This window comes from Chitinophaga sp. Ak27, from assembly GCF_012726295.1.
Classification (GTDB): Bacteria; Bacteroidota; Bacteroidia; order Chitinophagales; family Chitinophagaceae; genus Chitinophaga.
In genome coordinates, this window is sequence record NZ_JABAOB010000003.1 from 576,714 (window position 1) to 692,056 (window position 115,343).

Annotated in this window: 74 protein-coding genes and 1 tRNA gene (2 of these 75 cut by a window edge); 48 read left to right on the top strand and 27 right to left on the bottom strand. The window is 45.8% G+C overall.

Annotated elements, in window-relative coordinates:
- The 3 genes in view from HGH90_RS13810 to HGH90_RS13820 are tightly spaced (at most 21 nt apart) and all read left to right on the top strand, a layout consistent with a single transcriptional unit that may run on beyond the window.
- Positions 1-295 carry the end of an SDR family oxidoreductase gene (locus tag HGH90_RS13810; RefSeq protein ID WP_168761986.1) on the top strand. The gene continues 467 nt to the left of window position 1, outside the view, so 295 of the gene's 762 nt are visible here — the last part of the coding sequence; its start codon lies beyond the left edge, outside the window; it ends in the stop codon at positions 293-295.
- Between the two features lie 17 nt (positions 296-312).
- Positions 313-1,368 (top strand): LacI family DNA-binding transcriptional regulator, encoded by a 1,056-nt coding sequence (locus HGH90_RS13815; RefSeq protein WP_168761987.1) that lies wholly within the window; start codon positions 313-315, stop codon positions 1,366-1,368.
- Positions 1,369-1,389: 21 nt separating this feature from the next.
- Entirely contained in the window at positions 1,390-2,586 is a 1,197-nt protein-coding gene (locus HGH90_RS13820; RefSeq protein WP_168761988.1) for a glycoside hydrolase family 88 protein, read from the top strand.
- A 96-nt stretch (positions 2,587-2,682) separates the two neighbouring features.
- Here HGH90_RS13820 and HGH90_RS13825 read toward each other — a convergent pair whose 3' ends face one another.
- The 4 genes from HGH90_RS13825 to HGH90_RS13840 all read right to left on the bottom strand — a co-directional run bounded on the left by HGH90_RS13825 (position 2,683) and on the right by HGH90_RS13840 (position 9,053).
- On the bottom strand, positions 2,683-3,210 hold the full coding sequence (locus tag HGH90_RS13825; protein ID WP_168761989.1) for a GNAT family N-acetyltransferase: 528 nt from the start codon (positions 3,208-3,210) through the stop codon (positions 2,683-2,685).
- A 28-nt stretch (positions 3,211-3,238) separates the two neighbouring features.
- Positions 3,239-7,138, bottom strand: a complete 3,900-nt coding sequence (locus HGH90_RS13830; RefSeq protein ID WP_211172637.1) for a Pls/PosA family non-ribosomal peptide synthetase — start codon at positions 7,136-7,138, stop codon at positions 3,239-3,241.
- A 228-nt stretch (positions 7,139-7,366) separates the two neighbouring features.
- Positions 7,367-7,786 (bottom strand): SRPBCC domain-containing protein, encoded by a 420-nt coding sequence (locus HGH90_RS13835; protein WP_169191331.1) that lies wholly within the window; start codon positions 7,784-7,786, stop codon positions 7,367-7,369.
- Positions 7,787-8,216: 430 nt separating this feature from the next.
- On the bottom strand, positions 8,217-9,053 hold the full coding sequence (locus tag HGH90_RS13840; RefSeq protein WP_248277007.1) for a methylated-DNA--[protein]-cysteine S-methyltransferase: 837 nt from the start codon (positions 9,051-9,053) through the stop codon (positions 8,217-8,219).
- Positions 9,054-9,088: 35 nt separating this feature from the next.
- Here HGH90_RS13840 and HGH90_RS13845 point away from each other — a divergent pair, with 35 nt between their 5' ends.
- The 3 genes from HGH90_RS13845 to HGH90_RS13855 all read left to right on the top strand — a co-directional run bounded on the left by HGH90_RS13845 (position 9,089) and on the right by HGH90_RS13855 (position 11,368).
- On the top strand, positions 9,089-9,307 hold the full coding sequence (locus tag HGH90_RS13845; protein WP_169191333.1) for a hypothetical protein: 219 nt from the start codon (positions 9,089-9,091) through the stop codon (positions 9,305-9,307).
- Between the two features lie 135 nt (positions 9,308-9,442).
- Entirely contained in the window at positions 9,443-9,850 is a 408-nt protein-coding gene (locus HGH90_RS13850) for a c-type cytochrome (RefSeq protein ID WP_145665034.1), read from the top strand.
- Between the two features lie 273 nt (positions 9,851-10,123).
- Complete coding sequence (locus HGH90_RS13855) at positions 10,124-11,368, top strand: DEAD/DEAH box helicase (RefSeq protein ID WP_168761996.1); 1,245 nt, start codon at positions 10,124-10,126, stop codon at positions 11,366-11,368.
- 88 nt (positions 11,369-11,456) lie between these two features.
- Here HGH90_RS13855 and HGH90_RS13860 read toward each other — a convergent pair whose 3' ends face one another.
- The gene (locus HGH90_RS13860; protein ID WP_168761997.1) at positions 11,457-12,803 is read right to left on the bottom strand and encodes a DUF2252 domain-containing protein; all 1,347 of its coding nucleotides are present in this window, start codon (positions 12,801-12,803) and stop codon (positions 11,457-11,459) included.
- 297 nt (positions 12,804-13,100) lie between these two features.
- Between HGH90_RS13860 and HGH90_RS13865 the strand changes: the two genes are divergently transcribed.
- Positions 13,101-14,003, top strand: a complete 903-nt coding sequence (locus HGH90_RS13865) for a DUF1266 domain-containing protein (RefSeq protein WP_168761998.1) — start codon at positions 13,101-13,103, stop codon at positions 14,001-14,003.
- 3 nt (positions 14,004-14,006) lie between these two features.
- On the opposite strand, the gene HGH90_RS13870 is transcribed toward HGH90_RS13865, so the two are convergent.
- On the bottom strand, positions 14,007-14,903 hold the full coding sequence (locus tag HGH90_RS13870; RefSeq protein ID WP_169191334.1) for a hypothetical protein: 897 nt from the start codon (positions 14,901-14,903) through the stop codon (positions 14,007-14,009).
- A 103-nt stretch (positions 14,904-15,006) separates the two neighbouring features.
- Between HGH90_RS13870 and HGH90_RS13875 the strand changes: the two genes are divergently transcribed.
- From HGH90_RS13875 to HGH90_RS13915, 9 genes are all read left to right on the top strand, one after another.
- Positions 15,007-15,747 (top strand): glycine-rich domain-containing protein, encoded by a 741-nt coding sequence (locus HGH90_RS13875; RefSeq protein ID WP_169191335.1) that lies wholly within the window; start codon positions 15,007-15,009, stop codon positions 15,745-15,747.
- A 16-nt stretch (positions 15,748-15,763) separates the two neighbouring features.
- Positions 15,764-16,141, top strand: coding sequence for a hypothetical protein (locus HGH90_RS13880; RefSeq protein WP_168762001.1), 378 nt, complete (start codon positions 15,764-15,766; stop codon positions 16,139-16,141).
- A gap of 562 nt (positions 16,142-16,703) precedes the next feature.
- Complete coding sequence (locus tag HGH90_RS13885) at positions 16,704-17,867, top strand: sensor histidine kinase (protein WP_168762002.1); 1,164 nt, start codon at positions 16,704-16,706, stop codon at positions 17,865-17,867.
- 5 nt (positions 17,868-17,872) lie between these two features.
- Complete coding sequence (locus tag HGH90_RS13890) at positions 17,873-18,625, top strand: LytR/AlgR family response regulator transcription factor (protein ID WP_168762003.1); 753 nt, start codon at positions 17,873-17,875, stop codon at positions 18,623-18,625.
- Between the two features lie 116 nt (positions 18,626-18,741).
- Positions 18,742-18,924 (top strand): hypothetical protein, encoded by a 183-nt coding sequence (locus tag HGH90_RS13895; RefSeq protein ID WP_168762004.1) that lies wholly within the window; start codon positions 18,742-18,744, stop codon positions 18,922-18,924.
- Positions 18,925-18,966: 42 nt separating this feature from the next.
- Positions 18,967-19,341: a response regulator gene (locus HGH90_RS13900; RefSeq protein WP_168762005.1), complete on the top strand. Its 375-nt coding sequence runs from the start codon at positions 18,967-18,969 to the stop codon at positions 19,339-19,341.
- Between the two features lie 116 nt (positions 19,342-19,457).
- Complete coding sequence (locus tag HGH90_RS13905; protein WP_169191336.1) at positions 19,458-22,511, top strand: lantibiotic dehydratase; 3,054 nt, start codon at positions 19,458-19,460, stop codon at positions 22,509-22,511.
- A 99-nt stretch (positions 22,512-22,610) separates the two neighbouring features.
- Positions 22,611-23,894 (top strand): PQQ-dependent sugar dehydrogenase, encoded by a 1,284-nt coding sequence (locus tag HGH90_RS13910; RefSeq protein ID WP_168762007.1) that lies wholly within the window; start codon positions 22,611-22,613, stop codon positions 23,892-23,894.
- Positions 23,895-23,905: 11 nt separating this feature from the next.
- Positions 23,906-24,325, top strand: a complete 420-nt coding sequence (locus HGH90_RS13915; RefSeq protein WP_168762008.1) for a c-type cytochrome — start codon at positions 23,906-23,908, stop codon at positions 24,323-24,325.
- Positions 24,326-24,461: 136 nt separating this feature from the next.
- Here HGH90_RS13915 and HGH90_RS13920 read toward each other — a convergent pair whose 3' ends face one another.
- The gene (locus HGH90_RS13920; protein WP_168762009.1) at positions 24,462-26,831 is read right to left on the bottom strand and encodes an ABC transporter permease; all 2,370 of its coding nucleotides are present in this window, start codon (positions 26,829-26,831) and stop codon (positions 24,462-24,464) included.
- A 305-nt stretch (positions 26,832-27,136) separates the two neighbouring features.
- Here HGH90_RS13920 and HGH90_RS13925 point away from each other — a divergent pair, with 305 nt between their 5' ends.
- The 16 genes from HGH90_RS13925 (at position 27,137) to HGH90_RS14000 (ending at position 59,202) form a co-directional block, all read left to right on the top strand.
- Positions 27,137-30,244: a phage baseplate assembly protein V gene (locus HGH90_RS13925; RefSeq protein WP_169191337.1), complete on the top strand. Its 3,108-nt coding sequence runs from the start codon at positions 27,137-27,139 to the stop codon at positions 30,242-30,244.
- Between the two features lie 87 nt (positions 30,245-30,331).
- The gene (locus tag HGH90_RS13930) at positions 30,332-30,868 is read left to right on the top strand and encodes a hypothetical protein (RefSeq protein ID WP_169191338.1); all 537 of its coding nucleotides are present in this window, start codon (positions 30,332-30,334) and stop codon (positions 30,866-30,868) included.
- Positions 30,869-30,910: 42 nt separating this feature from the next.
- Positions 30,911-34,054, top strand: a complete 3,144-nt coding sequence (locus HGH90_RS13935; RefSeq protein ID WP_169191339.1) for a phage baseplate assembly protein V — start codon at positions 30,911-30,913, stop codon at positions 34,052-34,054.
- An 87-nt stretch (positions 34,055-34,141) separates the two neighbouring features.
- Positions 34,142-34,633 (top strand): hypothetical protein, encoded by a 492-nt coding sequence (locus HGH90_RS13940; protein ID WP_169191340.1) that lies wholly within the window; start codon positions 34,142-34,144, stop codon positions 34,631-34,633.
- A 22-nt stretch (positions 34,634-34,655) separates the two neighbouring features.
- Positions 34,656-34,994 carry a DUF4280 domain-containing protein gene (locus HGH90_RS13945; protein ID WP_168762014.1) on the top strand — a complete coding sequence of 113 codons (339 nt, stop codon included), beginning with the start codon at positions 34,656-34,658 and terminating at the stop codon, positions 34,992-34,994.
- A gap of 89 nt (positions 34,995-35,083) precedes the next feature.
- Positions 35,084-35,689, top strand: coding sequence for an RNA polymerase sigma-70 factor (locus HGH90_RS13950; protein ID WP_169191341.1), 606 nt, complete (start codon positions 35,084-35,086; stop codon positions 35,687-35,689).
- A 106-nt stretch (positions 35,690-35,795) separates the two neighbouring features.
- Positions 35,796-36,974: a FecR family protein gene (locus HGH90_RS13955; protein ID WP_169191342.1), complete on the top strand. Its 1,179-nt coding sequence runs from the start codon at positions 35,796-35,798 to the stop codon at positions 36,972-36,974.
- A gap of 248 nt (positions 36,975-37,222) precedes the next feature.
- Complete coding sequence (locus tag HGH90_RS13960) at positions 37,223-40,429, top strand: SusC/RagA family TonB-linked outer membrane protein (RefSeq protein WP_169191343.1); 3,207 nt, start codon at positions 37,223-37,225, stop codon at positions 40,427-40,429.
- 32 nt (positions 40,430-40,461) lie between these two features.
- Complete coding sequence (locus HGH90_RS13965) at positions 40,462-41,847, top strand: RagB/SusD family nutrient uptake outer membrane protein (RefSeq protein ID WP_169191344.1); 1,386 nt, start codon at positions 40,462-40,464, stop codon at positions 41,845-41,847.
- Between the two features lie 10 nt (positions 41,848-41,857).
- Positions 41,858-43,663, top strand: coding sequence for a TlpA disulfide reductase family protein (locus tag HGH90_RS13970; RefSeq protein WP_169191345.1), 1,806 nt, complete (start codon positions 41,858-41,860; stop codon positions 43,661-43,663).
- Positions 43,664-44,015: 352 nt separating this feature from the next.
- On the top strand, positions 44,016-44,531 hold the full coding sequence (locus HGH90_RS13975; protein WP_168762020.1) for a DUF4402 domain-containing protein: 516 nt from the start codon (positions 44,016-44,018) through the stop codon (positions 44,529-44,531).
- 108 nt (positions 44,532-44,639) lie between these two features.
- The gene (locus HGH90_RS13980) at positions 44,640-45,500 is read left to right on the top strand and encodes a molecular chaperone (RefSeq protein ID WP_168762021.1); all 861 of its coding nucleotides are present in this window, start codon (positions 44,640-44,642) and stop codon (positions 45,498-45,500) included.
- A 28-nt stretch (positions 45,501-45,528) separates the two neighbouring features.
- A complete protein-coding gene (locus HGH90_RS13985; protein WP_169191346.1) occupies positions 45,529-53,586 on the top strand; it encodes a T9SS type A sorting domain-containing protein in 8,058 nt (2,685 codons plus the stop codon).
- A gap of 11 nt (positions 53,587-53,597) precedes the next feature.
- Entirely contained in the window at positions 53,598-54,128 is a 531-nt protein-coding gene (locus HGH90_RS13990; protein WP_168762024.1) for a DUF4402 domain-containing protein, read from the top strand.
- A gap of 15 nt (positions 54,129-54,143) precedes the next feature.
- Positions 54,144-56,804 (top strand): collagen binding domain-containing protein, encoded by a 2,661-nt coding sequence (locus HGH90_RS13995; RefSeq protein ID WP_169191347.1) that lies wholly within the window; start codon positions 54,144-54,146, stop codon positions 56,802-56,804.
- A gap of 166 nt (positions 56,805-56,970) precedes the next feature.
- Positions 56,971-59,202: an FG-GAP-like repeat-containing protein gene (locus HGH90_RS14000; protein WP_169191348.1), complete on the top strand. Its 2,232-nt coding sequence runs from the start codon at positions 56,971-56,973 to the stop codon at positions 59,200-59,202.
- A 19-nt stretch (positions 59,203-59,221) separates the two neighbouring features.
- Here HGH90_RS14000 and HGH90_RS14005 read toward each other — a convergent pair whose 3' ends face one another.
- The 6 genes from HGH90_RS14005 to ppsA all read right to left on the bottom strand — a co-directional run bounded on the left by HGH90_RS14005 (position 59,222) and on the right by ppsA (position 66,297).
- Positions 59,222-60,241 carry a zinc-dependent alcohol dehydrogenase family protein gene (locus HGH90_RS14005; RefSeq protein WP_248277008.1) on the bottom strand — a complete coding sequence of 340 codons (1,020 nt, stop codon included), beginning with the start codon at positions 60,239-60,241 and terminating at the stop codon, positions 59,222-59,224.
- 11 nt (positions 60,242-60,252) lie between these two features.
- A complete protein-coding gene (locus tag HGH90_RS14010; RefSeq protein WP_169191349.1) occupies positions 60,253-61,377 on the bottom strand; it encodes a site-2 protease family protein in 1,125 nt (374 codons plus the stop codon).
- A gap of 79 nt (positions 61,378-61,456) precedes the next feature.
- Positions 61,457-62,224 carry a polysaccharide deacetylase family protein gene (locus tag HGH90_RS14015; RefSeq protein ID WP_169191350.1) on the bottom strand — a complete coding sequence of 256 codons (768 nt, stop codon included), beginning with the start codon at positions 62,222-62,224 and terminating at the stop codon, positions 61,457-61,459.
- A 6-nt stretch (positions 62,225-62,230) separates the two neighbouring features.
- Positions 62,231-62,875: a hypothetical protein gene (locus tag HGH90_RS14020; protein ID WP_168762029.1), complete on the bottom strand. Its 645-nt coding sequence runs from the start codon at positions 62,873-62,875 to the stop codon at positions 62,231-62,233.
- Between the two features lie 12 nt (positions 62,876-62,887).
- Positions 62,888-63,700, bottom strand: coding sequence for a universal stress protein (locus HGH90_RS14025; protein WP_168762030.1), 813 nt, complete (start codon positions 63,698-63,700; stop codon positions 62,888-62,890).
- 197 nt (positions 63,701-63,897) lie between these two features.
- Positions 63,898-66,297 (bottom strand): phosphoenolpyruvate synthase, encoded by a 2,400-nt coding sequence (ppsA, locus tag HGH90_RS14030; protein ID WP_168762031.1) that lies wholly within the window; start codon positions 66,295-66,297, stop codon positions 63,898-63,900.
- A 270-nt stretch (positions 66,298-66,567) separates the two neighbouring features.
- Between ppsA and HGH90_RS14035 the strand changes: the two genes are divergently transcribed.
- Positions 66,568-68,148 (top strand): PAS domain-containing sensor histidine kinase, encoded by a 1,581-nt coding sequence (locus HGH90_RS14035; protein WP_317166145.1) that lies wholly within the window; start codon positions 66,568-66,570, stop codon positions 68,146-68,148.
- 31 nt (positions 68,149-68,179) lie between these two features.
- Here the strand turns inward: HGH90_RS14035 and HGH90_RS14040 are convergent, their stop codons facing one another.
- Positions 68,180-68,359, bottom strand: a complete 180-nt coding sequence (locus HGH90_RS14040) for a hypothetical protein (RefSeq protein WP_169191351.1) — start codon at positions 68,357-68,359, stop codon at positions 68,180-68,182.
- Positions 68,360-68,548: 189 nt separating this feature from the next.
- On the opposite strand from HGH90_RS14040, the gene HGH90_RS14045 reads away from it, so the two are divergent.
- Both HGH90_RS14045 and HGH90_RS14050 read left to right on the top strand, forming a co-directional pair.
- The gene (locus tag HGH90_RS14045) at positions 68,549-68,932 is read left to right on the top strand and encodes a hypothetical protein (RefSeq protein ID WP_168762032.1); all 384 of its coding nucleotides are present in this window, start codon (positions 68,549-68,551) and stop codon (positions 68,930-68,932) included.
- 17 nt (positions 68,933-68,949) lie between these two features.
- A complete protein-coding gene (locus HGH90_RS14050; protein WP_168762033.1) occupies positions 68,950-69,783 on the top strand; it encodes a universal stress protein in 834 nt (277 codons plus the stop codon).
- On the opposite strand, the gene mgtA is transcribed toward HGH90_RS14050, so the two are convergent.
- From mgtA to HGH90_RS14065, 3 genes are all read right to left on the bottom strand, one after another.
- A complete protein-coding gene (mgtA, locus tag HGH90_RS14055) occupies positions 69,767-72,352 on the bottom strand; it encodes a magnesium-translocating P-type ATPase (protein ID WP_168762034.1) in 2,586 nt (861 codons plus the stop codon). The genes HGH90_RS14050 and mgtA overlap by 17 nt on opposite strands.
- Before the next feature lie 8 nt (positions 72,353-72,360).
- A complete protein-coding gene (locus HGH90_RS14060; protein ID WP_168762035.1) occupies positions 72,361-73,203 on the bottom strand; it encodes a universal stress protein in 843 nt (280 codons plus the stop codon).
- Positions 73,204-73,406: 203 nt separating this feature from the next.
- Positions 73,407-74,756 carry a glycoside hydrolase gene (locus tag HGH90_RS14065; RefSeq protein ID WP_169191352.1) on the bottom strand — a complete coding sequence of 450 codons (1,350 nt, stop codon included), beginning with the start codon at positions 74,754-74,756 and terminating at the stop codon, positions 73,407-73,409.
- A gap of 121 nt (positions 74,757-74,877) precedes the next feature.
- Here HGH90_RS14065 and HGH90_RS14070 point away from each other — a divergent pair, with 121 nt between their 5' ends.
- Complete coding sequence (locus HGH90_RS14070) at positions 74,878-75,573, top strand: hypothetical protein (RefSeq protein ID WP_168762037.1); 696 nt, start codon at positions 74,878-74,880, stop codon at positions 75,571-75,573.
- A 102-nt stretch (positions 75,574-75,675) separates the two neighbouring features.
- Here the strand turns inward: HGH90_RS14070 and HGH90_RS14075 are convergent, their stop codons facing one another.
- From HGH90_RS14075 to HGH90_RS14115, 9 genes are all read right to left on the bottom strand, one after another.
- A complete protein-coding gene (locus HGH90_RS14075; protein ID WP_168762038.1) occupies positions 75,676-76,329 on the bottom strand; it encodes a hypothetical protein in 654 nt (217 codons plus the stop codon).
- A gap of 37 nt (positions 76,330-76,366) precedes the next feature.
- Positions 76,367-77,134, bottom strand: a complete 768-nt coding sequence (locus tag HGH90_RS14080; protein ID WP_168762039.1) for a helix-turn-helix domain-containing protein — start codon at positions 77,132-77,134, stop codon at positions 76,367-76,369.
- A 211-nt stretch (positions 77,135-77,345) separates the two neighbouring features.
- On the bottom strand, positions 77,346-79,001 hold the full coding sequence (locus tag HGH90_RS14085) for a sodium:solute symporter family protein (RefSeq protein ID WP_169191353.1): 1,656 nt from the start codon (positions 78,999-79,001) through the stop codon (positions 77,346-77,348).
- 52 nt (positions 79,002-79,053) lie between these two features.
- Positions 79,054-81,627: a glycerophosphoryl diester phosphodiesterase gene (locus tag HGH90_RS14090; RefSeq protein WP_211172638.1), complete on the bottom strand. Its 2,574-nt coding sequence runs from the start codon at positions 81,625-81,627 to the stop codon at positions 79,054-79,056.
- A gap of 19 nt (positions 81,628-81,646) precedes the next feature.
- Positions 81,647-83,926: an FAD-dependent oxidoreductase gene (locus HGH90_RS14095; protein ID WP_169191354.1), complete on the bottom strand. Its 2,280-nt coding sequence runs from the start codon at positions 83,924-83,926 to the stop codon at positions 81,647-81,649.
- Position 83,927: 1 nt separating this feature from the next.
- On the bottom strand, positions 83,928-85,913 hold the full coding sequence (locus HGH90_RS14100; protein WP_169191355.1) for a glycoside hydrolase family 2 protein: 1,986 nt from the start codon (positions 85,911-85,913) through the stop codon (positions 83,928-83,930).
- Between the two features lie 2 nt (positions 85,914-85,915).
- Positions 85,916-86,731 (bottom strand): sialate O-acetylesterase, encoded by an 816-nt coding sequence (locus HGH90_RS14105; protein ID WP_169191356.1) that lies wholly within the window; start codon positions 86,729-86,731, stop codon positions 85,916-85,918.
- Entirely contained in the window at positions 86,728-88,224 is a 1,497-nt protein-coding gene (locus HGH90_RS14110; protein WP_169191357.1) for a RagB/SusD family nutrient uptake outer membrane protein, read from the bottom strand. Before HGH90_RS14110 ends, HGH90_RS14105 begins: the two co-directional genes overlap by 4 nt.
- A gap of 12 nt (positions 88,225-88,236) precedes the next feature.
- Positions 88,237-91,272 carry a SusC/RagA family TonB-linked outer membrane protein gene (locus tag HGH90_RS14115; RefSeq protein ID WP_169191358.1) on the bottom strand — a complete coding sequence of 1,012 codons (3,036 nt, stop codon included), beginning with the start codon at positions 91,270-91,272 and terminating at the stop codon, positions 88,237-88,239.
- A 225-nt stretch (positions 91,273-91,497) separates the two neighbouring features.
- Between HGH90_RS14115 and HGH90_RS14120 the strand changes: the two genes are divergently transcribed.
- From HGH90_RS14120 to HGH90_RS14155, 8 genes are all read left to right on the top strand, one after another.
- A complete protein-coding gene (locus HGH90_RS14120) occupies positions 91,498-92,652 on the top strand; it encodes a LacI family DNA-binding transcriptional regulator (RefSeq protein ID WP_168762047.1) in 1,155 nt (384 codons plus the stop codon).
- Positions 92,653-92,954: 302 nt separating this feature from the next.
- Positions 92,955-95,933, top strand: a complete 2,979-nt coding sequence (locus tag HGH90_RS14125) for a LamG domain-containing protein (protein WP_169191359.1) — start codon at positions 92,955-92,957, stop codon at positions 95,931-95,933.
- A gap of 194 nt (positions 95,934-96,127) precedes the next feature.
- Entirely contained in the window at positions 96,128-97,975 is a 1,848-nt protein-coding gene (locus HGH90_RS14130; RefSeq protein WP_169191360.1) for a glycoside hydrolase family 97 protein, read from the top strand.
- Positions 97,976-99,104: 1,129 nt separating this feature from the next.
- Entirely contained in the window at positions 99,105-99,986 is an 882-nt protein-coding gene (locus tag HGH90_RS14135; protein WP_168762050.1) for an AraC family transcriptional regulator, read from the top strand.
- Positions 99,987-100,830: 844 nt separating this feature from the next.
- Positions 100,831-103,914, top strand: coding sequence for a SusC/RagA family TonB-linked outer membrane protein (locus tag HGH90_RS14140; protein ID WP_168762051.1), 3,084 nt, complete (start codon positions 100,831-100,833; stop codon positions 103,912-103,914).
- Between the two features lie 35 nt (positions 103,915-103,949).
- Entirely contained in the window at positions 103,950-105,767 is a 1,818-nt protein-coding gene (locus HGH90_RS14145; RefSeq protein WP_168762052.1) for a RagB/SusD family nutrient uptake outer membrane protein, read from the top strand.
- Between the two features lie 153 nt (positions 105,768-105,920).
- Positions 105,921-107,879 (top strand): glycoside hydrolase family 97 protein, encoded by a 1,959-nt coding sequence (locus HGH90_RS14150; RefSeq protein WP_169191361.1) that lies wholly within the window; start codon positions 105,921-105,923, stop codon positions 107,877-107,879.
- 623 nt (positions 107,880-108,502) lie between these two features.
- Entirely contained in the window at positions 108,503-108,811 is a 309-nt protein-coding gene (locus tag HGH90_RS14155; RefSeq protein WP_168762054.1) for an RNA recognition motif domain-containing protein, read from the top strand.
- Between the two features lie 571 nt (positions 108,812-109,382).
- On the opposite strand, the gene HGH90_RS14160 is transcribed toward HGH90_RS14155, so the two are convergent.
- Positions 109,383-109,456, bottom strand: a tRNA-Asp gene (locus tag HGH90_RS14160).
- A gap of 542 nt (positions 109,457-109,998) precedes the next feature.
- Between HGH90_RS14160 and HGH90_RS14165 the strand changes: the two genes are divergently transcribed.
- The 4 genes in view from HGH90_RS14165 to HGH90_RS14180 are tightly spaced (at most 48 nt apart) and all read left to right on the top strand, a layout consistent with a single transcriptional unit that may run on beyond the window.
- The gene (locus HGH90_RS14165) at positions 109,999-110,598 is read left to right on the top strand and encodes an RNA polymerase sigma factor (RefSeq protein ID WP_168762055.1); all 600 of its coding nucleotides are present in this window, start codon (positions 109,999-110,001) and stop codon (positions 110,596-110,598) included.
- Between the two features lie 48 nt (positions 110,599-110,646).
- Entirely contained in the window at positions 110,647-111,606 is a 960-nt protein-coding gene (locus tag HGH90_RS14170) for a FecR family protein (protein WP_168762056.1), read from the top strand.
- 32 nt (positions 111,607-111,638) lie between these two features.
- On the top strand, positions 111,639-115,034 hold the full coding sequence (locus HGH90_RS14175; protein ID WP_248277009.1) for a SusC/RagA family TonB-linked outer membrane protein: 3,396 nt from the start codon (positions 111,639-111,641) through the stop codon (positions 115,032-115,034).
- A 17-nt stretch (positions 115,035-115,051) separates the two neighbouring features.
- A protein-coding gene (locus HGH90_RS14180) for a RagB/SusD family nutrient uptake outer membrane protein (RefSeq protein WP_168762057.1) crosses the window boundary here: on the top strand, positions 115,052-115,343 show its beginning. It continues 1,304 nt past the right edge of the window; 292 of the gene's 1,596 nt are visible here — the first part of the coding sequence; its start codon is at positions 115,052-115,054; the stop codon falls past the right edge of the window.

Sequence of the window (115,343 nt, forward strand, 5' to 3'; positions counted from 1 at the left end):
GGGTTATGCAGCCAGTAAGGGGGCTGTAGGATCACTGGTAAAGGCATTTGCCAATGAGTGGGCTTCAAAGGGAGTGAACGTGAATGCCATTGCCCCGGGATATATTGCTACGGATAACACTGCGGCATTGCGGGCTGACCAGCAGCGGAGTACTTCCATCCTGGAGCGTATTCCGGCAGGGCGCTGGGGAACGCCGGAAGATTTTGCAGGACCAGTTATTTTCCTGGCTTCCAGAGCGGCAGACTATGTACATGGAACCATTCTCACCGTTGATGGCGGCTGGATGGGAAGATAAAAATTTATACTCCACACATGAGCAAACGTACTGAAAAAACGATTGTAGATATTGCGGAAGAGTTAAAGCTCTCTGTATCTACGGTGTCACGTGCCCTGAATGATAATCCTAACATCAGCGCACGTACGAAGGATAAGGTGAAGAAAATGGCCCGCAAGCTGGGGTATCGCCCCAATGCGCTGGCAGCGGGATTGCGCAATAACAAAAGTAAGACCATCGGTCTTATCGTACCCCGTATTTCCATGTTCTTCCCGGCGACGATCAGTACTATTATTCAGAACAAACTGCAGGAGTATGGGTATAACCTGATCATTTGCCAGTCGAACGATTCCTACGACCAGGAAGTAGCTCTGGTAAATACCCTGTACTCCGCCAGGGTGGATGGTTTGGTGGTATCCACCACCTTATATACCACCGACTTTTCACATTTTGATGTTTTTAAGGACAATAATATTCCCCTGATCTTTTTTGACCGGGTTCCCAAAGATTACAATGTGAAAGTAATTAAGGGAGATGATTATGTAGGAGGATATACCGCTACTACGCATTTGATAGAAAGGGGATGTAAAGACATTGTGCATATCTCCGGGCCGCTTACCTGTAATCTATATGTAGAACGGGTATCGGGCTACAAACATGCATTGCAGGCGCATAAGCTGCCTTTCAAAAAGACACGGGTGTTTTACCAGGAGCTGACCCGTGATAATGCCTGGCAGGTCTGCGAAAAGATATTCGCGCAAACGCCTTATCCCGACGGTATTTTTGCTTCCAATGATACCACAGCTATTACCATTATGGAGTATTGCCGTAAAATAAATGTGCGGGTGCCGGAAGACCTGAAAATTGTAGGGTATTCCAACGATCCGCGTACGGAAATAGTAACGCCTCCCGTTACCAGCGTAGACCAGTATCCGGCGATGATGGGCGAGCGGGTGGTGGCTGCTTTGATGGAGCTGATTACCAACCAGGCCTCTGCTACAGCGCCCCGTTATTCACAGGAAATAATACCTATTCAACTGATAGCCCGCGAGTCTACAGCCGGAACGGTAAAGACCAGCGGAAAAAAGAAATGATCATTTTACAATCAAACGTTTATGAAAAAGAACCTGTTCTTTACGGTATTGCTATTGCCGGTACTGATAATGCAAACGTATGCGCAATCCGGTAAAGCGGACAAGGCCCTGCTGGCAAAAGCCGATGCCTCCCTGCAATTTGCCGCACGACAATATAAACTGATGATGACCCACGTGCCGGATAGCGTATTGCCCCGCACTACCAATATCAAAGATGGCAGCTTAATGACTTCCAATTCCGGTTGGTGGACTTCCGGTTTTTATCCCGGTACCAACTGGTATTTGTATGAATATACAAAAGACCCGGCATTCAAAGCAGAAGCTTTGAAGCGTATGGAACTGGTTAAAAAAGAACAATTCAATACCCATACACATGACCTGGGATTTATGATGTATTGTCCCTTTGGCAACGCATTAAGAATCACGAAAGACACCGCTTATAAGAGCATATTGCTCACCAGCGCCAGGTCTTTGTCTTCCCGCTTTAATCCTACAGTGGGCTGTATCAAATCATGGGATCATGGCAGCTGGAAGTTCCCGGTAATCATCGACAATATGATGAACCTGGAGCTGCTGAACTGGGCTACGCGTGAAAGCGGCGATCCGCAATTTGCGAAGATTGCCCGCACACACGCCAATACCACTATCAAAAATCATTTCCGCCCCGATTACAGCTCCTATCATGTAGTGGATTACGATCCGGCCACCGGTGCTGTTCATGAACGTAAAACGCACCAGGGAGCGGCCGACAGCTCTGCGTGGTCACGTGGCCAGGCCTGGGGCCTGTATGGTTATACCATGATGTACCGGGATACTAAAAACAAGACTTACCTGGAACAGGCCCGCCATATAGCAAATTATATCCTCAACAATCCGAAGATGCCGGCAGACGGGGTGCCTTACTGGGATTACGATGCACCTAATATTCCGGATGCACCCCGCGACGTATCTGCTGCAGCAGTAGCTGCATCTGCATTACTGGAGCTGAGTGGCTACACCAATAAAGCTGATGGCAAACGGTACTGGAATGCAGCAGAAAAGATGCTGAACAGTCTTTGCAGCCCGGCTTACCTGGCTAAGGAAGGAGAAAACAATGATTTTATATTAATGCATAGCGTGGGTTCCCTGCCACATAAATCGGAGGTGGATGTGCCACTTACGTATGCCGACTACTACTTTGTAGAGGCCTTGCTGCGGTATAAGCAATGGGCGAAGTAATAAAGCATAAAGCATAAAGCAAAAAGCTATTATGAAGATCAATAAAAGCGATTTTTAAATATTCGCTAAGATCAATCTTCATAATAGCTTTTTGCTTTACGCTTTCTGCTCCGGAAACAGTGGCAGCGTGTTTTTTCCGTCGTCGGTTAACCATTTCTCGTACACCAGTCTTACCGGTGTATAATGTTGAGTGTCGAGGAATCGCTGCATGCGGTGATTATTGGTAAGGGTATACCTGACGATCCTGCGTATACCTTTCGCGATATAAATGTTCTCCAGCTCCTCGTTCATCAGGCGGTAGATGCCCTGGCGACGGAAGGCTTTATCTACATAGCCATCTGATACGTACAACGTATCATTGGTATAATCTTCAATACGGCTTTCATCTGTTTCTTCCAGGTAAGCAAAGATGAAGCCTGCCGGGGTATTATCCACGTATGCCACCAGGCAGGTGCCCTCGCAGGTTTCCTGGGTGTCTATTACATGTTGCATGTAGTCGGCCGCTATACTTTCCCAGGCCGCTGTTTTTAGGAAAAATTCCTTTTCCGAGATATGCAGCTGCTCCATCATGCTGTTGATAAGCGCATAATGTTCGCGGATCTGTATGGGTTGGATAGTGATCATTTTCGTTTTCCCGTCGGCGTTATAATAACTATTCTGGCTTTACCGGACTGCCTGTCCAGCTGGTACCAGGTTGTAATTTTTCTCCTTTCATCACCAGCGACAGCGGGGTAATGTTGACATCATCCCCGATTTCGCTATCGTATAAAATGATAGACCTGGCGCCTATGCTGCTTCTGCGGCCTATTTTGATGGCGCCTATTTTCATGACCCTGTCTTCAAACAGGTGTGTTTGCGGGCCGCTGTCTTCATTCAACACGCTGTCTGATCCGATTTCCACCATATCAAATTCGGTAATATCGGCGGTGTTGAGTATAACGCGGTAACCTGTTTTTACGCCCAGCAGCCGGAGTAAAACCGGCAGCCAGGGAGTACCCTTCAGGTATTCCAGCAGGAAGGGGATAGAAAGTGCTTCGTAGGTAGAAGTAATCGCTTCACTGCGCCATACTTTGGATGTCCACATGGGGCTTTGTAATGGTTTATATACCCCTGTTAGCACCCACTTCAGTATTACGGTGAAGAGGAAGGCAGGGAGCCCGAGGAAGAACAGGTAATAGAAGGGAAACTGCAGTAAGATCATCCACCACGGTTTATCTGTTACCAGGTCGTGCGCATAGGCAATGAACAGGATACTGCAGCAGATCACTACGGTTTCAGGAATGAGTATACGTACAAACTCCACGAAAGCTCTGGCCAGCCGGCGTTGCGGCGAAGGCGTGGTAGTTAGTTCCGGCGGAAAGAAATGGCTTTCCTGCCTGCGGGGCAGTGCAATAGCAGGTGAGCCAAACCAATCGCGGGCTTTGTCGGCAGCCATTTGCTCTTTAGAGGGCGGCGTAGATAATACGCCGATCAGCATATTTTCCGGCAGCACATATCCCTGTGGAATGAGGGCGCTATTGCCTACAAAGCTGGTATTGTGAATAACTGTTTTTTCCAGGATGAGTTGCTGTCCACGTACATCTGATTCGCCGAGTGTAACGGCATCCGCAATAAAAGCGCCATCGCCTATTTCCAGGAGCGGATGAGTAACACTGCTGGCAGTAGATACTTCGGTATTTTTCCCGATTTTGGCGCCCAGGGCACGAAACAGCGAGGATATATACACTGTAGCGAAAATGGGGTGTATTACAATCAGCGTGAGGGACATCAGCTGATCTGCAAACCATTTGCGTACATAAAAGATGCTGTACACGGGATAGGTGCCGGGTTTGATGCCCCATTGCAGCAGGCGGGTGAGCAATACCGTTTGACTGGTAAACAGTATGATATAGCTCAACGCCAATGCCGGCGTGATCACCATGTAGTTAAAGTTATAATCCGGCGCCGCATTATCCATCTGGTTAAGGGTAATGATGGTGGGTAATAACGGTAATAACACGGTGAAGGGAAACACCAACAGGAACAAAGAGAAAATAATGCTGTATTTGAATCGGGTAGCATTGGATACCGGGAGCGGTTGTGGCAGTTCGCTGATGCTTTTGGTAGTTTTCAGGGTAGCGGGACTTCCCTGCCATACTTCCCCGCTTTTAGCGGTAGTACCAGGAGAGAGATAACTAAGATCCTGCAGTTCGCTCCAGGCTTCCATAACGGTGTCGCCTCCAATAATGGCGCTACTGCCAACATAGGCGTGGTCGCCCAGGTACACCGCACGCAATTTCAGGAACCCGTCTTCAATAAAAGCATTGTTGATCACCGCCTGGGAGCTGATGCTTACATCGCTGCCGATCGTGACCAGGTCTTCTGCGCCAATGGTAACTGCGCCGAGTTGTGCGTCGGGAGCTATCTTTACGCCCAGCATACGCAGGTAGGCCGGATACAAGGGGGTGCCATTCAGGAATTGTGACGGCATCAGGCGTTGGCTGGTTTTTACCAGCCACCAGCGGAAATAGTAGCTGCCCCACACGGGGTAGTCGCCTGCTTTCATTTTACCAATGGCCAGCCATTTGGTGGTGATGATAAGTGCAGAAAACAGGGGCGGCAACAGGCAGAACATGACCAGGGCGGTCAGGATAGCATATCCCAGGTGGCTGGTAGCTTGTTCTACGTAATAGTAGCCCAGGTATGGCAGGAATATCTGCATGGCAAATAAACCGAAGATCACGAGGACGGCGATCGTTTGGAAGAACCAGCAGGTAAGGTGACGCCACCAGGGCACTTTGTTAAATACTTTCTCTTTGTGTTGACCGGCCTGTGGTTGGGCGGACCATACATTTACGAGTTCCTGTAAAGGCCGGTGTATATAAATATCTTTCAGAGATGCCTGTGGTATATTGGCTTCCTTGCGTAAGCGGGAAACAAAGGCGGCGGCCAGCAGGGAGTGTCCTCCCAGGTCGGTAAAGAAGTCCTGTTGCAGATCAATATTGCGATCGGGGAATACTTTAGCCAGGATTGTCATGATCCGGTCCTGCAATGGCGCGTTGGGGTCGATGGCTTCGTGGCTGGTTACCTGGGTAAAGGCGGGTGGTACCGGCAGCGCTTTCCGGTTTATTTTACCGCTTGGGAGCCTGGGCATATCGTCGAGCACCATAATGATACCGGGTACCATGTAGGTGGGTAATACTTTGGCCAGATGGCTTCTAAGCATCGGTTCATCTACCGGCTGGCTATCTTCACTTACTACGTATCCCACCAGCTGATCCTGGTCGTTGCCGTCTTTTTTAACGGCAACGGCTGCAGCGGCAACGCCGTCTACCGCATGCAACTGGTTTTCTATTTCTCCCAGCTCAATGCGGTAACCGCGTAGTTTGATCTGGTCGTCGAGCCGGCCCTGGAAATCGATGCTGCCATCGGGCAGTATAACAGCGGCATCGCCGGTACGGTACAGGCGATCGCCGGGTAGTTCGCTCATGGAGCTTGGTTTATCCACAAATTTTTCCCGGGTAAGTTCGGGTCTGTCGATATAACCGGCGCCTACGCCAGGTCCTGAAATCACCAGCTCTCCCCGTTCTCCGACGGGCAGGATATCCAGTTTTTCATTGACTACGGCCATGTTATAGTTAGGTAACGGCTGGCCGATGGTAATATAATCGCCGGGTTTAAGCGCGGCGAAAGTGGCGCTAACCGTTGTTTCCGTGGGGCCATAGCTATTGAAGAAATGGCGTGGGGGAGCGGCCCATCTGGCCAGTACCTGAGGGGTACAGGCTTCTCCGCCGGCATTGATTAGGCGCAGGGAGGGGATATTATCATCCATGATGGCCAGTAAGCTGGGCACGGCATGGAGTACTGTAATTTTCTCTCGGTGCAGCACATCGCCCAGTTCATCAATGGCTTTGGCAGTAGTAGCGTCGGCTACCCAGAGGGTAGCGCCCACGAAGTAACTGAGCCAGGTTTCCTCGCACCACATGTCGAAGGATACGGAGAAGCCCTGGTATACCTTATCGTTGCTACGGATGTTCAGCACTGTTTGTTCAGCCCGGATCAGGTGGCATATCTGCCGGTGACTGATGGGGATGCCCTTAGGTTTGCCGGTGCTGCCAGAAGTATATAAAACGTACGCGAAATTATCGGGAGAAGGGCCCTGGCTAAGGGTAAACACTTCTGTACTATCGGGAACGGGGGGAACTTTCAGGACGGCTGCCTTCAGTTGAAGCGGTTCTTCACTGAAGCAGGCCGCTGCTTTCACTTCTGTGAGCACGCCTTCTACGCGTTCTGCCGGCATTTCCCGGTCCAGTGGCACATAAGCGGCGCCGGCCTTGATAATGCCCAATATAGCGGCATGTAATTCCATGCCCCGGGGCCACCATACCCCTACTACGCTGCCTGGTCCTATCCCGTTTGATTGCAGGAAGGCAGCTACCGCATCACTCCAGTGATCGAGTTCTTTGTAGGTGAGCATTTGTTGTTGGAAGATCAACGCCGTATGATGGGCATGAGCTTGCACAGTACCAGAGAATATATCTGCCAGGGTTTCATGGTGGAGCAAATCTGGCAACTGGGGCCCCTTAACTATACTATAAACATTCATAAATTCGCGTTCCCGTAGGTTCATTGGTATTACGTATCCGCAAAGTTACTGGTAAGAATCGGTGTATAGTCTTATAATATCCTTAAAAATAATAGATTATTTGCTGAAAATTTCTTATTATAAAAGGGTGCGGGCGGCTTCTGTCTGTGATCCACCTGATCGTATAGGTGTTACCGTTATAAGCGCCACGGGTATTTATGCATTGAGCTGCCGGCTGATCTCGTCGAGCACACGGCTCCAGTAGCCTTTCATCAAGTCCCTTTCCTGCTCATTTTTCAACCACTCGTGATGGAAACTGATGGTTGTTTTTTCTTTGGCAGGGATAATACGTATTTGCAGGGTAGAAGTTTGCGGGTCCCCAGATTGCTGCCATTTCATACGGATGACTTTCCCCGTGGTCACAGAAGATACCAGGATCGTGATACCAGTTTTGTTAGTATAAGTGCTCCCTTTTTCAAATGGAAGGTCCGCTTTGTCATCCAGCCAGGAACTGAGTACGGGCTGCGTAAACAGCATCTCCCATGCCTGGTGGGCCTCCATGGTAAAAGTACGCCTGATACCTATTTCCCAGCCCTGTGAGGTAGTGTGACCTACTTGTTTTTTCCCTGACGTCATTCTTTTTTACAGGAAGTTACGAAAAGCGGAGATATTGAGATGTATAAACTATTGATAATGTGTGGAATGCTGCCAGGATAGCGAGAAAGAAATAAAACAAGCATATTAATACTTGAAAATGTAAAATATTTTTTTACTTTTAAGTAACGCTAAAGTTCGACTTCAGCGGGATAAAACGAAACGACCAAAATTCTGAACAATATTTCCAGCGCATTAATTGGGTTGATTAATTAGTAAGAAAGACCAAAATCTGATTCCATGAGAAAATCACTACTCATGCCGGGCGGCATGTCGTCATTACCTTTTATTTCCCTGTGCCCATAATAACTTCTTTTTTTCCTCGTCTAACCGGCAGGCATTTTTCAGTGCCAGTCTTTTTTTTCATAAGCAAAAACGGGGCTGTCCTTCACAAGCGGGCAGCCCTTTTTGTTTATGATCCGCTGACCTGTGTACGAGCCGCTTCCCAGCCTATCATGGCATTTTTACGGGAGATTCCCCAATGGTATTGACCAGCTTCGCCCGACGCTTTAATTACGCGGTGACAAGGGATCAGGAAGGCTACGGGATTTTGGCCTACTGCTGTGCCTACTGCGCGGGAGGCGCCGGGATGATTTATTTCTTCTGCCAGGCGGGAGTAAGTGGTGAGGTTACCCATCGGAATTTTCAGCAGGGCTTCCCACACTTTCAGCTGAAAGTCGGTGCCCCTGAGATGCAGTTTTATCTCAGACAGCCGGCTCCAGTCCTGGGTAAATATATACAGGGTATTTTGTTGTATAACATCTACCATTTGCATAAACTCCGCATGGGGGAACTGCTCTTTCAGCGTTTGCAGGGCTGCTTCCGGGTGATCGGCGAAAGCCATATGACAGATACCTTTGGCCGTAGAGGCTACCAGGATATTACCGAAGGGACTTTCTGCGAAGCTATAATTGATATGCAGGGCTTTACCACCATTTTTATATTCTCCGGGTGTCATACTTTCGATGTTAATAAATAAATCGTGTAAACGGCCGGTGCCGGAAAGACCTGCTTCAAAGGCAGCGTCAAATACGGTGGTTTTCTCTTCCCGTAGAATACTTTTGGCATAGTCCAGCGTGAGATATTGCAGGAACTTTTTGGGCGTTACACCTGCCCATTCCGAAAATACCCGTTGAAAATGGAAAGGGCTCATATGTACGGCCGCCGCTACTTCCTGTAAGTCGGGTTGCGTTTTGAAATTACTTTTTATGTAATCTATTGCGGTGGCTATTTTATCGTAATTATTCATGGCTTTATCATTTGAAGACAAAGTTAGTTCCATGAATGTCGGCAAAAAACCCGGTTATTGCGGAATCAGCCTCTCAATTGTCCGGCGCTACTACCAATGCAGCGGGCTATATCCAGCTGTATAAGAATTCGCCGGCTATGGCTTCCGGTTATAAGTTTAACGTAAACAGGGATTATCTTTCCCCCGCTTCCACTGTCGGAGTTACAGGTGTCGAACAGTGTGATGGAACAGAATCCGAACTGGTAAGTGTTTAGTAACATCCATGTTTATACGAAAATAACAGTCTTATTGCCTGTGTGAAAAATCAGGAGGGATCATTACAACATATGATTCTTTTTTGTAGATTCCCGATCAGAAGGAAGCTTTTAATACTATTTAAACCCATGGTCATGAAAATCAGGAAAAGTTTTGTAGTGGTGGCGGCACTGGTGGCTGTCGGCACCCTATGTTCTCTCGCATTACCTCAGCAGCCTGAAAAGGCAAAGAATCTGAAGGTATTGCCTAAGGATATCAGCCACGAAGAGCTGATTGCAACCATGCGCGGTTTCAATGCCGCCCTGGGTGTAAAATGTAATTTCTGTCACGAGCCAAGCAAAGATGATCCCAAGAAACTGGATTTTGCCAGTGATGCCAATCCCCATAAGGGCACTGCACGGGATATGATGAAGATGACCAAAAGGATCAACAAGAAATTCTTCAAGGGTTCGGAGGTAATGGCAGTAAGTTGTTATACTTGTCACCATGGTAATGAAGAACCGAAAACCAAACCAGATGCAGCTCCTGAAGCTGCCAAGTAGATTTTTAAAAAGGGCCGCCGGAAAGCGGCTTTTTTTATGCGGTTTAGCCCATCTTGCAGCCTATTTTATGGATTCATATGTTATTTTATTAATTTATGGCTATCCTGCTGGGAAAATCAGTATCTTTGCATCCGTCTGTTGAGTTAAAAGCATAAAGCACAGTTATTCACTCTCTCCAGTCCGGAAATCTTTTCTTTACTGCTCTCCCTCAATTGTGATAACGCTAAAGACGAAGAAGCGTTATTTAATATTTATTACATCAGATATATCAATATGTTATTCGAGCAATTAGGGCTTATTGCGCCCATTTTAAAAGCTGTTAAAAACGAAGGTTATACCACGCCTACCCCTATACAACAACAATCTATTCCTATTGTACTGGAAGGAAAAGACTTACTGGGATGCGCACAAACCGGTACCGGTAAAACGGCCGCGTTTGCTATTCCTATTTTACAGTTATTGTACAACAGCACCCCGGCTACACAGGGGTATAAGCATATACGTACGCTAATATTAACCCCTACCCGTGAGCTGGCCGTACAGATCGATGAAAGCTTTGCCGCCTATGGTAAATACACAGGGCTGAAGCACGATGTTATCTTTGGTGGTGTACCGCAGCACCGGCAAACCATTGCCCTGCGTAATGGTACCGATGTGCTGATTGCTACACCCGGACGCCTGCTCGACCTGATGAACCAGGGCTATATTTACCTGAACCATCTGGAGATTTTTGTGCTGGATGAAGCAGACCGTATGCTGGACATGGGCTTTATCAATGATATCAAGAAAGTAATCCGGGAATTGCCGCAGCAGCGTCAAACCCTGTTCTTTTCTGCTACCATGCCGCCAAGCATTGCGCAACTGGCTAACTCCCTGCTGTACAAGCCGGAGAAGGTAACCATTACGCCGGTATCTACTACTGCCGAAAGGATTGAACAATCCGTGTACTTTGTAAAGAAGAAAGATAAACAGCAGTTGCTGGATCACCTGTTGAAAGATAAACGGATAGAACGTACGATTGTATTTACCCAAACCAAGCATGGCGCGGACAGGATTGCCAAGAATCTGAAGAAGCGCAATATCAATGCTGATGCGCTGCATGGCGATAAATCGCAGGCCTCCCGTCAGAATACGCTCAACAATTTTAAGAACGGACGTTTGCGCGTATTGGTAGCTACGGATATTGCTGCCCGGGGAATAGATGTGGATGCATTGGAACATGTGATCAACTATGACCTGCCGAATGTTTCTGAAACGTATGTACATCGTATAGGCAGAACCGGTAGAGCAGGCGCCGTGGGATATGCGCTTTCTTTTTGTGATACCGAAGAAAGACCGTATCTCCACAGTATTAATAAACTGACCCGGCAAACGATTCCTTCTGTTTCGCATCCTTTTGAAGAGGCTGCGCTCATAGAGGTCCGTAATGCCAACCCGGATTTGCCCAAGGCAGACCCCCGGAGGCCTAAGCCGAAGAACAGAAGAGGTAAGATAGATAAGCGCGACAGAACCTTCTAGTCACGCAAAGTATTATAAAAAGCAAAGGCGCAAAGAGTGTTGATCATCTCTTTGCGCCTTTGCTTTTTATAATACTTTGCGTGATGCTTTATTCTTTCTTTGCCGGTAGTTTACCGGCTTTGATGGCTTTCAGGAAGTCGGCATAGTCTTTCTCTGTTTGATCGGCATAGGCTACCGCAAATTTGCCAATAGCTTCATCCATGATATTGGCTTTTCCCATGTAGCCACTGATCATATCTCCTCTTCCTGTTTTGGCGTGCGCCCTGGCCAGCACCTTTCCACAGAGGCCTGCATAGGCGCCCAATACTTCTTTATCGAAATGTTCGACGTCCGGGGCTATTTTGCGGTCTCTCAGCTGGCGCAGGTAGTAATGGCGGTTTTCCAGTCCGGTGCTCCATCCCAGGAAAATATCGCTGGCTGCCTGCACCAAGCGTTGCCCCTGTACTACACGCTCTCCATTGTGTTTGTATTTGGACTTGCCTGTATAAGCTTCCAATACACTGTTGCGGGCCTCTTTCACCTGCATAAAGAGCGGCTCATTTTTATCGTTCATCATCAGGGCTACATAGCAGCGGGTGCCCACGCTACCTACCCCTATTACTTTCAGGGCCAGGTCTACTATCCTGTATTGACTCATCAGGTAGCGCCGGTCGTCCTGGAGGGTATTGAGATAAGACTCCAGGAAGTGATGTACCATTTCTTTTTGTTTAACCAGGTCGATGGTATGATATACCAGCGGATGTTGATCCGCTATTTCGAAGTTGCCTAAAACACTTGTCGTAATTTTATATAGCACCTTTTCAGGCGTGTTTTTCTCTGCTTTGTCTATGGCGGTTTTCAGCATGGTTTTCACCTTTTCGCTTTTGCTGCTGTTTAACAGGCCGGGTATATCAAACTTCATATACCACAGATCAAGTGTGTTCATCTGGGCATATTCGGTGATAGCATTTCGATAGGCGCTGGCCACATCTATGGCCATTTGCCTGGCATCGGCTTCCCGCATGCTGTTATGCCGGGCTGCCAATACAAAGCTGGTGGCCAGCCGTTTGATATCCCATTCCCAGGGAGCGGGCAGTGTTTCATCAAAATCGTTGGCATCGAAGATGAGGTTCCGTTCGGGCGTAGCAAACCCACCGAAGTTCATCAGGTGGCAGTCGCCCATTGCCTGTACCTGTAATTGTGTATGGGGAAGTCCGGCCAGATCGCGCGCCATAATATCGGCGGTACCCCTGTAAAAGGCAAATGGCGAAGTGCTCATTCTGCCGCAGCGAATGGGAATCAGTTCTTCCACCCGGCCCGCATTGGATGCCTGTATAGCCTGTAAAATAGTAGGGCGTTGTTTGGGTAGTTTAAATATTCCCTGGGAAGTGCGGGGAATGCTGTCCCTGATTTGTTTACCCGGATTAGATGGGATGGTAGTGGTATTCGTGCTCATTGGGATCTTGTTAATAACTAAACGTTAGGCCTACACGACTTGTTTTATTTGTACCCGGAAGTTACGTCTTTCGCCAGTACACTAATTGGCATTCATTGATTTTTAACAATGCCATAGTGATCATCTCATTAAGTATTAATATTATAAATTTCTATAAACATTAATTATATTTGATATGTAAAATTATTTTTAGAAAACTTTTCGTTAATTTTATACGTAAGTAACAGTATACCAGTCATTTTAACCAGACGATAACCACCAATATAAACCATATATCCTTAACCTTAACCATATACTATGGACCAGCAATACATGGACAAGTACTGGGAGCAATTACGTAACATGGGATTTAGCGAAGACATGATTAACCTGTATAAGCAACAGGTAGAGCAATCGATGAACCAGGCAGACAGCTGGAATGCACAAATGAGCGTATTTACGGAAAATATAAAGCAGTTCAACCAGATGTTTGGTGGTGATGATGCAGATGTATGCGACATGGATGATCAGCCACAGGTCATTCGCCTGCACACTGGCAGTCGTTTAATGCCGGAACAGCAATGGGCCATTGCTTGTGGAGCAGATATAGCGTTCGTTAATCAACAATACCTGAATGATATTACTACCGGGATGAGTAAGGCCGACTGCCGGGAGCAGTTGTCTGAGTGGTGGGATATTGACAGTACCGCTGAATTGGTAGATATGCTGAATTGGCTCCGTGAAAGCGGTCATAGGATTGAATACGATATTATCTGGCAGGCGATCAACATGGTATCCATGAAAGAAAGCAAGGCCTTTTTAAGGGAATACATTGCCAGCAATGAGCTGGAAGAAGCCGTGGTAATGGAGCGTTTGCGTAATACCCGCGACGCCCTGGAACTTTTTAAAGAGCGGAAGCTGATTGATAAATCATTGCAACCGGATATGCTGATCTGGGATTTTGCGCGTATTATTAACCTGAGCAGGGCTGGCTACGATGCGGGCTATCTGACCTGTGAAGCGGCGTTGGATTATATGATGCAGTGCGTACCGCTGATTAAACGGAGCTATACCTCCTGGCGACATCTTTCGCTTTCTTACCAGTTTGCCCGCTGTGTATGGAACGGCGTGGAAATGGGAAGTTTCGAAACATTACACGCTAACATGGAATACTTGCTGATGGCGCCGGAAAGCCCCTGGAAGCGGCTATCTTTCAGATAAGCTTTAATGTTGCCGGATCCTGTTTTGCTCGCTGTCTTTCAGGTGCAGCAGGATATGCTTGGGCAGGAGGGGACTGTCGAATGCCAGGTCGACCGATTTTTTCTGGAAGTCTTTTGCCCTGGGTACGCGATGGAATATTTCATAGAGCGCGATGGGCTCCTCATTGAAACCCACACAGGTACTTACAAAATTCATTTCTTTAATCTGGTAGCCCGCTTGGGTAATATTATCTTCTACGTCGGGGAGTCGCCCGATGAAATGACGTTGACGGATAAACGTAGTACTGTTCATTATAATGAAGACATAGTTGGCAAATGCGGTTACTTTACCATAGTACATATGATTGTCTCTTCCGGAGCGTTCTACCAGGTATTCATCTCCTGATTTATATATTTCGAGGGCGGAGCGCCAGATACGCTCATGGGCTTTCTTACCGGGCTTAAGAGGGAGGTTGCGGTTGTAGCAATACCAGTATCCCATCAGGTTGTCGAGTAATAGGCGGTTGGTCCCCGCAATGGGAATATTGATTTTAAGTTCGTGGAAAGGAAACTGCGTGGTGGCGTTGTTAATAAAATCGATGTAACTGCTGAATCCCAGGATGGTGGCGAGGGTATTTAGTTTAGAGAAGTTAGGACTACTGATAGTAGTTAGCGCCGATTTTACCTGCGCGGCCTTTAATTTTTTTATGATGAGGTGCTCGTATAAATAATTATCTCCGAATAATACGGGTGGTGTAGTTATCTTTTTGCGGCGGTGCTGTTTCTCTATCTGTATGTTGAGCTCCTGTGCTGTATAGGTCCACTCTGCCTTTGAAACATCTTCCCAGCTTGTTTTTTTGAGATATTGATGTGCAATGTAGTTCATTAATCGTTCCAGGTTAAGCAACTCTTCTTTACTCATAGAAATACGATTATAATACGATTATAGGTCGGTATAAGATACAAAGAATACGTGAGTCTTGTCTTTTTTTTCCATCTTCCGTATATGAACAAAAGATCGATATATGAAGAAGCAGACATTATTTGCGGCCTCGTCGACGGGCCCGCTGCTGTGGCAGCAAATCAGTGCTTTCCGGCTGGATGATCCGACAGCTGTGTTACCCTTCTCACGGAAACTGGCCAGGGAACAAGGGTGGGATCAGGCCTTTACCCAGCGGGCCATACAGGAGTACAAGCGATTCATTTACCTCTGTTGTATTTCTCCCGGCGGTGCATCGCCCTCGGCCATTGTAGACAAGGTATGGCATCAGCATTTGCTTTATACTGAAAATTACTGGGTCGCCTTCTGTGAACAAACCCTGGGCCGGTACATTCATCACCACCCTTCGTTGGGCGGACCGGCGGAAAAACAGCGACATGAGGCATGGCAGGCCAGTACCTGGGAGCAATACCGGCGATGTTTTGGTGAAGATCCTCCCGCGGCCTTCTGGCTCGATGAAAAAGTTAGTTTCCCCTCCTCTGTATCAGTTCCTTTAACCCGGTTGTTCCGGCGTGGGTTAACCTTCCTTCTCTTCTTTTTTCTCCTTTTATTATTTCCCGGCTGTAACGGCGCCAGCCCTACGAATTTCATTTTGTTTGGTCTCCTGGTATTTTGGGCGGTGAGAACAGCCACGAGCAAACCCGGTAAATCGTCGGGTGACAGCATTGACAGCAGTTGCTCCAGTACTTGCGGCGGGGATAGCAGCTGTGGCAGTAGCTGCGGAGGAGGTTGTGGCAGTGGCTGTGGTGGTTGCAGTGGTTCCTGAAGATAAAAACTCATTTATGCACAACAAAATACCATATTACTGGCTGTTAATAATATTTTTCCTGGGGGGGGTGCTCCCTTTATTGTATGTGAACCTGGTAACCGCTCAGTGGAATCCTTTTGCTATGAACGGCCATCATTTTATTCGGTTTTACCTGCTTTGTACCGGTGGCAGTTATCTTAGCCTGTTGGTGACGGGTTATGTACACCGACCGGTTGTTTATCCGGTTTTTATATGTTGGTGGCTGGGAGGGATATTTATAATAGGGCTGGCAAGGTTGGGGCAGGGCATGTATCATGGAAAAGCTGTGGGTTACCTGGTAATGCTATTACTGGGGCAATTGATATGTTGGAGACTGGGTATGACTTTCTTGATAAAAAAAGAGACAGACTGATGTCTATCTCTTGAGGAGCTTTGGGTTTCATAGTGTTTACATAGAATAGAATAGTGTTAGCAGGTAGATGTTCTTACGCTCAGCTATATATTCTTTTTTGGAGTAACCGTTGGATAAAATGTGCTAGGTTTTCTGACCAGATTGGTATAAATATTATTCGATGACGAAATTATCAACTACAATAGTATGACAATGGTAACAACAATGGATGAAAGGCTGCTTTCTGGAGCTTTGCGCGACTTCATCCTTGTTTTCAATGTGTTAGTAACAAAGAACTTAGTATCTGTGGTCTGATTCACTGATCTATATCAAAAGTCTACAAAAAGCGGGAGCCTTTTAAACTTATTAGATGAATTGACCCATAAACGCGATGAAAATGCGGTTGTTTCCAACATTGTATATCATCAATGGAGCTGGAATTCATTCATAATGTGTAAGTTGCAGTCGGAAAGGTAAATTTATATAATTTTAATTTTTTATACGATAAAAGAAATTACGGATTGATAAAGTATTTTTATCTTACTTGCCTTTTGCTTACTGTCATTTATATATATAGGGTACGATGCTAGCTTTTCTCAGGGACAAGACCAACGGAAAGCCACTTGATGTTAGCCGGAAGCTGATGGAGTGGATTTCCTTCTTTTTATCTGATAAATATTATAAGACCAACATCAGGGTATGGGCACATGTACTCATGTGGGCCATCCTGTCGGTCCTGTACGGGCTGATGATGGCGTCTAATTTCACTATATCCATCGGGGTAAGCGTGTTGTTTATGTTGCGGAACATACTGGGGGCGATGTTTTTCTTTTACACTGCGTTTTATTTTATTATTCCCAAAGTTTTACAGAAGGGGTATTTTTTCCTGGCCTTGCTATGTTTCTGCGTTCCCTTTTTCTTTTGGTCGGTTATCAATTATCTCTGTTCCCTGTATGCAGTGGCTTTCCTGGAAATTAATGACACTTCGCTGCGGGAATTCCTGAAGCGGGTGGTAGATGCCGGTTGGTCGGACACTTTTGGGCTACATCATATGATAAAAATTTTCCTGCCGGTGTTAATGGTCATTGCACCGCCGGTATCCCTGAAGCTGATATTGGATATTATCCGATCTTCCACCCGTACACTGCGGCTGGAAAGAGATAACCTTAACCTGGAGGTTAGCTTCCTGAGATCCCAGCTGAACCCGCATTTTTTATTCAATACCCTGAATAATATTTACTCTTTATCGATCAGAAATGACGCGTTGGCCTCGGATTTGATTATGCACTTATCTGAAATGATGCGTTATACCCTCTATGACTCCAATACCGACAAGGTGCCATTGGATATGGAGGCAGAGTTTCTGAAAAATTATGTGGAGCTGGAGAGTGTGCGGTATGGTAAAAACGCCAGTATCCAGTTTAACTGTGATACCGACAAAATAGGTGATCACCTGGTGGCGCCGCTGCTGATGTTTCCTTTTGTGGAAAATGCCTTTAAATATTCCCATAGCACCACCAACGATAAATGCTGGATACATGCATCTATGGAAGTAGTGGAGCGGCAGTTGCGGTTTGAAATTGCCAACAGCAAGGGGGAACAGCCGGCAGGCAAAAAAGTGGCCGGTGGAATAGGATTGAGCAATACCCGTAAGCGGCTTATTTTGCTATATCCCGACCGGCATACCTTACATATTGAAAATAATCCCGAATATTACAAAGTTGTCTTGACACTAACGCTGAATTAAAAACTATGGATCAAGTAATTACCTGTCTGGTAGTGGATGATGAGCCTTTCGCACGGGATCTGATGGAAAATTACATTGGACGGGTGCCTTACCTACAACCTGTGGCCTTCTGTGAAAGCGCATTTGACGCTATAAATGAGTTACAACGCCAACCGGTAGACCTGCTTTTTTCAGATATACAAATGCCCAATATCAATGGTATAGAAATGATCCGTTCCCTGAGTAACCCACCGTTCGTAATTTTTACGACGGCTTCCCGGGAGCATGCCATAGCGGGCTTTGAGCTGGATGCTGTAGATTACCTGGTGAAACCTATTTCCTTTGAACGATTCCTGAAAGCGGTGAACAAAGCCAGGAACCATATCGGGCAGCGGCAGCCACCAGTGGTACCCCAGGAGGCAACTAAGCCCAAGATCAGTAATACCAATCACCTTTTTGTAAAAGATAATAATAAGTTAACCAAGATCCTTTTCGATGATATTTATTATGTGGAAGGGATGAAAGATTATATAAAAATTGTATGCAGGGATAAGATTGTGATCACCTACATGCGTATGAAAGTGATGGAAGATGTTTTACCTGCCGATCAATTTATGCGGATTCATAAATCTTATATTATCCGTCTTCAGGCTGTCAAATCTCTTATGGGCAATACGGTGGAGGTAGTAAACGGGCAGACGGTGATTATCTCAAAGTCCTCCCGCCAGGAGCTGAAGCGGTTACTTGGGATTGCCAACTATGGAGAGGATGATGAGTGAAATATTGTCGTTGGTCGAAAATTAAGGTAATTACGTCTAATAAAATATGCTATATACTATGAATGGGCGAGCTTAGATAGCAGATATACTTATCTGTTCATCTAAATTACTGTTTTATGGTAGACAAAAAATCTATGAACAGCCGTCCGAGACTATTATTGGAAAAGGAGATTATTTCCAAAGCAGATGTTTATTCGATTGAAAACATGCGTACATCTGACAGGTCCGGAAAAGGAAAGCTGCATTCCAGCGTACCCACTATTCCCACTACATGGGGCATCTTAGGTGCCGAAGCTTAACCCAATTTGTTTACTATTCTTCATGATTAACCCCCGTCAGCAATGCAATACAGATGTGCCATAGTAGATGACGAGCCCTTGGCATTAGACATACTGGAAAACTATATCCAACGAACTTCCTATTTGAAACTCGTAAAGAAGGCATCAGAACTGGCAACAGTAGAAAACCTGATTGCCGAAAGAAAAGTGGACCTCGTTTTCCTCGATGTAAACCTGAGAGGTAACACGAGGGACATTATAGCGCAGTTCCTTCGACAGGACTGCGTTTTTATTCTTGTTACCGCCTATTCCAGCCGGGAAATACAAAATCTTTACTGGAAAGAGAAACAAGGATATCTGGGTAAACCTGCGAGTTATAAAAAATTTGTGAATGAAATGGAGAGAGTGATTCCGGCTGTTAAATTGGCCATGACCTGAAAGCAGGTCCGGTTTGCTTTCAATTATATAGTATCTTAGCGGCTTAATACCATACGTGATAAATGGGTTCATCACGCATACGCCCGCTAAAAGCTCACGATTTCTACCTCCTCAGAATGCCACTGTTGTCATGTGAAGAAGTACTCCGCTTACATCGCAGTACCTTTAATGACCCGGTGTCTTTTGTTGCGGCCATCCGGCAGTGCTTCACGCTCCCGTTGCTACAGGAAGCCGTTTTCCTGGCTAGTCCTGACCTCTATACTGAAATGCTGAAATGGCTGCGGGCGCCCGACAGCTCCATGAAGTTGCCGTTGGCACTTTACCGTTATCTCTTGAGAATGAGTGTGCGCTGCACGCCCTATGGGCTGTTTGCCGGTTGCATTACCGGTACTATTGGCCCGGGAAACACTCTTCTAACACCTCCGGCTGCCCATCACCGTTACAAGGTAGCCCGCCTGGATATGGAATACCTTTCGGCACTTATGGACGAGCTGGTAACGTGGCCGGATATCCGGTCACAGTTGGATTTTTACCCTAACAACAGCCTCTACAACGCGGGGCCATCCAGCCGCTATTACGAGTACCAGTTGCGGAACGGCAAAAGACATTATTTTCTCAGTGAATTTTTACAGCGGGACTATATCCGCGAGATATTGGCCGCTGCCCGGCAGGGGGCCCGTATAGCCTACTTGGTGAACGTATTATATAAATACGACATTCCGGAGAAGGAAGCTGCTGTTTTCGTCGAAACGCTGATACATAACCAGATACTGGTGGCTCACCTGGCCCCGGTGGTAAGTGGGGAAGATAACCTGGCTTACCTGATCCGGCAGTTGCCGGAGGGCCATGCCGCAGTGGCCACCCTGCAGCGGGTTCAGCAGCTTTTGCAGAAGCAAACAGATGGAGTGCAACGGTATCTTGAGATACAGTCCCTGCTGGCGGGGCAATTTCCCAACGTTACCATTAAAGACCCGGTGCAGGTAGATCTCTTCTTTCCATCGTTCCGGCATCACCTGTCGGCCAGGGCGGTGGAGCTGCTGCTACCGCAGCTGGAGCGTTTGCAGGTGCTGGCTAACCGCAGTACGCCGGTCGACCTGCAAACATTTAAGAAGCGGTTCCTGCAAATGTATGAGCAACGGGAAATCCCGTTAATGACGGCACTGGACAGTGAATCAGGTATCGGATACGGTATCGTATCCGGCGATAATGCCAGCTACACCCCGTTGATTGACGACCTGGTAATGCCGGTGGGAGAGAAAAAAGGCAGTGCTAACTGGAATGAGCATACGAAATTTGTATTGAAGCATTTCTTGCTTGCCCAAAGTGGTCGTCATAAGGAAATATTGCTTACCGATGCTGACCTGGACGAGTTGTCGGCGGCTATGGAAGTACCCTCGTTGCCGGCCAACCTTTGCCTGATGGGGGCGCTGCTGGCTACCGATGCAGATGCCCTCGACAAGGGCGATTTTCGCTTTTTGTTTAAATCCTTTTATGGTCCCAATGCTATCGCGTTGCTGGGGCGTTTTGCGGCAGGAGATAATACGCTGAAAGGCAAATTGAAAGCAATGGTGCAACAGGAACAGCTGTTGGAACCCGATAAGGTATTTGCAGAAATCGTGCATTTACCGGAAGGACGTACCGGTAACGTCCTGCTACGTCCTGCTCTGTACGAATATGAAATACCTTTCCTCGGGAAAAGCAGTAAGCCGGAAGTTTACCAGCTGCCGGTCACTGACCTTTATGTTACGGTACGCGATAACCGGGTGATATTATGTTCGGCGCGATTGGGGAAAGAAGTGGTGCCCCGGCTTACCAGTGCACATAACTATACCCGTGGGTTGTCGGTCTATAAATTTTTATGTGATCTGCAGCAGCAGGAGGCGGTATCGATGCAATGGAATTGGGGCTTGCTGCAGGAGCAACCTTTTTTACCCCGGGTGGTATATAAGCAGGTCATAATAGAACGGGCGCGATGGAAGATTACCCAGGCAGCCTTCCAGGCGCTGCAACCGCAGCGTACCGCGGTGGGGGCGCTGCAGTTTTTGAAAGACCAGTATGAGATTCCGGATACCGTATTGTTATCGGAAGGAGATAATGAGCTGCTGATAGATTTTTCGAGCGTTTTTGCGACAGGCATACTTGCCGAAAAACTGAAGAAAGGGGACATTGTGTTATGCGAGCATTTGTTTAATGCGGACACCCGCTTGCAGGCCAACGATAGCGGCGCATTTTGTAACGAGATCATTATTCCGTTGCATAATACCGCTTACCAGCCCGTTGCCGGCCGGCCGGGCGCGCCCGCTGCCACGCTTGTACAACGTAGTTTTTCGCCTGGCAGCGAGTGGTTGTATGCCAAGATCTATTGCGGTCACAAATGGATGGACCGGCTGTTGCTAAGAGAGCTGATGCCCCTTACCATGGAATTAGAGGAGGCGGGAATGGTGGATCGATGGTTTTTTATCCGTTTCCAGGACCCGGACCACCATATCCGGATCCGGTTTCACCTGCCACAGCCTGCGCAGCATACCAGCGAGGTAATCGGGTTATTGAATAAAGTACTGACGCCTTACCTGGACAACGATGTCGTACAGAAAGTGCAGTTTGACACTTATATACGGGAGTTGGAGCGATATGGGCCTTTGCAAATAACGATCAGTGAAAAGATATTTTTTCATGACAGCCAGGCGGTAACCCGTTTGCTGGCCATTGATACCGGCACTACTGCTACCGAACGGTGGTTGCTGGCACTGAAGGGGGCAGATGCGTTGCTCGACGATTTTGGTTATACGCCTGGAATGAAATTACAATTGCTACGCCAGTTGCAGCAGCAATTTTTTGCGGAGCATAAAGGGGATGCAGATCTGCTGCAACAGCTGAATAACAAGTACCGGCAGGATACTCCTTTGATAACGGCGATACTAAGGGATAACGGGCATGTGCCTACGCTGGTGGAGATGAGCCGGGATATTTTTAACCGCCGCTCTGTTGCTATCCGCAAGCTGGTGGAGGAGTTAAAGGCGCAGCAGGCCGATGCGGTAATGGCGTTGCCTCCCCATTACCTGCATATGTTCCTGAACCGGATGTTTGCTGCCAACGCCCGGTTGCATGAGCTGGTGATTTACCATTATCTCATGAAGTATTATACTTCAGAGGTGGTCAGGCGTGGATGATACCGTTCATCTTATTAATTACGGATTCCATTAAAACCTTATTATTTTTACAGCCTTGAGTGTGAAAATCCGTATAAAATCATTGAAAAACTTAGTAGCATGAAAACAAATGTAGTTTTGCTGGGATGCTTATCACTGTTGTCTGCATCCTGTTTGGCAGATAATGGCGACAGCAGCGCCATTCATCGTTCTGTGGGAGCAGATCAGGCAAATGCAGGACTGAAGCTGCCTGCTGGTTTTAAGGCCCAGGTAGTAGCGGAAAACCTGGGCGCTGCCCGTCACATAGCGGTGACCCCGCTAGGCGACATCTATGTAAAAATACAAAGTTCCAAGCCCGGTAAAGCCATTGCCGTTTTACATCCCACCGGCAGCGGAAAGACCGACGCTGTAAAAACTTTCGGTACTTACCGGGGTACGGGTATGGTAATTAAAGATCATTACCTGTATACTTCTTCCGATGAAGATGTTTATCGTTATCAGCTGAACGATAAATTTGAGGTGATGCATCCGGATCAGCCGGAAAAGATAGTGACGGGATTGATTAATCGTCATCAGCATGAGTCGAAGTCTATTGCTTTGGATAATGCCGGTAACATCTATGTGAATATTGGCGCTTACTCGAATTCCTGCCAGCAACAGGACAGGGCTAAGGGTTCCAAAGGAATACCGGGCTGTCCTATACTGGATTCTGCTGCAGGAATCTGGCAATTTAAAGCGGATAAGCTGAACCAAACCTATGGCGATGGCGTTCGTTATGCCACTGGTTTGCGTAATGTAGTAGGCCTGGATTGGAATACAGCGCAGAATCAGTTGTTTGTAATGCAGCATGGCCGTGATGGACTGTTTGATATGTTCCCGGAATATTACGATTTACAACAGGGAAATGAATTACCGGCAGAATGTATGTATGCCCTGAAGAAAGGTGACAATGCCGGCTGGCCTTATATTTACTACGATGGTATACAGCATAAGAAGATGCTGTCGCCGGAGTATGGCGGCGATGGTAAGAAAACCGGTGGCGACGATGCGATTGACCCGGTAGTAGCCTTCCCGGCGCATATGGCACCTAACGGATTATTGTTTTATACCGGTAACCAATTCCCGGCGCGTTATAAGGATGGCGCTTTCATTGCTTTTCATGGTTCCTGGAACCGGCAGAAAGGACAGAAGGGATATTATGTTGTATTTGTACCTTTTAAAGATGGTAAGCCTTCCGGCAACTGGGAAGTATTTGCCGACAATTTTACCGGCGTGGAAAATATCCAGTCCCCCGGACAGGCGCAGCACCGCCCTTGCGGATTAGCCCAGGGTCCTGATGGCGCGTTGTATATAACAGATGATGTGAAGGGTACAGTGTATAAGATTTCTTACAGCGGTAAATAATGGAATTTTGTATGAAGAAAATAACGATGATAGGTGTTGTACTTTGTGCAACACTTTCTTTTTTGTCGGCACAAACACCGAAGAAGCCTGCTGGTAGCCAGTCGTCGGTTATCCGGGGAAAGAAGGTATATGAGCAGTATTGCCTGACCTGTCACCAGGTGGACGGCAGCGGGGTACCGCATTTGAATCCTCCGTTGATAAAAACATCGTTTGTACTGGGCGATAAAACGAAGCTGATACAGGTTATTTTAAAGGGGATGCAATCGTCTGAGCCTATTGATGATGAATATTATTCCAATAATATGCCGCCACATAATTTCCTGAAAGATCAGGAGATTGCCGATGTATTGACTTATGTGCGGCGTAATTTCGGCAACAAAGCCAGTGCCGTAACTGCTGCCGATGTAAAAACAGCGCGAGCAAAGAACTGATCATTACGTATAGCTGGTCACTTATAATGACAAGGTATTTTAGCTGCCAGCAGCGCTCTCGTTTGGAGCATACGCAACGTATAGTCGTTGCCGTATAGTTTTTCAAGCTATCCGGCGACGACTATTTTTAGCACCGCTATTCTGTTTTGAGGCTTTTGGCCGGATCGGCCAATGCAGCTTTTATAGATTGGAAGCTGATGGTGATGAAGGTGAGTGCAATCACAGTAATGCCGGCAGTGATAAATATGCAGGGGCCTATATGCACGCTATAGGCGAAGCCTTTCAGCCATTGCTGGGTAGCCCACCAGGCCAATGGTACCGCAATCAGGATGGCCAGGAGTATGAGGCGGAGAAAATCTTTCGACAGCAGCATCACAATACCGCCAACAGTAGCACCCAGCACTTTTCTGATACCTATTTCCTTGTTTCTTTTTTGTGCGGTAAAAGCAGCCAGGCCAAATAATCCGAGGCAGGATATCAGGATGGCTAAACCAGCAAAGTAGCGGGATAACAGCGATACCTGGTTTTCGGCGGCGTATAACTTTTCATAGTTTTTATCCAGGAAGGCATATTTAAAGGGAAATCCAGGGTTGAATTGGTGATACAATTTCTCTAATGCAGCCATTACCGGTTTTTCTTTTCCGGTTTCAATTTTCATCATAAAACGATAAGTGCCTCCCGGTTCCAGTTTAAGCAGGAGGGGTTTTACTTTTTCATGAAGCGACTGGAAATTGAAATCTTTTACCACGCCTACGATGGTGACATCGTTGTCCCATAACCTCACTTGTTTCCCGATAGGATCTTTCAATCCCATAAATTTAATGGCGGCTTCATTGAAGATAATGGCACTGCTGTCCGCGCCGAAGCTGCGGGAGAAGGCTCTTCCTTCTTTGATTTGGATATTGAGCGTTTGGAGCAGGTCATAATCGACTGGTACGTATTCAAATTCCGTTTTGTCTTTAGGATCTTTCCCTGGCCAATATACGCCGGAGGTACCACTGCTATGGCCACTCAGTTCATGACCAATACTTGTGGCACTGGTAATACCGGGAATATTCCTGGCTTCCGCGAGGAAGGTATTTTGTGTGTGAGTATCTTCCAGCTTGCCTTGTTTGTAGATGCTGATGATATGATCTTTACTGTAACCAAGATTTTTTGTTTGTATAAAGCTGATCTGCCGGTAAATCACCAGTACGGCTACAATTAGTATGATAGACAGGGTAAATTGAAAGACTACCAATCCTTTGCGGATCAGCAATTCACCAATGGAGTTGCTGAACTTTCCTTTCAGGGCAATTACCGGTTTAAAGCCAGATAACAGGAAGGCAGGGTAACTGCCGGCAACCAGGCCGGTGAACAGGGTGATGCCTATTGCAGATAAAATGAAGTTGATATTAAGATCTGATAGGGATAATTGTTTTTGTGTGATATGATTAAAGGCGGGCAATAAACCATATACCAGTAAGATAGCCAGCAACAGGGCAGCGAAGGCCATTAATACCGATTCGCCCAGGTATTGCAGGACCAGGGTACTTCTTCCCGCGCCCAGGGCTTTCTTAACTCCCACTTCTTTTGCCCTGCTGGCGGCTTTGGCGGTAGAAAGGTTCATGAAGTTGATACAGGCAATAAGGAGAATGAAAATGGCAATAATGGAGAACAAGCGTACATATTCGATGCGGCCTCCCACCTGGACGCCATTTTCGAAGCGGCCGTACAGGTAGTTATCGGAATATCGTTGCAGAAATGCGGTACGGTGGGTAATATCCCCATTTGTTTTTTGTTTGATAAAGCCGGCCAGTTTGGCGTTGAGCTTATCTACATCGGCGCCGGGTTTCAATAAAGCGAAGGTATGTACCGCAGTATTTCCCCAGTTATCTTTATTATTCTGTGCCCACTTCATCGTCGTCATGGGTAACAGGAAGTCGAATATATCATTGGTATGTTGTTTGGGCAGGCGGAAAACACCTGATACGGTATAAAATTTTTCGTGTTGAAACTCCACCGTTTTGCCCACTATATTTTGCGTAGTGCCAAACAGTTTGATAGCAGTGGCTTCAGAAAGCACAATGGCGTTGTTGTCGGCCAGTACCTGGTTGGGATTGCCTGCAATGAGCTGGTATGAAAACAGGTGGAAAAAATCTTTGCCGGCATATTTGCCATCGCTGGTAATGTTTAGTTCTTTGGAGGTGGAGAGTACTACATCGTCTATATAAGTGGTTTGTGTGGTATAGGCCACTTCGGGCATTTCTTTGGCGAGAGCGTCGGCCATGGGCATAGGAGAGGATTTGGCGGTCCATATGCCACTGGCTTGCACACGGTTTTCCAGTACCTGGTAGAGTTGTGCATCTTGCTGATTAAATTTGTTCATGCTAAGTTCATCCATCACCCAGATGTAAATCAGGAGCGCGCAAGCTAAACCGGTGGCCAGTCCAACGAGATTGAGGGAAGCAAATTTGCGGTCTTTTAACAGGTTGCGCCAGGCGGTTTTAAGATAGGTGACAAACATAGCTCGGAAATTTTTCTTTTTGCGAACAAAGGAAGTGCCATCGAATTATATGTTGTCCATAATAAAAATACGCATTTGTATTATTTTAATTTGTTCGGTTTTGAGACAGCAAATGTCCGGATATAGCGGTACATGGTAAGAATGGAAAGGATTTTTTCAGTTGGCCAGACAGCGGGATTTCCGTTCTGGCCGGGCATTATATTATTCCGCACCATTGTTCCGTTGTTTTTTATTCGGTATGGAATCCTTATTTTAGTTGATATGTCGCCAGATTGAGATTTTGTGACCCTGTATAAAACCATATCATGTCACTGTATACCCAAACTTTTTTTCGGATTGGAGATGTTCAATTTCACTCTTTTTATTCACTTCGGCTAGAGCAGAGCATTATGCAGCCTCACCGGCTTGAAATAACAATGGGACAGGAATGGATAGCGCATTATCATTTTGATTCTACCCAGCAGCTGATTGGCAAGGAAATCACCTTGTCGATTGGTGGTATAGCCGAAACCGCATCTACGGATATGCTGTCCTTTAATGGTATTATTACCTGCGTACATATAGGCAAAGGTATAGCAGGCGCGCATGGGTATTGCCGCATCATCGCCCATAGCCCAGATTTTCTGCTGGAAGATGATCCGCACACTACTACTTTTACGTTACAGTCATTGGACAGTATTATTGCCACCTGCCTGAAACGTCTGCAGCCCTATGGAGGGGCATTCCTTATTCAATCGCGGAATAGCCAGGCATTGAAGTATATTGTGCAATACAAAGAAACCACCGGCCAATTTGTGAAGCGCATGGCAGCCAGGTTTGGTGAATGGTATTTTTATAACGGTCAACAACTCATTTTCGGGCAATATACACCCCGGAAAACAATACTGGTTCACCGGCATAACCTGGTAGATTTTAATATTTCCTTACAGACAACGGCCGGCAATTCCAGTTTACAACATTATGCCTATACCCCAGGACAGATCTTGGCATCTAATGCCGGCGCAGTGCCGCTGTCGAACAGCAACGGTTATACGACGCATGTAAAAACTGTAAGTAATGAACTTTATCGTAATTCCTCCTTGTACAAAATGAACTACGGGTTTACGGAGAATACGCAGGAGGAACTGGACAAGATAGCAGCAGTGCAGCACCAGGGTCAGTTGTCGCAAATGGTGGTATTGCGGGGCTGCAGTAAAGTCCCTTTTCTACGTATAGGCGATAAGGTGAGTATACAGGAGCAGCTGCCTGCTACTACCACACATGGTGATTTTATTATTACTTCCCTGTTGCATACCTGCACCGCGCATGGGATGTATAGCAACCAGTTTGAAGCAATTCCGGCAGATCTGGTGGGACCGGCTACCGACATACACAGTCACCCGCGATGTGAGTCACAAAGTGCGGTGGTAACAGACAATAATGATCCGGAAAACCTGGGCCGGGTAAGGGTCAGGTTCCGGTGGCAACAGGAAGGGAGCACGCCCTGGTTAAGGATTATTACCCCGCATGCCGGTACTGGTAAAGGAATATACCTGGTGCCAGAAATCAATGAAGAAGTATGGGTGGGATTTGAAGACGGACACCCTGAGAATCCTTATGTGCTGGGTGCTGCCTGGAATGGTACGGCGCATTCGGCTTTCGGTAGTCAGCGGAATAATATCAAAGCACTTAAAACCCGCGGCGGGCACCTTATTCGACTCGATGATACAGATGGGCAGGAAAGTATTACCATCACCGATAAAAACGGAAATATCATTTTCCTGGATACACCCGCCAGAAGCATTATGATTACGGCCGCCGAAGCCATAGATTGGTCGGCCCGTAACATCACCTTTCACATTGCCAATGCGCTTACGATTAATTCGGGCAACCAGCTTTTAATGAATACCGGCGGACGCATGTTAGTGTACTCGCCTTTATTCCAGCAAATGGTGCCCGGGTTTATGTACTTATTTAGCGAAAAGACGCTGTTACAATCCAGGGATGAGATCCGGGTTGAATCACCGGAAATTTATGCGGCGGGCAAGGAGAAAATGTTCCTGTATTCGGAGCAGCAAACGGTGCTCAATTCGCAGGGAACTAACTTTATTAAAGGAGCTACGGCGAGTAAGCACACTAATAGCCCGGATTCATATCAGGTAGCAGATGATGAACTGATGGTGGCCTGTGTGGTGCAATTCAGGCCGCAGAACAGCTGGAAAGGAGAATATGGGTTTGACTGGTTCCGGCAGAGCGATACCAGTATTTCCGGTGATGTGGATTATGAAGATATTGTTGGTAAGTATTATACCAGTGCCGCGTATACAGATATTGTAACGGACCGTAATGCCTGGAGTAAATTTTTTAGAAAAGAAGCCGCCGATCTGGAGCAACTTAAGCTGTTGTATACGCCTTTTCATTATGCTTTGAAGAAAGACAAGGATAACCGCGCAGTAGTATTGCGGTACTACGCGCCCTGGATAGCGCTTTTGCCATCCGGGCAGCCGGGTGCGGCTGAAGTGGAGCTGAAGCTGTTGATCGATTATCAGGATAAGCCGGCCAGAATAGAATTCGAATATAATGAAGCACATTTGTCGCTCGACAAAAAAACAATAACAGATATTCATAAGAAAGATACCCTTAAAGTTTCCAGCAGGATGGTATTTCCCAGGGATGAGGAGATAAATGTGTATGCCTATGCTAAACCTGATGACACCAGGGATAAACGTAAACTGGTTGGAAAGCTGCATGTGGTTGGCAGCGGGAAAACGAGGCAGGTAAACGTGGTGATTGTTAGGGTATTAACCAGGGTGCGGAGGGCTGTAAAACAAGGGGTTCCCATCAGGGGAGGCCTGGATGATTTTCAGCGTAGCCTTCGGCAAGCCCTGATCCAATTGAATATTACTGACCAGGCTAATGATGCCAACGGCGTGCCGGCAGTGATTACCCTTGATGTAACGGAACCAGGACTGAACTTTGCGGCAAATTATGCGCCTAATGGCAATTATCTGCGGCCTGTGCGGGCGGACCTGGGAGAATTCCTGAACAGGCAATTTGATCAAAGCAGGTACGGGACTTTATTTCCAGATCATTACCGACTTTTTTTCCTGGGAGATAGTGCTACTGAAAATACTGCTGATGCCGGCGGGAATCAACAAACCAGGAGTAAACAGGGATTTTCTCAACTAAACGTAAACTGGGGCGTGTTTTTTGCTACGCATGATAAGCCCACCATTGCACACGAAATGTTGCATGCGCTTGGGTTGCCACACTCTTTCGACAGCCAGGCACGGTTTTGTTATGAAGCACAAAAAACAGAGAATATACTTGATTATTCCAACTGGAATGTGGATATTGACGGTAACGCTCACACACCCATTAACCGTATCAGCACCTGGTACTGGCAATGGCAAGTATTGAACAATCAAATCTGATGCATGAGAAAAATATGTTTCCTCTATATTATTATCAGTATTACTGCCTGCAAATCGACCAGGCTTGCATCGCAAAATCCATTGCATATGATCACGAGAGAATTTGAGCAATTTGATATCGGAAAATACCAGGTGCAGCAGCATAACGAGTCACATGTTACGTTGCCGGATGGTACCTCCATTGTTCAATCAGGCAACCGGGAAACTGGTTTTATAGTGAATACTACTCCACCCAAACCATCTTTTTTTGTTGTCTATAAATATTATTATGGCAATGGCAATATCCGGGAAAAGGCCGTGGTTTTAGGAGAAGATACGTATGTTGGTAAATCATACCAGTTTGATGAGCAGGGCAAACTCACGAAAGAAACCAATGAAGACGCAGCTTTTGGAAAATTCAGTTATAACGATGTTTTGCACTATCTCCATCAACAAAAAATGATCAATATACATACCGGTGAAAACAGGGATAGGCTGCATCTGAAGTTTAATAATATTGATGGGAAGAAAACATGGGAGGCTGATATTGAGATCAATGGATTTAATAATCTCTATGTGCTGGATGGAGAAACAGGTAAAGTGTTGAAGAAAGCGAATCATATTCCTATCCGGATCGTTGAATAACGTTGCTGGTCATACCATTGTTATACCCAATAAAATTAATCCATGTCATTGTACGTACACACTACTTTCAGTATAGGAGATCATCAGTTTTCTGCTTTTCATTCGCTTACGCTAACCCAATCTATACAGGGGCATCATTGCCTGGAAATATTGATCGGATATGACTGGCTCGAAAAGCTGGGTGATAGCCTGTTTTCTGCGGGCAGGAATTTCCTGGGCAAAGAAATCAGCCTGACAATTACCAGTGTAGAGGCAGCAGGTAGCTATAGCCCTTTACAGTTTAAGGGAATAGTTACCGGCATCCATACGGGAAAGGAGAGCGATGGTACGCACGGCTTTTGCGTGATAAAGGCAAATAGCCCGGGTATACTGTTGGAAGATAATCCCCATATTGCCTGCTTTGAAAGACAATCCTTGCAAAGTATTGTCACACAATGTCTGAAAGGTTGCCAGCCATATACTGGCCAGCCGGCTGTAAACCCGGTTACCACCGTTCCGCTGAAGTATACGGTACAATACAAAGAAACTACCCAGCAGTTTGTTAAACGCCTGGCTGCTCGGCATGGGGAGTGGTATTTTTATAATGGTCAGCAGCTCATTTTTGGAAAATATAAAGGAAAAGAAACGAGTCTGACACACCAGGTCGACCTGGTGGATTTTGATATTTCCATGCAGGTACAGGCCCGGAATACCCGCTTAAATGGTTATGATTACAGGCAGGATCAAGTCATTGACCAAACGGCGGAAGCACTGCCGGCGCCCGACCTGAATGGCCCTGCAACCCATCTGAAATCGGTGAGCAGTAAATTATACCGGCATACTTCCCTGTATAAAATGAACTATGGGTTTAGCGGTAAAGCAAAATCTGAGCTAGACACATTTACCAGCCTGCATCAACAGGGGCAACTTTCCCGGATGATGTTGCTGACAGCTACGAGTAAAAGTACGGCGCTGCGTATAGGCGATACCGTACAGATTAATGAGCAGTTTCCTACAGTTGTCAGCCATGGCAAGTATGTGATCACCTATCTGAAGCATACTTGTACTGGTAGCGGGCATTACACTAATACGCTGGAGGGCATGCCGGAGGATATTGCCAGTCCGGTCATCAACATCCATGATTTTCCGCGTTGCGAGCCGCAAAGTGCTATTGTGACCGATAACCGTGACCCTAAGGGACTTGGCCGTATCCGGGTACGATTTCGCTGGCAGGAGCAAGGAAGTAGTCCCTGGTTACGAACACTCACACCTTACGGAGGGAAAGACAAGGGCTTCTATTTTATTCCCGAAGTGCACGAAGAAGTATGGGTAGATTTTGAAGATGGGAATCCTGAGGTGCCCTTTGTGGTAGGCGCTGCCTGGAATGGAAAGGCGGCAGCCGGATTCGGGGATGTCCAGAATAATATTAAAGCTATCAAAACGCGATCGGGGCATGAGATCCGCCTTAATGATAGTGATGGTCAGGAAAGCATTACCATCAGTGATAAAGGAGGTAATATTATTCACATGGATACGCAGGGAACAAAAATTTCACTCTCTGCACCGGAAGAAATAATAGTCAGTTCCCGGAATGTGACCATGAACGCCGGAGATACCTTAGCAATGAATGTCGGTAACCAGCTGAACATAGACGTATTACAGAAGATGATGGTCAACACACCCATTCTATACCAGATGGTATCTGAGTACATGCATTTATTCAGCGGCAAAGCCTTAATTAATGCGGAAAATGAAATAAAAATTGAATCCCGCGAAATCTTTGCCGCGGGCAAGGACAAAATCTTTATTCACTCCGATGAGAATGTAACCGTTAATTCGAAGGGAACGGCGGAAATGAAAGGCGCGAAAGGTAATAAGCACAGTAATACGGCCGATAAATATAAAGTGACAGAGATAAAACTGGATGCACAATGTATTGTTCACTTCAGGCCAGAGACCAGCTGGGCAGGTGATTACGGGTTCGATTGGATGAGGGTAGCGGATAGTGGTTTGTCTCATGGCGATGACGCTGCCAACACTTATGAGAAGATATGCGGCAAACGAGCTACTTCTTTTCCCGATCCGGCAGAATACGAGAAACTAAAGGGCGTGTATGGGAATCCTACACATGTTATTGTATCTAAACCTAAGCTGGATGCCACCGGGAAGCCGCAGACAGATCCGGTTACAAAAAAGAAGCTATACCATGAGTATTATGTTCCGTGGTTATGTTTGTTTCCAAAACAGGTGACTAAAATGGTATCTCCTGGAAAAGGTAAACCTCCGGTAGCACAAAAAACGGCGACTAGCTTTAGCAATACCAGCGCCGAAGTATCCATGCAGGTGACCGTAGATGTGGAACCGGAAAAACTGGAGATTAAATACGATAAAAGCCTTTTTAAACTGGATAAAGAGGAAATTGCAGCCAAATCCGCTACCAGTGGTACGCCGCGCAAAGTATCGCTGAAGATTGAGTGCTTGTCCGCTTTCAAGAAAGATCAAAGTATTGAGATACTGGCGCATAGTAAAAAAGCGGATGGCACCATCGAGAAAAAGCTGGCGGGAAAATTGAGATTGTTGGCTAATCATCAACGGTATAAAGTGAAGATAGCGATTGTGCAGGTAACTACTAAAATAGGTACGGTGCTAAAGGTAGCCAGTCCTCCGGGAAGAGAAGATGAGCTGAGGAAATACCTGCGGCAGGCACTGGTAGAGCCTTCCTTCGAGACACTAACGCTCGACTTATCGGCGGATACCACTTTTAACAGTAATCATTCCAATGGCGCTATTATTACAGATGGCGCCAGCGATGCAATCCAGGATCATATGAATAGTGCGTTGTATGCACTTTATAACAAGGGAGGTAAAGATTATACGAAGCACTACAAAATATATTTTATCAATGAAAGAGCAACTTCTTCTGCCGGCGCTGGTGGCTCACTGTATGGAAGATCTTATGGTATTCCATCTACGCCCCGGTCGGTAGTGGTTTTCGCTCCCGGATTTACAGATAGTACATTGGCGCATGAGTGTTTACATGCTTTGGGATTATACCATTCGTTTGATGATCATGGAAAACATACCTTTACGCAAAACCTGACAGACAATATTATGGACTATTCTGATGTGGCAGCTACCCCTATTCCGGTGGTTCAACTATGGAAATGGCAGTGGGAGGCCATCAGACCGAATATTGATGCTGAATAATAAACATGCAATAAAATGAAGAAGATCCTGCTAACCATATTTTCGTTCGGCATGATGCTTTCGTGCCAATCACAAAATACTAAACACATGGAACGTTTTAATATCGAAGACTTTAACCAGCACAGTGAAAATGGCAGCCGGCGCTGGACTACGGCCGACAGCACTGTTATCGAAGAACACAGCTATGCGGCAGGTTATGCCCGGATGGAAGTCCCCAAAAACAGTTTATTCCAGCAATATTCCCTGTTTTATAAAAATGGAAATGGCAAAGAACAAGGGCTTTTGTTTGTGAGAGGAAATTTTCAGAAAGGTACCTGGCATTACTATGATGAAAGCGGGCGCCTGGAGAAGACAGTAGACTATGATCAGCCTTTTGGGTTTACGTATGAAGACCTGGTTAAGTATTGCAGCAGCAATAATATTGATCTTCACGAATCCCATACGTTCATTGATAAACGTACTGCTCCTCAACCTGAGTGGGATATCACTTACCTGTATAATGGAAAGAACCGGATAGTTACCCTGGATGGTAAAACGGGTAAAAAGCTGAAAGAAGTAGACCAGGATATCATCCGGTAACTTTTATCCCAATATTGGCAACATGGCACAAAAAATCACGGAATCTGCGCTATTGCAATGCGATAAAGGAACTACCCCGGCGCAATTGAAGGTAGATAGTCAGCGATTCTTTTACGTGGCAGGCAAGCTGGTAGCCACCGCAGAAGACAAGCAGGGAATGAAAAATATTCCTGCCTTTGGCATGTGTACCATTACCCGCAAGAATTGTACACCAGCCCCGATAGCCTGGCAGGATACCTCCCGGAAAGACGATATAAATGATATGAAGTTACTCACAGAGAAATCCTCCTGTATGTGCAGCCAAGGAGGAAAAATTACTATTCACCAGGTAGGGCACGAAGAAACACACTCCGTAGAATAGGTACTTTACCGCCCCGGATATAATAAATCATCTTTTTTGGGTATTTTTATACCGATATGTCATTTTATGTAAGGGGGTGTTTTCCATAGATGATGGACGAGTATTTACAAGCCGAACATTTATTATTACAAAAACTCGCTGCCGGGGAACAGTCCGCATTTCAGTTTTTATTTAATCAACACTACAAGGCGTTATGTTATTTCGCTAACAGTATTGTAGCTAATGACCAGGAGGCGGAAGACCTGGTACAGGAATCTTTTTCCAAATTATGGAATAAAAGGACCGACTTTAAGACCGCTGCTAATATAAAAGCCTTCCTGTTTATTGCTACTAAAAATGCCTGCCTCAATTTCCTGAAAAGCCGGGAAAGACTCACCATCAAGGAGAAAGAGTTTTCCTACCTGCAAACGGTCGATACAGGATTTGATCCACTATTAACAGAAACAGAAGTCATCCAGCAATTATATAACGAAATTGAGGCGTTGCCTACCCAGTGCAGGAAGATCTTTAAGATGAGCTACCTGGAAGGGAGGAAAAATGAGGATATTGCCGTTGCGCTCCGGATATCCTATAATACCGTCCGGGCGCAGAAGCTCCGGGCGTTGAAATTAATCAGAAGCAACCTGATCAGAAAGAATATTTTGCCCTTGTTGGGCGTATATATTGCCCTGCTTAAATATTACTATCATCATTAATTGATAGCCGACCTAAAAAATTTTTAAAAAAAGTTAACCGGATCTTTAATCGAAAATATAATTTTCTTGTTTTCATAGAAAAGCGGGGTAGGAAGTGCCAAAGAACATGGAGAATAAGGATACTATTTTTTTACAGCGGATCGCCTACCTGGTATATGGATACCAGCAGCAATCATTAACGGAAACAGAGCAGGCGGAGCTGGAAGCATGGCTACAGGCTGCCCAGGAGAACCGTGTATTCTTTGACCAATTAACTGATACGGCTATACTGCAGAGGAGATTGCAGCAATACCGCCATTTTGATGCAAATGCCGGCTGGGAAATCTTTCGTGACCGGCATTATCCTGCTGCGGCCAAAGGCCGTCTTCGTTACATTTATTATAAATGGGCTGCAGCTGCGGCTATATTATTACTGCTGGGAGCTGGTATTTATCTATCCCGGCGTAGCACTACCAGGCCGGTACCTCCTGTGGCGATAAACACAGCGCCAATATTACCTGGCTCTACCAAAGCCGTACTCACGCTGGCCGACGGTTCCACCGTGCCGCTAGATAGTAATGCCAGCCAGGTAATTGCCCAACAGGGTAGTGTTGTAAAACTCAACAATGGCCAGTTGCAATACAGCGCTACCCAACCTGGCAGCGCTTATAGCCTTAATACGCTGACTACGCCCAGGGGCGGGCAATTCCGTCTTACCCTGCCGGACGGCACCCGGGTGTGGCTCAACGCCGCTTCTGCGATCACGTATCCCACTGCTTTCAGTCATGATAAACGCGAAGTATCTGTAAAGGGGGAAGCCTATTTTGAAGTAGCCGGAGAGCCGCAGCGGCCTTTCCGCGTTAATACCGATCATCGAACCACCATTGATGTTTTAGGAACCAGCTTTAACGTAAACGCCTATCCGGATGAACAGGGAATTGCCACCACCCTTATCCGCGGCGCAGTAAAGGTGAATAACGGACATGCCTCCAGGGTATTATTACCTGGCCAGCAGGCAAGGATAACCAACCCGGATCAAATTGGCATTATTACTCATGCCGACACCACCGCCATCCTGGCCTGGAAAAGGGAAGCCTTTTATTTTCACGATGCCGACATTCCTACTGTGATGCGCCAGTTGGCCCGGTGGTATGATGTAAACATTGTATATGCCGGCAACATCCCGGCCAGGAGGTTCCAGGGAGAGATCCAGCGCCGATTACCGCTTTCAGATGTATTGGAAGGGTTGGAAACCACCGGTGTTCATTTTCGCGTACAGGGACGCAACATCATCGTGGAGCCATAATTATTTTTTATAGCTATAGTCAACAAAACATTATGTACAGCCAATTTTAGATGTGTGAAAGGACAGCCGTGAAAAAACCGGAGGTGATTGGAGCCACCCCCGGCATAAAGTCCGGCTGTCATTCGCCTTAAGCACGCAAATACTTAATACCGATTATCCAACCAGACAAATGCAAATCTATGCAATTGAATTTTCATGGTAAAGCCCTTTCTATGCCCGGGCTTATCTCAACCAAAATTGCACTCGCTATGAGATTGACAATTATTCTCATGATGGTGGCTACCCTCAAAGTATCTGGCGGCGCCTTTGCGCAGGCGGTCACCGTTCATGTAAAGAATGCACCCATGGAGGAGGTATTCGAGGCCGTAAAAGCACAAACAGGATACCTGTTCTTCTATGACAGGGATGTATTGCGACATGTGAAGCCGGTCACCATTCAGGCAGACCATACCGTGCTGGCGACCTTCTTAACCGATGTGTTTAAAGACCGCGCGCTGGACTTTACGATCAAAGACAAAACAATTTTTATCCGGAAGAAGATATTGCCTGTGGAAAAGAAGGAAGCGGAGATCATGAGCCCGGAGGCGGCACAGCAAATGCAAACCGGCGTTGTAAAGGATGCTGCCGGCACCGCCCTGATTGGGGTAACAGTGAAAATACTGAATGGCGCCGCCGGTACCGTAACTAACGAGAACGGCTATTTCTCCATTGCCGCCAATCCCGGCGAAACGTTGGTTTTTTCCTATGTGGGGTATGAAACCAGGCGGGTGCCGGTAAATTTGAAAAGTCAGCTGTATATCGTGCTGAAGCAACAGGCTAGCGGACTCGATGAAGCCGTAGTAATTGGCTATGGTACCACCAGTAAGCGGTTTAACACCGGCTCTGTATCCAGCGTGAAAGCCAGCGATATTGCCTCTCAACCGGTACTCGATGCCCTTGCCGCATTACAGGGCAGGGTATCCGGCGTATTTGTGAATTCTTCCAGCGGTTTGCCCGGTTCCAATTACAGCGTAGTACTACGTGGACAAAGCTCTTTATCCGGCCCGAATAATCCATTGTATGTAATAGATGGGGTTCCTTTTTATTCGGAACCCCTCAACCAATTCACCTCTGCCAACGGCAATCAAAGTCCTATGGCGTCTATTAATCCTGCTGATATAGAACGTATCGACGTACTTAAAGATGCCGATGCTACTTCTATCTATGGCTCCCGGGGCGGTAATGGCGTGATCCTGATTACCACCAAAAAAGGAAAGGCCGGTAAAACTCAAACTAACTTTAACGTATATACGGGCACAGGCAAAGTGGTGAACACCCTGCCTATGCTGAATACACCGCAGTATATTGCCATGCGTAAAGAAGCTTATGCGCATGATAATAAACCTTACGACAAAGACATAGCGCCGGACCTGACCATCTGGGACCAGCAGCAAACGAGCGACTGGCAGCGTTTTATTATGGGCAATACCGCGCATATCACCGAAGCGCAGGGATCTGTATCCGGTGGTTCGGCGCAAACACAGTTCCTCCTGAGCGGCACCTACCATAAAGAAACCACTGTAATGCCCGGCAGCCTGGGCTACCAGCGTGGCGCCGGACATCTCAATGTTAACCATACCAGCCAGGATAGCAAATTCAATGTTACTGCGTCTGTTAACTATACCAGCAGCAAGGACAATTCTTTGCCAGTGGATCTGACGATGTTTTATAACCTGCCACCCAACTACCCGTTGTACGATTCAACCGGGAAGCTGTATTGGTTCTCCAATGCGCAGAATCCGCAAGCTTACCTGCTGAGAAAATCGGAACTGACTACCAACATGCTACTGGCTAACTCCGTGATCCGGTATACCATTTTACCTGGTTTAAATGCAAAGGCCAGCCTGGGCTATACCCGCACCGATATGAAACAGATGCGGATCACGCCGGATGCCAGCTTAAATCCGCTTACATCTGCCGGTAGTGAATCTTATTTCGGGTCATCGGGCATAGGTTCTTACATCATAGAGCCGCAACTGGATTATAGCCGGGCTATTGCCAAAGGCAACCTGCAGGTAATGGCCGGCGCCACCTTCCAGCAGAGCATTACACAAGGCCAATCGGCGATTGCCTCGGGGTTTTCCAGCGATGCTTTGCTGGAAGATCAGCAAGCAGCCCGCCTGGTAGTGCCACGCCCTTCCCAATATATTTTTTATCGCTACACTTCCATATTCGGCAGAGTGAATTATAACTGGGAAGAAAAGTATATCATCAATGCGTCTTTCCGTCGCGATGGATCTACCCGTTTCGGGCCCGGCAACCGTTTTGGTAACTTCGGGGCCGTAGGTGCAGCCTGGATTTTCAGTAAAGAACGCTTTATCGGAGAAGCAGGCTTCCTGAGTTTTGGTAAGCTGCGTGCAAGCATCGGTAACTCAGGCAATGATAATATCAGCGATTACCAATATCTCGATGCATGGAGCTCCAATCCTTATCCCTATGCTGGTATACCAGGATTAACACCTTCCCGCCTGCCTAATCCCAATTTCAGATGGGAAGAAAACCATAAGAAAGAAGTGGGGCTGGAACTGGGCTTCCTGAAAAACCGCATTCTCTTTAATACTAATTACTATTACAATATTTCCAATAACCAGCTGGTGCCTTACCAGCTCACACCGCAGGTAGGCTTTGGCTCTATTACCGCCAACCTCCCCGCCAGCGTCATGAACAGCGGTTGGGAGTTTGAAGTATCTTCTACCAATGTAAAGCGCAAAACATTTACCTGGCAGTCTTCACTCAATTTTTCTGTAAACAGGAATAAACTGAAATCATTCCCCGGCATTGAGTCATCTACTTACAAGAACACTTATGTAGTAGGGGAACCGCTGTCTATCGTAAAAGGTTACCAGTTCCTGGGAATAGATCCCAACACCGGTGTTCCTCAGTTTTTCAGCAAGAGTGGCACGCCTACAGAGTTTGATGATTATGTGATTTTAGGTAAACGGGCGCCCGACTTTTATGGAGGATTGCTGAATAGCTTTAGTTGGAACGGCATCAGCCTGGATTTCCTGTGGCAGTTTGTGAAACAGGATGGACCGGGAATTAATTATGGTTACAACACTACCACCATTGGAGCTTTCGCCAACCAAGACACCCGTGCATTAGACCGCTGGCATCAGCCAGGAGATATCACTGCTGTTCCCGGTGCTACCACCACCGATGGCTCTTCTGCTTACCGTAACTATAGCTTGTCTACCGCCAACTGGGGCGATGCATCCTATATCCGGTTAAAGAATGTTTCCCTGAGGTATGATCTCTCCAAGTATACCCAAAAATGGAAAATTACCAGCGCCAGTGTATATGCACTTGGACAGAACCTGCTTACGTTCACCAACTATAAAGGATTGGATCCGGAAACGCAGGGCGTGGTGATGCCGCCATTGAAGTCGTATACCATCGGGGTTCAGTTTGGGTTCTAATAAATTTTCTGACGTCAGATAAAAGATATCACATGAAACGCATTCATATATTATTAACCAGTATTTTCCTTTTCACGGCTACATCCTGCAGCAAGTATGTGGATACGCCTTTGCCGAAGAATGAACTGGTATCCGGTCTTGTTTTTAAAGATGATAAAACGGCTACCGCTGCGGTAACCGGCGTATATGGCAACATGTATTCCTTTAACTACCAGTTTGCCAATGTGCTGATGAATTACCTCACGGCTATGCAGGCCGATGACTTGTATTATTTCGCCAGCTTTGCCAACTACGATGTGTTCCGGGAAAACAGGCTGCTGCCGAGTAGTCAATATGTACAAAGCATGTTTGCCGATGTATATAGTTATATCTACCAGATGAATGCCTGTATTGAAGGCGTATCAGGGGCTACCACGCTTACGCCTGCTGTAAAGAACCAGTTGCTGGGAGAATCCTATTTTATGCGCTCCTTCTTTTACTTTTATTTAGTGAATATGTATGGAGATGTGCCTATGGTGACAGGCACCGATTACCAGGTAAATGGGCAATTGCCAAGGGCGCCACGTGCAGCAGTATACGATACCATTATCAGCAATCTCAAAACCGCAGTGCAGCTGATGGGCGATCAATACCCTGCCGCACAGCGCAACCGCCCCAATAAAGCCGTGGCCAATGCGCTGCTGGCAAGGGTGTATCTCTATACGGAAAATTGGCAACAGGCAGAAGCCACTGCTTCCCTGGTGATTAACAATAACGACTATACGTTATTGAAAGACCTGAACACGGTATTCCTGGCCAATAGCAAGGAAGCGCTTTTCCAGTTGCAGCCATTGAATGTGCTGGGTGGCCGTAACACCTGGGAAGGATTTACCTCCACACCGGCTACTGCCACAGGTACTGCTGTATTCCGGCTGCATCCCAGGCTGGTGGCAGCCTTTGAAAGCGGAGATCAGCGCGCAGCGAAATGGACAGATTTCAGAACCACTGCTTCCGGTGTGTATTATTTCCCTTACAAATATAAAATACGCACCGCTCCTTCCGCTGTATTAACAGAGTATTCCATGGTAATGCGCCTGGCGGAGCAATATCTGATCCGCGCCGAAGCACGTATCCGGCAAAATAAACGTGATGAAGGCCGCAGCGACCTGGATGCCATACGGGAAAGAGCAGGTCTGGCCGATTTACCTGCTAACCTGGACCAGGCTGCACTGCTGCTGGCAGTAGAACGCGAACGCCGGTCAGAGCTCTTTGTAGAGTGGGGTCATCGTTGGTTTGACCTGAAACGCACCAAAAGATCTGATGCGGTATTGGGACCGTTGAAAGGCGCCAACTGGCAATCGACCGATACCCTGTATCCGATTCCTACAGATGCTATCAGCACCAACCAACACTTGACACAAAATCCAGGTTATAATTAAAGCGAGCCAGATGAAGAAGATGATTGCTATGATAGGTTTTATCCTGCTGGCTGTTACCAGCGTTTATGCACAGCAGCGGGTAACGATAACACCCGCCTATCCGGAGCGTGGACAAACGGTCACCGTTACCTTCGATCCATCGGCGCCTGGTAGCGGTATACCAGCCACCAGCAAGGATATTACGCTGGTGTTCTCCTATTCTAACTTTTACAACCTGCCCTGGCGTATGAAAATGCATCCACAGGATGGTAAATGGACTACTTCCTTTGTATTGGCAGATTATACTGTTTTTGCCACTTTTTACCTGGAAAGCGGCGAGGCAGTAGATAAGCCGGCCAAAGATCAACATTATGAAGTCCCTGTTTATAAAAATAAGGTGCCCGTGGAAAACGGGTACCTTTATAAAGCCTACAGCCTGGGCGCCCAAATGGGCAAATCCCCGCTGCTGGCAGACAAACAGGGGGCGCTTTACAAACAGGAGTTGGCGTTGTACCCGGGTAACTACGAGGCGAAGCTCCGGTTGCTCACTTATGAAATCAAAAAGTCCACATCTCCTGCACAACAGTTGCAGCTGATGGAACAGGCACACCAGGTGATTACCAATCGCTTTAATGCCGACCCTGGCAATAGCGGGAATCTTAATAAGGTAACGATGGGGTATCTTATTATCGGCGAAAACACACGGCTGGACTCCATCCGGAAGGTGGTGATGGAACGTTATCCTGAATCGGCTCCCGGCAGGGAACTCAATACCGCCGCCCGGGCCAGGGGAAAAGATACGACCGCGCAAATAGCTTTCTTTGAAAAAGAGCTGCAAAAGGAGACTCCTGACAACCGGGAATCTTTTGTAGAGATGCATAATAAATTATTCCATTATTATGCAGCCCGCAAAAACAGCGACAAAGCCTTGTACCATGCCCGGTTCCTCACTTCGCAGCAACCCGATCCTTACAAAGCCACGACCTGGCAGGAAATAGCCCAAACCTTGCAGGAAAGCAATATTGTACCTGATAGTGCCCGGGCTTATGCGCAACGCGCGTTAGATAGTGTACATACTTACCCGGTAGGCGTGATCCGTTATTTCCCCGAAACAGGTTACATCTATCCCTATGCAGATGATAGCACCAAACAGGCCGTATACCGTAAGGCCAGTCACCGCCTGCACGCCCTGCTGGGACTGATAGACTTGCAGCAACACCGCCTGGAGGAAGCCGGAAAGCATATGGAGCTGGCCGTACAAGCCGATGCTGATAAAGCCACCCTGGATGATGCTGCCGCTTTTTACCAGCAAACGGGTAATGCCGAAAAGCTGGCGATGCTGGCGGAGTTCAGGAAGAAAATACAATGGGAAAAGATACTACAACAACAGATCAACAAGCCGGCGCCGGTGCTCAACAGCTTCGTGGACATGCAGGGCAAGCCGGTGTCTGCTGCTTCGCTTCAGGGGAAAATTATAGTCATTGATTTCTGGGCTACCTGGTGTATTCCGTGTATGCAGGAAATGCCCTACCTGCAACAGTTGTACGACCAATACAAAAATAATCCAGACGTGGTGTTTATGATCACCAACAGCGGCGCCAGGAATACGCTGGCCGATGCACAGGGATGGAGCGGACGTAAAAAATATTCCTTCCCCGTATATTATAATACGGATCCGGAAATAGGAGAAAAGTTCCGGTTTAATATCATTCCTGCCTCTTATATGATCGATAAAAAAGGGAACATCCGTTTTAGCAATATCGGGTTTGAGGGTCCGGAGGTGCTGCCCAAGCTGCAAGGGCAGTTAGAGTTGTTATTGCAGGAAAGCAGTAAGTAAATGCCAGTTGAGGCCCTCGCCAAAGGCGGGGGCTTTTTATAGACGGGTATCAATGGTGAACATTTTATTCATTTTGACGTATTTAAAGATAGAGAGAAGAGCGGATTGCTCTGTCGCTAGACCTTGATAGATAATAGTTTAACTTATCCTGACGGGCAGTATAAATATTTCCCTGCAAGTAATATTTATATTACCTTCATTATAGGAATAACCGGTCTAACGGTGACGAGAGAATGAAAAACCCATGAGTTAACAACCATAATCAGGAAGAAGGGCATGTGATACAGCCAAGTTATCTCTATTATTTACTGGAAGTTTAACGAATATACCTTCAAAATTAAATAACCGTAAAATGAAAAGGACTAAAATTACTGCACTCCTTACGTTGGCGTTCCTTGCTGTGGGCGCCCGTGCTGTAGCTCAGGAAACAGCCTCCGCCACCGCTACCGCCACTATTGTAACTCCTATTAGTATTACCAAGACTGTTGACATGAACTTCGGCAATGTGGCAGTTCAGTCTACCACTGGAGGTACCGTAGTGCTTACACCCGCTGGTGTGCGTTCTGCCACCGGAGGTGTTACTTTGCCTACAACGGCTACCGGAACCGTTACAGCCGCCTCCTTTACCGTGAATGGGACAGGTAATTATACTTACGCCATTACTCTGCCATCGTCAGCGCTGACCATTACCAGTGGATCGAACACGATGACAGTCAGCACTTTTACCAGTACCCCTTCGGGTGTGGGAACACTTACTGCGGGTACACAAACCCTTAATGTGGGCGCCACGCTGAATGTTACTGCTGCTCAACCAGCCGGTACTTATGTATCAGGCACCCCTTTTAATGTAACTGTTAACTATAACTGACGTAGTGATTGGATAAAGCCGTCTGATTTTTCCCCAGGTAAACTTAACCTCCTGTATAGTACGTGGCCTATCCGCGACTATACGCTTTTATTTTAAAGCATGAAACCCATGAGGATATTGGCAAGACCGGATATTTCAAATATCGGATATACTTTCCGTTTTGTTATTACTGCTATTTTATGTTGTTATGGACTCCTGACAAGCGCACAAGGTAACCTACTGGTGACGCCTGTAAGGGTTGTTTTTGAAGGACAGAAGCGCGCGGAGGAATTGAACCTGGCAAATGCCGGTACGGATACCGCGAGGTACCTTATTTCATTCGTAGAAATCCGGATGAATCAAAACGGCACTTTTGACCAGATTAATGAACCGGATTCAGGGCAGCAATTTGCCAGTAAATACCTCCGTTTTTTTCCACGAAGTGTAGTGTTGGGGCCCAACGAAGCACAGGTAATAAAGCTGCAGCTAACCGGTAACGGCGAGCTTACAACGGGAGAATACCGCTCTCATCTTTATTTCAGAGCAGTGCCCGGCGATATGACTTCCAGTGAAAATAAACCAGCATCAGATAGCAACAGTATTAATGTGAAGCTTACGCCCGTCTTCGGCATTACCATCCCTGTTATCATAAGAGTAGGAGAAACTACTGCTAATGTGCAGTTATCAGATCTTTCTGTAGATCTTGCCAGGGCTGGGTCACCCATGCTGGGTATTTTGCTCAACCGGTCAGGGAATGCCTCCGTGTACGGCGATATAACTGTGGAACATGTTTCTCCCCAGGGAAAAGTAACAGAAGTAGCCATGGCCAGAGGATTAGCAGTATATACCCCCAATAAACAACGTTATCTCCGCCTCCCCCTCGAAAACAAGCCAGGAATTAATTATCACACAGGAAAGTTACGGGTAGCATACACTACGAAATTGAAGACAGCCACGCAACAACTTGCCGCGGCTGAGCTGGTACTGTAGCGGGAAGCATCAACCAAATAACGCTCCTATGGAAGTGATTATACATTGGTTAATTCATCAGTTTGGTATCAATAGATATTTCCGGAACTCATGCATAGGCAACCCCTGTATTGCTATGGGCCGGCGCCGTATCCAATTCATCACTGGTTGGCTCATGACAACCGGGCTTTTCCTATTTCCAGTATTCTCACTGGCGCAAACCAGCTGGACCGGCCTTGTTAGTACCTCCTGGTCGACTGGCGCCAACTGGACGGCTGGTGTACCCAGCGCTACGGTAGATGCAGTTATTGGCGACGCCAATTTCACAGGGCCATTCAGCCCGAATATAAGTGGTAGTGCCAGCTGCAAATCGCTTACTGTGGGTGCGGGGGTAAACGCCACCCTTACGCTTAGTAAAAACCTTACCGTTACCGGTAACCTGGTGATTGGCGCCGGCAGTACCATTAGTCAAAAAGGAGTTACGCTCACCATCAATGGTAACTGGACAAACGGAGGCACTTATACTACCACTAACAACAATGCCAGAGTAACTTTGGCCGGGATAACCCAGAGTATCGGAGGGGCTGCTACCACTACTTTCCGTAAGCTCACCATCGGAGTCGGTAGTACTATTACCCAGAACGTGAACATGGCTGTTTCCGGTACCTTTACGGTAAATGGTACATTTATTCCGGCAGATGTAGCCACACCTGTGGTAACTTCCGGAGGCGGTACCTTGACGGTGAGCGCGGGTGGTATTCTCCAGGTGAATGCTTCCACATTTGCCGGTAACTATACCCTCACCGGAGCTATTACGCTGGCAGCAGGCAGTATTGTAAATTACGGCGGAACCCTGGTGGGCCAAACTGTTAGGAATACCCTGACTTACTCCACACTGAGGATTAGTGGTAGCGGCGTAAAAACATTGGGAGGTACCCTGAACCCGCTTAATTCCACTACTGCAACCGCTGGCACCATAGAGGTATTAGCAGGTACGCTCGACCTGTCGACATTTACTGCCGCCAGGGGTACCACCGTGGCCGGCGGCGGTATTACAGTGGCCAATGGAGCATCGTTGAAGATTGGCGGTACCAACACCTTTCCCGCTAACTATGGTACCGTCTCCCTTGGATTGACCAGCACTGTAGAGTACAACGGCACTACTCAAACCGTGGGTGCTCAAACCTATGGTAATCTCACTTTATCTTCCGGTAGCGGGGCTTCTGTGAAAACGATGCCATCTACTGCTTTTACGGTAGCGGGAGACCTGACTTCCGCTATTGGTAGCGGGACATCTGTCAGCTATACTGCCGCTTCCAATATTACCGTGAGTGGTAATGTTACCATCGGTGCATCTACTACCTTTAATGGAGGAAGCTTTATCGTAACTGCCGGCGGTAACTGGGTCAACAGCGGCACCTTTAGTGGCGGTACCGGCACTGTGGTGATGACAGGGGGCGGAGCTTCCATCAGCGGCGCCGGAACGCATAATTTTAATAATCTGACCGTAGCGGCAACTAATATTACGGCAGCAGCAAGTACTTCCCTTAACCTTTCCGGTAATTTTGCCAGCACGGCTCCGGGAACATTTACACATCAGACAGGGGGCACAGTAACGATGAGCGGTACCGGTGCTACCATAACCGGTACCGGCTTTTCTTTCGAAAACCTGGCCATATCGGGCACAGTGACAGCGGCAGTGGATATTATTTTAACGGGTAATATTTCTGCCAGCGGCACCTTTACCAATACATCCGGCAGCGTTACTATGAGCGGCACTGGAAAGACTATTTCCGGTGCCGGTACGCTCAGCTTCGGAAGCCTGATACCAACTGGGATTATTACATCGACTGCCAGTTTTTCTATAAATAATACGCTGAATGTATCTGGCAGTTTTTCCGCCAGCGCCGGTACTGCCACCTTTACCGGCACCAGCGTGCTTAATGGCACTGCCAATCTTTTTAACGTTACCCTGAATGGTACTTCTTTACAACTGTCAGCCAATTCAATACTGGGCATTGCCAATACCTATACAGTTACCGCGGGTACCCTGAATGTAACTTCTTCGATACCTAATACTGTTAATTTTAATAGTACAGCAGCGCAAACGATCCCAACAGGTACCTTTAATAACCTGACAGTTAGCGGAGGCAATACCAAAACGCTGGGAGGAACCGTAACGGTGAATGGTGACTTTACCATTGCATCAGGTACCACATTTAGTGGTTCTACCCAATCTATATCCATATCCGGTAACTGGACTAATAACGGTACGTTTACAGCGTCTTCAAGTACAGTGTCGCTTACAGGAGCTGCGAATACTTCCATCACAGGTGCTTCTACTTTCAGTACGCTTGTTTTAAATAAATCGACGGCTGCTACGCAGGTGGCGTTGGTCAATAATATTTCCGTAGGGACGCTCACGATGACCAGCGGGACCATGAATACAGGTGCTAATACGGTAACCATTACAAATAACAGAAGTGGTAACGGTATTATACTGGGTACCATCCAACATTCCCATGCCTTTACTTTGGGTACTCCCTATGCTTTTGAGGGGCCTAATACCACCATTACACTTACTGCTCTTGGTATCACTTCTATTACGATGACTGTACTTCCGCAACCGGTATCGGATTTCCCATCCGGTGCAGCTGTTAACCGCGAATATGATATCACTGTCGGTGGAGCGCTCGTAGTGTCGGCTACCACTACACTACGTTTTCATTATGAAGATGCTGAGTTAAATGGTAATGCGGACGCGGGCCTTACGATCTGGCGTAATACTGGTTCTGGCTGGACAGTATATGGCAATTCCGCCAGCAGCACTACCGCTAACTACGTGGAACAGAGCAGCCTGTTGAGTTCTTTTACCGGGCGTTATACGCTTGCGTCAACATCCAACGTGGCCAGATGGAACGGCAGTGTAAGCAGCGACTGGAATACAGCTGCCAACTGGACAGTTGCGCAGGGGACCCCGTCCACCCCACCGGGCGTAAATGATATAGCGGAAATAGGCACTATTGCATTTACCAACCAGCCTGTGATCAGCAATAGCGTGAATGTGAAAAGTATTTCTTTCGGCAGTGTGCAGGCGGCTACCCTCACATTGGCATCGGGTGGATCGTTGACTACCCAGGGAAACATCAGCGGGATATGGTCAAATAATGTTGCACATATCATTAATGTGAATAATCAAGCGATGACTGTAAATGGCAGCCTGGCATTAAGCGATGGAACTGCCGGGCATACCATCCAGCTAAATGTTGGTAATGGTAGCGTTACCGTGGGAGGATCCGTTACGCAGTCAGGCGGTGCAGGTATTACCTGCTCAGGGACAGGTTCACTCAGTATTGGTGGCAATTTTAATTATACCAGTGGTGCCTTTAGTGCCGGTAGCGGAACAGTAGTATATAATGGCGCCGCATTGCAGTCGGTAGCCGGTCTTACCTATAATCATCTTACTATTAATAAATCTGCCAATAGCGCCCAAATCAATAGCAGTACTACTGTCAACGGGAACCTCACTGTCAGCAGTGGCGATTTAAGTGTAAATGCTACTACCATGGTAACAGGCGACATAACACTCAGTGCCGGGGCCACTGCCAATGGTGGCAGTGCTGCTATTTCGCTCAGCGGCAACTGGAATAATAGCGGCACGTTTACGCCGTCGACAGGGACTATTAATTTTACCGGCAGTAATGCGCAAAATATCAGCAGTACTACTTTTAATAACCTGGTGATCAATAAAGCCGGGGGAGTAGCTTCGCTCATCGGGAATATAGTGGTTAATGGAAATATTTCCGTGAATGCCGGTACCCTTGGATTAGCCACTTTTACAGCTAACCGGGCTACCCAGGGGGGGATATTAACAGTGGCTAATGGCAGCTTACTGACAGTAGGTGGTACGGCTAACTTCCCGGCCAACTATTCCCAATACCAGTTGGGTACCAGTAGTACCGTTAATTATAATGCAGCAGCATCACAAACAGTAGCAGGTAATATTCCGTATGGATTCCTTACGTTGAGTGGCAGTGGCACTAAAAGCCTTGCAGCGAATATTACTGTAAACAACAACCTCACAATTGGCAGCGGTGTTACCTATAGTGCTGGCGCATTTACCACTAATTTGTATGGCAACTGGATCAATAGCGGCACCTTTTCAGGAGGCACAGGAACGGTTACGCTAAACGGAAGCAACAAAACAATTACCGGCAATACCACCTTCAACAGGGTTTCAGTATATGGTAGTTATGCCGTGGCAGGAAGTGATATTACTTATAACGGGTTACTACAGATAATCACGGGAGGCTCGTATGACGGGGGGAGTGGGTCGGCTACCGTAAACGGAGACCTGATCAACAGCGGGTCACTTATCAGCAATGGGGTTACCACGTTTAGTGGCACCTCTTTACAAACGATCCGTTTCATCAATGCCCTGGTGTCTAACTCTTCAGGTGTTATCAATTTTAATGGCAATGTGTCCCCGGTATTAAATTCTACCAGTTCACCTACGTTTGCCACGCTGAATGTAAATAATACAGCAGGTATCAATCCCAGTGTGCCATGGCTGGTATTGGTAGCGTTTAATATAAGCAGTGGTGCTATTTTCAATGGAGGGCTGCCCACTCATACTATCAGTGGCAGTTTTACGAATAATGGTACCGTAAGCAGTAGTGGCACCTTGAATTTTAATCCTTCTTCTCCTCAGAATATACAGCTTACAGGTACTTCTTTTTCCAGTACCGGTACGGTAATATTTGGCGGTACTGCTGCGATAACGGTCAGTGGTACACCCGGGAGTCTGAATATAGTTACCATCACCAATACTGCAGGGGTTACTCCTGCCGCTAACTGGAGTCTCGGCGCAGATCTGCATATTGCAGGGAATGCCATCTTTAATGCGGGTAGTAATACGTACACCGTAAATGGGGATATTGAAAGTAATGGTACGTTGAATGGAGGTTCTTCTACCTTTACCATGACGTCGCCTTCCGGATCGCTGACAGGCAGCCTGGGAACAACGTTCTATAATCTTGTGGTTAACGGAACCGTACAGACACAATCGAATTTCAACATACAGAATAATTTTACGATCAACGGTGCGCTGGATGCGTCTATCGGTATGCCAAATACGATTGGCAGCGGCCCCTCTGTTATCGGAGGAACGGCCAGTCCCTTTAACCTGGCCCAGCTGGAAGTGCAAAAATCGTCTACCGCCACCGTGACGATGACAAGAACCCTCAGTTTAATGTCCACCCTTTCAATCATAGGTGGAACGCTGGATACAGGAGATTCTACTATTATACAGGATCCTGCCGGTGGGGGACTGCTGACGATCAATGACAGCACCCGGCTTATAGTAAGAGGCGTTTATAGTTTGCCTGCATTTGATAACTACGCATTGGATACTTTAAGCACCGTGGAATATGGCGGTAGTACACAAACCGTATCCGCAGTTACTCCTTATGGAAATTTGACCATTTCTACATTGGGCGCCAAAACGGCCACCGCTGCACTAACGATCCAGAATGATTTTACATTGAGCAATGGCACTTTTGTACCGGGTAGTTTTACGGATACACTCCGGCGGCATTGGACAATGACGAGTGGAACATTTACCAATACAGGTTCGACGATTTACTTTTCGGGAAGCGTAGACCAAAACGTTAGTTCCACGGGGGCATTTAATCATATTACCATTAATAAGACGGCAGGAGCAGTAGTATTATCTTCCAATGTAACTGCCAACGGTAACTTAACATTTACAGCCAAAGGCATACGTACGGGCAATAATACGATGATCATCGGGGCCTCCGGAAGTGTGGTGGGGGGCGGGCAAAGCACCGGATGGGTATATGGCTCGCTGCAAAAAAATATTGTTACCGGTACTAATATCAGCCGGCTTTATGAAGTGGGAGACAGTCTGAATTATACACCGGCCACGCTGGTATTTGCCAGCGTGGGTACCAGCGGCAATGTAACTGCTTTGGTAACTTCCGGTAGTCACCCCAACCTGGCTACTTCCGGTTTGAATACCAGTAAAAAAGTAAATCGTTATTGGTCGGTTACCAATAATGGCACCGCGTTTACCACCGCCACTGCTACGCTCAACTGGATCGCCGCCGATGTAGATGCAGGGGCCAATACGGCTAATTTTAAAGTAGCCAGGTATAGTGGCGGAACATGGACGCAGCCGTCGGTAACTTCGCCCCTGGCTACTTCCATACAAACAACTGGTTTGACTGCTTTTGGTGATCTGGCAGTAGGGGAGTTGTCAACAGGTACTGTGTGGACCGGTGCTGTCAGTACCAGCTGGTATGTTACCGGCAACTGGTCGCCGGCAGCAATACCTGTAAGTGTTACGAATGTGACTATTCCTACTGGTCTCGTTAATTATCCGCTGATTAATACCGGAACAGCGATTACCAACAATATTATCATTCAAAGCGGCGCGAGTGTTACCGTAAATGGAGGCATCCTGCAGATAGGCGGTACTATTACCACCAGTGGTACTTTTACTGCCACAAACGGTACCATCGTGTTAAACGGTTTGTCGGCCCAGGTAATCCCTGCATCTACCTTCTCTTCCAATACCATACAGCATCTCACGGTGAGTAATGCTGCGGGCGTAACGCTGGGCGGGGTATTGAACCTCAGTGGTATATTAAAGATCACTGTGGGGCAGTTAACTACCGGCGGCTTTTTAACCCTGCTTTCCACTGCCGCCCAAACCGCGTTGATTGATGGCAGCGGCGCCGGGCAAGTGTCGGGGAACGTTACTATGCGGCGATATCTTCCTACTGGCTTCGGATACCGGTATTTTAGTTCTCCATTCCAGGCATCAACCGTGAATGAGTTTGCCAATGACATTAATCTCAACGCCACCTTTCCCTCTTTTTATCAATATGTGGAAAACCGTGCGTCCACCGGGTGGGTGGCCTATACCACTACTTCCAATATACTTACGCCTATGGTGGGATATGCGGCACAAATAGGAACATCTACCTCACCGGTCACGGTAGATATGACCGGCACCGTGAATAACGGTACGGTGACAGCGCCTACTGTCACCAATAACAATCAACCGTATACCCAGGGATTTAACCTGGTGGGTAATCCGTATCCTTCACCGATTGACTGGGATGCCGCCATCGGATGGACGCGTACCAATGTGGATAACGCCGTTTATTATTTTAATACCGGTAGCACCGACCAGTATACCGGCACCTACAGCTCCTATATAAATGGTGTTTCCAGCGATGGTATCGCAGGAAATATTATTGGCGCTATGCAGGGATTTTTCATACATGTTACCAACGGTACATTCCCCGTATCAGGCACTTTATCTGCCAATAACAGTGTGAGAACGACTAATCTCTCGCCTGTTTTTCACCGGGTACCGCAAACAATGCCGTTGCTGAGGCTGGGGGCTGCCTTTGCCGACGATGGGTTAGCAACTGATCCATTGGTGGTTTATTTCGATGCGGCAGCCACGTCCTCCTTTGAAAAAGATATGGATGCGTTGAAGCTGATGAATACCGATCCCACTGTTCCTAACATGTATGCATTGTCGACGGATAGTCAACGTCTTTCTATCAATGCGTGGCCGGCGAATCCGGATTCCAATACCATCATACCAATAGGATTAAAAACGGAGAAAACTGGATGGATCACCTTTAATACACTGGAGATGATGCGTATTCCCGACGGGCTACATATTTACCTGAAGGATGAAACAGCTGGTAAAACAGTGGAGCTGTTGCCCGATTCTAAATACAGGATATACCTGGATGGGGGGAATTATGACCGGCGTTTTTCCCTGGTGTTCCGGAAAAGTGGGGAAGTAATATCCCCTGCTTTGGAACCGGTATTCCGTGCTTATTTCACGGGGAAAACACTTTACGGATATTTTGATAAAGTAACAGGAGAAAAATGTCATATCACCATTGCTAATTTACTCGGTCAGGTGTTGTGGTCGAAAGAGGTGGTGGGGAACGGACAACAACATGTGATCGGCAAGCAATATAGCAGTGGTATTTATATCGTTTCTTTCCATGCAAATGATAAAGTGGTTTCCAGGAAAGTGTTTATCGTTAACCAGTAATTTTTTTTGAGATGGGTTTTGGGCTTAGAGAAATTATATCTACAAATTGGCTATACAAGGTGGCAATTGCCGGCATATACCTGTTAACAGGGCATACGCCAGCGCATGCCCAGGAGCCGCCGCCAAAGCCAATTTCTGTGTATGTGAACCCTGCACAGGGGCTTATCTTTGGCGCTTTTTTTCAGGGTATGTCGGGAGGCACTGTGATCATTTATCCTGATGGTTCGCGCGCTGTTACCGGTAGTGTTATACAGGCGAACCTGGGTTATCCTTTTTCACCGGCTATATTTGAAATAACGGCCAACCGGGGAACGCTTGTTTCGATATTAAATGGTCCGGATGTAACGCTCACCGGCAGTAATGGCGGTGTTATCAGTTTACATATCGGTGCTGCCAGTACGGGCAGTACCTTCATTACCACGGCAACGCCGCCGGCAACAAACCTGGTGAAAATCGGGGGGACGCTTACAGTAGGGCCGCCGCTTTCTAATCCATCGGGCGCTTATAGCGGCGTATTTAACGTCACTTTTATACAGGAATAATTCCAGTCAGGGCAAATGATAGCAGCGTATGAAAATAGCACCATTGGCTGTTTGTGCCGTGTAACCCGGATGATTGTCATCCCGGTTATATTGGGCATGCTATCATTGGCTGTACCACGAAAGGCCCTGGCGATAGGCCCTGACCCAGAGCCGGTTTTCTACGAAACCTCCGTGTTTGTGGTGGTACAGGGTATTGGTGGCGCAGAAATTTCGGCTGTGATCAACAATGACTCGGCTTACCTATCTGTTACAGATCTGTTTAATTTTCTGAGGATAAAGAACATTGCTACTCCACATATGGATTCGGTATATGGCTTTTTTATTACTGAAAAAGCCCCGTTTCTTATAGATAAAAAGAATAGTGTTATCCGCTACGTGGATAAGCTGACACCACTGAATAAGAATGATATGGTGGGCACGGAAACCAGTATTTACCTGAGTACCGGCTGTCTGGCCAGTGTATTTGGCCTGACCTGCCAATTTAGTTTCCGCTCCCTTTCGGTGAAATTGGAAACAAGGCAGGAGCTCCCCGCCATCCGGGAAATGCGGCAGGAAATGATGCGTAGAAATATCAGTCGCCTGAAAGGGGAGCTGAAAGCAGATACCATTATAGGCCCCCGGCACCCGATGTTTAGTATCGGTACAGCCGACTGGTCGGTGGTTGCTACTCAGCGCCCGGAAACCAAAGCGAACGATACCTGGGTGAACCTGGCATTGGGGGGAATGGTGCTGGGCGGTGAAACCAATGTATCGCTTAACTATAACAACTATGCGCAAAGCCAGCTGCCTTTCAGCCATGATACATTATCTGCTGTAAAGCCATTCGATCAGCGGCAGCAATATTACCGGTGGCGGTATGTTAACAACGATAATCACCTGTTGCGCCAGGTGATAGCCGGAAAGATATTTGTACCCTCGGTAGCCTCTATTTTTGACCCGATAGTAGGGGTACAGTTTACCAATGCACCTACTTCCTACCGACGTTCCTATGGTTCTTATACGCTGAGTAATTATACCGATCCGGGATGGACCGTAGAGCTGTATGTTAACAATGCGTTGGTAGATTATACCACGGCCGATGCGGCAGGTTTTTATACTTTCCAGGTACCATTGGTATATGGTAATTCAATCGTAAAGCTCCGTTTTTACGGTCCCTGGGGTGAGGAAAGATCGCGGGAAGAGAATATAAGTATCCCTTTCAATTTTTTACCGTTACACGAGTTTGAGTATACTGCCAGTGCCGGCGTTGTAGAGGATGACCATAACAGCTTTTTTTCCCGTCTGCAAATGAATTATGGCGCCAGCCGGAAGCTCACCCTGGGTAGTGGCGTGGAATACCTGTCATCTATCACCAAAGGTAAATTGATGCCTTTTGTAATGGCATCGATGCGTATGACGCCTAATCTTTTGCTGTCCGCAGACTATACCTATGGCGTAAGAGGGCGGGGGATGCTCACCTATCGCATGCCTTCAAATTTACAGCTGGAATTATACTATACCCGGTATAAAAAAGGGCAGCAAGCCATCATTTATAATTATGTGGAAGAAAGGAAATTTATTATTTCAAAACCTTTTATTACCAAAGGATTTTCTTTCTATAACCGTCTTACGCTTAACCAGATCATCATGCCCGACACCAGGTATACCACGGCAGAATGGCTGATTTCCGGCGCTGTTGCCCGCGTGGGCGTTAATTTAAGTACGTATGCCATCTTCCTGAAACCGGAGCCTGCTTTCGTATATAGCAACCTGGCGCTCACTTTCCGACTACCGGGAGCTATCATTGCTACGCCGCAGTTGCAATATCAATATAATACCAATAGTGTGATGGCCATGAGATGTGAGCTGGGAAAGTATCTCTTCAGACATGGTTATGTGAATGTTTCCTATGAGCGCAATTATAAAAGTGATATTACCAACGTGGGAGTAGGGCTGCGCTATGATTTTGCATTTTCACAGATCGGGTTTGCCGCCTGGAAAGGAACCAATATGAGCACCCTGGTGGAATCTGCCCGTGGTAGCCTGATATACGACGATAAGACCAGGTCCGTTGGGTTTAGCAACCGGACCAGCGTAGGTACTGGAGGAGTGGTACTGGTACCTTTCCTGGATCTTAATGGCAATGATCGCCGTGACCCGGGAGAGCCCAAAGCATATGGACTGAAGGTAAACTGTAACGCGGGGCGAATATTGCAAAACCTGCATGATACAACTATCCGGATTGTGAATCTGGAACCGTATGAGTATTATTTTATAGAGCTGGCAAAAAATAGTTTCGAAAATGTGGCATGGCAAATAAAAAAATCTGCGATCAGTGTGGCCATCGATCCTAACCAGATGAAGCTGATAGAAGTGCCTGTCAGCATTATGGGAGAGGTTTCAGGGAAGTTGTTGTTGGATGGGCAGGACAGCCAGAATGGAATGGGCCGGCTGGCCGTTAGTTTTTATAAAAACGATACTATATTGGTCGCTCGCACGCAAACCGAGTCCGATGGTTATTTCGATTATATGGGATTGCCACCAGGAGCTTATACCGCCAGGATTGATACCGTTCAACTACAGAAGCAAGGTATGGCAGCGGATGTGGTAAAGTTGCCATTTACTATCAGGTTCCGGGTGGAAGGAGACGTAGTGGAAGGGCTTGTTTTCCGGGTAAGGAAAGTGGTAACAGAGTAAGATGTTTATCGCCAACATCAAAAGATTCGCTATATAAAACGTGCCAGCATATATAAATTCGTAAAATAGACAAGTGTAAAATATTACCGCGATATCTTCGCAGATAATTGTATTTTGAGGAAGATAAACTCACTTTGTTAATCGCAGTTTTTTAAACCCTGATTTCATGAAATTACTATTTGGAAAAACCTATGTTGCCATGCAGCTATTGCTGGTATTAGCCATTGTTTCGTGCAAGAAAACCCAGAAGAATTTAGACCGGCTTGATGCAAATGGAAAAACGATGGATGCTGTACAATTACAGGGTACGCCCATCAATAACCTTTTATTTGAAAGCAAGATTATGCAGGAGAGGCAGGGAAACTTTACCGGGTATAATTTTCTTACAGGCGATGTGACAGGAGACGGAAGAGCAGACCTGATCGCTGTTACGCCACAATTTGGTCGCGCTGTAGTATGGGAGAATAAAGGATATATTTTCGGGCCTCCGGTAGCCTGGATGGAGAACCAGGGCAACTATAGCGGTTATAGTTTTATGGTATCTGATATGTCGGGCGACGGGAAGGCCGACCTGATTGCTGTTACGCCACAATTTGGGAGAGCAGTGATCTGGAGAAGTACCGGCGGAGGTTTCCCCACAATGACGCCCTTAATGGAGAACCAGGGTAACCTTAGCAGCTATACATTTTTGACAGCAGATATGACGGGTGATGGGAAAGCTGATTTGCTGGCTATTACGCCAGCTACAGGACGTACCATTATCTGGCCCAGTACCGGTAGTGGGATGGGAGCTGCCGCTGTATGGATGGATAACCAGGCGAATCTTACCGGCTATACTTTTCTGGCAGCCGATATGACTGGAGATGGAAAGTCAGACTTGGTGGCAGTGACACCGCAGCCTTGTCGGGCTGTAGTGTGGAACAGCACTGGCAGTGCTTTGGGTACTGCCACTTCCTGGATGGAGAACCAGGGTAACTATACTGGTTATAATTTTATGACAGCTGATATGACTGGTGATGGAAGAAGCGATCTTGTAGCCGTAACGCCACAATACGGCCGGGCTGTGATGTGGAACAACACAGGCAGCAGTTTCGGAACTGTTGCCGCAATGATGGAGGCGCAGGGCGATTATTCAGGTCATACGTTTTGCCTGGGAGAGTTCAACGGTACTGACTTTTCCGGTGATAAGCGATATGATTTGCTGGCGGTAAAGGATACCACAGGTCAGGCAACTTTATGGTCGTATAATCACTCCGTGTGGAAAGCGGATAGTACAACTGTCAGATCGGCAGAGTTGCAGCACCTGGGCGGCCAGGCTTGGAATAATGACGACATCCAGCAACCGTATCTTGTATACATGCCGGAGCAAAATAAATTATTGATGCAATTGCTTTCTTTTCCTGCCGTGGTGAATGGTAATAATAATAGTCAAAGAGTACTTGTATCCAGTACAGACCAGGGCACGAACTGGAGCAGCAGAACACAATTTCCAATAGGTAAGCCGATAGGATTGACATATGCAGGTAATGGCGTTTTATATTCTTTCGAGGATAATTTTAAGAAAGCATTCTATAGGAGTACGAATTATGGCGCCTCGTGGGTATCTTTCAGTAATCCGGATACCACAAACATATTTCCCTGGAATCCGCTGTTGGTCAGCAATGATAACGGCATACAGCAAATAACTGAAACAGGATACAGACAATACAACCCTCCCTTTGATTCAAACCCTAATTATTACTCCCTGCCTTATGTCCGGTCATCAATCAACCAGGGAACTACCTGGAGCGTTCCCCGGGCTATCCCTAACTGGAAATATTTCAATGAAGTCAGCCTCGTGATTGCTCCCAATGGTGATTGGGTAGCTGCGCTGAGAAAAGATGTAGATCGAACACAATATCCCCATAGCAGTTATCCTAACAACTTTGACAACTATAGTGGACTGGCTGTGTCCATTTCAAAAGATAAGGGCGCGACATGGTCCAATCCACAGGTGTTATTTTCCTATGGCAGGCACCATGCCAGTATGTTGGTGTTGAATGATCAGCATACGATACTGATGACTTATGCGGTACGTGTAGGTGGCGCGCGAAATGGCATAGACGATAATTTCAGTAATTCGCCCGATGGTTATCCCTACTACGGTATTGAGGCAATACTCAGTACCGACAACGGTGCAACCTGGAATATCAATAAACGGTATGTTATCTCCAGGTGGAAGGGTAATCTGCCATTAACAAATCCCAACTACTGTTACCGCTCCTGCCAGTCTACTTCTACCGTACAGTTGCCGGATGGTACCTTGCTTACTGCTTATGGTACCGGCAGATACCGGACAACGTCTGGCAATGGTGAATGGTTCATGGATACAGATGTAGTAAGATGGAAAGTATGGTAGAATAGTGACTGACAGGCGGTTAACGATCAACCACAAGTACCGCAGCTCCCTTAATGTTTCCATTGCGCAGTTGGTCCAGCGCTTCGTTTGCCTGGTGTAGCGGAAAGAGCTGGACGGTAGTAGTGAGGGGTATTTCGGGTGCAAGTTGAAAAAAGGCAGCAGCGTCATCGCGGGTAAGATTGGCTACTGATCTGACGGTTCGTTCCTCCCAGAGCAAGTGGTAGGGAAACGAAGGGATATTGCTCATATGTATGCCACCACATACAATGATGCCTCCTTTATCCAGATGGGATAATGATTCGGGTATAAGACTTCCGTCAGGCGCAAAAATGATGGCGCCGTCTAATGTTACGGGTGGCGCCTCATTGGAGTTTCCTGCCCATATGGCCCCAGCTTTTTTGGCAAATTCCTGGCCGGCAGTATCTCCGGGTTTGGTAAATGCATAAATGTTCTTATTCAGGTAGGTGGCGATTTGTACTAATATGTGCGCAGCAGCGCCAAAACCATAAATGCCAATGTTATGTGCAGTTGGGGGCATCATTCGCCAGGAGCGATAGCCGATTAAGCCGGCACATAGAAGCGGGGCGGCAGGAGCGCCGTGATATAATGCAGGCATCTTTACACAGTAAGATTCCCATGCTACCATAAACTCTGCATAGCCACCGTTAACGGTATATCCCGTAAAAAGTGCCTGCTCGCAGAGGTTTTCCTGTTGTTGCCGGCAATACCGGCAGTGGCCACAAGTGTGGGCGAGCCAGGGCACACCAACGATCTCCCCGTTTTTTAGCGATCCTGACTGCGATCCTGTCGCTATTACTTCACCGATTACCTCATGGCCGGGAATCAATGGCAAAATGGGATCAGTGAGTTCACCGTCAATGATATGCAGATCTGTACGACACACTCCACAGGCACGTACTTTTATGAGTACCTGTCCTGACTGCGGAACAGGGATGGGCAATATGTGCATCGTGAGCGGAGCACCGGCCTTTTCCAGTACCATTGCGCGCATGGCGCCTTCGGGTATGTGTTGATCCATAATTTGAGATATTATGCTGTTGTTTGCAAACCGCCTTCGTGCCGGATAGTGGCATCTGTTTGCTGCTCATGTACCAGCGAGTACTCCGTAAGGTTATTGAGACTTACAACACCTGACAGATGATCACCTTTTAATACCGGGAATATTTGTGAAGGATTGACCAATAATTGGTCCATTACATCCAGAACAGTAGCATCTGACTGTAATATAATCTTATTGTTACTAACAATACTTCTTAATGGATTGCTTCTGTGGCCTTTTGCAAGTGCCTGGAGCAGATCGCTACGCATAACAACAGCCGGAGGCGTATTATCATCCGTTACTACGAAACAAGGGTTGGCATTGCGAAGCAACACATTGGCAACTGTTTGCAGAGGCAGTCCGCCAGGGAGCGTAACGAAATGGGTAGTGGTGATATCCCGGATGAGTAAGCCCGCAGCATGGTAACGAAGGTAGGTGGTTGTTTCTTCCGCCTTGCCGCTCACCATAATGAAAAAGCCGATGATGGGGAGTAACAGGTTGAAGGACACAAGGCCAACAATGATAAACAATACCGCTATAATACGCCCGGTAAAGGCGGCGATAGCGGTAGCCCGTGGGTAACTGGTACCCAGCGCCAGTATCCCCCGTAAAATACGGCCGCCATCCATTGGAAACGCGGGTATCAGGTTAAAAACAGCCAGTAAAATATTCACCGTATGGAGGTAAAGCAGGAAATTGTTACCGTTCAGATTTGTAAAAGTGGTCCAATATTTCCAGAATGGAACATAGTGAGCAATAAAGGGTAATAGCATGGCAGCGATGACTATATTTACAAGAGGGCCAGCGATACTGATCTTAATCTCCTGGATTGGCTGCTCAGGAATTCGCTCCATGCTGGCCATTCCTCCAATAGGCAGCAACATGATACTTTTGGTATGGATGCCATACTGCGCTGCCGTAAGTGCATGCCCTAGTTCATGCAATACTACGCAGCTGAATACAGCTATTATTCCCACTAATGCCCATAAAGTACTGGAGAGAGTTTCCCGCTGAAGTGCCATGATGATTAGTATCAATGCCATTAGCAGAGGAAACGACCAGTGAATGGAGATGTCGATTTTACGGATGCGGAAAAGGGTTACAGCACTTTTCATCTTTTTCGGTTTACCCTGCAAGCTATGGCTAAATAGACATTTTGGAAATGATGACGGTCAGTATATAGCGTGATTACTGTCACAATACGGGTTGACTACCACCTGGAAAGGTTGCTTTCATTTTCTGCAGCAATTGTATGCCGGACCAGTTGCCTACCACAATCATTCTCCTGATAGTAAAGCGGGGTTCCTGACTGTTTTGTGCATTACTTAACTGGAATGCTGTTGTGAAACCATGAGTTTTAACCTGCTGTATGGCAGCCATATTCCATTCGCCATAGGGATAGGCAAAGCAGCTTACAGCTTTTCCTGTAATTTTTTCCAGGGTGGCTTTGGGTTTTGTAAGCTGTTGCTGCCAATCGATACTACCAGTAGCCAGGGGCTGGTGATCCCAGGTATGACAGCCAATTACATGACCATTATCTGATAGTGTCTTTATCTGCGCCGCTGACAGGTAATGTGGTTTGCCGATGGTAACGGTCATAACAAAGAAGACACCTTTGAATCCAAACCGCTTCAATAATGGGGCAGCCAGTGTGAAATGTTCCAAATGAGAATCATCAAAGGTGATCATGACGGGATTAGCAGGCAGCTGTTGGCGGCCTTGCATCCATTGCAGGAGGTCGTCAGGGGAAACGCTATGATAGCCGTTTGCAGTCAGGGCACGTAACTGCTGTTCCAGCTGATTCGTGCTAATCCGCAGCGGACCGGGCTGTGCATCATTGCCGGAAAAGACGTTGTGATAACAAAGTATGGGGATTTCCTGGAGGACGCCATTATCCTGGCATACCGCCTGTATGGAGATGGCAATACAGACGACCAATAAAAAAATGTGCTTTGTAGTCATGGTAATTTATTCTAAATCACTTGGATATTGTTGTTTTAATATACCCGCTCTTTTCATACGTTTTACCAGCTGTTTTCCATAACGGTGACTAAACCGCTTTGCAGAATTGATATCCAATGCGGATGTCTGCAGTGCGTAGACCTGTTGACCATTGAGCATATCGTACAGGTTGCTCTCCCAATAAAATACGGTATGATCAGGGTCGTAATCTGACAGTGTGCTTAATAGAAGTGCCTGGTTATAGTATTCCAGGGAGTAGTCGGAGGTTGCGTCCAGGAAGTAATAATCGAGAATCCATGGAATATGGTAGCGTTCTTTAACAGTGCTATACAGTGTAATGGTCAGTATGGCATCTGCTTTTTCTTGTTGCAGCAATGCTATCGCCGTTTTTTCATCCTTTCCTTTAAGGGTTTCACTGTAAGGGGTATTGGATGATAGAATAGTGGTATATCCCATTGCCGCAATATCATTGGCCAGATGTGTTTCCAGTGCTGGCCGCCATTGCTGCATAGAGGCAGGTAAGGAAGCGAGTATCAGTATGTGCCGGTAGCGATTAGGGTGAATATCCGGCGATTGCCACTCGCTCGTAATATGGGTGGCGGTGCAGCCACCCAGTATCAACAGGAAAAAACACCATCTGTAAATTCCCATATCACGAATGATTTAACGGTGCGCAATGAATACCGGGATATGATGTTCATTGATTATTTCTGAAGGAAAATTCTTCCTGAAGAGCTGTAAAAATCCCGATCTGCTGAAAGAGCCACATACCAGGATGGGGTGTCCCTGCTCTTCAGCCCAGGTGTCGAAATATTTTTTGAGCGTTGGAGGTAATACTTCAATATCAAGCTGAGGATAATGCCTGGCGGCTAATTCTTTAATATATTCCTGATCAGGGAGCTCGGTATGATTTTTACTGGCTGCGTATACCAGCACAGCTTTCCTGTTGCATAACTCGGGGAATAATGCTGCAAATGTTTTAATTGCATAAGTAGCATCATCGCTCCCATCATAGGCCAGCAAGATGGTTTCAGGGAATACGCAGGATTCTGGTGTAATAATGACCGGACATGCAGTATCATGCAATGCAATTTGTAGGTAATCTGCCGTACCTCTTTGCTGATAGAATTTTTCACTTCCCAGTATCAACAGGTCGGCAAAGCGTGTTTCTTTTTTCAATTCCCACAAGGTGCCATCGTATAGGTTTTTATGCACCCTGTATTCAATATGTTTTTTTATACAAGTTTCTTCGAATTGTTTGATGTTTTCTTCTATTTCTTTTGTGGTGGCTGATTCTACCAGGGGGGCGAAAGGAGCGCCATCTGGTACGGCATAACTCCAGGCCATAGAAAAATCAGTTTGTGGCAGAAATACACCTGTTAATAAAATTGGAGCAAGTTCATTCAGTTTGCCCGCAAATTCAAGCGCTCCTTTTGAAAAATTCGTGCCGTCGAAGGCAATCAAGACCTTTTTCATATTGAGGTTTTGGTATAAAATTAGTTTGCTGAAGCAAAGGAAAGAATGACTTGCGGCAAGCTATTGGCTGATTATGATCAGTAATATACCAGTGGTCGGGTTAAAGTTAATCCTTGTCAAAAATTTGCCATGCTTTTAACTAGTTGACAGTAATGGAGAAAAAATGCCTGCTATGTTTTTATAGCAGGCATTGCTTATTATAACAGCACTGGTAGGGGAAGCTCACCCGCTGCTTGTTTTTCTTCCGCATTCCGGATATTTTCGATGCCTTTGAGTAAAGCATCCGGATTGAATGAAATGCTGTCTATGCCGTGTGCTACGAGAAAGCTGGCAAATGCCGGGATATCGCTGGGTGCTTGTCCGCATAGCCCTATCCTGGCGCCGGCTTTTTTCGCGTTGTGCAGCATCATGCTGATCATCTGCATCGCAGCAGGATCTTCCTCATCAAAAATATTGGCGATTAATCCAGAGTCGCGGTCAATGCCCAGGGTAAGTTGTGTGAGGTCATTTGACCCGATAGAAAAGCCATCAAATATATCGGCGAATTTTTCAGCTTCCAGTACGTTGGAAGGTATTTCAGCCATTACATACACTTCCAGTGCATCTTCACCCTGTTTCAGACCGCAGGATGCCATTACCTGCAATACTTTTCGTCCTTCATTTACTGTCCTGCAGAAGGGGATCATTACTTTTACATTGGTGAGTCCCATATCATTCCTCACTCGTTTAATTGCGGCGCATTCCAGTGCAAATCCTTCCCTGTACAACGGGTGGTAATAGCGGGAGGCGCCCCGGAAGCCGAGCATAGGATTTTCTTCGGAGGGCTCAAACTCTTTACCACCGAGTAATTGCCGGTATTCATTGGTTTTGAAGTCGCTCATCCTTACGATGACGTCTTTGGGGTAGAAGGCGGCGGCAATGGTGGCAATGCCTTCTGAAAGGCGGTCGATAAAAAACTGTTCCTTATCGTCATAATCTGCTGTGAGTGATGCAATCTTTTCTTTCGCTTCCCGGTCTTTTAATACCTCGTATTTTACCAACGCCATGGGATGAATATTGATGTACCGGGTGATAATGAATTCCATGCGAAGCAGTCCTACCCCGTCATTCGGAAGAAGTGCCAGCTGAAATGCTTTTTCCGGATCGCTGATGATTAACATAGCAGCGGTGCCCTGAGGCATTTGTACCTGGCTGTAATCGGAGGTTGTTTTTTCAATGGGGATGGCGCCATCATATACAAAGCCGGTCCTTCCTTCGCAGCAGGAAACGGTGATGAGTTGCCCATCATGAATAACCGCGGTACCCTGTTGGGTGCCTGTGATGGCGGGTACGCCCATTTCTCTTGCAACGATAGCAGCATGACTGGTTCTGCCGCCGGTATTCGTAACAATGGCGGCGGCTTTTTTAAGGAGCGGGTCCCAATCGGGGCTTGTATTGGTGGTGACGATGATTTCACCGGCATTTAGGCGGCCGGCGTCTGCCGGCGATGTCAATACGCGTGCGATGCCGCTGACGGCCTGGCTGCCAATGGCTTCACCTGATAAAATGTGATCGCCTGTTCCTTTCAGTTGATAAGTGGTAACGTGTTGTGGCTGCCGGCGCGAGTGTATGGTTTCAGGCCTTGCCTGTATCAGGTACAGCTCACCGTTGATGCCATCTTTAGCCCATTCAATATCCATCGGACATTGATAGTGTTGTTCTATATCTACTGCCCACCTGGCAAGCCTGGTTACTTCTTCATCAGACAATACATATTGGGCTTGTTTATAGTCAGGTGTTGCAATGTTTAAGGTGGCCGCAGCGCCTCCATAGACCAGCATTTGGGCTTTGCTGCCCTTTTTTCGTTGGATAATGGCTTGCTTGCCTTGCTGGAGAGTGGGTTTGAATACATAGAATTCGTCCGGTACAACAGTTCCCTGGACGATATTTTCGCCGAGTCCCCATATACCGGTAAGCAGCACTACGTCGCGGAAACCTGATTCAGGTTCCAGGGTAAATCCCACGCCCGAACAAGCCAGGTCAGAGCGTACCATTCGCTGTATACCTGCGCAGAGTGCCACTTTACTGTGATCAAAATGATTGTCTTCCCGGTATTTGATGGCCCGGTCTGTATATAAAGAGGCGTAGCAGCGATGTACTGCATCAATCAGCGCTGCGGAGCCTTGTATGTTCAAAAAAGACTCATGTTGGCCAGCGAAGCTGGCCTGCGGCATATCTTCAGCGGTAGCGCTGCTTCTCACGGCCACGGCAGCAGGTGTGTTGCCAGAAAGATCTTGATAGGCGCTTAGAATTGCTTGTTTCAGGTCATCAGGAAATGTTGCCTGAAGTATCAGCTTACGGATGGCCGCGCCAATGACAGCGAGATTGGAATAGTCCTGACGGTTCAATGTTTGTAGTAGCGTTTCCAGCTGACTGGTAAGCCGGTTCACATCAAGAAAATACCGGAATGCCGCAGCGGTAGTGGCAAAGCCGTCCGGAACGCAGATACCTTTATCTTTTAATCCCGAGATCATTTCACCGAGAGATGCATTTTTTCCGCCTACTTCTGGCACATCGCTCATGCTAATTGTAGAGAACGGTTTAATGAAAGTATTCATATGCTGAGCTTTATGCAATTTTCCTCAAAAAATGCTGCTCATTCTATGACAGCAGTCATGCTGATACGTGATGTCAGTCATACGGGGAGCTATTGACCTGGCTTGATTTATTTCACCATATTACCACTGATTGTCAATGATTTTTTCCTTTCAAATCTATTCATAAAAAGAGACCAGATATTATAAAAGTCATATAAACTTTTTAGCCGATTAGTTGTTAGAAAAACAAAAGGAGACTTGTCTATATCACCTTTTATAATAAATGTACCTGTGAATAATACCAACTTCGAGACACAACTGAATGTATTCAGCGTTGTTGCAAAAAAAATACCTGGACTCACAGGCATCAGAAACCTGGGGGATGGGAGTATTGTTTATCTTAATTTCTCCGGTATGTCCATCCTGGAAGGAATGGATTTTCATGCCTTGTCGCTGCTGGTGGAAAAAAACAAGTTAGGATACCCTGAAATTGAGGAAGATGGCCGGCATCAGCTGGCAGAAAGAAGCTGGATAGGGCCTGGAGGACAAGAAATTACCGGTGTTTATGAAGAAGTAATGTTCCGGTATGAGGAAACAGATTATTGTCTTTTCCGGATATTGGATAATTTTCCTTCTAAACAGCATTTAAATAAGGAGTTACAAAGTTTTGGCGCCTTATTTAATTATGCCGGTATGGGTATCATTGTGTCCAATGTGCAGGGCGAGATCATCCTGATTAACGACTTCGCATTGCATCAGTTTGGGTACCAACGGAATGAAGTGCTGGGCAAGCGGGTAGAAATATTATTGCCCCACAAATTCAGGGAAAAACATGCATTACACCGGCAAGACTATATGGGGCATCCCCAGGATAGACCTATGGGTGTTGGCATGGATCTTTTTGCAGTAAATAAAAACGGGGCGGAATTTCCTGTCGAAATTAGTCTTAGCCATTATGAAAACGAAGATGGCGCTTTTGTGATAGCATATGTCAACAATATCACTGAAAGGAAGAAAGCAGAGGAAAAGATTGAAAGGCTGAATAACGAATTGGAGCTGATGGTTGAAGAGCGCACTCTCCAGCTTAGAAAATCGCTGGAGCAGTTAAAGGGATCGAAAGAGGAATTAGAGATAGCATTTGGAAAAGAGAAAGATCTGGGTGAATTGAAGTCGCGTTTTGTATCTATGGCTTCACATGAATTCAGGACACCTTTGAGTATCATTCTTTCGTCTGCCTTCCTGGTAAAACAGTATACCACTGAAGAAGACCGGCCTAAGCGGGAGAAGTACCTGCAGCGCATTATATCATCCGTGGAGATGTTGACAGATATTCTCAATGATTTTCTTTCTGTAGGAAGGATAGAGGAAGGAAAGGTAACGGTAAATAACAGCACCTTTGAAGTAAACGTATTAGTTGATGACATGATCCAGGAGATGCAGGGATTATTAAAAGATGGACAATGGGTTAATTATAGGCATCTGGGCAGGCCGGAGGTAACGCTCGATGCGTCGCTTTTGAAGCATATTATAATGAACCTGTTTAGTAATGCAATCAAGTTTTCTGCAGAGAACAGCACCGTAGAACTAAGCACAGTTGTAGAGGGAAGTCAATTGACACTGACAGTGAAAGACTATGGTATTGGCATGTCGGCAGATGCCCAGCAACATATGTTCGAACGTTTTTTTCGTGCTGCAAACGCCGGCAATATAAAGGGGACAGGATTGGGGTTACATATTGTAAACAAGTATACAGAATTGATGAAAGGGCAAATATCATGTGAAAGCGAAATCGGAAAAGGGACAACTTTTGTTGTTGTATTACCAATCAATAACAACGCTGCCAACGGAGAGGAAAATGATCCTCCCGCTTGACTTTTTATGACTGCTGTTTGTCACGGGGTTTTTAAGGGGCATTTTTTTCGGGCGCAGGTACCTCCGATGGCGGTATAAGCGGAACCGGTTCGTGAATAGGAGTTATTACCGGGGTTTCTGTGCTTTTACCCGGATTTTCAGGTACTTGAGGAGGCACTGTTGGAGGTTCTGACGGCGTGAATATCTCATTACCGCTTTTTTCGTATTTCATAATAATATTTTAGTTAAGTTCTTCATTTTTCATCGCATAAGAAATGATTTCGATCAGGGGAATATTTGATACAGATCATGGCGCTATATCTGATCAAAATCATACTGCACAATAATCAGGGTCATTTTCTTTGCTTGTGTCCGGATGTAAATTGAAGCAAGGTATTATTAACCTGAAAACTTTTTTATTATGCAGCTCTATATCAATGAAACATCTATTCTGCAAGAAATTCAGCACAAATTCAGTATAGTTTACCCCCATTTGCGGCTACAGTTTTATAAAAATCCTCATGACTGGGGCGCTGCGTGCCCGGAGGACGAAAGATTGACCAATAATCTTTCTATAGATGAAGCTTGTAGTATCCCTACAGCTGTCTGGATCGATATTGGCGAAAAGGTTATTACCGGCAACATGGAACAGTCATTTTATGACTTGCTGGGCCTTAGTGTGCAGGTATTCAGGAAAGCTGGTGATGCCTGGATTCAGACCACCTCCACGGATGTATGGACGCTTGGGCAGCAGGAAGCCGTAGCGAGGCAGGAGTATAATAAAGCAAAAATCCTGGTCAGATGATTTCCTAACGTTTACTTATGAAAAAGATATTATTGGTTATCGACAGTATGTTGCTTACTAAAAGCGCCGTAAAATATGCCTGTTATATTGCCAATATGACGGGTTCCAGGCTTATTGGGGTTTTTGTAGAAAATGAACCTTTTCCCGAAATGCCTCCCAATATGCAAGTGTTTGACCAGGCCTCTGTCGGCAATAATGATAATAATCCGGTTTGGGCATCTGCCAGTTATGGACTGGAAAATAGCATACGCGAGTTTACAACCGGTTGCAAAAGCGAAGGTGTAACTGCTACGGTTTTTCTCGACAGGGCTGTTTCGCCAGGTGAGTTGCTTGAGGAAGCCAGGTTATCGGATCTCCTTATTTCGGACGCTACAATTTCCTTGTCTGATAAAAATGAGGAGATACCTTCACGGTTTCTTCGCCATTTGTTGACAAATACATCCTGCCCCGTGCTCATTACGCCGCCGGTATTCGAACCGCCGGAAGAAATAGTTTTCTGTTATGATCAGAGTGATAGTGCCATTCAGGCCATGAAGCAATTTACCTTATTACTGCCTTATTGGAACGAATGTAAAGTAACAGTACTCACGGTCAACAAGGACGGTGTGCTGTTACCGGAAGAAAAAAGACGCCTTCGTGAATGGCTTTGCAAATATTATAGTAATACTGATTTTAAAGTATTGGCAGGTAATACCGATATGGAGTTATCTGCTTTCCTAATGCGAAGTAAACGTCCCCTGGTGGTAATGGGTGCATACGGACGTTCTGTTGTATCCCGTATTTTTCGCGAGAGCCATGCCGATTCACTAATACAAACCCTGGCTTTTCCGCTGTTTATTGCCCATTCCTGATTTTTTGCCCGGTAGATAGTTTATTCAGTGGAGAAATTGGGCTTTGGACAGTTGTCGTCTGTTTATTTGAATGATAACTATATAGTAACCTTTTGGTAATTTCTGCACAAATAAGGTATATGATTACCACCACACAGATATACCACATAATCTGTGATGGGAGGGGCTTGAAACCCATCGATGCTGCAAATGGCAGATAGGGAAGCAGCCAGCCTATGGTAAGACATACCAATGTGCTGACAACCAGTGGTATAGCCGGTTTGCTCTGTATAAACGGAAGTTTCCTGGTGCGTATAATGAATACCACCAATATTTGTGTAGCGAGGGATTCCATAAACCAGCCTGTTCTGAATTGGGCCTGGCTAACAGGAAAGGCATGGTATAACAGGAAAAAGATAACGAGGTCGAATACGGAGCTGAGCAGCCCAAATATGAGCATGAAATTGCGTATAACGGTTATATTCCATTGTTGTGGATGATGAAGTATATCTATATCGTTGTTGTCTGTCGGGATGGTGATCTGAGAGGTATCGTAAAGGAAGTTGTTGACCAGGATCTGCACGGGCAGCATCGGAAGAAAGGGGAGGAATACTGCTGCTATGGCAACAGAAAACATATTGCCAAAATTAGAGCTGAGGCCCATGAGGACGTATTTCATCGTATTGGCGAAGGTTTCCCTCCCGGCAATAATACCATCACGGAGAATGGTGAGCTGTTTGTCGGTGAGAATAATATCTGCAGCGTCCTTTGCCACATCTGAAGCGCCGGCAACAGAAATGCCTATATCAGCTGCTTTCAGCGAAAGCGCGTCGTTGATGCCATCTCCGAGGTAACCCACTGCCCTGTGGTGTGTTTTCAGGGCATGAATAACGCGATTTTTCTGGTCTGGCGAAACACGTGTGAAGATGCTGATATTGTGTACTTTTTCCTGCAATACAGCATCGCTCATTTGATCCATCTCAAGCCCCTGCAGGACACCTTTTACCGGCAGCCCTATTTCCCGGCATATTTTTTCTGTAACTAGGTAGTGATCGCCGGTAATAATTTTTACTTCTACTCCTATTTTCTCCAGCTCAGCGATCATGGTGGCGGCATCTTCACGCGGCGGATCAAGGAAGACTGCCAGCCCGGCGAAAGACAAGTCGGATTCGTCGCTTGCCAGCAAATTCTTGCCACTTTGCAGTGATTTCGAAGCGATGGCCAGTACCCGTAAGCCGTCCTGGCTTAGCTGTTCATAAAGATGTTGTATTTGTTGGATTGTTTCGGTGTCTACTCGACAGACTTTCAGTATTTCTTCCGGGGCTCCTTTGCAGATCATGGTAAAGGTATCTGCGTGTTTTACTACCACGCTCATTCGTCTCCGGTTGAAGTCGAAGGGTATTTCATCTGTTTTTTCAAACGAGGAGATATCGGGTGCGCCGGCTGCCAGTACGGCCTGGTCGAGCGGATTGATGGTGCCTGTTTGCAGAGAGCTGTTCAGGTAGGCCAGTTTGAATACGTCTGTTGATATTTCTCCCGCTGCATTCACACATTTTATGAGACTGATCTGGTTGGTGGTGAGGGTGCCCGTTTTATCTGTGCATAATACATCCATGCTGCCGAAGTTCGGAATGGCAGCAATCCGTTTCACGATAGCGCCTTCGCGTGCCATTCTCATGGCGCCTCTGGACATGGCTACACTCATCACCATAGGCAGCAACTCGGGTGTAAGGCCTACCGCAATGGCCACGGCAAACAGGAATGACTGGAAGATGGAATGGTGACTGATCGCATTTACCACGAAAATGAATAGCACCAGCAGTAATGTTACCCTGGTGATCAGCAAACCGAATTGCTGCATGCCCCTGCCAAAGTCGGTCTCTTCCTGGCTGCTGTTGAGCTCATCGGCTATTGTACCAATCATTGTCTTCCGGCCGGTATACAACACAAGCGCCCTTCCTGTACCGGAGATGACGCCCGATCCCATATAGCACATATTCTCCGGAAGACTATCATTACCGGTAGTAACCGGGATAGTGGCAGCATTTTTTTCTACAGGAAATGACTCGCCTGTAAGCGAGGATTGGTTTACAAACAGGTCGTGTGCCGCTATCAGCCGTACGTCTGCGGGTATTATATTGCCGGCACGCAAGGAAATAAGGTCACCCGGGCAAAGCTGGGAGGTGGCTATATCATAGCTCACTCCGCCCCGGGTGACGGTAATCTTACTGCCAAGCGTTTTTCCCAGGGTAGCGGCGGCGTTCCTGGCTCCTCTTTCCTGCATATAATCCAGCGATATACTAAGCAGGACGATGATGAAGATAATAGCGGCATTGACGGTTTCACCCATTCCAGCTGAGATGCCGGCTGCTACCAGCAGGATGAGTACCAATGGATTTTTAAAATGGGATAACAGCTCAACCAGTTCTGTTACGCGCTTCTTTCCTCCCGCTATATTAGGTCCAAACTGATGGAGGCGCTCGAGCGCCTCCTGTTCCGTAATCCCCCGGATGATGCTGGTGTTTAACAGCTGCTCAATTTCTTCAGGAGGTAAGGACGCGGTATGAGGCAGTTGGATAGCGGATAACATTATCTACCTTATTTACTATGTGCAATAAATAATGGCGCACTTGTTCCTTCCACTAAGGTATCGGCCATGCTGGGGTTGAGCCAACGGGAGAGACCGCTCCTGGTGTATGCGCCAAGTACTATGAGAACATTGCCGCGCATTTCGTTGATCTGTTGAACGATTTCATCTTCCGGTATTCCCTTCAGTACATTGTAGTGAGCATCAGGAAAATGTCGCTTCATAAACTCCTTCATCAATTTGCCGTCCGGCAGGTGAAAGTCTTCGTGAGCACTCTTTACAGCAATTACCTCTGCTGGCAAATGCTTCATGCCGGGCAGCAGATAGTCGAACATTCTCACGGCCTGTACAGACGCGGGTGTACTATCAAACAGGAAAACAATCTTCCCAATAGGTTGATAGGAATTAGGCACCATCAATACCGGGCAGGCTGCATCTGCAAGCAGGTGACGGATGAACCGGGAAGGGGCTTCTTCCTGCGAACGGGTAAAGGATTCATGAGAGTCAATGACTAACAGGTCGGCATAGATACTTTCGTGAAGGAGCTCTTCTATCGCAATATTGGTATTACGATGCACAGAATAATTCAATCCTGCCCGCTGACAGCTTTCTTCGAAACGTGCTACCGCGCTATCCCGGAGGTTTTTATCATGCTCACTTAATGTGGCGATTCTTTTGTCGGTCACTGCACCGGTTTCATCTACAAGTTCATATAAGCCATAACTACGATAACTAAAATCTTCCAGGAAAATACCTACCAGGTGTGATTTTTCACTTTTGGTAATGGCGATAGCATAATCTACTGCATTCTGACGGAAGCGCAAGCCGTCTAATACTACAATTATTTTTTTCATATATTCCGGTTTGAGGGGGTATACCAGACAAATTTTAACAGTACTAATGTAGGTCACCTGTTATGGCTATTGAATGATATGGGTCAGTAGGTAGTATGATTTACATCAGGGGCGTATTTACCGGTAATTGTGGAATTGTGATCGGCTTCCTTGCTGCCTGTCACGGTTATTATTGGCTAGCAAGCGGAAGCATCAGTACGGGCCTATCGTTCCGGGTAAACAGCTACAAATACTTTTCGACTCTTTTGAATTAATATTATGTACATCACTAATGTGAAAGCGGCATAAGCATACTGCGTTGTTGATACCCCCACTCCATAAGGAAACCAAATGCCCGGAATAATATGCAACTGAGCGAATTCCTGCGCGAAGAGACCAACTGATACTAATAGTATCGCCAATAAGACTAACCATTCTTTCCGCTCCTGCTGAAGGAATCCCCGGTAGATAATAAACAGCATCAGAGGAACAAATAATAAGCGTGTATTATCAGCCATTTTTTGAAAAAATGTACTATTCATTGAACTGGATACCCATGGAAGTCCCAGTAGTTGGGTTCCCATGTAGATCAAGGTAAGGATAACTATGATGGAAGGTATCCATTTTGGTTGGCGCAGTTCATACCATTCCCACCAGGCCATCAGCCAACAGCCAAGTATCAGTGGTCGCAAGAGAATGGTTGTCACGATATCGTATTGATGCGCGCTTTCTATTTGGAACCAGCAATAAATAGCCTGGTTGGCACGTACGAATGCCAGCAGGACTAACGCCAAAATAAACCATTTACAGGACCGGGGTGGTTGTTGGCTCCTAAACAGCAGGAACAGGGATATGGCCAGCAGGATAAATATTACTGGCTCCACTATCTCTACAATATAGCCTTTAATAGTTTGTTCCCATTGGAACCTGTATTTTGATTCGACGCTACTTTTTTCTCCAAGTTCCGGCGCAATGTGAATACCTCCCACATCGGGCGCTTGCCCCGAGGTGGCGGCACTCATCCATACCCGGAATGCAATCGTGATATAGTTTTCTTTTTTTGTACTTTCCGGCAATAGAAACATGCGGGGTTGTATACTATAAGTTATCGGAACTTTACCCGAGAAATCTCCTGCACTGCCTGATAATACTCCATTAATAAATAGTTGATAGGCATCATCAACAGCAGGAGGTCCTGCTAATGCGATGCTATTTTTTTTCACACTATCCAATGAAATTTTCATACGGTACCAGGCGTAACCTGAATATGTTGGATACCCCCTGGCTGCCCATCCCGGTACATAGCCTGAGAGGCCAACGTCGCCGTCATGCGCGCCTGCGGGCGCGGTAAGATTAATGCTTTCCCAATTCGAATCATTGAAATCAGACTGTGCCCACTGTTGATTATCTCCGGTTTTAAATTTCCAGGGACCATTCAATGTGATAGTTTTTCCAACGGCTGCTCCATTTATGGAGAATTTCAGAAACATCATTGTCAGTAGCATCAAGGACAGCGTAATAATTGCCATCACATATAGTGCTACAGAGATTTTTGTCTTTTGTGGTAGGGTCATAGCATGAAACTAGGCGCTTGATAATATTGGTGCTGATTATCTAATATACAAAAAAGACAATGCTTTGGAGATTTTGGTTGTTGAATTGTATTGGGTAAATTTATATAATATCTTCACTTATATGCACAAAGCGTACTTTTTATTTTTATTGTTATGCATCGTTGCCTGTCATGCAAACAAACCAGCGCACCGTACAGATATTGACGCGGTGGAGAAAGAAGATAATAGTCTTAAAATCATAATAGATAGTGAAACTAATCTCGTATATACCGAAAATGAACTAAACGATATTTTAAAGCGCAATCCGGTATTTATTGAGAAATATCCATCTAGTCCGGCGGAGGCTTATAGAAGCCTGGAGGATCCTTCCGTACAAGGAAATGACCGTTTTTATAGTGAAGCAGGCGAGGATGAATTTTATCTTCTCTATAGTTATTTTTTGGCAAAGAAAAATGTTAAGCATCATCCAAGAAGAGAAAGGTTGCTTAAGTTGTATAGATATGTTAATAGCATTTACGGAAAATTACAACACGGAGGAACGTATTTTGGGCATCAATACAGTAGAATACCGGCTTACGTTGAATATGATCTTTACCGCTTAGATCCTGGGGATAGCGCATGGACTTATAACAAGATGAAATCATTATATATAGATTTGTTTAAAGAGGAAGTTAAGAGCAAGATATCAAGAGATCATGATATTGATCCTGCAGCAGAGAAAAGTTTACTTAAAGAAGTTGACGAGTTGGCGTTTTTAATTACAGATTATACAGACCTAATGCTGGTGCGTAGATTTCAGTATTCGAATTATTATTAACGATTTGTGCTGCTGTAGATCAGGAACATATACAACTGTTTTATATGCCGGAGTTTCAGGCAGAGGGGCAGTCTGCCGTAGCTCCGGGATGGTACTTAAATTTCAACTAATGGCCGTTTGACGATGAGCGCCTTTCAAGTTTGCATAACGGTAAACGAAATACCACGTAATAAGTATCTGAAATAGTATCACCGATGGCAAAAGAAATGGATAATGCATAAAAGGAGTCAGCGTAGCGCCGTGTGCTAACATGATCGGCAGATCAATTATATTGAATACAATGATTACCCAAAGTAATGCCTTACTTCCTTTAAAATACCACCAGCAAAATATGCCATATACAAATTCAATAATGAAATTCAAGACGGGATAATCGATAATTCCAAATCCCAAAACCGGGGTGGCGGAGAATGGAGATAACCGGATGTCTTTTTCATGGAAAACCATATCAATTACAACATGCGACAAAACGCCAATGGCAAATGCCACAGCTAGTTTCCTGTTGTTATAGCCCCAGTTGATCACACAAAATGCAAGTGCAGCAGCTACTACTCCTGAAAGAATTGAATGTGAATAAGGGAGGTAGTCGAGATGAACCCGGCCGTCGGAAATTGAAAAATGTTCCCAACCCAGGTAGTTGAAAAGCACCCATAATATTTCCACCAATTGTACGGAGACCAATAACGGAAGCAATGGGAGTTTTGATTCTTTTTTTCTTAACAACAGAGCTGTTGCTGCATGATTAATTGCATACATAAATAAACTGGATTTATTTTATGCAAAGATCCCCCGGTTACCTTACATAGGCTTGAATGATTTGGCTATTCTTTAGTAGAAATGAGGGAGCTATTCCAAACATTCGTTTGAACGTCCGGTTGAAGTGTGGGGCATCGGAGAAACCGGCTTCGAAGGCTGCATCGGTGATATCCCTGGCGTCGATGATGTACTGCAATGCAGTTAAAAGTCTGACCCACAGGGTATATTGCCTGATGGGGATACCGACTTGTGCCGTAAATAAGTGGATAAGCCGACTTGGAGAAAGATGGACGATAGCTGATAAATCCTTGATCTTTACCGGTACATATCCCGGCTGTTGAAGCACTTCGAGGACCTTGACGATCCGGTCGTCCATATCTTCATTTCCGCTTGTATTCGAAAGTTCCCGGAGAAATTGAAGCGTAACATTGAAAATACTGTCGACAGTTGTGACACCTGCTAACAGTGGTTTTATTTCTTCCAATAGCTCTTCTACTATGGTTTCAGGTAATGCTGCCACTTTTTTGCCGGATAGCCAGGCTTTCTTAAGACCTGTTCCTATTTTACATTCCGGATCGATATTGATCAGTAGAAATGTATTGTTGTAAGTTCTGCATTCATGTGGCTCATCGGAACCGATGATAACAGCCTTATGTTTAATAACTGAGTCTGGTGATATTATTTCTATTTTATCCTCAAAGCTGATGGCAATTTGCAGGGCATGATGTTCGTGAACAACCGTATCGATAGCGCGGCCTATATAGATAAAGTACCCTGCCGAAAAAAATAACAGCGGCTGTTCCATGCTATGTAAGTTTAAAGGATCCTAAAATAAAGTTACATGAATCAGGCAGATCAGGCAAACAATGGTTGGTTATAAAGCAAAAAGTCGCATGGAAGCATTGGGTTATCAACTCGTATTGAAAGCGCAAAATTAACGGCAAAGATTAAAAAAGGCGGGTGTTTTCTCAATTTTTTTTGAGAAACACCCGCCTTGACATGAAATGACCCGGATATTAATAGGTGCTAGCGGAGCGGAATAATGGCAGCGAACAGAGAGATATTACCAATCCTGTGAGAAAAGCTACCATACCACCGTTGGCTACCAGTCCCAGGATGGCGATACCAATGCCCACTACGGCAATAGCCGACGCAATCACTTTCATACCAAAAACATTTTGTGTCCTGGCATCTTCATCCTGCGTGGTGGAGTTGCCAGTGCTCACCGGTAATGGTTGTAACAGGTGAGCAGCCACTTCTTTTTTAACAAGGAAGTAATAAATTTCCCAGCAAAGCAATACCAACACTGGTACTCCCACGCCTACGGCTGTTTCCCAGGTGCGATTCAGCTTGTGGCCAATCAGGTCGGCAGCAAAAAATTTAAGAGCAAGACTGATCACTAATCCGCTTAACGATGCGCAGATTACAGAAGTACCTGTTTGCCGCCTGGAATACAAAGACCAGATAATAGGGGCAAACAACGCGCCGCCTGCGATAGAAGCGGTGCTTAACACCATTTCTACAATCCCGCCAATCATAGGCACCAGCATCGCAATCACAATCGTGATGGCGCCAAATAATACCGTGAAAAACCTGGCTGCGAGCACCAGGTTTTTTTCCGAAGCCTTTGGATTAAATGCTTTTTTATACACATCATGGGCAAATACTACTGCCATAATATTGAGAGTGGTATTGGCTTTGCTGGCGCTGGCGGAAATCATGCCGGATAAGACAAGCCCGATAAGTCCCGCCGGTAGCACCTGCTGGCATAGCATCATATAAGCCCCTTCCGGTTGCAGCCCTGTGAGGGAAGGATTGATCACCCTGTATAGCATAGGTGGTAACATCCATATAAACGGACTTACCAGGTACAACGCAGTGAATAACCAGGCTACTTTTTTTGAGTTGCGTTCATTTGAAACACTGGTATACCGCTGTACATACGCCCAGTTACCACCAATATACACGGTTTGATAAGCCAGGAATGCCAGGAAGAATCCAAAGGAGTATTCTGAATTGAAAAAATTGAAAAAGCCGTCGGGCGAATTGTTCACAAAAGTATGTACCCCGCCTGCTTTCTGCAGGGCCATCGGGATCACGATCATGACCGCGGCCGTAAGGATCACAAACTGTACTACATCTGTCACCAATACTGCCCATAATCCACCGGCAGAAGTATATAGCACAATGATGCCGCCGATGATGAGGATGCAGGTATTCAACGAAAGGGGGGTAGCCACACTCACCATTTTACCAACCGGGTAAAGTACAGAAGCAGTGGTAAAAAGGCCATGCAGCATAATCAGGAAGGTGTAGAATTTTTGTGTGCCTGTTCCCAGTCTTTTGCCAATATACTCTGCTGCCGTAACAGCGCCCGTACGTTTCCATTTGGCGGCAATAAATAGCGCCACCAGCATTCCTCCCAATACCATGGTGAGCTGGATGCCATTGGCTACAAAACCGCTTTTGTAGGCAATAGAGCCCCACACCACAAAAGTACCGGCAGAAAAATAGCTGATGAACAGGGAAATACTGTTGATCCACCACGGCGTAGCGCCACCGGCTTCAAAAAAAGCAGATGAATTTTTGCTGCCAATACGGGTAAACATCATGCCAATGCCAAGCACCAATATGGCAAAAACTCCCATTACTATAAAATCCAGCTGCGCCATTCGAATTATTTAGATTGTAGTTTAATAAATAAGCAGGTAAGACGCAAGCGTCTTAGTGAATCATCCATACCTTGATACCATATCCATCCAGCGCTACGTCCAGTTCAGCGTCAGGTTCCAGCTGTTTGTTTGCTGTCAGCTCTGTGATAGCCTGAACGTTGGCAGGCATTTTAACCTTGTCAAGGTTTAGCTTGACCTGGCCTTTTAGGGGTTCACCCGTATCATTCAGCAATATTACAAACAAGCTTTTGGCGTCAGTGCCTCGTGCCAGCATGTATTCGATATTTGGATTGTTACACTTAATAACGCCTTGCTGGTGAATCAGATTGGCCTCTTTTCCATAAATACGTCCCGGCGTAAAGCCATATGATTCATGGGGTCCTACCTTTGGCGTAATAAAGCCCCTGGCAAAAGTAATTTTGTTGCCAGAGCGCAATTGCGCTTCGGACAGGAGGTAGTCGGTAATCCATCCTATCTGCCACCAGGCGTGGTGTGGATAAGGGCCTGCCCCCTTGTTCATGGTACTCCAATAGTAGGAGGCTACGCTGGTTTTTTGATCTACAAACGCATCCCTTCCTATGGCAGCAGCTCTGGCCATTTCAATAAAGAGGCTGTCGCCTGTGAGCTGGAACATCCGTACAAACATACCTGCATGGCTGCAAAGCATGATTGGACCTGCGCCATTGGCCGAACCGATAATGCCGCCATGCTCAAAGCTGAGACCTGCTTGTGAAATCTGCCAATCTTTGCGTTCAATCCCGTTCACCAGTTTGATCTTTTCCGATGGCACCGGCTGGGTATAAATAGAAGTCAGGTACATGCGGGCAGTACTGATAGCCGCTTCCTGGTATTTTTTATCGTGTGTAAGGTCGTACAGATCCAGTAAAGCCTGTGCCGATTGAGCGGTGGCAAAGTCTGGCGCATAACGGGCATCGCCGCATACCCCTATAAAATGGCCTTTGTTAACGGCATTTTGAATGAACCAGTCTGCGCCCCGTTTGGCAGCGGTCAAATATTTTTCATCTTTCAATATCCGGTAAGCCACCATCAGTCCGTAGAAGGTGGGGCGCAAATCTTTGATGTCGGTGAAAAGTGGTTGTTGTGTGTGCCGGTCGTAAGCTACTTCCCAACTGCCATCCGGCTTTTGCCAGTTCAGCAGCAGCGAGGCCCCAAGGGCCAGTCTTTTTTTCAGCGTGTCGTTACCGGGTTCAAATAACAAGATGTTGCCGATGTCGAGCATTACGTAGTAAGTAAGACTTACCGGTTCCACGAAATCGCCCCATTCTTCCCGAAAGGTTTTACTTTTCGAGAGATAGTATTGCCCCATAGCAGCTCCCTGGAAAAAGCCGGGAGTAGTTTGTTGTTGTGCCAGCTTAAAGTTCAAGGCCAAAGGCAACACGCTGTCCTGGAGATATTTGTCACCACTTGTGTTGGCGAGCATCCACATAGCGCCGTAGTCTGCATTCTTGATAGCGTCTCGATTGGACCCTACTACGCCGCCCAGGTACGATTGCCCGCCGATCTTAAGCCCGTTGTATTCTTCAGTATTCCATAAAGAAGTAGTCCGGTCGCATAGGTAATGATGCATTTCTTCCACCCTGCTGGTGAGCGATTGGGTATTTTTCCGTAGGGCTAGTGTCCTTTTAAAATCGTATATATCATTCACGGCATGGGTCAGCACCTCGTACCATTCACCCTGGTTAAAGCTGTAACGGAAGCCGTAATTGATATGATCTCCCTGTTTTTTCAAGGAACCGGGTTCGCCCAGCACAGGGTAATAGACAGTGGGTGAAAGGCTGGATCTCCGGTTTTGGTGCGACAGGGCCAGCTGCCAGGTTTGATGCGTGATATGGTCGTTTGCCCATGGATCTCTGCCAAGCCCCGGATCGGGTATCACGGCAAAGGATATATTTTCTTTCGTGGTAATGATGGGGCAGAAGGAGCTGGCGCAGCGTTCCCGGTAAAGCACCGGCATCTCGGGGACACCCTGGCCGTAAGCGTAGCTGAGTACCATATTTTTTTGCATCTCTTTACCCTGGAAATAACCAGGCATTACTGCCCAAGCCATATCCTGCTTGTCGACCGTGATGGCGGAAGGACTGGAAAGCGAATAATAACCGTTCTTTTTGCATTCCAGCTGCATCTTTACCTGTACATCGCCGGCATATTGCTCGTCCAGTTTCCAGGTGGCGGTCATATTTGCCAATGGAGAACTATAGGTGAAAACAACTTCGTTGGCCGATATTTGTCGGGCGCTGGCAGGATAGAAATGAAATGCCTGTCCGGCGGTATTCAAGGCCACGGCAGTGGAGGCTTGTTGCCATATTTTGAGTTGATAGTGATAAACAGTGTCCGGCCATGCTTTGCCGGTCACCATTTTAAACTGCATGGCCGCACTGTCTGAAGGCTGTTCTGTAGTGTACAGCAAGGTATATTCGCCGGAGGGGCGTGCCACTTGCTGCCATTTCTGGTTGATGAAAAATTGCAGGTTGTTTATTTTCCATCCGTCTTTTGTTTGCAGCCACTCCATCCGCAGTTGCTTATTGGCAAGTGTGATGGTCTGTGCTTTTATAGCGACAGCAAAAAGTAGCTGGCAACATACAATTATCAGGCAGTTTTTTTTCATAATGCTTCGTTGATGTTGCTTATTCAAAGCAACGTATTTCAAAAATGGCAGCCGGTGTATTGGGTGATGGATGTGTTGTTTTGATGGTGAGACTGGAAGTAATAACAGTGTCCGGGAAAACAATTTCATTCCTGGTCTGGTAGTTTCCTTTTTTCTCATATACCATGCGTCCTTTTTCATCAAAGACAGCATAGTCCCGCAAGCAAAACACCATCACATTTTCCGGGTGTTGCATCAGCACAGATTCCATGGGATGATCAAAATCTGTATCAAAAGAAAAGATCATTTTCTTGATATGCCTGGGTTCTTTCCAGGTCAGTGTGAGCGTTGGGTCGGCGTCGTTCGGATCAGCCACCCATGCATTGGGTTGAGTAGTAGGTCTAGCTACACCATTGCTGATATTGGCCGGGCCAAATGATTGCAAAGGATGTTCGAGCCGGAGGGCAATGTTTTGCCCTGCCGGTCTGCGTTGTGCACACCAGAACTCAAAGTTGTCGACACCGATGCCATCAGGCGCCACTTGTTTTCCATAATTGGAAACCGCGGCGTTAATCGTATTAAATACCGACAGGATGCCTGTGATTCTCTTTTCAGAACGGCAGATCTTTACCTGTGGATTTTTATGCAGCATGATAAACACGTATTGCGGTTTTTCTATAGCCATATCAGATATGAGCTGCAGCGAATTCTTGCCGGGCTGAACTGAAAATTCAAAAGTGGCGATCGTGGTATCCGGTGTATAGCTACCGGTTCGCGAGCAGGTTCTTATTTCTGCGTGCATTGTGGTGGGTACGTCACAGTAAGCATACAAAGTGAACGCAGGGAGTTTACCGGCTTGCACTGGTATCATTTGTGCTACCGCAATATCAAGTGATTGCGGTGGGGTATCTTCTTCCAGCGTGGTGAGTAACAATTCGCTGCTGGCAGTAATGGTGGCCTGTTGTACAAGATCCTGTTCATCTTTTGCTATAACGCCGGGTATATATTGTCCGCTGCGCGTGAGCAATTGCTGCAGGGTGGATACTTGTCCTTTGTCATAAAGTGCGGCCGGGGTACATCCCAGCTGTGTACAAAGTGCCGCCGCCATTCCGGAAGCCTGCGACACATAGGCGCTGGTGGCCATTACCCGGGAAGAGCCAAACGCCACATGCGAGGCGCTGATAATACGTCCTGCCAGAAACAGGTTATTGATGTTTCTCGAGTAAAGAGAACGGAAGGGAATCTGGTAAATACCTTTGCTATGCCATTGGGTACAGCCGGGCTGGGCGGAATAAATACCATCTGAAGGATGCAGGTCAAGGCTCCAGCCCCCAAAGGCTACTGCGTCCTGGTGTGTACGTTGTTCAATGACGTCTTGTTGTTTTAAAATATAGTCGCCTTCAAACCGCCGGCTTTCCCTTTTTCCCGGGATCATGCCTACCCATTCCAATGTAAGGGTTTCCGCGTCTGGAAAGTTACCGGAGTTCTTAATGTGGTTCCATACGCCGTATACGATTTTCCAGAGTTCCCACTTTATTTTCTCGGTGTCGTGTACGGTGTCCATACGGCCGCCGTATTCAATCCACCAGAGTTTACACCCATATTCCTGCGAATTAAAGCTGCGGAATTTTGGTATCTGGGTAATATCCATGAGCGCAAAGGAGGGTGGAACGAAGCGCACCGGTTTGCCGGTATCTTTTGTATAAAAATAAAGTGAGTGACCCAGTAGTTCGCCGTAGGAAACGGTTGGGGCAAACAGTTCGTTGAATTCTTCTATTGGTTCTGCGCCCATCCTGAAGGCTGCGCCGGCCAGGAAGCCCACCACACCGTCGCCCGAGGCGTCGCAGAAGAGTGGCGCCTTTAAATGGTATTCTGTTTGGTTTTGGCTACAATAGGCTTTTAAAGCGGAAATGGTATTGAGCTGCGTTTTCTCTACTTCATATACCGTGGTGTTCAGCAGCAAAGTGATATTAGATTCCGCTACTACTTTGTCCAGCAATATGGCATCGAGGATGATGGGGTTACCTTCCGGGTTGCGGTAGATGTTCTCTACGAGGATCTCATCTATTACACCACCTTCGCGTGCCCAGCGGTTGTTGTTGCCCATATGAGAGGTGGCGCCCAGGATCCATAATCGTATTTCGCTGCTTGCATTGCCGCCCAATACACTCCTATCCTGTGCCAGCACTACTTTCAGTCCCTGCCTGGCAGCGGTTATGGCACTACAGATGCCTGATAAGCCGCCACCTGTGACAATCAAATCGGCCTCCAGTTTTATATTCGGAAAGGAACGTTTTTCTGTACTATCTGATCTAATCATGTTAATTAAGGGTTTTTTCGAGGATAATAAAGCCGCCGGGTTTTACCAGTGCAATGTCTGCGGCTCCACCGGCCAGGTCTATATCAAGCATCACGCTATCTCCGGGATGCAGTGTTTTTAAAGGAATGTAGGTGCCGTTGCATTTTAACCCGTACCCTTTCATGGTGTGGGCCGGGAAATCTTTTCTTGCTGTAATGCGGATGCTCGCGTGGCCTGCATTCTTATGCAGCAGTTCAATGGTGGCAGGTGCAAATTCTTCCTGCCATGCTGTGTACATGCCTCTCCGCGTTCTATCTGGCGCTACAAGGCCCCAGGGCCGGTATCCGTTTGCGTTGGTGGCAGGAAAACGACTGAAATAATCATTGAAGGTCCATACAGAAGCGCCGACTAAATAATCGCATTGTCTGAAATCCAGCATCGCTTTTTTCAGGTATTGAATCCGTTCTTCTTCTGTATTCACCGCATCGGTTCTGATGCCGAATTCGCTTACATACACAGGCTTTGCAGGATAAAGCATATGTATATGCTGCAGCACTTTTAAATGATTCCAGTAGATGTTGGCGCTTACAAAGTCAACGTATTGAGAGGCTTCATCTTCTGGTTTCCGTAGATTTTCATTTCCCAGCAGCATACTGGCGAAAGTGATGAGGCGGGAGTCGTCCAGCGATCTTACGTAGTTGCCCATATCGCGTACCCAGGCTTTACCTTCTTCGGTGTGCGATTGAAACTCATTACCTACACTATATGCAATCACGCTGGGATGGTTCCAGTCGCGTTCCATCATTTCCCGCATCTGCGATCTGAATTTGCCGCGCATCAGGGTATCGCTCATTTGTTTGGCGGTCATTTGCCAGTTGCCCGCCTCCAGGATAATCAGCAGTCCGTGCTTGTCGGCCCAGTTGAGCAAGGCTTCCGGTACGGGATAATGACTGATGCGGGAAAGTTCCATGCCACCGCTTTTGATCATTACGAGGTCTTTTTCCAGGATTTCTTCGGGGTCCATAGAGCCATATCCGGGGTAGTCGAGTGGTCTGTTGCAGCCGCCCAATTTCAATGGCTCGCCGTTTAATAAGATCTGGGTGCCCTTTACTTCAACTTTTCGGATGCCAAAGAACGTGTTAATGGTATCCATGCCGGCGGTAATGGCGGCGCTGTATAATGCAGGTGCATCCGGGCTCCATAAGGTAACTTCGGATGCCGGCAGGGTGCCGGTTAGTTCTACCGGAACTACGCTGCCAGGTTCTACCTTTACGGATTGCGGTTTAAAACGGATGTTGCTTTTAGCGCCATTGCGATAAATACCAACATTCACTGACGTGGTAACGGCAACAGCGTCGTGGTTGCGGATAAATGCTTTTATCCGGATGGTAGCATCTCCCTTTGCCAGATCGGGGATAGCCGTGATTTTACTGTTGCTGATATAGGTAGGAGGTCTGGTAATCAGGTGTACCTGGCGGGTAATACCGCCGTAATTGATCCACGGGTAAAGCTGTCTTTGAGCGGCGGAAGAATAAGGCACATCGGTTTTTGCGCCAGGGATGGTGGTCGTATCCCAGGAGTTATCCACTTCCAGCACCAGGGTATTTTTGTTTTTTAGTAAAGTAGTGATATCAAATTCAAACGGCGTATAGCCGCCTTCGTGAGTACCCAGCAGTATGCCGTTGAGCCATATTTTTGATTTGTAAAATACGGCATCAAACTTCAGGAATATGTGTTCTTTGCCGGGATCAGGTGCTTCAAATTGTTTAAAATACCAGGCAGCGCCTGTATAAAAGAAGTACCGGGGATCTGTGGAAAAACAATGGGGTACTTTTACTTTATCGAAGCTCTGCGAGGCAAAGGCGGTGTCCTGCCAATGCTCCTGTTCTCCCACTTTCACCGGGTCCAGGGCAAATTTCCATTCACTGTTTAAGCTGTTATCAGTGCGGTGTTGTGCAGAGAGTAAGCATGGAATGGCCAGAAGTAGACAGAATAATGTTCTTTTCATTTTCATTTTTTTTCTTTGAGTGCAACCTGTTTTGCAACTTCAGATCCTATATCGTTTAATGCGGGTTGATGATAATGTATGTCATCTTTCATCCATCCTTTTTCGTGGAAGCGAATCGTTTGCCGGTACACGATAAAAACTCGTTTCATTTTACCCGCCACATTCTCTTGTGCTTTACGCACCGCATCAAATCCCCGGGTTGGATAATGAAGATAATAGCCTGTTTGTATAATATAAAAGTTTACTTGCTTTCCGAGCGCTGCCCTGAATTGATTGATCAGTAGCGTGAGCTGTCGTTCGTATGCTTCCGGAGATAATTGTTGTGCGTTCACCGCATTGGCATCCCGTTCTCCCTGGCTCCATAAAATGCCAGCTACCGGCAGTCCCGTTTTGCGTGAGGCGGCTTTGGCTTTTATAACGGCGCTGCCAAACAAAGGCATACGGCCCCGGTTATCCCAGGTACCGTAGTTACTTAATTCTGCATTATAGTGACAGGAGCTGCCGCCTCTTGCGGTCTGTACAATAATCACTTCGCTTCCGGTAAGGTCGTGGTAGGCTTTTGCAAAAGCTGGCCAGGCGCTGCCGCTGTGAGCTTTTTCAAACTGAAGCTCGTGTTGGCCCGCAGGATCTTTTAAAGCCACCAGGGAATCCCGGGAGAAGTAGTATTCAAAGGCGGTTCCAGGCGTGCAATGTACTGCCAGGGTGCTGTCGCCCTGGCCAACAGCATTACTTTGGCCGGCAGCCAGGAACAGCGTCTTATTTTGTCCCATCGCATCTGATAAGCTAAGAAAACAAATAATGGTGATGATCCATCTCATTTCCAGTCAGGATTTTGTGCCAGTTTCGGGTTCGCATTGATTTCATCCAATGGAATCGGGAAGTATCGGTTTTTTGCCTGTGGTGTCCGGGTGGGAAATACATCATTCACCGCTAGGGGAATTACTTGCAAAAAGGTATTGGTCCGTGTGAGATCATACCAGCGATCACCTTCTGCAAAGAGTTCCCAGCTCCGTTCCTGCAAGACGGCATCCACAAAAGCAGCCTTACCAAGACCAGTGGTTAAACCGGGAAGGCCTGCCCTGGTCCTCACCGCATTGATATAGCCATAGGCTTCACCGGATGGGCCGTTTTGCTGCGCGGATGCTTCTGCGGCAATCAGGTAAACATCCGCCAGGCGCAGGATGGGAATATTAACGGCCCCGCTTCCGCCGATAGAGTTGGGATCCATATATTTTTTTACCAGCACGCCATGTGGTGTAATAGGTGTAATATCTTTCTGATGGACTACCTTACCCAGCTTGTTGATATAAAAAGTGTCGAGCAACAGGCGTCTGCGGTCGGCAGGGTCAAAGGAATCAAAGAAAGACTGGTAGGCAAATGTAGAACCATAAGAAGTGGCTGCATATTGCGGACCGTCGCTGTTCTTTGGACCATATAGGCCGATGATCTGGGTAGAAAATCCCGGAGAAGTACTTTCACATTCAAAGGCCCACATGTTTTCCTGCCTGGCCAGGTCTTCTTTGGCAACGTTATAAACATCTACTACATCCGGCATCAGGCTGTATTTGCCGGAGTTGAGCACCTGTTTTGCTTTGTCCAGTGCGGTGGGCCAGTCCTGTATATAAAGGGCGGCTTTGGCATAGAGCGCCATGGCCACTTCCTTTGAAGGCCGGCCTTTCTGGATATTGCCAGAATAAGTAGGAAGTTTGGCAATAGCCTGATCCAGGTCCAGGTAAATCTGTTTATAAACGTCCGCCTGCAGGGTTTTTCCAACGATAGCGGTATCGATATTGGTGCTGGGCGTTGTTTTAACCACGATGTCGCGGAAGTTTTTTGTCAGCATCCACAAATAAAAAGCGCGCATGTAGCAGGCTTCTCCGAGAATGACACTTCTCCTGGCGGAGTCCATGTTGGTTTGAGGTACTTTATACAATACCCAGTTTGCTTTTTCAATACCTGCATAGCAGGATTGCCAGATTTGCTGTGGTGATTCGTTTTGCCGGTTAAAGCTTTTCTGTGTGGTGTAGTTAGGATCATAGCTGAAGAGTGTATAGGTATCCCGGCCCACTACAGGGCGTGGATAGGTTTGGTCGGCACTGAAGTCGGAGGCGCCGGTGGCAGCGGTAAGGTATAAATTTACCATCGGACCATACACGGCTGTTAATGCAGCTTCCGCATCGGATGCTGTTTTATAGAAGTTTTCTGTGAAAATAGAAGAGTAGGGGTTTTCTGTCAGCTTGTTGCAGGAGGTATGCGCAAGCAGCAGTAATAAACCACCGAGCAGATATTGTAAGTTATTCTTTGTTTGCATATACATCATTTTTTAGAGACCAACCTGTAAGCCAATAAGGAAAGACCTTGCCTGGGGATATACGAGGTTGTCGATCCCGATTAGTGTGTTAGAACCGCCGAAGGAGTTTACCTCGGGATCATAGCCACTATATTTGGTGATAGTGAAAAGATTGTTACCGCTGATATACAGTCTTGCATTGGTGATATACTTAATGGCAGGCAACTTGTAACCGAGCGTAATGTTTTTCATCCGGATGTAGGAGCCATCTTCCACAAAGCGGTCGCTCACGGGGATCCTGCCCCCCTGGAATCCGCTCGCGTATTCATTGTTAGGGTTGGTGGGCGACCATCTGTCTTTCATACCTTCTAATACATTTCTTCCTCCCAGGCCATTTTCAAAAGAATAGCGGCTCAGGTTAAAAATTTTATTTCCCTGTACACCGGAAAGAAAGATGGAAAGGTCGAAGCGGCCGTAGTTGAAGTTAGAAGAGAAACCAAAGATAAAGGAAGGATTTGCGTTGCCGGTAATGGTTTGGTCTGCGCCGGTGATCTGTTTGTCATTATCCAGGTCTGCCACTTTAACGCCACCTGTTCTGCTTCCGCTACCTGGTAATACTGTTTCGCCGGTTTGATAAATGCCGTTGAATACATAGGTTTTGAAGATGCCCAGCGGCTGACCCACGCGGAGTACACTGTAGGGACTGAGTACATATTCATTGGTACCGCCTTCGAGGCTTAGCAGCTCGTTGCGGTTTATGGAAACATTGGCATTCACATTCCATTTAAATTTCCCGGTGAGCAGCCTGGCGTCTGCGGCAATTTCTACGCCTTTATTCCGGATACTGGCAAAGTTGCCGGTAATGGAAGTATAGCCGGAGGAAAGGGGGAGGTTCTTCACAAATAGCAGGTCTTTTGTTGTTTTATTGTAGTAATCAACCACGATGTTGAGCCTGTCGTTGAACAATCCGATATCCAGACCAGCATTGGCTTGTGTTGATTTTTCCCAGCGCAGGTCTGCATTGGGGATGCCGGAAGGGCTGATACCGACGGTGTAGAGGTGATTGAATTGGTAGTTGCTTCCGGAGCTTTCCAGTGCCAGTGACTGGTATGGTGCAATGGCGCCTGCGTTGCCGGTGCGACCATAGCTGGCTCTTAGTTTCAGGTCGCTGAATACGTTACTGCCTTTCAGGAAAGGCTCTTCAATGATACGCCATGCGCCGGCAATGGCTGGGAAGAAGCCCCATTTATGATTTTCACCGAACTTAGAGGCGCCGTCGTAGCGGGCGGTAATGTCAAGGAAGTATTTGTTGGCATAACCGTAGTTGATACGGCCCATATATGAGCTGAGTGCGTCTTTGGTGCGATTGCTGCTCACGGTTCTATTCACTGCCAGCTGCACAGCTTCGTTGCCGGTGGCATCATTCGGAAAGCCATTTGCATTGATGATATTATCATTGTACATGTTGCTTTGAATGGCATATACACCGGTAAATTTTAGGGAGTGGTCTCCAAAAGTGCGATCATAGGTTAGAATGCTTTCATGCAGCCAGTTGGTGGTGTTGATGTTCCCTTTTGATGCAGTACCGGAGTTGGCATTTACTTCCGATTTACCGAGAATATAAATAGGGGAGTAATAATCGTTCAGGGTGCTGCCTATATCTGCATTGAAGGAAGCACGATAACTTAAACCGGTAATGATTTTTGCCTCGGCATATACGTTGGCGAGGGTGCGTTTAATGGTATTACGGTTCAGTATATCTGCCAGTCCGAGAGGATTGGTAATTTCCCGGTAACGGCCATTGAATTGATCCGGAAAAGGATATAAACTGCCATCAGCTCTATAAGGCGCCAGGGTAGGAGGGGCGCCAAGGGTGGCGCCTATAATGCTTTGGGTTACCAGCGGTCCATCGATAGAGTTGACACCGGTGGGAATATTGTTGTTGATCGTATAGCTGCTAACAATACTGGTCCCTACTTTAAAGCTTTCGCTGATCTTATGATCGAGTGTGGCTCTTAAAGAATAACGTTTGAAATCCGAAGAAATAATAATACCTTCCTGATTGAAGAAGTTACCGGATAAAGAGAACTGCGTTTTTTCTGAACCACCGCTTACAGATGCCTGGTAATTTTGCATATTGGCCTGGTGGTAAACAACATCCTGCCAGTCAGTTCCTTTTCCAAGGGAGGATGGATCGGGATATACCGGTGAATTGTAGATGTCATTTTCCAGTTTTGCAAACTGTGAGGCATTGAGCATCGACAGTTTTTTGGTGATGTTTTGTATGCCACGGTAAGCATCCAGTTGCACGCGGGTAACGCCGCTTTTTCCGCGTTTGGTACTAATTAATACCACACCGTTGGCGCCCCTGGCGCCATAAATAGCGGTGGAAGATGCGTCCTTTAGTATTTCCACGGATTCAATATCATTTGGATTGATCGTAGATAGTGGGCTTACATCACTTACGCCGCCGCTGTTGGATATTTGGATGCCATCAATGATGTAGAGCGGTTCGGAGGAACCGTTGATGGAATTGGTACCGCGGATACGTACACTGATATTACCTCCCGGGGCTGCGCTATTTTGCGTGATTTGTACGCCGGGCACCCGGGCGGCAAGGCCCTGGGCAATATTTGTAACAGGCGTTTGCGTAATGTCTGCTGCTTTAACGGAGGCGATAGATCCTGTAGATGCGGCTTTGCGCTGTGTGCCATAGCCAACTACCACCACATCGTTCAGTTTACTGATATCCGGTTTAAGGGATATGGCCAGATAGGATTGTCCGCGGAGTTCCATCGCGGTATGCTGATACCCCTGGAAGGTAACTGTGATAATGGCATTGACGGGAACATCTTTCAGTGTAAACATACCGTTGACGGAGGTGACAGTGCCTTTTGAGGTGCCTTTTACCGCAACCGTGGCTCCGGGCAATAGCTGCCCTCTTTCATCCATTACCTTGCCGGAAACAGACGGCACAACGGTTTGTGCACTTGCCGGCAGCGTAAAAAGAGAAAAAAGGACAAGCAAGCGTAAACCCGATAATTTAAACAAGGGGCTTGTTTTTTTCATAACGTAGCGTCTTTAGCTTTTGGTAAAACATTAATCATAAGTGGTCAGCAATGTTAGAGAAGAATATTAAACAATGAAAGAATTGCCGGCGTTTTGGAAAACGAAATCTACCGGGAACGATACCGCAAACGATACCGGTAGCGCAGAAGGTGCTCCTTCTGATGGTAATAGGTTGGAAAAATGCGCTTAAAATTAGTCGTACCAATATAAAATTGTTTTGATTTAATGATAAAATGTATCCGGTGCAACCACGTGCACGCGATCACAAAATCTGGTATTGTAAGGGGGAAGCAGCGCTACTATTGTAAGAACTGTAATATCTATTTCACCCTTCCCGGGGAAACAGCAGCGGAAGCGCCGCAGCTTAAAAAGCATATGGCCACCATTGTGGATATTGCAAAGGCGCTGAATATCTCTAAATCTACCGTATCCAGGGCCTTACACGAACACGGGGATATTAACCCGCAAACAAGGGCTGCAGTGTTGGAGATGGCCAGGCAGCTGGATTATCAACCAAATTTATTAGCCCAGAGCCTTGTAAAAAGTAAAAGCAACACTATTGGTATTATTGTACCGGAGTTCCTAACCTATTTTTTTCCTACTATTATCATGGGCGCTCAGCAGGTGGCTGAACAGGCTGGCTATAACGTGATCATCTGTCAGTCGCAGGAATCTTATAAAACAGAAGTAGCCAATGCCAATGTATTACTGGCGAACCGGGTGGATGGGGTATTGATCTCCATGACCAAGGAAACCAAGAAATTTGATCACTTTAAAGCCTTTGAGCGGCATGGTATCCCCGTGGTGTTCTTTAACAGGATCTGTGATGAAATGGATACTTCCCGGGTGTTGGTGAACGATTACGAAGGAGCGCTGAAAGCAGTGGAACACCTGATAAAAAACGGGTATCGAAATATTGCACATATTGGCGGGCCACCTGCTTTACTCATCACGCATAACCGGTTGAATGGTTACCGGGATGCACTGGCCAGGCATCAGCTGCCATTTAAAGAAGAGTTAATAGTGCATTGCGACCTCTCCAAAAAAGACGCGATTCACTGCGCGGAAAAGCTGCTTAACTTAAAACACAGACCGGATGCCGTTTTTTGTGTGAATGATCCTGTGGCTATCCAGCTGATGCTGGTAGCTAAAAAGCGTAAAATAGAGATCCCGTCTGAACTGGGCATTGTTGGTTTCAGCAATGATCCTATTTCCGAAGTGATTGAGCCGGCGCTGACCACGGTACAGCAACCAGTGGCAGACATCGGCCGCTCGGCAGCGGGTATATTACTGGAGGCCATTAAGAAGGGAAACGAGTATTTGCCGGTGCATCAGTCGTTGAAAACAACGTTGATCGTGCGGGAGTCGTCGGGGAGATAACGACGGATACTGAAAACAGAAAAATCAAGTAAAGTTTGTCCAGAAAAGAAACAGCCTTGATAATGCAGCAAGGAATTTGCCCTGTTTGGAAAAAGGTACCTCATCAGGTAATGGCAATAAAAAAAGGGAAGGTTAAAAAAGCATATGAATCGGTCAAAATGAATAAGTGGTGGCCTGTTTCAGAGATATATATTTGAGTGGGGATTCCTGGTATTTGTATAACTGCCCAAAAGCGGCAATATAATCAGGTGGGAGTATCGCCTGGGAAGATAAATAGGCCCTTCCCAACAGCAAGGTGAATTATGAAGAAAATATATATATCTACTGCATTGACCGCGTTATCGGCAGTAGTTTCAGCACAGGAGAGTGGCACTCTTTACTATAATTTTGGTCGGGCAGGAGCCATTACTTATGCCACCGGACCTGATTCCCTATTACAAACACGGGGAGATCGCGTCGTTCTTAAAAGAAAAGGTCAGCCGCTTTTTTTTGCTGATGCACCGGCTGAAAGGAAATTACAAGGAGAAGGAGCGCTGCTCTTTAGGGATAATGCAGGTTATGTATCTCAACGCGCTCTTAACCTGGCAAGCCACGATTTTGTGTTGGAATGTTGGGCGCAGGTGAATGGGCGTCAGGGGGCCATCCTGGGTCTACCAGAGCAAACTACCTTGTTAGCTTTGGGCATAAGTAGTGCAGCATATATAGTGTATCGTGAGAATGATACCTGGATGGTAAGTGCAAATGGTGTTCCGGTAAAATCGGCTATTGGTAAGGCAGTACCAGGCGAATGGGTACATTTGGCTATTGTTGTATCTGATAGTAAAGTAACTACATGGCTAAATGGGCAGAAAACAGCTGCTGAAGAGATAGCCCGGCCTGTTCATACAGATACGTTGTTTCTGGGTGCTTTTGCCGGCCGTGCTGCTTTCAATGGACTCATTTATGATGTTCGTATTACGGCACTTAATGGAAGAAAATTTAACCCATTGAAGGATCTGCATTTCAACCAGCAGGCAGTCGCCCGGGGCAGAAAACTTTTGGAGGACCAGCGGCGTGGAGTTATTGCAGCAATCGCGGGAAATCCTCTCGTTAGTCGCCTTAAGAGCGATACTGAACAGCAGGCGCCATCAGACTGGCTGGTAAGTCATATTGACAAGTCTTCACATCTTTCGTTCCAACCATCTGCTGATGGGTTGAGCGGGATAATAAAATTGTCTAATGGCTTGATTAGCCGTGAATTCTATATCGGTGATAATATTGCCTGTATCAGTTATAAAAATCTTTCCAATGGTGCGCAATATCTACGGGCGGTAAAGCCGGAAGCAAGAATCAGGTTAGATAGCACCTGGTACGATATCGGTGGATTGACTGGTCAGCCGGAGAAATCTTATCTGCTCAATTCATGGTTGGAGGACATGGTATATGATCCTGCTGGATTTCAGTTCGCGGGGCTGGAGATTCGCCAGCCAGAGGCGCGTTACCACTGGCAACAGAAATTTAACGCTGTTCATACGGAGTGGCCACCTAAAGGAATACACGTTGTTATGAACTATGATGCTCCGGTCAATATCCCAGAATGGAAACAAAAGTTGAGGGTAGCTGTTCATTATGAAATGTATGACGGCATCCCCGTTTTGGCAAAGTGGATTACCATCAGCAATGGTACCGGGAAACCGGTATTGGTAAATGAAACAGAATGTGAAGTGCTGGCTGTGACACAGGATCAGGAAAAGCGCATCCACATGGAAAGTGATTATTCTTTTGCATTGGCAAATGCCGATAAGGAAGGAAGTGCGCTGATGCATTATAAAGGCGAACCGCCTGCATATCAGGTGGGTGGTTCTACTACAAAATGGTTGGTAGATCCTGAGTATAATACCTGGGCAACACATAATCAGGCAGAAGACAGGTTTCTCGCATTCCCACATCATTCCCTACTGGTAAGCCGCTTGCCGATGGGACCATCAGAGTTGCTGGCGCCGCAGGGATGCTTTAATTCATTTACCACTTTTGAACTGCTGCACGATAGCGATGATAAGGAGCGTCAGAGCCTTGCACATAGAAGATTTTACCGCACGCTGGCACCGCAGGTGACCGAGTCTTTACTGACAGGGGGAATTACCTCGCATGATCGAACTGAATTAAAGCATTTCATTACGCAGATGGGTGAGCTTGGCTTTGAGAGGCTTGATGTAATGGCATGGCCAGGTATTTCGCATGATAACCTGGATACGGCTTATATCGCCTTATGGAAAGAGATTGCCGGTTTTGCGAAAGAACGGGGCATCGTAATGGGCGGATATGAGTTGCAGGTGGCGTCCAGGGGAAGAGGGGCGGATGTTGATTGTATTGATCCTGCAACCGGTAAGCCAGGTAGCCTGTTTGGGCAAAGTGTATGTGTTGCCAGCGGATGGAAGGATACCTACTATCCGGCAATGTGGAAGTTTTTTGACCGAACCGGTTTTATGACCTATAACATCGATGGCCCCTATCATGGTGATGTTTGTGCTTCTGTTATTCATCCGCATCACTACAGCCTTAATGATTCCCAATGGAAACAGTGGCAAACCCAGGTAGAGGTGTTGCATGAATTACAAAAGAGAAACATGTATGCGCCAATGCCGGATTGGTATTTCTTAAATGGCCAATCTGCCACCGGAATGGGGTATCGCGAAGCGAGTGCTAACCTTACCCCTCAGCAACAATTGCTTCTTGGCCGGCAGTATATTTATGATGGTACCTGGCATAAAACACCTACTATGGGCGGAATGGTGTTGCAGCTGGTTGGATTTTATACAAACGATCCCCGCGTAGGATTGGAACCATTAGCTGATAATCTGTCCCGCTACGAAACAGGTTTATTTCAACACCTGGCAAGTGGCTGCCAGCTTACTATTCGAGGAAAACGCCTGTATGATACGCCCGATACCAAAGCAATGGTAAAACATTGGATAGCCTGGTTTAAACAGTATCGTGATATCCTTACATCGGATATTATTCACATTGGCCGCCCTGATGGCCGCGATATAGATCTGATGCTGCATGTAAATCCAGACATACGGGATAAAGGTATGTTGATAGCATTCAATCCTACGGATCATGAAATTACAAAGAATGTTAAAGTGCCACTATATTATACAGGCATTAAACAAACGGCAGTGTTGACAGGGAAAGATGGAAAGGTAAGTGAAGTTTCGCTTAAAGAAGGGGCAGTAGCTGAGTTCCAGATGACTTTACCAGCAGGAGGATTTTCCTGGTACCTGCTGCGGCAGAAAGACTAATGCAAATGAGTTTAACTCATAATGGGTTAAAGGGGGGACGTACTATTTCAGCCGTCTTCCCCCCGCGTTTGTTTTAAGTGCTGTAGGATAGTAGGATATTTTCGGTAATTATCTCAGGTAGTAATGCGATATTTATCCCGGTATTTGCTTTTGGGAGGACGGTTGTAATGGTCTAATTGATGATAATATTTTTTATGAATACACGATTCAGTTTTATTATTTTCCTGGGTTTATTATTTTTTGGCATAAACATCCATGCACAGACAACCTCTGTTTTTGAAAACTTGGTATCCCCTGATGGAAAATTAAAAGTAACATTTCTGGAAGACAAGAAGGGCGCCGTTTACTATAGTTTTATAGCTGATGGCCGTATGCTTTTACAGTCATCGCCCCTAGGAGTTAACAATACAACATATCAGCACTTAAGAAGTAAACAGCAAAGGCAGGTCAGCAAAGTGTGGAAGCCATTATGGGGTAAGCGTAGCATCGTGCCAGATGCTTACCGGGAAATGGTTTTGCAGTTCGATGCTTATACCATTAGGGCAAGACTTTACAATGACGGTTTGGCTTTCCGTTATGAAGGAGTGAAGGTAGACTCGGAGTTAACTGTATTTAACTTTGCCGGGAATTATCAAGCATGGTACTATAATGGAGAGCATCATAATATCGGACCTGAGTATCTAAAGGATGCGGCGGCGATTCGATATCCGGTAATGACGGTAAAGGTGTCTGATAAGCAGTACCTGGCAATTCATGAAGCGTTTTTGGAAAGTGGAGAGCCTTTATTATTAAAACATATTTCCGGTACTACTGTTTTTAATGTTGCATCAAAGGGATCTAAAGCCTGGCGCGTAGTTATGTATGGACGTTCTCCCGGTGACCTGGTAGACAGTCATTTGCTGGAGTTATTGAACCCTGCACCTGAAAAGGATGCTGATTTTTCCTGGATAAAACCGGGGCTGGCAGTTTGGGATTGGCGTATTAATGGTGCTGTATTTAATGGATTTAAGTACGAAATGTCACTGCCTTCATGGAAGCGGATGGTAGATTTTGCATCAAAGAATAACATTTCCTATCTCGTTTTAGATGCAGACTGGTATGGTCCTGAATTTAATAAAGCATCTGATCCGGTAAAGGGAGGAAAGGTTCAAAGCGTAAAAGAATTAATCCAATATGCAAAAGAAAGAGCCGTGGGCGTTTGGTTATATTTAAATGATGTAGGAGGAAACCATTATCCCTTGGAAGAAACTATCAGGCAATATGGAGAATGGGGTGCAGCAGGAATTAAATATGGATTTATGCAGGGCAGTTTAGCTGAGAAAAATCCCAAAACACAACGTATCACACAACTTTGTGCTCAGAATAAACTGTTGGTTGACTTTCACGATAATCCCGTTCATCCTTACGGACAGATGCGCACTTATCCCAATGCCGTAACCCGCGAGTTTTGCCAGGCCCAGCTGGATGGTCACCAGGTATTTCAACCCAAAACATTCGTTACCTCGGTGTTTGTGAATATGTTGTCCGGCCCGTTGGATATGAATAACGGCATTATGGATATGGAACAGAAAGGAAGAGTAGATAATGCGATGCCTGTTCCTTCAACTATTGTTGCTGAAGCAGCACGTACATTGATTACTTTTTCGGGTATTACCATACTTCCTGATATCCCTGAGTACTATGAAATGCACCCTGAATTACTCAAATTTATTAGTTCGGAGGCAATGCCCTGGCAAGAGAGTAAAACTTTGAGTGGGGAGATTGGGGAGTATATTGTGATGGCCCGTAAATCGTCTCAGGGTAAATGGTTGATTGCAGCGGCTACCAATGAGAAAGAACGTGAACTGATAATTCCGCTTACTGTATTGGAAAAAGGCAATTATAAGGCAACGATTATTCAGGATGCCGAAGATGCCAGTTATCTGGGAAATAAAGAGCATTATAATGTGTTAACGCAGACGGTTAATAATAAAAACCAGGTAAAAGTAAGACTGGCGCCTGGTGGCGGGGCTTGCTTATTATTGGAGAAAGTAGACAGATGATTTTTTGTTATTCAGATATAAGAAAGGGCGTCTTCAAAAGTGTAGCTGAGGCGCTCTTTTCTTTTGTAGTACATGAGAATAATCCACAGCAACCCCGCGGATATTTGGAAGGGTGTTTAATTGCAATCGATTTGATTGAAATGTAGATCTATTATTGCATGAGTATTGATTGGTGACAATTTTAATTTGCAATCGATTTAATGGGAATATGCTCCCAATGAGAGAAAATATCGCATCAGTAATTGCCAATATAACAGCAATTTATTGTAGGTCATTCATCTAAATTTGACATCGTTACTATATGATTATTGATTGATTTTAAAACCTCTGCTTTTGTTAAAGTATAACCTGCATTCAGAGATTAGTACAAAATGGATAAGGGGATGACTGGAATTTTTTATTGCCATTGCCGCTCCGGGCATTGACCTTTTAAAATATTCAGGCATGAGGAGTGTCTAATAGGCGAGGCTGTAGACCATATTTATAATGCTTTCTTTGAGTGGGATAAGCTGTACATTGCCCATAGGAGTGGACAGATGTATGCGATAGAATTTGATTGTTGTACGCCTTATAAACCCAGTGTAGCTTAACCGTTGGTTGGTAGTTACGTAATCCGGACTATAATGCCATGAAGAGCTATGTGACAAATATTCCAATAGTCAGAAAAGGTTTAAACCGACTACCGTTAATTTATCTTTCTTGATTTTACAGTTTCTATGAAAAGTAAGATTAGTGTTATGTATGTAGTCGTAATGGCTATTGCATTAGCATGTTGTCGTAGCGGGTAATATTTATTCCTTCGTTATGCTGGTGCAAAGGAGAGCGTTCGCTAAATTTTGTGTATGTGAAAGCCGATAATACATTTTTTGATAGTCGCCTTCGGGGAGTTTGTTTAGCGGTTTGGATAGAATAGGAGAGGATGATTGTAAAAGGAATTAAAGTATTTTCTTGAAGTAAATTTAAAGATTCAGTACAGTGCGCTTATTTAAAGCAAATACATAGACTTAATTATGGATGGGACCATTCCTGGCCCCATGAATTTACAGCTGTTAATAGTAGCACTGTTAGTTCTTATTTCAATATAATCCCGTGGATGAATTAATGCCACTCATAAATTTTTAATTAATCCATGAAGCATTTATACGAGAGTTTCATATTTCCGGCAGATCAGTCATTTACAGTGCGCACAGATGTGTTGGAGATGAAAAAGTATAATACGTTCAAAAGTCATGTTAATTATGAAATAGCGCTCCTGGAAAATTGTAGCGGAAAACGCTTTATTGGGGATCATATTGGAAATTTTGAAGGTCCGGAATTAGTGTTGCTTGGAAGTTATCTGCCCCACTGCTGGCAATATCAACAGGTTCAGGATACCACCCAGGTGCCTATGGCTTATGTAGTGCATTTCTTGCCTGATTTCCTTGGCAAAGAACTTCTTGCGAAGCCGGAAGCTCGCGAATTAAATCAACTATTTAGCAGGGCTGCAAGAGGTATTTCGTTTTCAGGAGAGACCGCTGTTTACGCCAGATTTATTCTGCAGCAAATGTTATGTGAAACTGGGTTGGGAAGAATGGCCTGGATGATGCAGTTGTTGCACGTGCTTGCTCGTTCAAAGCATTTCAAAGTATTGTCTTCCCGATTTTTTAATCTTGGGGAAACATCTGCAGATGGACAGAAAATTAACCGGGTGTTCGATTACATTTATAAAAATTTCAAAGATGAAATAACGTTGCCAGAAGTAGCCAATCTTATTCATATGTCTCCGTCGGGTTTTTGCCGTTTTTTTAAGCTGAAAACTAATAAAACGCTTATTGATGTCATAAAAGAAATCCGGATTAACTATGCCGCTAAGTTATTGCTGGAAGGGATGGCTAACGTTTCAGAAGCATGTTACACTTGTGGATACAACAACATCTCCAATTTTAATAAACACTTTAAGGAAGTGAAAGGGCTTGCACCGAGGAACTTTATAAGACAATATCAGATTCATGGAGATGATACCGCCATCTAATACTCCTTCCGACGGGAAAAGAACAAGCGGCGCCGCATATGGGTTAGTGGTTTGTTCCGATCTTGATTCATCTCTATTTGTTTTGTTTGAAGTTCTAAAGGCTTAAGTTCAATTAAACTGGAGTTTGTGACAGATATAACCCACCCGGGAATATTCCAGGGCGGCTTTTCTTGAAGAAGATGTGGGAGATGACATCTATCTATTTTAATGGTAATTGGTTTATAAGCTTTGATATCTGGAAATATTGCATAGGTGTTCGTTGATATAGTAGTAATTTATAATTTATCAATCAGCTAGCTTTGCTATAATATTCGGAATTTTATGTCCGTAAGGAATTTTTTAAATCGGTATTGAATATAAAGGACTATGCCAGTGAGGACTGGTTATAATGTTAAGGTATTATCAGCCTGGTGGCTATATAAGACATATACTTTGGAATAAGTTAAACTAGCAAACAGAAATGTAAGCAAACATAGGCTTAGCGATGGATGGGGTCAGTCTTGGCCCCATGGCTTTGAATGTTTCGATTATTTAATATCTGGTCATTATGATAAAGGTTATACGTTATTCATTGCAGTTTAACGGGAAGCCCCTTACCAGTTTACAAATCACACATGCAGAGATAATGAAAGGTGGCATACTAGAGTTAATTTATTGATGCACTGTTAACTTTTTTTGCATCGTGTTTTTAGTGCATTCATGAATCCCTAAAATGAGCAAAAATAACACAAATAACTGCTAATCCATACGAGGCCGAAAAGAATGGATTAGTAGATCTTCGTAATGAAGACAGCATCATGAGTGTTCAGAATGCTATTGTCATTATTCATCAACCCAATTCGTTATGAAAAGAAAAATTGAAGGGCTTCGATGGCTCTTGGGTACCTTATGCCTTCTACTAACTGCGCAGGTTTTGGTCGCGCAAAGCCAGATCCGGGTTACCGGTAAAGTTATCGACTCCAAGGACAAGTCGCCTTTAAGAGGCGCTACGATCGCTTTTCAGGATGGCAAAAAAGTTGTTGTTGCCAATCAGGAAGGAGCTTTTGAGATGACGGTACCAGATGGTAGTTACTTAAAGGTCACAATGATCGGGTATGACCCCAATGTAGTGAAAGCCACGACAAATATGATCATATCAATGACTGCATCTGCTGAAACATTAGGAGATGTAGTGGTTATGGGATATGGTACACAGAAAAAGGAACTCTTAACTGCGTCGGTGGGTATAATAAAATTTGATGAGGTGAAACGTAATATACCTACTCAACAACTGGGAAACCTTTTGGCTGGACAGGTGGCTGGTGTCAGCGTTTCTACCCCTCGGGGCATACCTGGCAGTGATCCTGGTATTTCCGTTCGCCAGAAGAGTTCCTGGAATACGCAGAACGTTTTATATGTTATAGATGGAAGGATTGCGGATGGAGGTGAATTTAACCGTTTATCTCCCAATGAGGTAGATAATATTACAGTCTTGAAAGATGCAGCATCTACAGCGGTGTATGGCTCCAGGGCCGCCGCCGGTGTTATCGTTGTGACGACCCGCCGTGGAAAATCTGGCAAGGCAAGCATTGAATACTCTTACCAAACCGGATTTGATAGAAGAGGAAGAAATAGTGACCTGATGAATGCAGTGCAGTATTTTGAGTATCAGAACCGGATATCGCCAAATAAGTATAGCCAGAATGTCATTGATAAATTTAAAACAATTAATGACGGTTGGGGATACGATCAGTTGAGCGCTGTATGGAATGACCCATCTACTACAACACATAATTTAAGTATCACCGGAGGATCAGATAAAGTACAGTATTTTATTGGCGGTTCTATGAGTAAGGAACAGTTGTTTCTGAAAAATATGAATTGGCAAAATTATAGTGTAAGAGCAAATGTCAAGGCTCAAATTGCTACCGGATTGACAGCGGAAGCGCTTTTGTCGCTCAATAATAATATTCAAAAGTTCCCGTCTGCTGATGGTTGGGACGATATCTATGGAAAACTAAGGATATGGCAGGCGTATCAGCCGGTTTGGACAACCGATGGCAACCCTATTGATTATGGATGGATCCAGAATGTTGGCGCTGAGGTGAGGGGAGATAATGGCTATAAGAATGTATCTGCGGTTAGACCTGTTGCTAACCTAAGGCTTAATTACCAGATTCCCGGTATTAAAGGGCTTAGCGTAGCGGGACAGTATAGCAAGTCGTTTTTTAATCAGCGCCAGAGGTCATTCGTTAAGCAATATAATATGTGGGTCATGAAGACAACAGATCAGTATCTGATCAGTACAGATCCTAATGATTTTGTGTCTTTTAAGAAATCCTACCATACCAATAGTTTATCGGAGCGGTACGACTGGAGCACTAATTACCAGCTAAACTTACAGTTAAGCTATGAGAATACATTTAAGGATGTACATCATGTAAAGGCCTGGTTGATCTATGAGCGCACAGGGGCTGATGGTTCCTGGATGCAAGGTACAAGGGAGCGATTCCCGGTATATGTTTCGGATCAATGGCGTTTCACAAGTGGTGATCGGGCGGACTCCTATATTAATGGCAGTACACAACAGCCTACGGGAAGAAAATCGTATATCGGACAACTATTTTATGACTATAACAGTAAGTACCTGGCAACTTTTGCCTATCGTTATGATGGCTCTATGCAATTTGCACCTGATATGAGGTGGGGCTTCTTTCCTTCCGGTTCGTTAGGATGGATTGTTTCGAAGGAGAATTTTTTCAAGTCAAACAAAATTGACATGCTCAAACTTCGGATGTCTGCTGGTTTAGTAGGTAATGACGGCGTAGGAGGATGGCAATGGCAGGAATCATACGATCAGGGTAAAAATGCATATCTGGGCACAGGTGGAGCAACAGGTGTTGGTATTAAATACGGTGCACTGGTCAATCCCGCTCTAACATGGGAGAAAACGTTGAATTATAATGCGGGGGTTGATGTGAACTTCTTAAAACACTTCAATGCTTCGTTAGAATATTTCTCTACGAAAACATATGATATCCTGGGATCGCGTATACAAACAGTTCCTCCAACATTTAGCAGATCATTACCTTCTTCTAATTATGGAGAAATTAAAGCGCAAGGAATAGAATTGGGGTTAGGATATAAGGGCCAGGCGAGAAAAGTAAACTATTATGTTAATGGAGTTGCGTCGTATAGCAATGCCAAAAATATTATCAAGGATTTGAATATCACCTATCCATGGCAAAACGAGATAGGCAGGAGTACCAGCCGTATTTCTACACGTGTGGCAGACAAGATACTCAGAACTCAGGCTGACCTCGACGCCTGGAATGCTGCTAATCCGAATTACACCTATTATGGTTACAAAGCTGCGATTGGACAATTGGTGTTTAAAGATATTAGTGGCCCTGACGGCAAACCAGATGGTATTGTAGATGATTGGGATCAGGTAGAGTGGCGGAGAAACAACAATCCAATTGTTGTTGGGCTGAATTTTGGAGCCTCCTGGAAAGGTTTGAGCCTGGATATCAGTTTCAATGGTAGTTTTAATTATTATCAGTCCATCAGGCCATTGAATCAAAATGTGGAATGGAATCGAAACTGGGTAAAATGGGCTACAGATGCATGGACGCCACAAAATACCAATGCTTCTTTACCTATCCGTTATTCATCTAATGATGGAAAAGACAGGATTAACCGTGATGAAAGCTCCTTTTGGATGAAGAAAAGTAACTGGCTCAGATGCAAGTATATATCTCTTGCTTATTCACTTCCTCAGAATTGGGTGAACAAAGCCAGCCTCTCTGGTGCACGTATCTTTTTTAATGCCACTAATCCATTTATCATCAGCAAATTTAACAAGCTGTATTATGATCCTGAAATTGGTAATCCTAATAACTTCCCCATTATGCGCACATTCAATTTCGGAGCAAGTGTAACCTACTAATCCAACTTGCGTTCAATTTTAAAAACTACTGTGTTATGAATATAAGAATTCGTTTCTCAATATATAGGGCCGGAGTATTGTCGGCCGCACTACTCTTATTTAGTCAGGCTTGTAAAAAAGGATTGGATTATAAAAACCAGGATGCCATCGTTCCGGACAATGTATGGACCGATCCTAATATGATAAAGTCTTATCTTAATGACATTTACGGCGCCTCTACACCGGATTGGCCATTCGACGGATCAGACAGCGACGAGGGAATTGATGCCGATGCGCATAACCTCAGTAACTACCAGCAAGGGATTGTTACGGTGGAGAATACCAATATGAAATTGAGTTATGAGTATATAGACCGGATTAACTACTTCCTGGATAAATTATCCACCGTGCCAGGTACCGTACTAAACACATCATTGAATACGCAATATGTAGCGGAAGCCAAATTCTGGCGGGCATGGAGATATTGGAATATGGTAAGAGAAGTAGGTGGGGTACCACTTATTTTGGGGGTACAAAACATTTCTGATCTTTCGAAACTATTTGTTCCACGAAACAAGACTTCTGAATGTATAGCACAAATTGTAAAAGACCTGGACGAAGCCATTGCCGTTTTGCCGGCAGTATATACAGATGCGGGTAATGACTATGGAAGAATCACCAAAATTGCGGCGATGGCATTTAAAGGGCGCGTACTATTGTGGTATGCCAGCCCGTTATTTAATCCTACCAATGATAAAACCCGTTGGCAGGCAGCATATGACGCTAATAAAGCAGCAAAAGATGCGGCGCTGGCCGCGGGGTATGGACTATTCGGAGATTTTAAAAATATCTGGTACCAGGAACGGAATAAGGAAGTTATTATGGTGAACCAACATTTTTATCCGGGAAATCCAATTGATTTCGGTGAAATAAAAGCGGGAACCTATAATGAGAACCAGCCATATCTTCCAATGCTGTTGGGTTTTCCAAAGCGTGATGGTTCCCCTTTACAACTGGATGTGAACAGGTTGTCAGATCCAAATTATAATAGTCAGTTCCTGAAGGATTTCTATACAAATCGCGATCCCCGTTTTTATTCAACAGTCTTTTTTGGCGGAGTTCCATATGTATTACCTGATCAAAATGCTGATACCTATCGTAAAGGAGAAACTTATTGGTGTGTTTATCGGTATATTTCTGGCAATACAACCGATAGAGCCAGTTATAAAAGTGTATTGGTGACCGATTTTTTCCGTTCTGGTATTCCCGGGTATGTAGGATTTTACGACAGGAAAGGACTGGATACAACTGTAGCGGATGAAAATAGTTTTAAAGGACAAACAGATTGGCTGGAAATGCGGTATGCTGAAGTATTGATGAATTATGGCGAATGCGCCAATGAGATAGGCCTGGGTAACGAAGCACTGGATGTATTGCATCAAATTCGCCAGCGTGCGGGTATTATTCCGGGCAACGGTGGTAACTACGGTATAACCGCTGCATCAACCACCGAGATACGAAGTGCTATCATGGCTGAGCGGTTTATTGAATTTGCCTTTGAAGGAAAACGTTCAGGTGATTTGAGACGTTGGAAAAGATATGATCTTTTAAATGCCATGGGTACGCGTAGTTCCATTTATATTGTGTTAAGGCCGGATAAAAAAGTTGCAAGTAATGAACTTATTCTCAATGATTCAACCAGGAATAAATTTTATGCGGCATACATTAACAGTTTAGATGGCGATGATAACTATAAATTCAAATACAATTTAAATCACTGGTTTTCAGCACTGAATCCAGGACAGATTTCACAATCAAAGAATATGCTACAGCAAAACAGCGAGTGGGGTGGCAGTTTTGATCCATTGCAATAGGTGATCCAGCGCGTATATCACATTGAAGAAGGCCGGTAAATATTACTGGCCTTCTTCTTGTTTGTAATACAGTATCTTTGACTTTTGACATGGTGTGTTTCAATCTAACGATCCGTAAGTTTGCATCTTCATTTAAATAACCTAAAGCGATTTATGAGTAAATTAAGAGTCATTCTGTTTACATTACTATCTTTGGCTATTACAGTTCGTGCACAGGAGAAGCAGATTGCCTTGCAATCTCCTAACGGAACCATCCAGGTTTTTGTGACACTTTCAGATAAGATTTATTATGCTGTTGCCATCAACAAGGATACCCTGCTGCAGAAAAATTATCTGGGTTTAACGTTGAAAGATGCAGGTACACTTGGAGAATTCCCTAAGTTACTGAGCGTAAAAAAGGGCAAGGGAACGGGCGTCCTAAAACCAGACGTGCCTTTAAAATTCTCGCTGGTCAGCAATTACTATAATTCCCTGGTATTAAACTTTAAGGGCGATTATTCAGTAGAATTCCGGGCATTTGATGAGGGAGTTGCCTATCGTTTTTTAACACGTAAAAAAGGGCAGGTGGATGTTTTGAACGAGGCGTTTGCCGTGAATTTCCCCGGGGATTACTTGCTTCACGTACAGCAGCCAGGAAGTTTTAAAACCGCTTATGAAGAATTTTATAGCCAGGTGAATTCAAAGGATTGGAAGGCCACAGACAAGATGTCGAATTTACCGATGCTTATTGATACCAGGAAACCATATAAGATCCTGATCAGCGAATCGGATCTTTCTGACTATCCGTGCATGTTCCTTAAAGGCGCAGGGAATAACGGTATTATATCTGTTTTTCCAAAAGCCCCCCTGGAATTTGGTGAAGATGGAGACCGGAGTCAGAAAATCCTGAAGGAAGCCGATTATATCGCCAGAACAGCGGGTACCAGGAGTTTTCCGTGGAGATATTTTGTCATTACGTCCAGCGACAAGCAATTGATAGAGAATACAATGACACTTAAACTTGCTCCTGCATCGCAGGTTAAAGATCCGGGTTGGATTAAGCCCGGGCAAGTGAGTTGGGAATGGTGGAATGATGCTGCTCCTTATGGCCCGGATGTGAATTTCGTATCTGGATATAATCTCGAAACTTATAAATACTATATAGATTTTGCTGCCAGATTTGGATTAAAATACATACTGATGGATGAAGGCTGGGCTATGAGTACAAGAGATCCTTTTACGCCTAATTCAAAGGTTGACGTTCACGAACTGATTCGCTACGGAAAAGAAAAAGGAGTGGGTATTTTATTGTGGTTACCCTGGCTTACCGTTCATGACCATATGGATTTGTTTAAGACTTTCCAGCAATGGGGTATTAAGGGTGTAAAGATTGATTTTATGGACAGGAGTGATCAGTGGATGGTTAATTTTTATGAGAAAGTTGCTGAAGAAGCTGCAAAGTATCAATTGTTAGTTGACTTTCATGGTGCTTTTAAGCCGGCAGGGTTGGAATATAAATATCCAAATGTAATCTCGTATGAGGGAGTCAGGGGGATGGAACAGATGGGAGGAGCGCTTCCCGGCAATAGTCTATATTTACCTTTTATGAGGAACGCCGTTGGTCCAATGGATTATACCCCGGGAGCCATGCTCAGTATGCAGCCGGAAGTATATAAGGCTGAGCGGCCTAATGCGGCAAGTATCGGGACCCGCGTTTATCAAATGGCTTTATATGTTGTATTTGAAAGTGGCCTGCAGATGCTTGCAGATAACCCGACTTTATATTACAGGAATCAGGAGTGTACGGAGTTCATTACGCAAGTCCCTACCACGTGGGATGAAACAAAGGCGTTGGAAGCTGAAGCTGGCGTAGTTGCGGTAGTAGCCAAACGTAAAGGGCAAACATGGTTTATTGGTGGTATTACGAATGGGAAAGAGAAGGAACGAAACATGGAGTTGAACTTTGATTTCCTGGAAAAAGGGAAGACTTATACAATGACCTATTTTGAAGATGGTATTAACGCCGACCGTCAGGCCATGGACTATAGAAAGAAGATGGTACAAGTTAAGTATGGCGATCATTTTAAGTTAAAAATGGCCAGAAATGGCGGGTTTGCTGCCATTATCAAATAAGGTGGTACTACACCGGGCTGAATTAAATAACGACTTAAGGGAGCTGTCTGAAAAGGACAGCTCCGTGAGGTCCCTCCCACCTGCATAAAGCAAAAAAGCCACACCTTTTTTAAGATGTGACTTTTATTTGCGGCGTGGAGGGGACAATGATCGAACCAGTTATTGGATGATCTAATTGAAATACAGTATTTTATAAGAGACGAACTTCTTTTAAGAAATCTGTAGGCCTTCCATGGGTGAAATAATTTTAACGCATAAACCTAAATTTTCCACTTAAATTGTTTTTGGAATGGATAATAAATTGATACAAGAAGAACAAGAGCCAGAGAGAAATAAAAGAGTGTAATATTTCCTCATCCTCGAATTGATACTACAACCCGGCTTAAAGATGCTAAATCATAACATGTCCAAATAAATATTCTTCAGCCATTTTAAGCTGCTTTTCGCGCAGGTTATGTGCTAATGCTAATAATCCAATCCCTATAAATTAATCCTGTAATACTCAATTTATTGCTCTAACTTTAACAAGGTTGCATTTGGCTTCTTCTGATTAAGTTTGGGTTTATTTTTCTTCCTCATGCCCTGTTTTTCAGGAGTATGAATATTTAATTAAAATTATATTTGTGAATATTTTTGTAGGTAATATAAGTGACAGAACAACTGAAGTTGAGATATGGTCTTTATTTGACCCATATGGAGTTGTATATAGTATTAATGTGGCTTATGATAAGTACAGTGGCCGTTCTAAAGGTTTTGCATTCGTTGAAATGCCAGACGATTCCAATGCAGTACTGGCAATTAAGGAATTGAATAATTCAGTAGTTGCTGGCCAGAAAATAGTCGTGTATGAGGCTCGCCCAAAACCTGAAAGACCAGAGAATAATCGTTTCTCCAGATCCGGCCCAGGCACTGGATTTAGACCCAGATACTAATAGGTGGATATTTTAAAACGTCGATTACCTTTATCTGTTAAGAAAGCAGAAGAGCAAAGTCGCAAAATACGTTAAGTAGTTTGTGACTTTGTTTTTACGTTTCTATGTACGGGATAGCAGCAGCCCTAGCTTATTTTTCTAATTATCTCCTTAATAAACCATCCAGGATGGGATATAGTAACAAGAGCAGTTGGTAGCTGCGTTTCGCCCATGAGGTGATGATGAAGATTTGTGTCATCGTGTTAGTTGTTTGAGATCGGAAACCTTAGCCTTTACGAGTTCTTCGGTCTGCATGAATAGTGCATTGCTTCAAAAGAAACCCTATCGTTCTGTAGTTTCCAGAGGATCTCTGTGACCCATGATCAGATACACTTTTTCTAAATCTATTTTGGCTGCACATTACTGTTGGCAGGGGGTAGGGGTAAGAATCTGTAATTACAAGTATCTTAGTAAGTGATACTTAGCTTTAATAAGGTAACATAAAAAACGAGAGAGCATTAATCGGAACTCGACTAAATGCTCGACTTAAAATAAAAAACCCGCGACAAGCGCGGGTTTCTTCGAGATTTTGCGGACCGGACGGGACTCGAACCCGCGACCTCCGCCGTGACAGGGCGGCATTCTAACCAACTGAACTACCGATCCTTGCTACCCATCAGCATTTCAGCCCTTGGGTATCCCCTTTCGGGGTTGCAAATATATAGATAATAATTTCAAATCACCAAATATTTCTCTTTTCCATTATAACAGGGCATATTTAGAGCGCCAACAGTAACTCGTCAATGATGATGACTTGTTGCTATAATTCCATCTGAAGGATTATTAACATAACAGGTATGTAGCACCTATGTTATGATATAAATTATTTTTTATCACCTTAAAAATTATAAAATATCAACAAAGGACGCTCATATTCAAAAAGTAATTTTATATTGCTGTTATAATGACGAGAGGATGCCACTTATCTGCATACCAACTGTCCACGTGTGAATATCAACCATAGAATAGCAGCAATTAATACCATTTAATTTTTTAGATCAATTATCACAGCGGTTTTTTAATACAGGGGTTAGCTAAATCGATTTTTAACAGGAGAGTGAACGGGTACACATCAACCAGGAATTGATAGAATTAATATCTACTTAATATTAGGCAAGTACATTTGCAGGGACTGTTATATTCCATTTATGTCAGGGCAGAAGAAAATATCTTTCCATAATATATCCGGTACGTCGCAGCAGGCGGCATTTGAGGCATCCGTAGCGATTTACTGGAATAAGCTGCTGGGCATTGCCGCAGCTAAGACCAACCCGCACGATGCATTTGACATTGTACAGGATGTGTTGTTATCATTATGGCAGAAGTGGGAGGAGGTTCCCAAGGATGAAACATTGGAATATTACCTGCTGAACGCACTTAAATTCCGGATATTTAAATATTACCGCACTAATGGCCGTTATCAGGCGCATCTGAAAAAACTGGAAGTATTGCTCAACGATACCCTGGAAACACCGGATGCCCTGGCACAGGAAAACCTGCATGGGCTTAAAGAAACAATTATGGAAGAAGCACTGGAAGTGCTTTCTCCCAGCCAGCGGCAACTATTTGTATTACGGGTAAAATATCATTACTCTTATCAGAAGATAGCACAACAACTCAGCATCGACCCCGGCTCTGCCAGGGTTTTATACAGCCGTGCGCTCAAACAGGTAAAGGCGCATATTAAGGCCAATCCTGCCCTGACAGCTTCATTAGTAACCTCTTTTGTATTGGTTACAATTCCTTAACATACCGCTTAGTTAACATTTTTTGATCTCCGGGTATTCAACTCTGAGATGGCACCAAAAAATTATCCCAGGGCCCAGGCCCTTTTAAAGAAATTTTATGAAGGGAAATGTACTCCCGAAGAACTGGCCTTATTAGACAGCTGGTACGATGGGCTGGGCGATATGCCGGAAGATATCCTGCCGGCAGATGCCAGCCATTACCAGCAACAGTTCCTGGAAAATTTCCGCAATAGCTTGCCCTCTGCCAGGATCGCCTGGTGGAAACAGCCGGTGGTTAAATGGGCCGCCGCTGCCAGTATAATATTAATGGTTGGCGCCGGGTATCTCTGGAAAAAAACAACAGCGCATACCTCCCAGTTGGCCTGGCATTATAATATGGTGACCAATGAAACCAATGTAGCTAAACTGGTAGTATTACCGGATAGTTCACATATATGGCTCAACACCGCCGCTACCCTGCGTTGGAGATCTGATTTCAATCAGCAGAACCGTAGCGTACAACTCACCGGAGAAGGCTTCTTTGATGTACAGGGGCAAACCGGGAAACCTTTTGTTATTCACACCCGCGACCTGGCCATCCAGGTATTGGGTACCCAATTCAACGTGGAAGCCTATGCGGCCGAAGGAATCAGCCGCGTATCGCTGGTAAAAGGAAAAGTAAAGGTACAGGCACGTAAATCCGATGCAACTGCAGCGGTACTAAAGCCAGGTACTACAGCCACTTATTTTAATGAAGACAAAGTACTGGGTGTGGCCTCTACCCCGGTAACTGATGTTGCTGCCTGGAGAAATGGCGCCTTCAACGCTATTGACCTTCCTTTCAAAGACGCGGTCACCCGCCTCTGTGCCGATTATGGCTACAGCGTGAAATGGGAAAATACCCAGGGCATCGACAAATACATTTCTGCCAGCTTTAAAAAGGAAAGCTTCGGGAAAATGCTCAACAACCTATGTTATATCAGTCGTAAACAATACCGTATTTCCAACAGACAGGTTACCATTTTTTAAAAAAGCGTGATCACTCCTGAAACAATCAAATCATGAAAATGAAATTTACCACTGCAGATCAGCACACCCGTGGCGGCGGGCCTGCTGTATCCCGGCTCAAACAATTCCTCCTGGTAGGATGTGCATTATTGCCTGCTACCATGGGATTTGCCCGGCAAAATGCATTGAATGAAAAAGTGAAACTGGATATCTCCAGGGCTTCCCTTTCCCAGGTGCTAGCTGCGCTAGGCTCACAAAGCAGCTTTACTTTCAACTATGTAAAGCAGGACTTCGACAAGATTATTGTCAACGACTTCAAGCCTGATAACATCACGTTGAATGAAGCCCTGAACCTGCTCCGGAACAAATCCGGCATCGAATACAGTGTGAGCGATAAAGCCATCCTGTTGAGAAAAGCTGAAAAAGATGGTGGAACAAAAAGTACGCAGGCCGTCACCACACGCAAAATTTCTGGTAGAATTACTACAGAGAATAAAGAACCTATTCCTGGCGTTTCTGTTTGGGTAAAAGGAACTAAGATCAGAACGGTTACCGATGCCGATGGAAAATATGAAGTAACGGTAGATAATGATAAAGCAGTGCTGAACTTCAGCTCTGTAGGATATGAAATGACTGAAGTGGCGGTTGGTACTTCCGATGTACTCAATGCAGTCATGAAAATCAGCAGCAGCGGCCTCAATGAGGTAGTGGTTGTAGGTTATGGTACTGCCAAAAAAGGTGACCTCTCCGCCGCCGTATCTGTTATTTCAGATATGAAAAAGCTGAAAGAACGCCCGGTAATGGATGTACCTAATATGTTACAGGGACAAGTGCCAGGCGTAACAGTTACCAGCAATGGCGGGCATACCAGCAATGCGAATAACATCGTTATCCGCGGGGTGGGATCCAAAAATGGGGAAAACGTATTGTACGTAGTAGATGGTGTACCCGGTGCACCTTTCAACCCGGCCGATGTTGAATCTGTAACAGTACTGAAAGATGCAGCTTCCGCAGCTATTTACGGTGCGTTTGCCGGTTCTGCTGGCGTTATCCTCATCACTACCCGCCAGGCCAGCAAAGGAATGCCTTCCGTGCAATACACTGGTTTTGTAGGTGCAAAAAATGCATGGCGCACTTTACAATCACTCACGGCAGAGGAAGAAGCCAAGGTATCTAACCTGGCACAAACTACCGCCGGTAACCAGCCTTTGGAAGGATGGGATCCCGCTAAAAATCCATATGGCGCCGTAACACGTACCGACTGGATGAGTGAAATTTTCCGCACCGGTATCGTACAAAGACATAACATCAGCGTAAACGCCGGTACCGATAAATTTTCTACCCTCTTCCAGGCCCGTTACGAAAACGAAGAAGGTACCCTGTTAAATACCTACAATAAAAATATTTCCTTAAGATTAAATGCCAACTACCAGTTTAACAAGCATGTGAAACTGCGCCAGGACATCTTCTGGAATAATAATGATAACAGAGATGCCGAAACTGCCAGCGGTTACACCGGTGTAATCACTTCCGCGATCTATATGCCCCGCTCTGCCACCCCTTACTATGCAGACGGAACATTTGGTGGCGTAGGCCCAAGAGATGGCGCTTACAATGGTATCTACGGCGACGTGGTAAACCCGGTAGCTACCCTGCTCAGAAACAGACCTTATAACAAGAGAAATGATCTGCAGTCAGTTACTGAATTAACCATTTCAGACATCATCCCGGGGTTGACTTATATCAACCGCTTTTCTTATCGCCAGCAAAATGGATTCTGGAAAAGTTTTACACCAAAAAGAACAGAACCTGGAAAGCCTAACAATCAAAACCAGTTAGATTATTCTGCCGATAAGAATTATAACTGGATCTGGGAAAATACCCTGAACTATAATAAGCTGATCAAACGCCATAGTATTGGCGCCATGGTATCCATGACCGCCCAGGAAAATGCACACCGTAATTTTACCGCTTCCGCTATGGGCTTCGAAAATGAAGCTGACTGGGCACAGTTCTTTACCAATGCCAGCATTTTTGACCGTACCTTCCCTTCTGACGAAGAATGGAAAGACAGGAACGTTTCTTATGTAGGTAGACTCTCCTATAGCTGGGCCGACCGCTATTTCGTTACTGGAAGCTACCGGTATGATGTAGCCGGTAGGTTAACAGAAGGATACCGCGGTAAAGGATTTCCCGGTTTAACAGCCGCCTGGAAAATCAGCTCTGAACCTTTCTTTAACGTGAAAGGAGTGGACCTCTTGAAAGTAAGGGCCAGCTGGGGTAGAATAGGTAATATTGGTTCTCTGCCTTACTACTACGGTTACGCCAAACTTAATCCTGATTATACTTACCAGATCGGGAATGGAGCACCACGCGTAAACTCACTGGCAATAGCCAATGCTTTTAATCCTACTCTTTCGTGGGAAACTTCTCAACAAACAGACATTGGTATCGATATCGCCTTGCTGAAACAACGTTTGAACATTACTGCCGATTACTTTGATAAACTGACCTACGACCTGATTAAACAACAAAACCTGGGATGGACCAACACATTTGGTCAGGGAGCTCCTTACATCAACCAGGGTAAAATCAGCAACAAAGGCTTCGAAGTAGCCGTTAACTGGCATGACAATATCGGCGCTGTAGGATACAACATCGGTGGTAATATTGCTACTTTAAAGAACAGGGTAACCTACATAGATGGTAATCCCAACTCTGCTTCCGTAGATAATGGCAACGCATACCGCGATGTATTAAGACCTTTCAGCTATACAGTAGGTCAGCCTATCAACGCTTACTGGTTGGTGAAAACTGCCGGTATATTCCAATCTGATGACGAAGCAAAGGCTTACACTGATAAGACTGGTAAGATGATCCAGCCAAATGCAAAAGCTGGTGACCTGAAATTCGTAGATCAAAACGGTGATGGCGTTATCAATGATGCGGACCGTGTTTATATGGGCAGTGCTTTCCCTAAACTCACCTACGGTTTTACCGCTGGTGTTACCTGGAAAAATTTCGACCTCACTATGTTCTTCCAGGGCGTAAGTGGTGTGAAACTGTTCAATGCCTTTAAAATGACCACCCTCAGTGGTTCTGAACAAGGCTACAACCGCTGGAATAAAATCCTGGATGCCTGGTCTCCTGAAAATAAAGGATCCGATATCCCCCGTATCAACGCTAACGATAATAACAAAAACTTCCAGACAAATTCTGACTGGTATCTCGAAAACGGTAACTACCTGAGACTGAAAAACTTGCTGATAGGTTATACGTTTAAGAAAATGAGCTGGAACCAGGGATTACGCGTATACTTCAGTGGCGACAACCTGCTCACCTTCACCAAATACTCCGGAATGGATCCTGAAGTAGGTGGCGTAGGTCTGGACGGTGGGCAGTTCCCGGTTTCCCGCGTATTTTCTGTAGGTGCAAATGTTAAATTCTGATCAAAGCAAACAGTATTATGAAAACGAAATTCAATCATATAGTTATACTGGCAGCTATGCTGATGGGCTCCAGCGCCTGTAACAAATGGGTAGATACCAAGCCTAACGGGGCGCCTACCACGGCCTACTTCTGGCAAAGTGATAATGATCTGAAAAAGGCGACGGCAGACATGTATGTGATCATGCGTAACGAGTCTACCTGGGGAAGAAACCTCTTCTGGGTACAGGACGCCAGCGACGACCTGATTGTGGGGCGCTCGAAAGCCGATGCAGCCAACATCAAAAACTTTATCCCCAGTGGTAGAGAAG

Bases quoted from the DNA above. Each gene is read 5' to 3' on its own strand.
- HGH90_RS13865 (WP_168761998.1), top strand. From the start codon at position 13,101: ATGGACCAGCAATACATGGACAAGTACTGGGAGCAATTACGTAACATG.
- HGH90_RS13930 (WP_169191338.1), top strand. From the start codon at position 30,332: ATGATCACGAGAGAATTTGAGCAATTTGATATCGGAAAATACCAGGTG.
- HGH90_RS14140 (WP_168762051.1), top strand. From the start codon at position 100,831: ATGAAAAGAAAAATTGAAGGGCTTCGATGGCTCTTGGGTACCTTATGC.
- HGH90_RS13825 (WP_168761989.1), bottom strand. From the start codon at position 3,210: ATGATCACTATCCAACCCATACAGATCCGCGAACATTATGCGCTTATC.
- HGH90_RS14145 (WP_168762052.1), top strand. From the start codon at position 103,950: ATGAATATAAGAATTCGTTTCTCAATATATAGGGCCGGAGTATTGTCG.
- HGH90_RS13935 (WP_169191339.1), top strand. From the start codon at position 30,911: ATGTCATTGTACGTACACACTACTTTCAGTATAGGAGATCATCAGTTT.
- HGH90_RS14080 (WP_168762039.1), bottom strand. From the start codon at position 77,134: ATGGAACAGCCGCTGTTATTTTTTTCGGCAGGGTACTTTATCTATATA.
- HGH90_RS14000 (WP_169191348.1), top strand. From the start codon at position 56,971: ATGAAATTACTATTTGGAAAAACCTATGTTGCCATGCAGCTATTGCTG.
- HGH90_RS14020 (WP_168762029.1), bottom strand. From the start codon at position 62,875: ATGGGAATTTACAGATGGTGTTTTTTCCTGTTGATACTGGGTGGCTGC.
- HGH90_RS13815 (WP_168761987.1), top strand. From the start codon at position 313: ATGAGCAAACGTACTGAAAAAACGATTGTAGATATTGCGGAAGAGTTA.
- HGH90_RS13950 (WP_169191341.1), top strand. From the start codon at position 35,084: ATGATGGACGAGTATTTACAAGCCGAACATTTATTATTACAAAAACTC.
- HGH90_RS13965 (WP_169191344.1), top strand. From the start codon at position 40,462: ATGAAACGCATTCATATATTATTAACCAGTATTTTCCTTTTCACGGCT.
- HGH90_RS14040 (WP_169191351.1), bottom strand. From the start codon at position 68,359: ATGAAATACGAAAAAAGCGGTAATGAGATATTCACGCCGTCAGAACCT.
- HGH90_RS14150 (WP_169191361.1), top strand. From the start codon at position 105,921: ATGAGTAAATTAAGAGTCATTCTGTTTACATTACTATCTTTGGCTATT.
- HGH90_RS14065 (WP_169191352.1), bottom strand. From the start codon at position 74,756: ATGACCCTACCACAAAAGACAAAAATCTCTGTAGCACTATATGTGATG.
- HGH90_RS13970 (WP_169191345.1), top strand. From the start codon at position 41,858: ATGAAGAAGATGATTGCTATGATAGGTTTTATCCTGCTGGCTGTTACC.
- HGH90_RS13975 (WP_168762020.1), top strand. From the start codon at position 44,016: ATGAAAAGGACTAAAATTACTGCACTCCTTACGTTGGCGTTCCTTGCT.
- HGH90_RS13855 (WP_168761996.1), top strand. From the start codon at position 10,124: ATGTTATTCGAGCAATTAGGGCTTATTGCGCCCATTTTAAAAGCTGTT.
- HGH90_RS13910 (WP_168762007.1), top strand. From the start codon at position 22,611: ATGAAAACAAATGTAGTTTTGCTGGGATGCTTATCACTGTTGTCTGCA.
- HGH90_RS13895 (WP_168762004.1), top strand. From the start codon at position 18,742: ATGGTAGACAAAAAATCTATGAACAGCCGTCCGAGACTATTATTGGAA.
- HGH90_RS14045 (WP_168762032.1), top strand. From the start codon at position 68,549: ATGCAGCTCTATATCAATGAAACATCTATTCTGCAAGAAATTCAGCAC.
- HGH90_RS14090 (WP_211172638.1), bottom strand. From the start codon at position 81,627: ATGAAAAAAAACTGCCTGATAATTGTATGTTGCCAGCTACTTTTTGCT.
- HGH90_RS13955 (WP_169191342.1), top strand. From the start codon at position 35,796: ATGGAGAATAAGGATACTATTTTTTTACAGCGGATCGCCTACCTGGTA.
- HGH90_RS14100 (WP_169191355.1), bottom strand. From the start codon at position 85,913: ATGAAAAGAACATTATTCTGTCTACTTCTGGCCATTCCATGCTTACTC.
- HGH90_RS13885 (WP_168762002.1), top strand. From the start codon at position 16,704: ATGCTAGCTTTTCTCAGGGACAAGACCAACGGAAAGCCACTTGATGTT.
- HGH90_RS14095 (WP_169191354.1), bottom strand. From the start codon at position 83,926: ATGATTAGATCAGATAGTACAGAAAAACGTTCCTTTCCGAATATAAAA.
- HGH90_RS13840 (WP_248277007.1), bottom strand. From the start codon at position 9,053: ATGAATAATTACGATAAAATAGCCACCGCAATAGATTACATAAAAAGT.
- HGH90_RS13940 (WP_169191340.1), top strand. From the start codon at position 34,142: ATGGAACGTTTTAATATCGAAGACTTTAACCAGCACAGTGAAAATGGC.
- HGH90_RS13860 (WP_168761997.1), bottom strand. From the start codon at position 12,803: ATGAGCACGAATACCACTACCATCCCATCTAATCCGGGTAAACAAATC.
- HGH90_RS14120 (WP_168762047.1), top strand. From the start codon at position 91,498: ATGATAAAATGTATCCGGTGCAACCACGTGCACGCGATCACAAAATCT.
- HGH90_RS13890 (WP_168762003.1), top strand. From the start codon at position 17,873: ATGGATCAAGTAATTACCTGTCTGGTAGTGGATGATGAGCCTTTCGCA.
- HGH90_RS13990 (WP_168762024.1), top strand. From the start codon at position 53,598: ATGGGTTTTGGGCTTAGAGAAATTATATCTACAAATTGGCTATACAAG.
- HGH90_RS14050 (WP_168762033.1), top strand. From the start codon at position 68,950: ATGAAAAAGATATTATTGGTTATCGACAGTATGTTGCTTACTAAAAGC.
- ppsA (WP_168762031.1), bottom strand. From the start codon at position 66,297: ATGAATACTTTCATTAAACCGTTCTCTACAATTAGCATGAGCGATGTG.
- HGH90_RS14085 (WP_169191353.1), bottom strand. From the start codon at position 79,001: ATGGCGCAGCTGGATTTTATAGTAATGGGAGTTTTTGCCATATTGGTG.
- HGH90_RS13985 (WP_169191346.1), top strand. From the start codon at position 45,529: ATGGAAGTGATTATACATTGGTTAATTCATCAGTTTGGTATCAATAGA.
- HGH90_RS14175 (WP_248277009.1), top strand. From the start codon at position 111,639: ATGAAAATGAAATTTACCACTGCAGATCAGCACACCCGTGGCGGCGGG.
- HGH90_RS14105 (WP_169191356.1), bottom strand. From the start codon at position 86,731: ATGAGATGGATCATCACCATTATTTGTTTTCTTAGCTTATCAGATGCG.
- HGH90_RS14130 (WP_169191360.1), top strand. From the start codon at position 96,128: ATGAATACACGATTCAGTTTTATTATTTTCCTGGGTTTATTATTTTTT.
- HGH90_RS14005 (WP_248277008.1), bottom strand. From the start codon at position 60,241: ATGGATCAACACATACCCGAAGGCGCCATGCGCGCAATGGTACTGGAA.
- HGH90_RS13870 (WP_169191334.1), bottom strand. From the start codon at position 14,903: ATGAGTAAAGAAGAGTTGCTTAACCTGGAACGATTAATGAACTACATT.
- HGH90_RS14015 (WP_169191350.1), bottom strand. From the start codon at position 62,224: ATGACTACAAAGCACATTTTTTTATTGGTCGTCTGTATTGCCATCTCC.
- HGH90_RS13925 (WP_169191337.1), top strand. From the start codon at position 27,137: ATGTCACTGTATACCCAAACTTTTTTTCGGATTGGAGATGTTCAATTT.
- HGH90_RS14070 (WP_168762037.1), top strand. From the start codon at position 74,878: ATGCACAAAGCGTACTTTTTATTTTTATTGTTATGCATCGTTGCCTGT.
- HGH90_RS14060 (WP_168762035.1), bottom strand. From the start codon at position 73,203: ATGAAAAAAATAATTGTAGTATTAGACGGCTTGCGCTTCCGTCAGAAT.
- HGH90_RS13920 (WP_168762009.1), bottom strand. From the start codon at position 26,831: ATGTTTGTCACCTATCTTAAAACCGCCTGGCGCAACCTGTTAAAAGAC.
- HGH90_RS14125 (WP_169191359.1), top strand. From the start codon at position 92,955: ATGAAGAAAATATATATATCTACTGCATTGACCGCGTTATCGGCAGTA.
- HGH90_RS14110 (WP_169191357.1), bottom strand. From the start codon at position 88,224: ATGCAAACAAAGAATAACTTACAATATCTGCTCGGTGGTTTATTACTG.
- HGH90_RS13845 (WP_169191333.1), top strand. From the start codon at position 9,089: ATGTCGGCAAAAAACCCGGTTATTGCGGAATCAGCCTCTCAATTGTCC.
- HGH90_RS14010 (WP_169191349.1), bottom strand. From the start codon at position 61,377: ATGAAAAGTGCTGTAACCCTTTTCCGCATCCGTAAAATCGACATCTCC.
- HGH90_RS14025 (WP_168762030.1), bottom strand. From the start codon at position 63,700: ATGAAAAAGGTCTTGATTGCCTTCGACGGCACGAATTTTTCAAAAGGA.
- HGH90_RS14170 (WP_168762056.1), top strand. From the start codon at position 110,647: ATGGCACCAAAAAATTATCCCAGGGCCCAGGCCCTTTTAAAGAAATTT.
- HGH90_RS14135 (WP_168762050.1), top strand. From the start codon at position 99,105: ATGAAGCATTTATACGAGAGTTTCATATTTCCGGCAGATCAGTCATTT.
- HGH90_RS13875 (WP_169191335.1), top strand. From the start codon at position 15,007: ATGAAGAAGCAGACATTATTTGCGGCCTCGTCGACGGGCCCGCTGCTG.
- HGH90_RS13820 (WP_168761988.1), top strand. From the start codon at position 1,390: ATGAAAAAGAACCTGTTCTTTACGGTATTGCTATTGCCGGTACTGATA.
- HGH90_RS13960 (WP_169191343.1), top strand. From the start codon at position 37,223: ATGAGATTGACAATTATTCTCATGATGGTGGCTACCCTCAAAGTATCT.
- HGH90_RS14075 (WP_168762038.1), bottom strand. From the start codon at position 76,329: ATGTATGCAATTAATCATGCAGCAACAGCTCTGTTGTTAAGAAAAAAA.
- HGH90_RS13835 (WP_169191331.1), bottom strand. From the start codon at position 7,786: ATGACGTCAGGGAAAAAACAAGTAGGTCACACTACCTCACAGGGCTGG.
- HGH90_RS14115 (WP_169191358.1), bottom strand. From the start codon at position 91,272: ATGAAAAAAACAAGCCCCTTGTTTAAATTATCGGGTTTACGCTTGCTT.
- HGH90_RS13905 (WP_169191336.1), top strand. From the start codon at position 19,458: ATGCCACTGTTGTCATGTGAAGAAGTACTCCGCTTACATCGCAGTACC.
- mgtA (WP_168762034.1), bottom strand. From the start codon at position 72,352: ATGTTATCCGCTATCCAACTGCCTCATACCGCGTCCTTACCTCCTGAA.
- HGH90_RS13900 (WP_168762005.1), top strand. From the start codon at position 18,967: ATGCAATACAGATGTGCCATAGTAGATGACGAGCCCTTGGCATTAGAC.
- HGH90_RS13995 (WP_169191347.1), top strand. From the start codon at position 54,144: ATGATAGCAGCGTATGAAAATAGCACCATTGGCTGTTTGTGCCGTGTA.
- HGH90_RS13915 (WP_168762008.1), top strand. From the start codon at position 23,906: ATGAAGAAAATAACGATGATAGGTGTTGTACTTTGTGCAACACTTTCT.
- HGH90_RS14165 (WP_168762055.1), top strand. From the start codon at position 109,999: ATGTCAGGGCAGAAGAAAATATCTTTCCATAATATATCCGGTACGTCG.
- HGH90_RS13880 (WP_168762001.1), top strand. From the start codon at position 15,764: ATGCACAACAAAATACCATATTACTGGCTGTTAATAATATTTTTCCTG.
- HGH90_RS13945 (WP_168762014.1), top strand. From the start codon at position 34,656: ATGGCACAAAAAATCACGGAATCTGCGCTATTGCAATGCGATAAAGGA.
- HGH90_RS13980 (WP_168762021.1), top strand. From the start codon at position 44,640: ATGAGGATATTGGCAAGACCGGATATTTCAAATATCGGATATACTTTC.
- HGH90_RS13850 (WP_145665034.1), top strand. From the start codon at position 9,443: ATGAAAATCAGGAAAAGTTTTGTAGTGGTGGCGGCACTGGTGGCTGTC.